The organism is Alloalcanivorax marinus (assembly GCF_016906305.1).
GTDB classification, from domain to species: Bacteria; Pseudomonadota; Gammaproteobacteria; order Pseudomonadales; family Alcanivoracaceae; genus Alloalcanivorax; species Alloalcanivorax marinus.
Genome location: NZ_JADDOL010000002.1, coordinates 112234 through 227576, shown reverse-complemented (window position 1 = coordinate 227576; position 115343 = coordinate 112234). Strand labels below are relative to the sequence as shown.

General features: G+C 66.5%; 93 protein-coding genes, 1 tRNA gene and 2 CRISPR repeat arrays (1 of these 96 running past the window's edge). Of the genes, 62 read left to right on the top strand and 32 right to left on the bottom strand.

The window, feature by feature from the left end; genetic code table 11:
- The 12 genes in view from IM760_RS02590 to IM760_RS02535 are tightly spaced (at most 45 nt apart) and all read left to right on the top strand, a layout consistent with a single transcriptional unit that may run on beyond the window.
- Positions 1 to 811, top strand: the 3' portion of a protein-coding gene (locus IM760_RS02590) for a hydroxymethylglutaryl-CoA lyase (RefSeq protein WP_204427000.1). The gene continues 113 nt to the left of window position 1, outside the view; the window shows 811 of its 924 coding nt (coding positions 114–924); its start codon lies off the left edge, out of view; its stop codon occupies positions 809 to 811.
- Positions 801 to 1772 (top strand): WD40/YVTN/BNR-like repeat-containing protein, encoded by a 972-nt coding sequence (locus IM760_RS02585; RefSeq protein ID WP_204426999.1) that lies wholly within the window; start codon positions 801 to 803, stop codon positions 1770 to 1772. The genes IM760_RS02590 and IM760_RS02585 overlap by 11 nt, the downstream gene beginning before the upstream one ends.
- Complete coding sequence (locus IM760_RS02580) at positions 1772 to 4165, top strand: efflux RND transporter permease subunit (RefSeq protein ID WP_204426998.1); 2394 nt, start codon at positions 1772 to 1774, stop codon at positions 4163 to 4165. Before IM760_RS02585 ends, IM760_RS02580 begins: the two co-directional genes overlap by 1 nt.
- A gap of 33 nt (positions 4166 to 4198) precedes the next feature.
- A complete protein-coding gene (locus IM760_RS02575; protein WP_204426997.1) occupies positions 4199 to 5863 on the top strand; it encodes a DUF1302 family protein in 1665 nt (554 codons plus the stop codon).
- A 10-nt stretch (positions 5864 to 5873) separates the two neighbouring features.
- Positions 5874 to 7136 (top strand): DUF1329 domain-containing protein, encoded by a 1263-nt coding sequence (locus tag IM760_RS02570; protein ID WP_204426996.1) that lies wholly within the window; start codon positions 5874 to 5876, stop codon positions 7134 to 7136.
- A gap of 45 nt (positions 7137 to 7181) precedes the next feature.
- Positions 7182 to 9254 carry a hydantoinase/oxoprolinase family protein gene (locus IM760_RS02565; protein ID WP_204426995.1) on the top strand — a complete coding sequence of 691 codons (2073 nt, stop codon included), beginning with the start codon at positions 7182 to 7184 and terminating at the stop codon, positions 9252 to 9254.
- 3 nt (positions 9255 to 9257) lie between these two features.
- Positions 9258 to 11120 (top strand): hydantoinase B/oxoprolinase family protein, encoded by a 1863-nt coding sequence (locus IM760_RS02560; RefSeq protein ID WP_204426994.1) that lies wholly within the window; start codon positions 9258 to 9260, stop codon positions 11118 to 11120.
- A gap of 9 nt (positions 11121 to 11129) precedes the next feature.
- Positions 11130 to 11720, top strand: a complete 591-nt coding sequence (locus tag IM760_RS02555; RefSeq protein ID WP_204426993.1) for an isochorismatase family protein — start codon at positions 11130 to 11132, stop codon at positions 11718 to 11720.
- Positions 11674 to 12126, top strand: a complete 453-nt coding sequence (locus IM760_RS02550) for a hypothetical protein (RefSeq protein WP_204426992.1) — start codon at positions 11674 to 11676, stop codon at positions 12124 to 12126. Before IM760_RS02555 ends, IM760_RS02550 begins: the two co-directional genes overlap by 47 nt.
- The gene (leuC, locus tag IM760_RS02545) at positions 12123 to 13532 is read left to right on the top strand and encodes a 3-isopropylmalate dehydratase large subunit (protein WP_204426991.1); all 1410 of its coding nucleotides are present in this window, start codon (positions 12123 to 12125) and stop codon (positions 13530 to 13532) included. Before IM760_RS02550 ends, leuC begins: the two co-directional genes overlap by 4 nt.
- A gap of 1 nt (position 13533) precedes the next feature.
- Positions 13534 to 14166: a 3-isopropylmalate dehydratase small subunit gene (leuD, locus tag IM760_RS02540; RefSeq protein ID WP_204426990.1), complete on the top strand. Its 633-nt coding sequence runs from the start codon at positions 13534 to 13536 to the stop codon at positions 14164 to 14166.
- A 31-nt stretch (positions 14167 to 14197) separates the two neighbouring features.
- Positions 14198 to 16072, top strand: coding sequence for a sigma 54-interacting transcriptional regulator (locus tag IM760_RS02535; protein ID WP_204426989.1), 1875 nt, complete (start codon positions 14198 to 14200; stop codon positions 16070 to 16072).
- A gap of 82 nt (positions 16073 to 16154) precedes the next feature.
- Here the strand turns inward: IM760_RS02535 and IM760_RS02530 are convergent, their stop codons facing one another.
- The gene (locus tag IM760_RS02530) at positions 16155 to 16544 is read right to left on the bottom strand and encodes a nuclear transport factor 2 family protein (protein ID WP_204426988.1); all 390 of its coding nucleotides are present in this window, start codon (positions 16542 to 16544) and stop codon (positions 16155 to 16157) included.
- A gap of 36 nt (positions 16545 to 16580) precedes the next feature.
- Entirely contained in the window at positions 16581 to 17330 is a 750-nt protein-coding gene (locus IM760_RS02525) for an aspartate/glutamate racemase family protein (RefSeq protein ID WP_204426987.1), read from the bottom strand.
- A 166-nt stretch (positions 17331 to 17496) separates the two neighbouring features.
- Between IM760_RS02525 and IM760_RS02520 the strand changes: the two genes are divergently transcribed.
- Positions 17497 to 18207: an extensin-like domain-containing protein gene (locus tag IM760_RS02520; RefSeq protein ID WP_204426986.1), complete on the top strand. Its 711-nt coding sequence runs from the start codon at positions 17497 to 17499 to the stop codon at positions 18205 to 18207.
- Here the strand turns inward: IM760_RS02520 and IM760_RS02515 are convergent.
- On the bottom strand, positions 18204 to 19052 hold the full coding sequence (locus IM760_RS02515; RefSeq protein WP_204426985.1) for a DMT family transporter: 849 nt from the start codon (positions 19050 to 19052) through the stop codon (positions 18204 to 18206). The genes IM760_RS02520 and IM760_RS02515 overlap by 4 nt on opposite strands.
- Before the next feature lie 253 nt (positions 19053 to 19305).
- A complete protein-coding gene (ychF, locus tag IM760_RS02510; RefSeq protein ID WP_204426984.1) occupies positions 19306 to 20397 on the bottom strand; it encodes a redox-regulated ATPase YchF in 1092 nt (363 codons plus the stop codon).
- 155 nt (positions 20398 to 20552) lie between these two features.
- On the opposite strand from ychF, the gene IM760_RS02505 reads away from it, so the two are divergent.
- Entirely contained in the window at positions 20553 to 21293 is a 741-nt protein-coding gene (locus IM760_RS02505) for a glutathione S-transferase family protein (protein ID WP_204426983.1), read from the top strand.
- An 81-nt stretch (positions 21294 to 21374) separates the two neighbouring features.
- Here the strand turns inward: IM760_RS02505 and pth are convergent, their stop codons facing one another.
- From pth to IM760_RS02470, 7 genes are all read right to left on the bottom strand, one after another.
- Positions 21375 to 21962, bottom strand: a complete 588-nt coding sequence (gene pth, locus IM760_RS02500; protein ID WP_204426982.1) for an aminoacyl-tRNA hydrolase — start codon at positions 21960 to 21962, stop codon at positions 21375 to 21377.
- 8 nt (positions 21963 to 21970) lie between these two features.
- A complete protein-coding gene (locus tag IM760_RS02495) occupies positions 21971 to 22627 on the bottom strand; it encodes a 50S ribosomal protein L25/general stress protein Ctc (RefSeq protein ID WP_204426981.1) in 657 nt (218 codons plus the stop codon).
- A 175-nt stretch (positions 22628 to 22802) separates the two neighbouring features.
- Positions 22803 to 23762, bottom strand: coding sequence for a ribose-phosphate pyrophosphokinase (locus IM760_RS02490; protein WP_204426980.1), 960 nt, complete (start codon positions 23760 to 23762; stop codon positions 22803 to 22805).
- A gap of 75 nt (positions 23763 to 23837) precedes the next feature.
- Positions 23838 to 23913 (bottom strand) — tRNA-Gln (locus IM760_RS02485).
- An 11-nt stretch (positions 23914 to 23924) separates the two neighbouring features.
- Positions 23925 to 24866, bottom strand: a complete 942-nt coding sequence (gene ispE / locus IM760_RS02480; RefSeq protein ID WP_204426979.1) for a 4-(cytidine 5'-diphospho)-2-C-methyl-D-erythritol kinase — start codon at positions 24864 to 24866, stop codon at positions 23925 to 23927.
- Positions 24863 to 25429, bottom strand: a complete 567-nt coding sequence (gene lolB, locus IM760_RS02475) for a lipoprotein insertase outer membrane protein LolB (RefSeq protein ID WP_204426978.1) — start codon at positions 25427 to 25429, stop codon at positions 24863 to 24865. Before lolB ends, ispE begins: the two co-directional genes overlap by 4 nt.
- Entirely contained in the window at positions 25426 to 27126 is a 1701-nt protein-coding gene (locus tag IM760_RS02470) for a tetratricopeptide repeat protein (protein ID WP_204426977.1), read from the bottom strand. Before IM760_RS02470 ends, lolB begins: the two co-directional genes overlap by 4 nt.
- Before the next feature lie 183 nt (positions 27127 to 27309).
- Here IM760_RS02470 and hemA point away from each other — a divergent pair, with 183 nt between their 5' ends.
- The 7 genes from hemA (at position 27310) to IM760_RS02435 (ending at position 35757) form a co-directional block, all read left to right on the top strand.
- Positions 27310 to 28587 (top strand): glutamyl-tRNA reductase, encoded by a 1278-nt coding sequence (hemA, locus tag IM760_RS02465; protein ID WP_204426976.1) that lies wholly within the window; start codon positions 27310 to 27312, stop codon positions 28585 to 28587.
- Positions 28584 to 29675: a peptide chain release factor 1 gene (gene prfA / locus IM760_RS02460; RefSeq protein WP_204426975.1), complete on the top strand. Its 1092-nt coding sequence runs from the start codon at positions 28584 to 28586 to the stop codon at positions 29673 to 29675. The genes hemA and prfA overlap by 4 nt, the downstream gene beginning before the upstream one ends.
- 5 nt (positions 29676 to 29680) lie before the next feature.
- Positions 29681 to 30502 carry a peptide chain release factor N(5)-glutamine methyltransferase gene (prmC, locus tag IM760_RS02455; protein ID WP_204426974.1) on the top strand — a complete coding sequence of 274 codons (822 nt, stop codon included), beginning with the start codon at positions 29681 to 29683 and terminating at the stop codon, positions 30500 to 30502.
- On the top strand, positions 30495 to 31268 hold the full coding sequence (locus IM760_RS02450) for a HesA/MoeB/ThiF family protein (RefSeq protein WP_204426973.1): 774 nt from the start codon (positions 30495 to 30497) through the stop codon (positions 31266 to 31268). Before prmC ends, IM760_RS02450 begins: the two co-directional genes overlap by 8 nt.
- Before the next feature lie 141 nt (positions 31269 to 31409).
- Complete coding sequence (locus IM760_RS02445; protein WP_204426972.1) at positions 31410 to 31904, top strand: sigma-70 family RNA polymerase sigma factor; 495 nt, start codon at positions 31410 to 31412, stop codon at positions 31902 to 31904.
- A gap of 51 nt (positions 31905 to 31955) precedes the next feature.
- A complete protein-coding gene (locus IM760_RS02440; RefSeq protein ID WP_204426971.1) occupies positions 31956 to 32900 on the top strand; it encodes a FecR family protein in 945 nt (314 codons plus the stop codon).
- A 103-nt stretch (positions 32901 to 33003) separates the two neighbouring features.
- A complete protein-coding gene (locus tag IM760_RS02435) occupies positions 33004 to 35757 on the top strand; it encodes a TonB-dependent receptor (RefSeq protein ID WP_204426970.1) in 2754 nt (917 codons plus the stop codon).
- Here the strand turns inward: IM760_RS02435 and IM760_RS02430 are convergent.
- The 3 genes from IM760_RS02430 to exbB are packed head-to-tail and all read right to left on the bottom strand — an operon-like array spanning position 35741 to position 37913.
- A complete protein-coding gene (locus tag IM760_RS02430; RefSeq protein WP_204426969.1) occupies positions 35741 to 36721 on the bottom strand; it encodes an energy transducer TonB family protein in 981 nt (326 codons plus the stop codon). The genes IM760_RS02435 and IM760_RS02430 overlap by 17 nt on opposite strands.
- Complete coding sequence (exbD, locus tag IM760_RS02425) at positions 36714 to 37148, bottom strand: TonB system transport protein ExbD (protein WP_204426968.1); 435 nt, start codon at positions 37146 to 37148, stop codon at positions 36714 to 36716. The genes IM760_RS02430 and exbD overlap by 8 nt, the downstream gene beginning before the upstream one ends.
- A 3-nt stretch (positions 37149 to 37151) precedes the next feature.
- Positions 37152 to 37913 carry a tonB-system energizer ExbB gene (exbB, locus tag IM760_RS02420; protein ID WP_204426967.1) on the bottom strand — a complete coding sequence of 254 codons (762 nt, stop codon included), beginning with the start codon at positions 37911 to 37913 and terminating at the stop codon, positions 37152 to 37154.
- Between the two features lie 163 nt (positions 37914 to 38076).
- Between exbB and IM760_RS02415 the strand changes: the two genes are divergently transcribed.
- The 3 genes from IM760_RS02415 (at position 38077) to IM760_RS02405 (ending at position 43175) form a co-directional block, all read left to right on the top strand.
- Positions 38077 to 40659: a PKD domain-containing protein gene (locus IM760_RS02415; protein ID WP_204426966.1), complete on the top strand. Its 2583-nt coding sequence runs from the start codon at positions 38077 to 38079 to the stop codon at positions 40657 to 40659.
- A 179-nt stretch (positions 40660 to 40838) separates the two neighbouring features.
- Positions 40839 to 41591, top strand: coding sequence for a Slam-dependent surface lipoprotein (locus IM760_RS02410; RefSeq protein WP_204426965.1), 753 nt, complete (start codon positions 40839 to 40841; stop codon positions 41589 to 41591).
- Between the two features lie 198 nt (positions 41592 to 41789).
- On the top strand, positions 41790 to 43175 hold the full coding sequence (locus IM760_RS02405) for a porin family protein (protein WP_204426964.1): 1386 nt from the start codon (positions 41790 to 41792) through the stop codon (positions 43173 to 43175).
- 236 nt (positions 43176 to 43411) lie between these two features.
- Here the strand turns inward: IM760_RS02405 and IM760_RS02400 are convergent, their stop codons facing one another.
- The 4 genes from IM760_RS02400 to gatC are packed head-to-tail and all read right to left on the bottom strand — an operon-like array spanning position 43412 to position 47419.
- Positions 43412 to 44218: a crotonase/enoyl-CoA hydratase family protein gene (locus IM760_RS02400; protein ID WP_204426963.1), complete on the bottom strand. Its 807-nt coding sequence runs from the start codon at positions 44216 to 44218 to the stop codon at positions 43412 to 43414.
- Positions 44215 to 45675 (bottom strand): Asp-tRNA(Asn)/Glu-tRNA(Gln) amidotransferase subunit GatB, encoded by a 1461-nt coding sequence (gene gatB / locus IM760_RS02395; RefSeq protein ID WP_204426962.1) that lies wholly within the window; start codon positions 45673 to 45675, stop codon positions 44215 to 44217. The genes IM760_RS02400 and gatB overlap by 4 nt, the downstream gene beginning before the upstream one ends.
- A complete protein-coding gene (gene gatA / locus IM760_RS02390; protein WP_204427042.1) occupies positions 45672 to 47126 on the bottom strand; it encodes an Asp-tRNA(Asn)/Glu-tRNA(Gln) amidotransferase subunit GatA in 1455 nt (484 codons plus the stop codon). The genes gatB and gatA overlap by 4 nt, the downstream gene beginning before the upstream one ends.
- Before the next feature lie 5 nt (positions 47127 to 47131).
- Positions 47132 to 47419: an Asp-tRNA(Asn)/Glu-tRNA(Gln) amidotransferase subunit GatC gene (gene gatC / locus IM760_RS02385; RefSeq protein WP_204426961.1), complete on the bottom strand. Its 288-nt coding sequence runs from the start codon at positions 47417 to 47419 to the stop codon at positions 47132 to 47134.
- 221 nt (positions 47420 to 47640) lie between these two features.
- Between gatC and IM760_RS02380 the strand changes: the two genes are divergently transcribed.
- The 14 genes from IM760_RS02380 (at position 47641) to IM760_RS02315 (ending at position 69315) form a co-directional block, all read left to right on the top strand.
- Entirely contained in the window at positions 47641 to 48678 is a 1038-nt protein-coding gene (locus tag IM760_RS02380) for a rod shape-determining protein (protein WP_138774288.1), read from the top strand.
- Positions 48679 to 48696: 18 nt separating this feature from the next.
- Positions 48697 to 49596 carry a rod shape-determining protein MreC gene (gene mreC, locus IM760_RS02375; protein WP_204426960.1) on the top strand — a complete coding sequence of 300 codons (900 nt, stop codon included), beginning with the start codon at positions 48697 to 48699 and terminating at the stop codon, positions 49594 to 49596.
- Positions 49583 to 50080 (top strand): rod shape-determining protein MreD, encoded by a 498-nt coding sequence (gene mreD, locus IM760_RS02370; protein ID WP_228233492.1) that lies wholly within the window; start codon positions 49583 to 49585, stop codon positions 50078 to 50080. Before mreC ends, mreD begins: the two co-directional genes overlap by 14 nt.
- Positions 50080 to 50676 (top strand): Maf family protein, encoded by a 597-nt coding sequence (locus tag IM760_RS02365; RefSeq protein WP_204426959.1) that lies wholly within the window; start codon positions 50080 to 50082, stop codon positions 50674 to 50676. Before mreD ends, IM760_RS02365 begins: the two co-directional genes overlap by 1 nt.
- Positions 50673 to 54524, top strand: coding sequence for a YhdP family protein (locus tag IM760_RS02360; protein WP_338021359.1), 3852 nt, complete (start codon positions 50673 to 50675; stop codon positions 54522 to 54524). Before IM760_RS02365 ends, IM760_RS02360 begins: the two co-directional genes overlap by 4 nt.
- Positions 54517 to 55377: a carbon-nitrogen hydrolase family protein gene (locus tag IM760_RS02355; RefSeq protein WP_239549558.1), complete on the top strand. Its 861-nt coding sequence runs from the start codon at positions 54517 to 54519 to the stop codon at positions 55375 to 55377. Before IM760_RS02360 ends, IM760_RS02355 begins: the two co-directional genes overlap by 8 nt.
- A complete protein-coding gene (tldD, locus tag IM760_RS02350) occupies positions 55367 to 56851 on the top strand; it encodes a metalloprotease TldD (protein WP_204426957.1) in 1485 nt (494 codons plus the stop codon). Before IM760_RS02355 ends, tldD begins: the two co-directional genes overlap by 11 nt.
- On the top strand, positions 56851 to 57330 hold the full coding sequence (locus tag IM760_RS02345; protein WP_204426956.1) for a cyclic nucleotide-binding domain-containing protein: 480 nt from the start codon (positions 56851 to 56853) through the stop codon (positions 57328 to 57330). The genes tldD and IM760_RS02345 overlap by 1 nt, the downstream gene beginning before the upstream one ends.
- Before the next feature lie 31 nt (positions 57331 to 57361).
- Positions 57362 to 58855, top strand: coding sequence for a C13 family peptidase (locus tag IM760_RS02340; RefSeq protein WP_204426955.1), 1494 nt, complete (start codon positions 57362 to 57364; stop codon positions 58853 to 58855).
- Positions 58856 to 59034: 179 nt separating this feature from the next.
- The gene (locus tag IM760_RS02335; protein WP_204426954.1) at positions 59035 to 60261 is read left to right on the top strand and encodes an MFS transporter; all 1227 of its coding nucleotides are present in this window, start codon (positions 59035 to 59037) and stop codon (positions 60259 to 60261) included.
- A gap of 241 nt (positions 60262 to 60502) precedes the next feature.
- Positions 60503 to 61624, top strand: a complete 1122-nt coding sequence (locus tag IM760_RS02330; protein WP_338021358.1) for an efflux RND transporter periplasmic adaptor subunit — start codon at positions 60503 to 60505, stop codon at positions 61622 to 61624.
- A gap of 58 nt (positions 61625 to 61682) precedes the next feature.
- On the top strand, positions 61683 to 64745 hold the full coding sequence (locus tag IM760_RS02325; RefSeq protein ID WP_204426952.1) for a multidrug efflux RND transporter permease subunit: 3063 nt from the start codon (positions 61683 to 61685) through the stop codon (positions 64743 to 64745).
- Positions 64742 to 67834: an efflux RND transporter permease subunit gene (locus IM760_RS02320; RefSeq protein ID WP_204426951.1), complete on the top strand. Its 3093-nt coding sequence runs from the start codon at positions 64742 to 64744 to the stop codon at positions 67832 to 67834. The genes IM760_RS02325 and IM760_RS02320 overlap by 4 nt, the downstream gene beginning before the upstream one ends.
- Positions 67831 to 69315, top strand: coding sequence for an efflux transporter outer membrane subunit (locus tag IM760_RS02315; RefSeq protein ID WP_204426950.1), 1485 nt, complete (start codon positions 67831 to 67833; stop codon positions 69313 to 69315). The genes IM760_RS02320 and IM760_RS02315 overlap by 4 nt, the downstream gene beginning before the upstream one ends.
- On the opposite strand, the gene yjgA is transcribed toward IM760_RS02315, so the two are convergent.
- Entirely contained in the window at positions 69309 to 69848 is a 540-nt protein-coding gene (gene yjgA, locus IM760_RS02310; protein ID WP_204426949.1) for a ribosome biogenesis factor YjgA, read from the bottom strand. The two genes, IM760_RS02315 and yjgA, sit on opposite strands and share 7 nt — an antisense overlap.
- Before the next feature lie 31 nt (positions 69849 to 69879).
- Here yjgA and pmbA point away from each other — a divergent pair, with 31 nt between their 5' ends.
- The 3 genes from pmbA (at position 69880) to IM760_RS02295 (ending at position 73003) form a co-directional block, all read left to right on the top strand.
- On the top strand, positions 69880 to 71235 hold the full coding sequence (gene pmbA, locus IM760_RS02305; protein ID WP_204426948.1) for a metalloprotease PmbA: 1356 nt from the start codon (positions 69880 to 69882) through the stop codon (positions 71233 to 71235).
- A 110-nt stretch (positions 71236 to 71345) separates the two neighbouring features.
- Positions 71346 to 72065: a BPSS1780 family membrane protein gene (locus IM760_RS02300; RefSeq protein ID WP_239549557.1), complete on the top strand. Its 720-nt coding sequence runs from the start codon at positions 71346 to 71348 to the stop codon at positions 72063 to 72065.
- Entirely contained in the window at positions 72062 to 73003 is a 942-nt protein-coding gene (locus IM760_RS02295; protein ID WP_204426946.1) for a BPSS1780 family membrane protein, read from the top strand. The genes IM760_RS02300 and IM760_RS02295 overlap by 4 nt, the downstream gene beginning before the upstream one ends.
- 18 nt (positions 73004 to 73021) lie before the next feature.
- Here the strand turns inward: IM760_RS02295 and mgtE are convergent, their stop codons facing one another.
- The 11 genes from mgtE to IM760_RS02240 all read right to left on the bottom strand — a co-directional run bounded on the left by mgtE (position 73022) and on the right by IM760_RS02240 (position 81313).
- Complete coding sequence (mgtE, locus tag IM760_RS02290) at positions 73022 to 74380, bottom strand: magnesium transporter (RefSeq protein WP_204426945.1); 1359 nt, start codon at positions 74378 to 74380, stop codon at positions 73022 to 73024.
- Between the two features lie 72 nt (positions 74381 to 74452).
- Complete coding sequence (locus IM760_RS02285) at positions 74453 to 74722, bottom strand: HPr family phosphocarrier protein (RefSeq protein ID WP_204426944.1); 270 nt, start codon at positions 74720 to 74722, stop codon at positions 74453 to 74455.
- Complete coding sequence (gene rapZ / locus IM760_RS02280; RefSeq protein ID WP_204426943.1) at positions 74719 to 75573, bottom strand: RNase adapter RapZ; 855 nt, start codon at positions 75571 to 75573, stop codon at positions 74719 to 74721. Before rapZ ends, IM760_RS02285 begins: the two co-directional genes overlap by 4 nt.
- Positions 75574 to 75595: 22 nt before the next feature.
- The gene (gene ptsN / locus IM760_RS02275; protein ID WP_204426942.1) at positions 75596 to 76069 is read right to left on the bottom strand and encodes a PTS IIA-like nitrogen regulatory protein PtsN; all 474 of its coding nucleotides are present in this window, start codon (positions 76067 to 76069) and stop codon (positions 75596 to 75598) included.
- Between the two features lie 18 nt (positions 76070 to 76087).
- Positions 76088 to 76387, bottom strand: coding sequence for a ribosome hibernation-promoting factor, HPF/YfiA family (gene hpf / locus IM760_RS02270; protein ID WP_138774174.1), 300 nt, complete (start codon positions 76385 to 76387; stop codon positions 76088 to 76090).
- A 47-nt stretch (positions 76388 to 76434) separates the two neighbouring features.
- A complete protein-coding gene (locus IM760_RS02265) occupies positions 76435 to 77886 on the bottom strand; it encodes an RNA polymerase factor sigma-54 (protein ID WP_204426941.1) in 1452 nt (483 codons plus the stop codon).
- A 131-nt stretch (positions 77887 to 78017) separates the two neighbouring features.
- Positions 78018 to 78743, bottom strand: coding sequence for an LPS export ABC transporter ATP-binding protein (gene lptB, locus IM760_RS02260; protein WP_204426940.1), 726 nt, complete (start codon positions 78741 to 78743; stop codon positions 78018 to 78020).
- A complete protein-coding gene (lptA, locus tag IM760_RS02255; protein ID WP_204426939.1) occupies positions 78744 to 79313 on the bottom strand; it encodes a lipopolysaccharide transport periplasmic protein LptA in 570 nt (189 codons plus the stop codon).
- Positions 79291 to 79845: an LPS export ABC transporter periplasmic protein LptC gene (lptC, locus tag IM760_RS02250; protein WP_204426938.1), complete on the bottom strand. Its 555-nt coding sequence runs from the start codon at positions 79843 to 79845 to the stop codon at positions 79291 to 79293. The genes lptA and lptC overlap by 23 nt, the downstream gene beginning before the upstream one ends.
- Positions 79842 to 80345, bottom strand: coding sequence for a KdsC family phosphatase (locus IM760_RS02245; protein ID WP_204426937.1), 504 nt, complete (start codon positions 80343 to 80345; stop codon positions 79842 to 79844). Before IM760_RS02245 ends, lptC begins: the two co-directional genes overlap by 4 nt.
- On the bottom strand, positions 80345 to 81313 hold the full coding sequence (locus IM760_RS02240; RefSeq protein ID WP_204426936.1) for a KpsF/GutQ family sugar-phosphate isomerase: 969 nt from the start codon (positions 81311 to 81313) through the stop codon (positions 80345 to 80347). Before IM760_RS02240 ends, IM760_RS02245 begins: the two co-directional genes overlap by 1 nt.
- 195 nt (positions 81314 to 81508) lie before the next feature.
- On the opposite strand from IM760_RS02240, the gene IM760_RS02235 reads away from it, so the two are divergent.
- The 7 genes from IM760_RS02235 to IM760_RS02205 all read left to right on the top strand — a co-directional run bounded on the left by IM760_RS02235 (position 81509) and on the right by IM760_RS02205 (position 91813).
- On the top strand, positions 81509 to 82165 hold the full coding sequence (locus IM760_RS02235) for an MlaC/ttg2D family ABC transporter substrate-binding protein (RefSeq protein WP_204426935.1): 657 nt from the start codon (positions 81509 to 81511) through the stop codon (positions 82163 to 82165).
- 92 nt (positions 82166 to 82257) lie between these two features.
- Positions 82258 to 82512 (top strand): BolA family protein, encoded by a 255-nt coding sequence (locus IM760_RS02230; RefSeq protein WP_204426934.1) that lies wholly within the window; start codon positions 82258 to 82260, stop codon positions 82510 to 82512.
- A gap of 24 nt (positions 82513 to 82536) precedes the next feature.
- Positions 82537 to 83799 (top strand): UDP-N-acetylglucosamine 1-carboxyvinyltransferase, encoded by a 1263-nt coding sequence (gene murA, locus IM760_RS02225; RefSeq protein WP_204426933.1) that lies wholly within the window; start codon positions 82537 to 82539, stop codon positions 83797 to 83799.
- A gap of 17 nt (positions 83800 to 83816) precedes the next feature.
- Positions 83817 to 84470, top strand: a complete 654-nt coding sequence (gene hisG, locus IM760_RS02220) for an ATP phosphoribosyltransferase (RefSeq protein WP_204426932.1) — start codon at positions 83817 to 83819, stop codon at positions 84468 to 84470.
- The gene (hisD, locus tag IM760_RS02215) at positions 84467 to 85768 is read left to right on the top strand and encodes a histidinol dehydrogenase (RefSeq protein WP_204426931.1); all 1302 of its coding nucleotides are present in this window, start codon (positions 84467 to 84469) and stop codon (positions 85766 to 85768) included. Before hisG ends, hisD begins: the two co-directional genes overlap by 4 nt.
- Positions 85769 to 85774: 6 nt before the next feature.
- Positions 85775 to 86836, top strand: a complete 1062-nt coding sequence (gene hisC / locus IM760_RS02210; RefSeq protein WP_204426930.1) for a histidinol-phosphate transaminase — start codon at positions 85775 to 85777, stop codon at positions 86834 to 86836.
- Positions 86837 to 86992: 156 nt separating this feature from the next.
- Positions 86993 to 91813 (top strand): InlB B-repeat-containing protein, encoded by a 4821-nt coding sequence (locus tag IM760_RS02205; protein WP_204426929.1) that lies wholly within the window; start codon positions 86993 to 86995, stop codon positions 91811 to 91813.
- 83 nt (positions 91814 to 91896) lie between these two features.
- On the opposite strand, the gene IM760_RS02200 is transcribed toward IM760_RS02205, so the two are convergent.
- Positions 91897 to 93003: a trypsin-like peptidase domain-containing protein gene (locus IM760_RS02200; protein WP_204427039.1), complete on the bottom strand. Its 1107-nt coding sequence runs from the start codon at positions 93001 to 93003 to the stop codon at positions 91897 to 91899.
- 63 nt (positions 93004 to 93066) lie between these two features.
- On the opposite strand from IM760_RS02200, the gene IM760_RS02195 reads away from it, so the two are divergent.
- The 3 genes from IM760_RS02195 to sat all read left to right on the top strand — a co-directional run bounded on the left by IM760_RS02195 (position 93067) and on the right by sat (position 96085).
- Complete coding sequence (locus IM760_RS02195) at positions 93067 to 93825, top strand: Nif3-like dinuclear metal center hexameric protein (protein WP_204426928.1); 759 nt, start codon at positions 93067 to 93069, stop codon at positions 93823 to 93825.
- Between the two features lie 67 nt (positions 93826 to 93892).
- Entirely contained in the window at positions 93893 to 94756 is an 864-nt protein-coding gene (locus IM760_RS02190; protein ID WP_204426927.1) for a diacylglycerol/lipid kinase family protein, read from the top strand.
- Positions 94757 to 94870: 114 nt separating this feature from the next.
- Positions 94871 to 96085, top strand: a complete 1215-nt coding sequence (sat, locus tag IM760_RS02185) for a sulfate adenylyltransferase (RefSeq protein ID WP_204426926.1) — start codon at positions 94871 to 94873, stop codon at positions 96083 to 96085.
- 66 nt (positions 96086 to 96151) lie between these two features.
- On the opposite strand, the gene IM760_RS02180 is transcribed toward sat, so the two are convergent.
- Positions 96152 to 96673 carry a Z-ring associated ZapG family protein gene (locus tag IM760_RS02180; RefSeq protein WP_204426925.1) on the bottom strand — a complete coding sequence of 174 codons (522 nt, stop codon included), beginning with the start codon at positions 96671 to 96673 and terminating at the stop codon, positions 96152 to 96154.
- Positions 96674 to 96760: 87 nt separating this feature from the next.
- Here IM760_RS02180 and IM760_RS02175 point away from each other — a divergent pair, with 87 nt between their 5' ends.
- The 11 genes from IM760_RS02175 (at position 96761) to cas6f (ending at position 113547) form a co-directional block, all read left to right on the top strand.
- On the top strand, positions 96761 to 97390 hold the full coding sequence (locus tag IM760_RS02175; RefSeq protein ID WP_204426924.1) for an alpha/beta hydrolase: 630 nt from the start codon (positions 96761 to 96763) through the stop codon (positions 97388 to 97390).
- Positions 97391 to 97525: 135 nt separating this feature from the next.
- Positions 97526 to 98614 carry a cell division protein ZapE gene (zapE, locus tag IM760_RS02170; protein WP_204426923.1) on the top strand — a complete coding sequence of 363 codons (1089 nt, stop codon included), beginning with the start codon at positions 97526 to 97528 and terminating at the stop codon, positions 98612 to 98614.
- 75 nt (positions 98615 to 98689) lie between these two features.
- Positions 98690 to 99835, top strand: coding sequence for an acyl-CoA dehydrogenase family protein (locus IM760_RS02165; RefSeq protein ID WP_204426922.1), 1146 nt, complete (start codon positions 98690 to 98692; stop codon positions 99833 to 99835).
- A gap of 203 nt (positions 99836 to 100038) precedes the next feature.
- Positions 100039 to 101280: an OmpP1/FadL family transporter gene (locus IM760_RS02160; protein WP_239549556.1), complete on the top strand. Its 1242-nt coding sequence runs from the start codon at positions 100039 to 100041 to the stop codon at positions 101278 to 101280.
- A 293-nt stretch (positions 101281 to 101573) separates the two neighbouring features.
- Positions 101574 to 103823: a CRISPR direct-repeat array (repeat unit 28 nt; unit sequence GTTTGCTGCCGCATAGGCAGCTAAGAAA).
- Between the two features lie 330 nt (positions 103824 to 104153).
- Entirely contained in the window at positions 104154 to 105116 is a 963-nt protein-coding gene (locus IM760_RS02155; protein WP_204426921.1) for a WYL domain-containing protein, read from the top strand.
- A 135-nt stretch (positions 105117 to 105251) separates the two neighbouring features.
- On the top strand, positions 105252 to 106229 hold the full coding sequence (gene cas1f, locus IM760_RS02150) for a type I-F CRISPR-associated endonuclease Cas1f (protein ID WP_204426920.1): 978 nt from the start codon (positions 105252 to 105254) through the stop codon (positions 106227 to 106229).
- On the top strand, positions 106226 to 109600 hold the full coding sequence (cas3f, locus tag IM760_RS02145) for a type I-F CRISPR-associated helicase Cas3f (RefSeq protein ID WP_204426919.1): 3375 nt from the start codon (positions 106226 to 106228) through the stop codon (positions 109598 to 109600). The genes cas1f and cas3f overlap by 4 nt, the downstream gene beginning before the upstream one ends.
- Before the next feature lie 28 nt (positions 109601 to 109628).
- Complete coding sequence (gene csy1 / locus IM760_RS02140) at positions 109629 to 110930, top strand: type I-F CRISPR-associated protein Csy1 (RefSeq protein ID WP_204426918.1); 1302 nt, start codon at positions 109629 to 109631, stop codon at positions 110928 to 110930.
- Positions 110923 to 111918, top strand: coding sequence for a type I-F CRISPR-associated protein Csy2 (gene csy2, locus IM760_RS02135; RefSeq protein ID WP_204426917.1), 996 nt, complete (start codon positions 110923 to 110925; stop codon positions 111916 to 111918). Before csy1 ends, csy2 begins: the two co-directional genes overlap by 8 nt.
- A 30-nt stretch (positions 111919 to 111948) precedes the next feature.
- The gene (gene csy3 / locus IM760_RS02130) at positions 111949 to 112980 is read left to right on the top strand and encodes a type I-F CRISPR-associated protein Csy3 (RefSeq protein ID WP_204426916.1); all 1032 of its coding nucleotides are present in this window, start codon (positions 111949 to 111951) and stop codon (positions 112978 to 112980) included.
- A 3-nt stretch (positions 112981 to 112983) separates the two neighbouring features.
- On the top strand, positions 112984 to 113547 hold the full coding sequence (cas6f, locus tag IM760_RS02125) for a type I-F CRISPR-associated endoribonuclease Cas6/Csy4 (RefSeq protein ID WP_204426915.1): 564 nt from the start codon (positions 112984 to 112986) through the stop codon (positions 113545 to 113547).
- A 130-nt stretch (positions 113548 to 113677) separates the two neighbouring features.
- A CRISPR array of direct repeats spans positions 113678 to 115205; the repeat unit is 28 nt; unit sequence GTTCGCTGCCGCGTAGGCAGCTAAGAAA.
- Positions 115206 to 115343 lie beyond the last annotated feature (138 nt).

The following is a 115343-nucleotide window of genomic DNA, read 5'->3' as shown; positions in this document are numbered from 1 at the left end:
GCGCTATATGGAAGCCGGCAGTTTCGTGTCGCCCAAGGCGGTGCCGCAGATGGCCGGCACCGAGGACCTGTTCCCGCGACTGCCGTCGCCGGAGCGCATCCAATACGCCGCCCTGGTGCCCAATATGAAGGGCTACGAGCGGGCGGTGGCGGCCGGCGCGCGCACCGTCAACGTGGTGCTCTCGGTCACCGAGACCATGAATCAGAAGAACATCAACATGTCGCTGGCGCGTACCGCCGAAGTCTGCGAGCAGATCGTGGCCCGCGCCGCCGGCGAGGGCGTCAACGCCCAGGCCTATCTGGCGGTGGCCTTCGAGTGCCCCTTCGAGGGTCCGGTGGCGCCGGAGGTGGTGGCCCGCTACGGGGCGCTCATGCGTGACGCCGGCGCCGGCAAGGTGATCGTCGCCGACACCATCGGCGCCGCTGACCCGGCCAAGGTGGACGCGGTGCTGGAGCGCTTGCTCGAGCACGTGGACGTGGCGCGGGTGTCCTGCCACTTCCACGACACCCGGGGCATGGCCCTGGCCAATATCCACGCCGCGGTACTGGCCGGCGTGCGCGAATTCGACGCGTCCATCGGCGGCCTGGGCGGCTGTCCGTTTTCCCCTGGCGCCAGTGGCAACGTGGCCACCGAGGACGTGGCGCTGATGTTGCAAAGCATGGGCCTGGACACCGGCATCGATCCGCTCGGTCTGGTGCCGGTGGTCCGCGAGGCGGAGCGCCTCACCGGCACCGCCCTGGGCGGCAAGTCGTTCCGCTGGTTGAGCCGGCAGTACGGCAAGACCCGGGGAGGGCAGGGCGATGATCAGTAAGCTGCTGGGCTGGGTGGCGCGCATCGCGCCCTGGGCCATCGTCGCCGGCCTGGGTTACGCGGCGGCGTTCGTTCAGCCCACCGTGGAGCCGCTGCCGTTGCCGCAGCCCCTGGTGGAACCCCGCGATCATTTCCTGGACGTGGCCGGCGACGGGCACGGCGCCCTCTGGTTCGCCGGTAACGCCGGCACCGTGCTGCACCGGGACGCCGGCGGCCACTGGGCGCGACGGGCGTTCGAGCAACCGGTCAATCTGCAAGGCATCGCCGAGGGCGACGGCCGGGTGGTGGCGGTGGGCAACCAGGGCTGGGTGTTCACCGACGCCGGTCAGGGCTGGTCCGCCCTGCAACTGCCGGTCTCCGACTACGCCGGCAAGCTGATCGCGGTCGGTTATCTCAACGGTGCCTTCTGGATCACCGGTGAAATGGGCGCCATCTTCCGCGGCGACGGTGCCGGTGACTGGCAGGCGCTGAGCCTGGACACCGATGTGGCGCTCAACGACATCACCCGGGCCGACGACGGCGGCCTCTGGATCGCCGCCGAGTTCGGCAATCTGTTCCATTCCTCCGATCAGGGCCGCACCTGGCAACGCCAGGAACTGCAGGGCGAGAGCCTGCAGGCCATCGCCTTCCATGGCCCCACCGGCGTGGCGGTGGGCAACCAGGGCCGCGTGTATCTCAGCGACGACACCGGCGTGTCCTGGCGGGCCGTGGACAGTGGCACCCACGAGCACCTGTACGACGTGGTCCATGACGGCCATCGCTGGCTGGCGGTGGGCGCCGGCGGCGTGCTGCTGACGTCCGCGCGGGGCCATCACTGGTCGCCGCTGGCGGCGCGTGGCTTCAGTAACGGCTACCACACGCGGGCGCTGCCCACCGCCGAGGGGCTGGTGGTGACCGGCGAGGATCTGGGTCGCGTGCATCAAAGGCAATGGACCGCCTGGCCGGCAGAGGAGAAAGAATAATGTCAATGAGCCGTTTCGCCATCGGCCTGTCCGAGCTGTGCATCCGGCATCGCCGCCTGGTGGTGGCGTTGATTCTGGGGATCACCGTCTTGATGTCGCTGGTGCTGCTGCGTATCGACGTGCGCACCGTGTTCAGTGACATGGTGCCCAAGGGCCACCCCTACGTGGAGGTCCATGAGCAATACAAGGAAACCTTCGGTGGCAGCAACAAGGTCACCATCGTGGTGAAAGCGGAGCAGGGCGAGATTTTCACGCCGCCGGTGCTCGCCGAGATCCAGCGCGTCACCCGGGAGCTGGCCAAGGTCAGCGGCGTCAATCCGTTCCAGATCGTGTCGCTGGCCTCGCGCAAACTCAAATCCGTGAACGCCTCCTCCATGGGCATCGAAAGCGTGCCCCTGATGTGGCCGGACGTGCCGGCGGACGCCGCCGGCATCCGCACCCTGCGCGAGGCGGTGATCAACAATCCACTGGTGTACGGCATCTACGTGGATCGCGACCTGCAATCGGCGCTGATCCAGGTGGATTTCTACGATCAGAAGGTGGACTACGGAAAGATCTTTCCGCAGATCAACGCCATCTTCGATGCCTCGCCGATTCCGGATCAGGTGTCCTACCACCTGGTGGGCGAGCCGATTCTGTACGGCTGGGTGGACCATTACCTGGACGAGACCGTGGTGATCGCGCTGCTGTCCCTGGGCGCCATGTTGCTGGCCCTGTTCCTGCTCAACCGCACCTGGCGGGGCGCGCTGCTGCCGCTGGTCAGCGGCACGGTGTCGGCGATCTGGGCGCTGGCCATCGGCGTGATGCTGGGCTTTAACTTCGATCCGCTGGTGATCGTGGTGGCCTTCATCATCACCGCCCGCTGCTTCAGTCACTCGGTGCAGTTGATCACCCGTTTCGACGATCTTTGCGACGGCGACGGTCTGCAGCCGCGGGCGGCGGCGGAAGCCACCATGAAGGAGCTGTTCCGGCCCGGCCTGCTGGGGCTGATTTCCGACGCCGGCGCCATTCTCTGCGTGCTGCTCACGCCGATTCCGCTGCTGCAGAAGGTCTCCATCATCGGTGCGCTCTGGGTGATGACCATCATGTTCTCGGCGGTGGTGCTGACCCCGGTGCTGCTCAGCTGGGTGAAGGCGCCGCTGCGCTATGCCCACCCGCTGAACCTGCGTTTCCTGCTCGACGCGGTGCTGACCGTGGCCTATCGGCTGGCGGCCGGGCGCGGTGCCTATCTGGTGCTGCCGGTGACCCTGGTGCTGGTGGGGCTGCTGATGGCCAAGGCCACCGATCTGACCATCGGCGATGCCGCCCCCGGCTCGCCGATCCTGTGGCCGGAAGCGAGCTTCAATCAGGACAGCGCCCTGATCAACCAGCGCTATCCGGGCACCGAGCAGATGTTCGTGGTACTGGAAGGCGACCGCACCGACGCGCTCAAGCGCGTGGAGGCGCTGGACTGGATGCAGCGTTTCCAGCGCCGCATGGAACGGCTGCCCCAGGTAGGCGGCAGTGTGTCCCTGGCGGACATCGTGGTGGACGTGCGCCGCAACCTTTACGAAGGCAATCCGCGCTACCGGGAACTGGGCGCCTCGCAGATCGAGAACGGCGAGCTGATCAGCTTCTACATGCAGGGCGCGGCGCCGGACGATCTGGCCCAGTTCGCCGACCCCCTGTTCCAGAACGGTTCGGTACTGCTGATGCTGCGTGACCGGCGCGGCGACACCCTGCGCCAGGCGATCTTCCAGATCCAGCGGTTTATCGACGAGAACCCGCTGGACGGCTTCCGGATTCGCATGGCCGGTGGCTCCATGGGCATCACCGCGGCCATCAACGAAGTGCTGCTCTCCGACCAGATCGAGGCCATCGCCCTGGCGCTGCTGGTGGTGATCGTGTCCTGCCTGCTGGTCTATCGCTCGTCCGCCAGTGGCGTGTTCTTCATCGTGCCGGTGCTGATTTCCAACGTGGTCACTTTCGCCTTCATGGCCTGGCAGGGCATCGGCATGAGCATCAGCACCCTGCCGGTGGTGGCGCTGGGCATCGGGCTGGGCGTGGACTACGCCTTCTATATCGTCGATTCGATCAAGGAATACCTGGAGAAGTATCCCGATGGCGACCCCCGCGACGCCATCCGCCAGGCGCTGTTTTCCGCCGGCCGGGGGGTGCTGCTGACGTCGGTGACGCTGGCCGCCGGGGTATTGCTGTGGGCCGCCTCGTCGCTGCGCTTCCAGGCGGAGATGGGAATGCTGATCGGTCTGTGGTTGCTGGTGTCGGCCTTCACCTCGCTGCTGGTGATGCCGTCGCTGGTGCGCATTCTCAAGCCCGCTTTCATTTTCGACCCGCCGAAAGACCGGGCCGCCGCCACGCGGCCCTCGGAACCGGCGGCGCTTTCCACCGAGTAAAACGCCAACGACTCACCAAACGGGGTAATTGCCATGATTGGATTAAACAATAAGAAAGTCACCAAACCGGACCGGCGCCTGCCCGGCCGCGTGGCCCTGGCGGTCACGCTGGCGGCCACCTCCGCCGCTCAGGCCGACGACCAGAACTGGCTCACCAAGGATTGGGAAATCAGCGGCTACGCCCGCCAGTATCTGTCCTGGAACCTGGAAAACCCGACCCTGATCGGCCCCGGCCCCAACGGCCTGGATGGCGTTCAGGAAGGTGACTACCGGGGGGATCTGTCCATGGTGCGCACCGTGGGCAAACTCAATATCTTCCGCGACTTCGGCGCGGTGCGTTTCAAGACCACCGGCCGGGTGTCCCGGGAAGCGTCCACCAGTTATCTGGATGACGTGCAGGACGTGGCCGACGCCTGGGCCCGCACCGGCGGCGCGCCGGAATCCTCCGTGGACCTGATCGACGACAGCTATAACGACGAGGAGCTGCGCGAGTTCTGGCTGCAGGGCGACCTCACCGACAGCCTCAACCTGAAGATCGGCCGCCAGCAGGTGGTTTGGGGCGAGACCGACTTCTTCCAGCTGATGGACGTGATCCACGGCTACGATTTCCGCTGGCGCTCGTTCCTGGAGCCGGAGAACGAGGAGCTGCGCAAGCCGCTCAACATGGTCAACCTGACCCAGCGCTTCGACGACGCCGGTGGCAGCCTGCAGCTGATCTATATTCCCGGCCGCCTCAACGATGAGGAAGACCGGGGCAACAGCTACGACGTGGAAGGCGGGCGCTGGGCCAACCAGCCCAACCGGGGCGTGCCGTTCGCCACCGCGCCGTTCGGCGCCAACGTGCGCTACAACTACCACCACCCGGACGCGGACATGGACGACGATTCCTACGGTCTGCGCTGGAACGGCCTGGCCGGTGACTGGGGCTACTCCCTGGCCTGGTTCCACGGTCCCAATCCGAATCCGGTGGCCAACCCCAACCCGGCCACCAACAACACCGCGCCGGAGCTGTTCGTGGGCGCCTACGAAGGCACCTATGAGGGCGGCCCCGCCGAGGCCGGTGAGTTCATCTATCCGTACATCGACGTATTCGGAGTCTCCGCCAACAATTACTTCCCGTCCCTGGACGTGGTATTCAGCACCGAGCTCGCCTACATCCCCGAGGCGCCCTACAACGCCGGCATCCAGAGCAACAGCCAGGGTCGCGGTTGCGGCTTCTTCCCGGGCTTCTGCGGCATCGAGGAGAAGAACCTGTTCCGATCCATGTTCCGTATCGACAAGCAGGTGGATCTGACCGGTGTGCTGGGCACCAGCCGGCCGTCCTTCCTGTCGGTGCAGGTGTTCAATAACTGGATCGCCGATTTCGACAAGAGCGAACAGCTGGTCAACACCGCCGGCTTCAGCGGTGACACCAAGGAATTCAGCAGCATCGTCACCGCCATCCTCGCCGCCAACTACGCCAACGACCAGATCAACCCGAGCCTGGCGGTGGGCAGCGACCTGACCTACGGCGGCGGTTTCGTGATTCCGTCCGTGGAGTTCGTCTATGGCGACCACATCCGGGTTCGTCTGGAGGCCGACATCTTCTTCGACCGTGAAGAACAGGACCGGCCCCTGCAGGACTTCAACGACACCAACCTGTTCGGCTATTTCGCTGGCAACGACCAGTTCGTGGCCCGGCTCACCTATCAGTTCTGAGGAGATCATCATGACAATAACCAAGTATCTTTCCGCCGCACTGCTGTCGGTGTCCGCGCTCGCCGCGGCGCCGGCCGGGGCTGCCGAGCTGTCCGCCGGTGACCGGCTCGACGCCGGCAATCTGGACGGACGTCTGCAGGACACCTTCGAGGGGCACAGCATCGACAGCCTGCTCACCGACGTGCAAAAGCGCCTGATCCGCGAGCAGGGTCTGGTCATCACCCTCAAGAACTCCGAGCCGGTGAAGCTGGGCAAGGACTATCTGGCCGCCACCGAGAAGTATTCCGGCGGCGTCTCCTATGACCCGGACACCCGGCTGATGAAAGGCTGGAAGGCGGGCATGCCGTTCCCCGAGGTCACCGAGGACACGCCCCATGCCGCCGAGAAGCTGGTGTGGAACCACCACGTGGCCCAGCCCACCAAGAACTTCCAGGATTACCCCCAGTTCGCCTACCTGTTCGTGGACGACAAGCGCGGCCTGGAGCGGCGCCAGGAGTGGGTGTTCAAACGCTTCTACACCAAGGGGCGTCTGGGCGAGGACAGCACCGAGATCGGTGACGGCGACACCCTGTTCAAGCAGCTTCTGTACGCCACCTACCCGAACGACATCCGCGGTCTCGGTCTGTTCACCGTGCGTTACGACGGTCCGCAGCTGGACGACAGCTGGGCCTATCTGAAGTCCGTGCGTCGCACCCGGCGTCTGTCCGGCGGGACCTGGATGGATCCCATCGGCGGTACCGACCAGCTCAACGACGACATCGAGATCTTCAACGCCCACCCCACCTGGTACCCGGAATACAAGCTGCTCGGCAAGCGCACCGTGCTGGCGGTGGCGCACAGTTCCGTGAAGGCCTGGGACCAGGGCGCCAAGGGCAACGCCGAGTTTCCGGTGGTGGATCTGGACCAGCCGCCGTACTGGAATCCGCTCGACAAGTGGGAACCCCGTGAGGTATGGGTAATCGAGGCCATCGCGCCGCCGGAACATCCTTACAGCAAAAAAATCATGTACATGGACACCCGGTTCCCGCGCTTCTACATGGCCGACGTCTACGACAAGAAGGGGGAGTTCTGGAAGTGGTTCAACTACCACCTCAAGACCATCCAGACCGAGGACGGTGACACCGGCATCGTGTCCTCCGCCGGCTTCACCATCGACTACCAGCGCCGTCACGCCACCATTTTCATCCTCAGTCCCGATGCACGGCTGAACACCCCGCGGGTTGATCCCGGCGACATCAGCCTGCGCGAACTGGAACAGGCGGCGGTGCGCTGAGGCCCGGTGCCGCAGCCTCGTAAGAATAAGTAACGGAGACGAAGAATGAGTTATCGATTGGGTGTTGATGTGGGTGGCACCTTCACGGACTTGCTGCTGATCAACGACGACACCGGGGCCACCTATACCGCCAAGGTACCGTCCACGCCGAGCGATTCGTCGATCGGCGTGCTCAACGGCATCGACAAGATCTGCCGTACCTCCGGCGTCGACCCGCGCCAGATCGACAAGGTGATGCACGGTACCACCGTGGCCACCAACGCGATCCTGACCCGGCGCGGGGCCCGTGTCGGCCTGGTCACGACCCGCGGCTACCGGCAGGTGCTGCACATCGCCCGGTCCTATGTGCCGGGCGGTATCGGCGGCTGGGTGATCTTCAACAAGCAGCCGGTGCTGGCGGCCCTGGAGGACACCATCGAGGCCGACGAGCGCATCGGCGCCGACGGCGCCGTGGTCACGCCTCTGGACGAGGCGCGCCTGCGCGAGGATCTGAAGGCGCTCAAGGACGACGGCATCGAGGCGCTCACCGTGTGCTTGATCAATGCCTACGCCAACGGCGAGCACGAGGAGCGCATCGCCGCCATCGCCCGGGAGATGATGCCGGAGATTCCGGTGTCGATTTCCTCCCGGGTGGTGCCGGAGATGCAGGAGTACGAGCGCACCGAAACCACGGTGGTGAACAGCTACGTGCGGCCGGAGGTGTCCCGCTACCTGGACAACCTGGCGCGGGAGCTGGAGAACCGGCTGGCCGACGACGTGTCGCTGTCCATCCTGCGTTCCGACGGCGGCCTGTCCGCCTGCGACCTGGCCGGCGATACCCCGGTGAACCTGCTGCTGTCCGGCCCCGCCGGTGGCGTGGCCGGGGCCATCTGGTTCTGCTCCCGGGGCGGCTACGACAAGGTGCTGACGTTCGATGTGGGCGGCACCTCCACGGACGTAGCGCTGATCGAGAACAACAGCGCCCGGCTGCGCCGCGAAACCCGGGTCGGTGACGTGGCGGTGCGCGCGCCCTCGGTGGACGTGCGCACGGTGGGCGCCGGCGGCGGCTCCATCGCCTTCGTGCCGGAGCTCACCAAGGCCCTGCGCGTGGGGCCGGACAGCGCCGGTGCCGACCCCGGCCCGGCGGCCTACAACAAGGGCGGCGAGCTGCCCACGGTGACCGACGCCAACGTGGTGCTGGGCTACCTGCCCGCCGACCAGAAACTGGGCGGCGACATGGTGATCCGGCGGGACCTGGCGGAGAAGGCCATGGCGCGCATCGCCGAGCCCATGGGACTGTCCCTCAAGGAAGCCGCCGAGGGCGTGGTGCGCATCGCCAACGAACACATGTTCGGGGCGCTGCGGCTGATCTCCGTGGAGCAGGGCTACGACCCCCGTGACTTCGCCCTGTGCGGGTTCGGCGGCGCCGGCCCGCTGCACGCCAACGCCCTGGGCATGCTGATGAACGCCTGGCCGGTGATCGTGCCGCCGTCGCCAGGGGTGCTTTGCGCCTATGGTGACGCCACCACCCGGGTCAAGGACGAGGCGTCCCGGTCCCTGGTGAAGGGGTTCTCGCAACTCTCCACCGAGGAGGTCACGCGCATCCTCGAACAGCTCACCGAGCAGGTCACCGCCTCCCTGTCCCACCAGGGCATCGCCGGCGACGACCAGACCATCACCTGGCAAGCGGACGTGCGCTACCAGGGTCAGGCCCTGCTGCTGACCCAGGACCTGGACCGCGATGCGCTGGCGGAACGGGGCCTGGCGCTGATCGGCGACACCTTCGACGGCGAGCACGAGCAGCTGTTCAACTTTGCGCTGGACGAGGAGCACGAACTGGTGAACCTGCGCGCCATCGCCCGGGCGCCGCGCCCGAATATCGCCGAGCGGGACTACGGCGGCGACGCGGTGGCGCTGGAGGACGCGGTGGTCGGCGAAAGCCAGATCTATTTCCAGGGCGCCGATCATGACGCGGTGCTCTACGACCGGGCGCGGCTGTGGCCCGGCCATAGCCTGGCGGGCCCCGCCATCGTCATGGAGATGGATTCCACCACCGTGATCTTCCCCGGCTACGGCGCGCGCGTGGACGGTGTCGGCAACCTGCTGATCGAACCGGTCGATAACAACGAGAAGGAGTGAACCATGGCTGCCACCCTGATACAGCCCAACAATGAACCGTTCCGCGCCGTCGATGTGGACACGGTGACCCTGGACATCATCGAAAACGCCATGGCCAACGCCCGCAACGAAATGGACGCGGTGCTGTTCCGCACCGCCATGTCGCCGGGCATCCGCGAACAGGGCGACGCCTTCCCGATGATCGCCAACCAGGACGGCAAGATGGTGGTGGGCCAGTTCGGCTCCTTCATCTACGGCTTCATGCAGTCCTACCAGGGCACCGTGGAGGAGGGCGACGTGTTCCTCACCAACGACCCCTACATGTGCGACGGCGCCGTCAGCCACCTGCCGGACTGGCTGGTGATGGTGCCGATCTTCAAGGACGGCCGCCTGATCAACTGGGCCGCCATGTTCGGGCACATGTCCGACGTGGGCGGCAAGGTGCCCGGCAGCCTGCCCACGGACGCGCGCAGCATCTACGAGGAAGGCATCCGTATTCCGCCGCTGAAGATCTACCGCAACGGTGAACTGAACAGCGACGTGCTGGACCTGATCCTGCACAACGTGCGCATGCCGCGCTGGAACCGCTCCGATTTCAACGCCATCGTCGCCGCCTGCCGCACCGCCGGCCGCCGCTGTCTGGACCTGGCCGAGCGCTTCGGCGACGACCTCTATGTCAGTGCCCTGCAGATGATGCTGGACCGCAACCACGCCGCCATGCGCGAAATCATCCGCAAGGTGGTGCCGGAGACCCGCCAGTCCTTCGAGGATTACATCTGCGACGACGGCGCCGGCATCGGCCCGTACACCATCCGCTGCACCCTGTGGCGGGAGGGCGACAAGGCGATCTTCGACTTCGAGGGCACCGACCCCCAGGCACCGTCCTCGGTGAACTTCTACCTCAACGAGGAGATGTTTAAAATGTTCTTCGGCGCCTACACCATCAACCTGTTCGACCCGTCCATTCTGTTCAACGACGGTTTCTACGATCTGGTGGAGGTGCGCATTCCCCAGGGCTCGATCCTCAAGCCCGACTTCCCGGCGGCGCTGTCCTGTCGCACCCACTTGCTGGGCCGCATCTTCGACGTCATGGGCGGGCTGCTCGGCCAGGGCACGCCGGAAGCGATGAGCGGCGCCGGTTTCTCCGATTCGCCGCACTTCATGTACTCCGGCTACGACGAAAAAGGCGAGTGGTTCCAACTGTTCCAGATCGGGTTCGGCGGCATCCCCGGCCGGCCCCTGGGCGACGGACCGGACGGCCACAGCCTGTGGCCGGGCTTCACCAACGTGCCCAACGAGTTCGTGGAAGCCTACTTCCCGCTGCGCATCGAGACCTACGAATCCATCGCCGACTCCGGCGGCGCCGGCCAGCATCGCGGTGGCAACGGCATCCGCGTGGGCTACCGGCTGCTGGCGGACGGCGAGGTGTCGATCCACGACGACCGCTGGCTCACCTATCCCTGGGGCGTCAACGGTGGCCTGCCCGGTCAGCGCAGCCGCAAGGAACTGGTGCGCGCCAACGGCGAGCGCCAGGTGCTGCCCTCCAAGTGCGACAACATCAAGGTGGCCAAGGGCGACCTGGTGATCTTCGATACCTGGGGCGGCGGCGGTTGGGGCGATCCGCTGGAGCGGGACCCGGCGGCGGTGGGCACCGATGTGCTGAAGGGCCTGGTGACCCAGGGCGGGGCGCGCCGTTACGGCGTGGTCTGCGACGCCAGGGGGCGGGTCGATCAGGCCGCCACCGAGGCCCTGCGCAAGGAGATGGCGGCGCAGCGCGGCCCCATCGGCGAAGTGTTCAACCGCGGCGGCACCCTGGAGGAGATCAAGGCCCGCTGCCTGGAAGAAACCGGCCTGCCGGCGCCGCGTACACCGGTGTGGGAAAGCTGAGGGGGCGCCATGAGTCTGCAATCACGACGCCTGGCCGCCGCCCGCCGCTACGCCCTGGTGCTGGTGGATCTGAGCCTGGGGTTCACCGACCCCGGGCTCAGCCCCCTGGCCAGCGAAGCGGGGTCGGTGCTGGACGCCAACGCCCGGCTGCTGGCGGCGTTCCGGGAACGGTCGCTGCCGGTGTTCTTCACCACCGTGGCCTATGAACGGGACGATCAGGCGCGGGTGTTCCGCGAGAAGCTGCCCGCCCTGGAGGTACTCCAGGTCGGCTCGGGGTTGGAACGCATCGACCCGCGCGTGGCGCCCCGGGACGACGAGCCGGTGCTGGTCAAGCAATGGGCCAGCGGTTTCTTTGGCACCGACCTGGCGGCGCGGCTGCGCGCCGCCGGCGCCGACGGCGTGGTGGTCACCGGCCTGACCACCAGCGGCTGCGTACGCGCCACCGCGCTGGACGCCCTGCAGCATGACCTGCGCACGGTGGTGCCCCGGGAAGCGGTGGGGGACCGGGACCCGGACGCCCACCAGGCCAACCTGAAGGACTTGGGGATCAAGTATGCGGACGTGCTTTCCGTGGACGAGACCCTGGCGCTGCTGGACTAGTCTGCTGGGCCTGCTGCTGGCCGGGTGTCAGTCCGCGCCCCCCGCCGGCGGCGCGCTGCCGGCGGAACTGGCGGCGCGTCTGGCCGCTGAACCGGCCGCCTGCGCCGCCTACCGGGACGACTACGTGCGCGCCTTTCACCGTCATGTGGCGGCCCTGAGCCGCCACGACGACGCCGCCCGCGAGCGGGCCAGCGAGGCCCTGCACCGGTTGCGCCGCGATCTGGCGGCACGGGGGCTGGACGCGGATGCCTGCAGCCGGCCGCGCTGCATTATCGAGCCGCTTCAGGGCGGCAAGCTGGATAGCTGGTGCGGGTTCCGCCTGGCGGACCGGGACGGCCCCCATCTTTATCGCTGGGTGGCTTGGCCGCCGCCGCGCGGAACGGCCCGCGCCGAGGAATCGCCATGACGCAACACACCCTCTACGACAAGCTCTGGGATCGCCATCTGGTGGACACCCTGCCCGGCGGCGAGTCGTTGCTGTACATCGACCGGCACCTGATCCACGAAGTGTCCTCGCCCCAGGCGTTCGCCGCCCTGCGCGAGAAACGGCGCCCGGTGTGGCGCGCGGACGCCAACCTGGCGGTGCCGGACCACGCCGTGCCCACCCGCAACCGGGACCTGGGCGTGGCGGGCATTCGCGACGGTCTGGCGCGCCAGCAGGTACGCCGGCTGCAGGATAACTGTCGGGAAACGCGCATCCCGCTGATCGACCTCACCGATCAGCGCCAGGGCATCGTCCATGTGATCGGCCCGGAGCAGGGGCTGACCCTGCCGGGCATGACCCTGGTGTGCGGCGACTCGCACACCTCCACCCATGGCGCCCTGGCGACCCTGTCCATGGGCATCGGCACCAGCGAGGTGGAACACGTGCTAGCCACCCAGACGTTGCGGGCGCGCAAGCTGAAAACCCTGCGCGTGCGTTTCCACGGGGAGCTGGACGAGGGCGTCACCGCCAAGGACATGGTACTGGCCATGATTGGCCGGCTCGGCACCGCCGGCGCCACCGGCTTCGCCATCGAATACGCCGGCCCCACCGTGGCCGGCCTGTCCGTGGAAGCGCGCATGACCCTGTGCAACATGAGCATCGAGGCCGGCGCCCGGGCCGGGCTGGTCGGCTACGACGGGGTCACCGAGGACTATGTGCGAGGCCGCCCCGGCGCCCCCGACGGCGCCGACTGGGAAGCGGCGGTGACGCACTGGCGTGGCCTGGTCAGCGACCCGGACGCCCGTTTCGACCGGGACGAGGTGTTCGACGCCGGGGCGCTGGCGCCCCAGGTGACCTGGGGCACCTCGCCGGAAATGGTGGCGCCGGTCACCGGCCAGGTGCCGGTGCCGGACGAAGCACCGCCGGGCCAGCGGGACGACCTGCGGCGGGCCCTGGCCTATATGGGATTGACGGCGGGGCAGGCCCTGGAAGGGTTGCCCATCGACCGGGTCTTTATCGGCTCCTGCACCAACGCCCGCATCGAGGATCTGCGGCAGGTGGCCAGCCTGGTGCGCGGCCACCGGCTGTCACCGCGCATCCGACAGGCGATCATCGTGCCCGGTTCCGGGCTGGTGCGTCTGCAGGCGGAGCGGGAAGGGCTGGCGGACATCTTCGAGTGCGCCGGCTTCGAATGGCGCGCCGCCGGCTGCTCCATGTGCCTGGGCATGAACGACGACCGGTTGGCCCCCGGCGAACGCTGCGCCTCCACCTCCAACCGCAATTTCGAGGGTCGCCAGGGCAAGGGCGGGCGCACCCATTTGATGAGTCCGGTGATGGCGGCCGCGGCCGCCCTGACCGGTGTGATCACCGACGTGCGGGGGCTCTGAGATGCAGGCTTTCACGCAGCACAGCGGCATCGTCATTCCACTGGACCGGCGCAACGTGGACACCGACGCGATTCTGCCCAAGCAGTATCTGAAGAAGATCGACAAGGAAGGGTTCGGCGCCCATCTGTTCGACGACGAACGCTATCTGGACGCCGGCGACGTGGACACGCCGCCGGCCGAGCGCCGGCCGAACCCGGCGTTCGTGCTGAACCAGACCCCCTACGACCGGGGCACCGTATTGCTGGCGCAGGCCAATTTCGGCTGCGGCTCCAGCCGTGAGCACGCGGTCTGGGCGCTCCAGGATTTCGGCATCCGGGCGGTGATCGCGCCGTCCTTTGGTGAGATCTTTCAGGGAAATTGCTTTAATAACGGTGTACTGCCGGTCATTCTCAGCCAGCGGGACGTGGACGAATTGTTCCGGTTGTGCCGACAGGCGCCGGAGCAGCCGCTCACCGTTGACCTGGCCGGGGAGCGGCTGCGATGGGGCGACCGTGAATGGCCGCTGAGTGTAGACTCCGCGCGTCGGGATGCCCTGCTGGCGGGGCTGGACGACATCGGCATCACCCTCGAGAGAGCGGAAAAAATACAACAATACGAAGTCCGACGGCGCCGCGAGGAACCCTGGTTGTTCTAAATGGCGGGACGTTTGGAGGCTGGAGGAGACTATGGAGTTCGAGAACGCCGAACTGTCGCGGGCCCGCATCTGCCTGATTGGCAACTCCAAACTCAGCAAGATGGTGCATTCGCTGATCCCGGAGTTTCAGGCGGCGGCGGACATTTCCATTATCGACAATATCTTCAGCGACGCCCTGTTGTCCGCCCGCCACCTGGTGGAGCAGGGCAACGTGGACATTTTCGTTAGCGCCGGCGCCAACGCCTATTACCTGAAGAACACCCTGCCGGTGCCGGTGGTGGCCCTGAAGATCCGGCAGAGCGATCTGATCAGCGCGGTGCTCAAGGCCCGCGCCATTTCCCACAAGATTCTGATTTTGCTGCACGAGGACCAGGCGGTGGAGTGGGAACTGTTGTCCCATCTGCCCGGCGTGGAGATCGTGCAGAAGAGCTACGTCACCGCCGACGACGCCAATAACATCTTCCACAGCCTGCGCCAGCAGGGCTTCGGCGCGGTGGTGGGTTCCAGCTACATCTGCGACCTGGCGGAACAGGCCGGCATTCCCTATGTGATGATCTATTCGCGGGCCTCCTGCCGCCTGTTGCTGCGCCGCGCCATCAACCTGGCCGGCGAGTACAAACGGGAACGTCAGCAGCAGGCGTTCGCCGATTTCCTGCTGGCCAACACCGGCACCGCCACCCTGGTGACCAACCGGGAGGAGCGGGTGATCGCGTTCAACGACCAGGCCCGGGAGCTGCTCGCCAACCTGTATCGCGGCCGTCGCATCGACAAGTTGCTGGACAAGCGGTTTCTGGATACCGACGACACCGTGGCCGAGGGCATCCTGCTCAACGACCGCCTGTGCCGGGTCAGCAAGCGCGCCTTCGACGTGGGCGAGGAGCGGGTCGGCCACGTCTATTCCATCAAAGCGGCCCCGGTGTCCCGGGTGGAGGAGGGGCGGGACCCGGTGGAGCTGGTGTTCCGCTCGCGGCGCATGCACGAGGCCACCCGGCTGCTGAGCGTGTACGGCGCCACGCCCGGTTCCGTCCTGCTGCGTGGCGAAACCGGCAGCGGCAAGGAGCTGGCCGCCCGCGAGGTGCACCGCGCCAGCGTCAACCGGGACGGGCCCTTCGTGGCCATCAACTGCGCCGCGATTCCCAGCGAGCTGTTTGAGGCGGAACTGTTCGGCTACGCCGACGGCGCCTTTACCCACGCCCGCAGCGGCGGCAAGTCCGGGCTGCTGGAAGCGGCCAACAACGGCACCTTTTTCATGGACGAAATCAACTCCCTGCCCATGCCCCAGCAGGCCAAGCTGCTGCGGGTGCTGCAGGACCGGGAAGTGCGCCCGGTGGGCTCGCGTAAATCGGTGGCGCTCAACGTGAAGTTCGTGGCCGCCTGCAACCACGATCTGATGGAGGAGGTCCGCGCCGGCCGCTTCCGGGAAGACCTTTACTACCGGCTCAATGTGTTCACCGTGCAGCTGCCGTCGCTGCGGGAAAGGCCGGAAGACATCGAGCCGCTGACGCGCTACTTCATTCGCCGCCTGTCCGCGCGCTACCAGATGGACATCGAGGAAGACGCCCTGTGCGAGGCGCTGCTGCCGGTGTTTCTGCACTACGGCTGGCCGGGCAACGTGCGCCAGCTGGAGAACCTGCTGGAACGTCTGATGGTGTCGTCGTCCATGTACGACAACCTGACCGAGTTCGCCGCCGCCATTCGTCATCTGGCTCCGGAGCTGTTCGACGGCGGCCCGGGGGGCGCCACCGACCAGGGGCACCTGCGGCAGAAGGAGCAGGAGGAGATCCTGCGCGTGCTAGAGCAGTTCAACGGCAACCGCAGTCAGGCGGCGGAGTATCTGGGCATCAGCCAGACCACCCTGTGGCGGCGGCTCAAGGAGTTGGAGAAACGAAAGCAGCAAGGCGGATAAGCGTCGTCGCCAAAAAAAAGCGGCGCCGGGGAGGCGCCGTGATGGAAAGACATCTAAGTGGAGTTGCCTGACTGAGCAGCGCCTAGCGGAGCACGTTGTCGCCGCTCATGAACACGAACACGCGGGAGAACTTGCCGTCTTCCACGTACCAGAAATTGCAATTGGACAGGCGCACCTCGGTGCCGTCGGCGGTTTTCAGATAAACGTTGAAGCGCGCGGACACACTCTGGTTTTCCTCGTCCGCGGTGCATTCGAAATCGCCGTGCCACACCTCCTCGAAGCCGCTGAAGAGATTTTCAAACATGGCGCGGATGCCGGCCTTGCCCTCATGCACGATGGGATCGGTGGGAATGGTGAACACCGCATCGTCGTGGAAGTTGGCGAGCACGGCGTCCATGTCCTTCTTGTCCACGTTGGCGAAGTAGCTCTGCGTGGCCATATCAATCAGTTGTTGTCGGTTGAGTTTTTTCATTATCGACTCCTTTGGTCGGTGGCATGATCGGCGGACTCAGCGGCCCACCAGGGCATGGAACAGCTCGTAGCGCGGGACTTCCGGCGCCGGGTAGGCCTTCTTGCTGTGCGAGAGGCCCAGCTCCAGCAGCATCTGGCAGGTCTTGAAGCTCACCTGGCCGGGATTCAGCACCGGCACCGACAGCCGCTCCGCCAGGAAACCGTGGGACTGATGCATGGTGGTGGAGCCGAGAATGATGACGTCGGCGCCGTCCTCCCGGATCAGCGCTTCGGCGGCGTCCAGCAGCTTGCCGAACACCACTTCCTCCTTGCCGGCGAGCAGTTCTTCCAGGTCCGGGCGCGTTTTGATGGAGCGCATGCCGGCCAGTCTGTCCCAAAGGTGGTAGTCGGTCAGGGTCTTCTCGTAAAGGGGGAACCATTCGTCCCACATGGTGACGATGCCGAAGCGCTTGCCCAGGTTGCAGGCCAGGTAGAAGCTGGAGGCCCCGGGCGCGATCACCGGGATGGTCAGGCAGGAACGCAGCGCGTTGAGCGCCGAATCGCTGACCGTGTCGATGCAGATGGCGTCGAAGCCCTCCTCTTCGGCGCGCAGGCCGGCCTCGGTAACGCTGACGTCCATCAGCAGGGTGTCGTGGTAGCTGTCGCCCAGGGCGGCGCCGGCTTTCACCGATTCAAACACCACCTGGTAATCCGCCGGCAGAAAGCCCGGGGTCAGTTGGGCGGCGCGGGCGTCGATGCCGGCCTGGTCCATGGGAATCGGGATGATGACTTTGATTCTTTTACTCATAGGTCCTCCGTCGTCATTGGTACCTATGAAGGCAAGATGCGGGCCAACGGCAGGAATAAATTTTTTCTTTTCGAATCAGTGGCTTGGGTGATGCCTTGCCGGTGCGGGCGGGGTGCAGATTGAAACCGGGCATTCATTCTGAAAAGGCACCGGGTACACTGCCGCCATGGGACGTTTTTTCGCAGTCATTCTGATTCTGGCGCTGGCCGCCGGCCTGTTCGTGGCCGGTCTCAAACAACAGTGGTGGCCGGTGCCGCGCCACTGGAACCCGTTTCTGCCGTTGCACCTGGAGGACCCGGTGACGCCGGTGACGCGCTGGAAGCTGCGGCGCCTGGGCGATGAACCGGAGGCCTGCCTGGCGGCCCTGCGCACCGCGCCGGAAGGGTCACTGGATTATCTGCCGCTGGAGGATTACACGCCGGTGGAAAGCTGCCCGCTGACCAATGTGGTGCGGGTGCGCTCCAGTCAGGTGGGTTTCAACAACAGCTTCGTGGCCCGCTGCCCGCTGGTGGCGGCCTGGTCCCTGTACGAGCGCACTCACCTGCAGCCGCTGGCGCGGGCCCGGTTCGGCCAGCCGGTGGCGGAGGTCTGGCATTACGGCACCTTCGCCTGCCGCAACATCTATCACCGCCAGGACGACCGCCGCAGCGACCACGCCACCGCCTCGGCCCTGGACGTGGCGGCCCTGTCACTGCGCGACGGCACGCGCATTTCGGTGCGGCGCCACTGGGACGACGAGGGGGACAAGGGCGCTTTCCTGCACGAGGCCTTCGACGGCGCCTGCCAGTTCTTCGGCACCGTCCTGGGGCCGGACTATAACGCCGCCCACGCCGACCACTTCCACTTCGGCCTGCGTGGCTTCGGCATCTGCCGCTAGGGCGTTTCGGCAGCCCGCGGCAGGGTCAGGTACACCCCCAGCAGCACCAGCGGCGCGCTCAGCAGGTGCTGTACGCCTAGGGCGCTGCCCAGCACCAGCAGCGCGAACAGGGCGGTGAAGAACGGCGTGCTCAGGCGCACCACGGTGGCGGAGGTGGCGCTGATGTGCTGGCAGGCCAGCGGATAGAGGTAACCCGGCGCCAGGGTGGAAAAGGCGGCCAGCCCCAGGAACAGCAGCCACTGGCGGCCGTCCGGCACCGCCGCCACCGGGTCCGCGAACGGCACGCTGACCAGCAAACCCAGGGCGCAGGCGATCCACACCACGTTCCAGCCCTGGCCGCGCAGCCGGTCGCCGGCGCGGGAATAGAGCGCCATCACCAGGGCCGCGCCCAGGCCGCACAGATCGCCGATCCGGTTGCCCGCCTGGTCGCCGCCGTCACCCAGCAGCACCACCACCGTCACGCCGGCGAACGCCAGCAGACCACCCAGCACCTCGCGGCCCCGCAGACCTTCCCGGCGCAGCACCCGCAGCAGCATCACGAAGAACGGCGAGGTGGCCACCAGCAGCGACACCGTGACCACATCGCTCAGGTAAAAGGCCACGGTGGCCAGCACGTAATAGGCGGCCAGCAGCACGCCGCCCTCCAGCGCCGAGCGGGTGGGGCGCCGGAACCCCCGGGCCAGGGCCAATAAGGCGGTGAGCAGCAGGGTGGCGGTGAGAAACCGGAACACCAGAGTGGTGCCGGTGGGCAGGTCCCGCAGCAGCGCCACCCAAACGCCGGTGGCGCCCCACTGGGCGCTGGCGAGCAGGGCCAGGGCGGTGCCTTTGCGGGTGTCGCGTTTCATCACGAAGAAGCCTGGCTGGTCAGTGAGGGCAGGGACGGTGTCAACATACTGAGTGGCCAGTGGTGATATCGGCTGATCGTAAATATCCTTCCGTCCAATTGAAAGGTTCTAGTCGGCCATTTGAAAGCGGAATGGCGTCTGTTTGAAAAATTCGCAAGGAGGGGAGCGGGTCGCGGGGAGACCGACGGGCTTACAAAGAAAAGGCCGCTTCCCGAAAGGAAGCGGCCCCGTTTTGCGGCGGCTTTGGCCGCGCTCAGACGTTAAACAGGAAGTTCAGCACGTCGCCGTCGTGGACCACGTAGTCCTTGCCCTCGGCGCGCATCTTGCCGGCTTCCTTGGCGCCCTGTTCGCCGTTGCCCGCGACGAAGTCGTCGAAAGCGATGGTCTGGGCGCGAATAAAGCCCTTCTCGAAGTCGGTGTGGATGACCCCGGCGGCCTGGGGGGCGGTGGCGCCGACCTTGATGGTCCAGGCGCGCACTTCCTTCTTGCCGGCGGTGAAGTAGGTCTGCAGGCCGAGCAGTTCGTAGCCGGCGCGGATCACCCGGTTGAGGCCCGGTTCCTCCATGCCCAGGTCGGCCAGGAAGTCCGCCTTCTCTTCGTCGTCCAGCTCGGCGATCTCGGATTCGATCTTGGCGCAGATCGGCACCACCGAGGCGTTTTCCTTCTCGGCCTGCTGGCGAACCGTGTCCAGCAGCGGGTTGTTCTCGAAACCGTCCTCTTCCACGTTGGCGATGTACATGGTCGGCTTGAGGGTGAGCAGGTTGAGGCTGCGGATGGCCTTGCGCTCGTCGGCGCTCAGGTCCGCGGCGCGGGCCGGCTCGCCTTCGCTGAGCAGCGGCAGCAGCTTTTCCAGCACCGGGATCATCGCCTGGGCGTCCTTGTTCTGGCCCTTGGCGGCCTTCTGGGCGCGCTGCAGGGCGCGTTCCACGGAGTCCAGGTCGGCCAGCGCCAGCTCGGTGTTGATGACCGCGATGTCGTCCAGGGGCGACACCTTGCCGGCCACGTGGATCACGTTCTCATCGTCGAAGCAGCGCACCACATGGGCGATGGCGTCGGTGTCGCGGATGTTGGCCAGGAACTGGTTGCCCAGCCCTTCGCCCTTGGAGGCGCCCGCCACCAGGCCGGCGATGTCCACGAACTCCATGGTCGCCGGGATCACCTTTTCCGGCTTGGCGATGGCGGCCAGCTGGTCGAGCCGCGGGTCCGGCACCGGCACCACGCCGGTGTTGGGCTCGATGGTGCAGAACGGGAAGTTCTCGGCGTCGATGCCGGCCTTGGTCAAGGCGTTGAAAAGGGTGGATTTGCCCACGTTGGGCAGGCCCACGATACCGCACTGAATACCCATAACTGCACCTCCGATTTCGAGGGCGCAATGCTACTCAAGCTACGCGCAAAATGCGACCGGGGGTTGCTCAAGCGCCGCCCCGGCGGGGCGCTCGTGCCCTGAACCGGGTTGGTCGTAACCTCTAGACTGGCTGGTCACAAGGGGGTGCTTTTGCAATGACCGTCCGAATCCTTTACCAGTTTCCGATTTCCCACTACTGCGAAAAGAGCCGCTGGCAGCTCGACCACAAGGGCCTCGACTACCGGGTGCGCAACCTGCTGCCCGGGCCGCACCGGCTGCGCAGCCACTGGCTGGCGCGCATCAGCACCCTGCCGATCCTGCGCGACGACAAACGCACGGTGGGGGATTCCACCAAGATCGCCTATTACCTGGAAAAGTACTACCCGGAGCGGCCGCTGGTGCCGGAGGACGCCGATCAGCGGGCGCGCATGATCGAACTGGAGCAGCAGTTCGACCGCGTCGGCGTGCACGTGCGCCGCTGGCTCTACGGCCAGGTGCTGAACCGCCCGGAGATCATGGACGCCATGCTCGACCCCTACCATCTGCCCGGTCCGGTCAAGCGCGCCCTGGTGCCGCTCACCCGCGAGGGCGTGCGGCGGCTGTACGCCATCAAGCCCAAGGCGGTGGTGTATTCGGAGCAGCGCGTGGAGGAGGGCCTGGCACTGGTGGAGGAGGCCCTGGCCCAGGGCGGCGGCGACTATCTGGTGGCGGACCGGCTGACCCTGGCGGACATCACCGCCGCCAGCCTGCTGGCGCCGTTGGTCACCCCACCGGGCACCCCCTGGGATGTGTTCGACGAAAGCACCCTGTCGCCGGCGCTGCAAAAGAAGCTCAACGACATGCGCGAACGGCCGGCGGGACAATGGGTTCTGGCGCGTTATCGCAGCGATCGCTGACGCGTTCGGGCCTGCGGGGAGGGGGCGTTCCGGGAGGGGGCGTTATAGGCGCGGCTTCAGCCGCGATCCCGACGTTGGAATCTAGGCGCGGAAGCCGTTCAGCCCGTTCATGGCGATATTCAGGTCGCCACGCAGCATATCCGGGGTAAAACGCACCGCCTCGTCGATGGCCCGCTCGATCAGGTCGCGGTCCTGGGCGGAGGGTTTGCTCAGCACATGGGGAGTGACGCGGTCGGCGCTGCCGGGGTGGCCGATGCCGATGCGCAGGCGGTGAAAATCCCGGCTGTTACCGTGCCGGGCAATGATGTCGCGCAGTCCGTTGTGGCCGCCGTGGCCGCCGCCCTGTTTGAAGCGGGCCACGCCCGGGGGCAGGTCCAGCTCGTCGTGGGCCACCAGCATCTGCGTGACGGGAATCTTGAAGAAGTTCGCCAGCGCCGAGGTGGCCTGGCCGCTGCGGTTCATATAGGTGGAGGGCACCAGCAGGCGGATGGTCTCGCCTTCAAACTGGAAGGTGCCGGTGAGACCGAAGTATTTCTTTTCCTCGGAAAGGAAAATGCCCTGGGCACGGGCCAGGGCATCGATGTACCAGACACCGGCGTTGTGACGGGTGGCGTCGTATTCGGGGCCCGGGTTGCCCAGGCCCACGATCAGTCGTACCGGATCCGCCACGGCGAGGATTATTCCTCGTCGGCCTTGTCTTCACCGGCGGCTTCTTCACCGCCTTCCTCGCCTTCGTCTTCCTCGGCGCGGACCTTCGGCTTGTGCACGGCCACCACCGGCTGGTCATGGTCTTCGCCATGGGTCAGCTCGACGATTTCCACGCCGCCCGGCAGCTTGATCTCGGAGAGGTGGATCACCTGATCCAGCTCCACGGCGATCATGTCCACTTCCAGGTATTCCGGCAGGTCCTTGGGCAGACAGCTCACTTCCACCTCGGAGATGTTGCGGTGGATCTCGCCGCCCTGCTTCTTGACGCCGATGCAGGCTTCTTCATTGGTGAAGTGCAGCGGAACGATCATGGTGATCTTGTGGCTGGCGTCCACGCGCATGAAGTCGGCGTGGATCGGGAAACCGCGGGCCGGATCGCGCTGCAGATCACGCAGTACCGCCTGCTGGTTCTTGCCGTCCAGCTTGAGGGTCAGGATGTGGCTGTAGAAGGCCTCGGTTTCCAGGGCTTTCTTCAGCTCGCGGGCTTCCAGGGAAATCATCTGCGGTTCGGCGGTGCCGCCGTAGATGATGCCCGGAACCCGACCCTGCAGACGACGCAGGCGGCGGCTCGCACCTTTCCCCGCGTCGCTGCGGCTTTCCGCGGTCAGTTCGAATTCGTTGGACATGGTGATGTCTCCGTAAAGCTCCCCGCCGCCCCGCGACCAGGTGCGATGGGAAGGGTTGATAAAGGGGGCCGGATTATGCCCGAAAAGAAGGCCTGATGCCAGACGCCTGACGCGAGACGCCTAAAAGCAAAAAAGCCCGCCAAAGCGGGCTTTGAAAAGCGTCGAGCGTCCGGTGTTACACCAGCTCCAGCCGGTCGAACATGGCGGACAGGGATTCTTCGTTGTTCACCCGGCGCACGGTCTCGGCCAGCATCGGCGCCAGGCGCAGCACGCGGATCTTGTCGCACTGGCGGCCCTGTTCGGACAGCGGGATGGTGTCGGTGACCACCAGCTGGTCCATGGCGCTGTTGCTGATGTTGTCGATGGCCGGGCCGGACAGCACCGCGTGGGTGCAGTAGGCGTAGACCTTGGCGGCGCCGTGGTCCTTGAGCGCCTGGGCCGCCTTGCACAGGGTGCCGGCGGTGTCGACGATGTCGTCCACCAGCACGCAGGTGCGGCCTTCCACTTCACCGATGATGTGCATCACCTGGGATTCGTTGGCTTTCGGGCGGCGCTTGTCGATGATCGCCAGGTCGGCGTCGTTGAGCTGCTTGGCCAGGGCGCGGGCGCGGACCACGCCGCCCACGTCCGGGCTCACCACCATCAGGTCGTCGTGCTTCTGGCGCTCGATGTCGGCCACGAACAGCGGTGTGCCGTAAACGTTGTCCACCGGAATGTCGAAGAAGCCCTGGATCTGATCGGCGTGCAGGTCCACGGTCACCACCCGGTCGATGCCCACGGCGGTGATCATGTCGGCCACCACCTTGGCGGTGATCGGCACCCGCGCGGAACGCACCCGGCGGTCCTGACGGGCATAGCCGAAGTAGGGCATCACCGCGGTGATGCGGCCGGCGGAGGAGCGGCGCAGGGCGTCCGCCATGACCAGCAGTTCCATCAGGTGATCGTTGGTGGGGTTGCAGGTGGACTGGACGATGAACACGTCCTTGCCGCGCACGTTTTCCTGGATGTCCACGGACACTTCGCCGTCGCTGAACACGCCGACATCGGCATCGCCAAGGGGAATGTTGAGCTGCTTGACCATGGCCTCGGCCAGCTCGGGATTGGCGCTACCGGAAAAAACCACGAGTTTGGACACTGGCGTCCCCTGACTATCAGGTAGTGGATTTCAGGAACTGACGTTCCTTTTATATAGAAGAACGTATAAAGAAGATGGCTGGGGTACCAGGACTCGAACCTGGGAATGACGGGATCAAAACCCGCTGCCTTACCAACTTGGCTATACCCCAACACTAACCGGTCAGGTGGCGTCGTCGTCGGACGCCGGACCTGGATGTTCTTTGGCTCGAAGCGTCGCCAGTGCCTCGTGGAGAGGTGAGAGTTCAGTGCTTCGGGCCACAAAAGCCGTCCAGTTTTCTGGCAAGCGCCGCTGCAGGTCGCGGGCCGCTTGCGCCCCGGCAAGGCGTGCGAAACAGCAGGCGCCGGTGCCGGTCATGCGGGCGTTGCCCGCTTCGCGTTGGAGCCACTCAAGCGCTTGATCCACGGGGGGAAAAAGGCGCCGGGCCACGGCTTCACAGTCGTTATGACCCTGGTTGAGAAGGGCCTCGAAAGTGGCCGCCCCAAGCGAGGCCGGTAATGTAATGGCGGGGGTGTGCCTTGTCAATTCCCCGTCGCTGAAAATTCGAGCGGTTGAAACGGCCACCCCGGGATTCACCACCAGAAACCATTGTGGCGGCAGATCAACGGCTTGCAAGCGCTCGCCCACACCCTCCGCCCAGGCGTTGCGGCCGTGCACGAACACCGGCACGTCGGCGCCCAATTGCAGGCCCAGCGCGGCCAGCCGGTCCAGCGACAAATCCAGCCCCCACAGATGATTGAGGCCGAGCAGGGCGGTGGCCGCGTCGGAGGAGCCGCCCCCCACGCCGCCGCCGGCGGGCAGACGCTTCTCCAGATGCAGCGCGGCCCCCTGGCGGCAGCCGGTGGCCTGTTGCAGCAGGCGGGCGGCGCGCAGCACCAGATTGTGCTCGTCCACCGGCGGGTCGGGCCGGTCGCAGGTCAGGGTCAGGGCGTCGTGGGGCCGGAAGTGCAGGGTGTCGCCATGGTCGAGCAGCACGAACAGGGTCTGCAGATCGTGGTAGCCGTCGGCGCGGCGACCGGTGATGTGCAACAGCAGATTGAGCTTGGCCGGTGCCGGCAGGACGAACCCGGTGGCCGGCACCTTGGCGGGGGAAGCAGGGGTCATGGCAACGGGCGCCACTCCCGGATCAGCAGGGTGAAATGGTTGGCGTCCTGGTGGGCCTTGATGCGATGGGGCAGGGCCACCTGGCCCACCGGTTCATAGCGGTCGAACTCCAGGTTCCAGCCCAGCTGGCGCAGGCGCACCAGCTGACCGGCCTCGTTTTCCTCCGCCTCGGCCGGGGCACCCGGCCAGACCAGGCCGCGGCTCCAGTATTCCAGGGCCGACACCGGCAGCCAGAAGCCGGTCAGGTGCCAGGCCAGTTCGCCCGGGGAGCGCGCCCGCCATTCGCCCTTGCCGGTTTCCAGGCGCGCGCGGCCGGGCCGCCAGGTGAGTTCGGCGCTGCCGAAGCCCAGCGGGCCGGAAAAGTGAATGGCGCCGTGGCGCGGGGACTGTTGCCAATCAAAGGTGGCGGAGCCGCCGTCCTCCGGGGTGCGGTAGCCCAGCTTGCCGTTCATCTCCCAGCGCTGGATCTGATCCGCGCGGGTGAAGTCGGTGGTCGGGAGCGGGCGGGTCTGACAGGCGCTCAACACCAGGGCCAGCAGGGGCAGCCACCACAGTCGGGTCATGGGGTGACCTCCAGCCGTTGCAGGGTGTCCAGCAGCAGGGGCGATTGCGGCTCCTTGGCCAGAGCGGCGCGCCACACGCGCAGGGCGGCGTCGCGCTCGTTCAGGGCCCAGAGCACTTCGCCCAAGTGAGCGCTGACTTCGGCGTCGGGCTGCTGCTGATAGGCGCGGCGCAGGTAGGGCAGGGCCTCCTCGGGGCGGCCCAGCCGGTACAGCACCCAGCCCATGGAGTCGAGAATCGCCGGGTCATCCGGCTCCGCCGCCAGGGCCCGGGCGATCATGTCGTGGGCCTGCTCCAGGTGGGCGCCGCGGTCCGCCCAGGTGTAGCCCAGGGCGTTGAGCGCGGCGGTGTCGTCCGGGTCCAGGGCCAGCACCCGCTGCAGATCCGCTTCCATCTGTTCGGTGCGGCCCAACTGGCCGGCGGTCATGGCGCGGGCATAGAGCAGGTCCGGGTTGTCCGGGTCCGCCTCCAGGGCATGATCGAGCAGCGCCAGGGCGCCCTGGGCGTCGCCGGTGGAGGCGCGCATCTCCGCTTCGCTGACCCACAGCAGGTCGGCCCGGTCCGGGAACTGGCGGGTCAGGCTGGTGATCAGCGCATGGCCCCGGTCACCCCGACCGCTGGTGTAGAGCAGGCGCGCCGCCTGTACCTGGGCCTGCAGGGCGTCGCTGCCCTTGACCTTCAGGTACTCATCGATGGCCTCGTCCACGGCGCCGCGGGCTTCCGCCGCCTGGCCCAGGTGCAGGCGCATCTGATTGGGCCGGTAACCCTGGCGCAGCAACTGATGCAGGATCTCCTCGGCGGATTCCACGGCACCGGCGTCCAGGGCCAGCAGGGCCAGGGAGTACTGCAGGTCCAGATCCTGGGGATTGCGCTCCGCCAGAATCTGCAGTTGTTCGCGGGCCTCGTCGTACTGTCGGGCGGCCAGCAGCAGGCGCACATAGGCGACCCGGGCGCGGCGGCTGTCCGGGTGGGCCTCCACCCGTTCCGCCACCCGCTTCAGCGCTTTTTTCGGCTGACCGGCCTCGAACAGCAACTGGGCCTGCAGCAGGGCGGCTTCCAGATGCTCCGGGTCTTCCTTCAAGGCCCGCCGGGTGGCGTCCAGGGCGCCGGACAGGTCGCTGCGCTGGCGCCGGTCCAGGGCCCGGGCGTACCACAGCGGCGCCTGGTGGGGGTAGCGGTCGGCCAGCTGCGAGAGGGCTTCCAGCAGCTCCTGATTGTCCGCGTCGTCCATGTTGCTGGCCTCGGCCACCAGCGGCAGCAGGGCGTCGCTGCCGTGGGCGGCCAGCAGCCGGTCGATGAGGGCGGCGGCGCCGTCGCTGTCGCCCTGACGGATACGGGCCAGGGCGGCCAGCCGCAGGGCGTCGGCATTGTCCGGCTGCCGGTCCAGCCACAGATCGGCCAACTCCCGGGCCTGATCGGTGCGCTCCAGAAAGGTGGCCAGTTTGGTGGCCTGGGCGATCACTTCCGGGTCCCCGGTGGTGCGCGCGGCGCGGGCGTAGTACTCCAGCGTCACCGCCAGGCTCTGCCGCTGGGCGGCGGTTTCCGCCACCAGCAGATCGCCGAGGGTTTCGCCGTCGTATTCAATCGGGGGCAGATCACGGGGCGGCGGTGTGGGCGCGGCGGGCGGCGCCGGCGGGGTCTGGGCGCAGCCCGCCAGGGCCAGGAGGGCGGCAACAACAAGCGATGGGCGTGCATTCATCGGCGATACGGTCCTCGTTTCGAGCCGCTATCATTGCACACCCGCCGGCCGCACCCAAGGATCGGCGAGGCGTTCACGGCCGGGCACGAAAGGGCGACTACATTGTTTTAAAGGGCCATTTCGCGCAAAATGCCACACCCTTGCGCGTGTCTGGGCATCCCATCGGGTCGTCGTCGTTTCCCTATGAATCTCATCGCAGTCGGCGTTAATCACACCACCGCGGACGTGGAGTTACGCGAGCAACTGGCGTTCTCCGCCGAGCAGGCGGACCGGGCGCTGGCGCGGCTGCGCGACGATCTGCCCGGGGTCCGCGAAGCGGCCCTGCTGTCGACCTGCAACCGCACCGAACTGTACTGCCTGGTGGAAGGCGAGGTGCCGGACTTCGGCGACTGGCTGGCGGCGGAGCGGCGCATGCCGGTGGACACCCTGCGCCCGGCGCTCTACCGGCACCAGGGCGACCTGGCCCTGGAACATATGATGCGCGTGGCCGGCGGCCTGGATTCCCTGGTGCTGGGCGAGCCGCAGATTCTCGGCCAGATGCGCGAGGCCTATGCCCGCGCCCACGAGGCGGGGCTGGTCAACGGCGAACTGGGCCGGGTGTTCCAGGACGTGTTCTCGGTGGCCAAGCGCATCCGCACGGAGACCGGCATCGGCGCCAACCCGGTGTCGGTGGCCTACGCGGCGGTGTCGTTCGCGCGGCACATTTTCGCCGACCTGAAGAAAAGCCGGGCGCTGCTGATCGGCGCCGGTGAGATGATCGAGCTGGTGGCCCGCCACCTGGAAGAACAGCAGGTGCGCGAAATCGTCATCGCCAACCGCACCGCCGCCCGGGCCCAGGCCCTGGCCGAGCAGGTCGGCGGCCGGGGCATCGCCCTGGAAGAGCTGCCGGTGGCCCTGGAGCACGCCGACATCCTGATCGCCTGCACCGCCGCGCCCATCCCCATTCTCGGCAAGGGCACCGTGGAGCGGGCGCTCAAGCGCCGCCGCCACAAGCCCATGTTCATGGTGGACATCGCCGTGCCCCGGGACATCGAGCCGGAAGTGGGCGAGATGGACGACGTCTACCTTTATACCGTCGATCATCTGCAGGAGGCGATCCAGGAAAATGTCCGCGCTCGCGAACAGGCCGCCCGGGAAGCCGCCGGACTGATCGCCGAGGCGGTCACCCAGCATCACCGCTCACGGCGGGAAAAGCGGGCGGTGGGGGTGCTGCGCGATTACCGCCGTCAGCGCACCGAACTGGCCGACCAGGAGCTGGAGCGGGCGCTGGCCCAGCTGCAGCAGGGCAGCGACCCGGAAGAGGTGCTGCGCCGCTTCAAGCACAACCTGGTGAACAAATGGCTGCACCGGCCCAGCGTCACCCTGCGGCGGCTGGCCGCCGAGGATCGCGCCGAGGCGCTGTTGATGGCCCGGGAAATTCTGCTTGATCAGGACGGCGAGGCGTCCAGCGAGGAATCATGAAGGCGTCGTTAGAGGGCAAGCTCAACCGATTGATGGAGCGCTTCGAGGAGATCAGCGGGCTGCTGGCGGACCCGGAGGTGATCGGGGACCAGAAGCGCTTCCGGGGGCTCTCCAAGGAATACGCGGAACTGGAAGACGTGGTGCGCGCCTATCGCGATTACCGCGCCACCCTGGACAACCTGGACACCGCCCGGGCCCTGCTCGACGACGGCGACCCGGACATGCGCGAGATGGGCGCCGAGGAAGTCCGCGAAGGCGAGCAGCGTGCCGCCGACCTGGAAGAAGAACTGCAACGCCTGATGCTGCCCCGGGATCCCCGGGACGGCGCCAGTGTGTACCTGGAAATCCGCGCCGGCACCGGCGGCGACGAAGCCGCCCTGTTCGCCGGCGACCTGTTCCGCATGTACTCCCGCTACGCCGACCAGCGCGGCTGGAAGGTGGAAGTCGTGAGCGCCAGCGAGGGCGAGCACGGCGGCTATAAGGAAGTGATCGCGCGCATCGCCGGCGACGGCGTCTACTCCCGGCTCAAGTTCGAATCCGGCGCCCACCGGGTGCAGCGGGTGCCGGCCACCGAGTCCCAGGGCCGCATCCACACCTCCGCCTGCACCGTGGCGATCCTGGCCGAGGCCGAGGACGCCGGTGACATCGAGATCCGCAACGAGGATCTGCGCATCGACACCTACCGCTCCTCCGGCGCCGGCGGCCAGCACGTCAACACCACCGACTCGGCGGTGCGCATCACCCACCTGCCCACCGGCGTGGTGGTGGAATGCCAGGACGAACGCAGCCAGCACAAGAACAAGGCCAAGGCCATGTCGCTGCTCAAGGCTCGGCTGCTGGACGCCCGTGAAAGCGCCGCCCACGCCGAGCAGGCGGCGGAACGCAAATCCCTGGTCGGCTCCGGGGACCGCTCCGAGCGCATCCGCACCTACAATTTCCCCCAGGGCCGGCTCACCGATCACCGTATCAATCTGACCCTGTACCGGCTCAACGAAATCGTCGCCGGCGACCTGGACGAGGTGGTGGGCGCGCTGCTCGCCGAGCATCAGGCGGAACAACTGGCGGCCCTGGCCGAGGGCCAGGGCTGAGCGCCGTGCGCATCGACGAGGCCCTGCGCGGTGCCCGCGACACCCTGGCGGCATCGCCCAGCGCGCGGCTGGACGCGGAGCTGCTGCTCACCCGGGTGCTGGGCCAGGACCGCCGCTACTTCTATACCTGGCCGGAAAAGACCCTGACCGCGGACCAGCAGCGTCTGTTCGATCTGCTGGTGACGCGCCGGGCCGCCGGTGAGCCGGTGGCCCATCTGACCGGTGAGCGGGAATTCTACGGCCGCCGCTTTGTGGTCACCCCCGCCACGTTGATTCCCCGTCCGGACACGGAAACCCTGGTGGAGGCGGCGCTGGAGGCGGTGCCGGACACGCCCCGGCGGGTGGTGGACCTGGGCACCGGCACCGGCGCGGTGGGTGTCACGCTGGCGCTGGAACGGCCGGCCTGGCGGGTCATCCTTACCGACGCCAGCGCCGCCGCCCTGGCGGTGGCCCGGGACAATGCCGAGGCGCTGGGCGCCGCCGTCAGCCTGGTGCGCGGCGACTGGCTGGGCGCCCTGACCGGCCCCTTCGATCTGATCGTCAGCAATCCGCCCTATGTGGACCCGGACGATCACCACCTGGAACAAGGCGATGTGCGGTTCGAGCCCCGTTCGGCCCTGGCCGCCCACGACCGGGGCCTGGCGGACCTGCGGGTGATCGCCGCCCAGGCCCGGGAACGGCTCGCCGCCGGCGGCTGGCTGATGCTCGAGCACGGCCACGATCAGGGCGGCGCCGTGCGCCGGCTGCTGGCCGGCCACGGTTTCCACGACGTCACCACCCGCCAGGACCTGGGCGGCAACGACAGGGTAACCTTGGGGCATGTTTAGCGACGACGAGCTGCAACGCTACAGCCGGCAACTGCTGGTGGCGGACTTCGATCTGGACGGCCAGGAGGCCATCGCCGGCGCCACCGTGCTGCTGGTGGGCTGTGGCGGCCTGGCCAATCCGGCCGCCCTGTACCTGGCCGGCGCCGGCGTCGGACGATTGATTCTGGTGGACGACGACACCGTGGACACCAGCAACCTGCACCGCCAGATCGCCTTCCGTGGCGACCAGGTGGGGCAGGGCAAGGCCGCCGCCCTGGCCGCCCAGCTCAACGCCCTGAACCCGGACGTGACGGTGGAGCCCCACGCCGCCATGGCCGGTGACGACTGGCTGGACCGCCATCTTCCCGACGTGGATCTGGTGCTGGACTGCTGCGACAACTTCGCCACCCGCCAGGCCATCAATGCCGCCTGCGTGCGCCACCGCAAACCGCTGGTCAGCGGCGCCGCCATCCGCCTGGACGGTCAGCTCGCCGCCTTCGACTTGCGCGACCCGGACAGCGCCTGCTACGCCTGCGTGTACGGCGACGGCACCGACGGCGACCTGGCCTGCAGCGAGGCCGGCATCCTCGGCCCGGTGGTGGGCACCATCGGCACCCTTCAGGCGCTGCTGGCGCTGCACCTGCTCACCGGTAAACCGGTGGCGCCACGCCTGCGGCTGTTCGACGGTCGCACCCTGTCCTGGCGGGAAGTGGCGTTCCGCAAGGATCCCGCCTGCCCGGTGTGCGGCGCGCCCCGGGCGCCCCATCCACGCGGCGCCACCGCCTGACCCTCCGGCGCGATGCGCCCTCTCCCGATCCGCGTGCGGCGTTGACGCCGTTGTAATGAGAATCATTTTTGTTTAGATTCGTTCTCCTCGGGCGGCAATCCGGGTTCGGCAGGGGGCCCTTACCAAGCGGATGGGAGACGGGTGAAATACACCGACAGCAATCTCAAGGCGTATCTGGACCATCGGGCCGCGCTGGTGGACTACGTCACCTCCATCGTCGGTTGCCGGGCCCGTGCCGAGGACCTGGTTCAGGACGCCTTTCTGCGTTTCGTGCCCGACGGTCGGCGACCGACCGGTTCCGGCGTGGCCTACCTGTACCGCATCGTGCGCAACCTGGCGATTGATTTCACCCGCCGCTCGGCCATGGAGAGCCGCCACCAGAACGAAGAGACGGTGGAGTGGCTCAAGCCACGGGAAGAAAGCAGCCCCGAGCAAACCGCCCTGCAGCACGACCGTCTGGATCGCCTGGCCGGCGTGCTGGACGGCCTGCCCCGGCGCCAGCGTCTGGCCATCGAAATGCACCGGGTCGGTGGCTATACTCTGGCGGAAATCGCCGAGCGGCTGGAGGTGTCCACGGCCACCGCCCACCGCCTGGTTCGCGACGCCATGGCGCATCTCGCCGCCGCCCTGGATTAGGGCAGGCCCTAAGCCCGGTTTCGCGCCACGAAGCCCAGCCCCGGATCGAACATGGAACATTCCGATAAGCCCGCCGACGACGCGCTGTTGCGTGAGGCCAGTGACTGGAAGCTGCGGCTGGACGAAGCGCCGCGGGACCCGGCCCTGCGACGCGCCTGCGCCGACTGGCGGGCCCGGGATGAGCGCCACGAGAACGCCTGGCGGCGGGTCAGCGAGGCCTGGGCGCTGATCGGCGACCTGCCGGTGCAGCGGCGGCAATGGCCGGGCCACGACGAGGCGCCGGCCGACCGCCGGCGCTGGCCGCGGCGGACCGCCCTGGCGTTGGCGGCCTGTTTGCTGCTGGCCCTGATGCCCGCCGCCTGGCGTTACTGGCAGGCGGATTATCGCACCGGAGTGGGTCAGACCCTGGCCGTGACGCTGGCCGACGGCAGTGCCGTGGTGCTCGGCGCCGACAGTGCCCTGGCCGAGGCATTCAGCGACGGCGAACGCCGCGTGCGGTTGCTGCGCGGCGAAGCCTTCTTCGACGTGGCCGCCGACCCGCGCCCCTTCCTGGTGGTGGCCGGCGAGGTGCGTGCCCGCGACATCGGCACCGCCTTCAGCGTCCGCGAGGACGACGGGAGCTACGGCGTCGGCGTCAGCCACGGCGAAGTGGCGGTCAGTTACCGGGGCGGGCGCGCCCGCCATTTGATGCCCGGCGACCAGTGGGCCCTGGACCGCGCCAGCGGCACCGCCCGCGTGCAACGGTCGGCGCCGGACCGGGTGGCGGTCTGGCGGCAGGGCCGGCTGTTCGTGCAGGACCGCACCCTGGCGGATCTGGCGGACACCCTGGAGCGCCACGCCCACGGTTACATCCTGATCGCCGATGACGCCCTGGCCGCGCGCCGGGTCACCGGCAGCTACGACCTCTCCGACGTGGACGCCGCCCTGGCGGCCATGGTCCAGCCCCACGGTGGCCGCGTGCTGCGGATCACGCCGCTTCTGCGCATCGTGCTTTGATTTGACCGCTCCCTGAAAAAACGCCCCGCCTCGTTCGTTGTTCCCCCGTGATCGCATTGAAATGCGTCGTATTCACATTCGCATTCCGGGGAGACAAGGAAGCATGACACTGAATCACCGACCGGGCCGTCGGCGGCCGTCGCCGGCGTTCTGGCCGCTGGCGTTTTGCGTGCTGGCGTTGATGGCGTCGTGGCCGGCCGGCGGCGCGCTGGCCGACGACGGCACGGAGTTCGATATTCCCGCCCAGTCGCTGCCCGGCGCTCTGGACCGTTTTGCGCAGCAGTCCGGCTACCAGGTCACCGCCGACGCCGATGAGCTGGGCGAGCGTCGCTCCCGGCCGGTGAGCGGCCGGCTTCCGGTGCCGGTCGCGCTGGACCGTCTGCTCGATGGCACCGGCCTGAGCTGGTATTTCGGCGCGGGCAAAACCGTGGTGGTGCGTGCCCTGAGCGGGCTGGGCGACGCGCAGATGCTGCCGGCGGTGAAGGTGCAGGGCGACGGCCCCCGCCAGTCCGCCGCCGCCGACCGGCCCTACGCCACCGCCGGGTCCTCCGCCTATATCGGCCAGCAGGACATCGAACGGTTCCGGGGCCTGTCCGTGGGCGACATGTTCAAGGGCACCACCGGCGTGCTGGTGGCGGAGAACCGCAACAGTGGCGGGCTCAATATCAACATCCGCGGCATGCAGGGCCAGGGCCGGGTGCCGGTGCTGGTGGACGGCGCCCGCCAGGAGACCACGGTCTACCGGGGCTATGCCGGGGTCACCAGTCGCAGCTACATCGACCCGGATCTGATCGGCGGCGTGGAAATCGACAAGGGCCCCACCATGGGCGCCAGTGGCACCGGCGCCATCGGCGGGCTGGTGAGCATGCGCACCCTGAACGCCGACGACATCGCCAGACCCGGCAACGACTGGGGGCTGCGTTTGCGCGGCAGCCTGGTGGGCAACAACAGCGGCTCGCCGGCGCCGATCGGCACCCAGGCCGGTTACAACGTGGGAGGCCTGGGCACGCCGTCCCATTACCGCACCGACTGCCTGCCGGGCAGCTCCCTGTGCGAAGGCATCTATGATCTCGCCAACGCCTATCCGCCGGACGGCTCCATGGACCGGCCCGGTCTGCTGGACTTCGACGGCCACGCCGGCAGTCTGGCGGCGACCCGGCGTCTGGCCGGCGCCGATCTGGTCGCCGCTTACGCGCAACGTCGCCAGGGCAACTACTTCGCCGGCGAGCACGGCCCCACGCCCAGCCTGGATCTGTCGGAGCGCTATGACCGGGGCTTTTACACCGAAGTCCGCCCGGACGTGGACGGCGCTTCGCGCATCCGTGGCGGCGAGGAAGTGGTCAACACCCACTTCGAAAGCGAATCCCTGCTGCTCAAAACCCGCCTCTATCCCAACGACGAGCACACCCTGGACCTCAGCTACCTGCGCTACGACAGCGAGTACGGGGAACTGATGCCCTCGGAGCTGCTGTGGCTGGGCCGCATCAAGCAGACCCGTCCTTCCGAGGTGGTCGCCAACACTTACACCGCCCGTTATCAGTGGCAGCCGCTGGGCAATGACTGGCTGGATATCGACAGCCATGTCTGGCACACCGACACGGAAAGCCGCAACAACAGTTACTCCGACGAGATGCTGGAGCTGCTGAACGCGCGCCCCGGCACCGAGATCTATCAGCGCTGGGGCGGTGATCTGAGCAACACCACCTCCGTGCCACGCTTTGGCGATCTGCAGTTTCGTTACGGCCTGGCCTGGCAGCGGGAAGAGGTGGAGCCGAAACGGTACCAGGACGGTGACGACTTTGGTTTGCGCGATGGCGAGCGCGAGGAAACCAGCGGCTTCCTGGCGGTGAAATGGACCTTCGTGCCGACCCTGACGCTGGACGCGGGCATCCGCTACACCCGGTACCAGTCCTCCGACCGCCGCCCCACCGAGGTCAACGACCCGAACAGCGATTTCTGCGTGGACGGCGATGGTAACGGCGCCTGCGATCCGCTCTACAACGACTTCAGCGATTCCGGTTCGGCGCCGATGGCGAGCCTGCTGTGGGAGCCGCTGCGCGGCCTGCAGTTTTTCGCCAAGTACTCCGAGGCCCTGCGCATGCCCAGCCTGTTCGAGACCACCACCGGCTTTTCGGTGGCGGCGGTGCCCGGTCAACGCATCAAGCCGGAGCGCGCCGAGAACAAGGAGGTGGGCATGAACATCCTCAAGGACGACCTGTTCGCCGGCGGCGACGCGCTGCGGTTCAAGCTGGCCTATTTCCAGAATCGCACCGAGGACTACCTGACCCGCACCATCCCCAACACCTGGGACAACACCAGCATCGGCCAGAACGCGGCGCTGTTCCGCATCCAGAACCTGGAGAGCGTGGCCTTCCACGGCCTGGAACTGTCCCTGGAATACGATCTGGGCTGGGTCTACACGGAACTGGGCGGCACCCGCTACAACAACATCGAGCTGTGCCACGAGGGCAGCTACCGGCGCCAGCGCTGCACCGATTACGGCGTGGCCAGCAGCTACATCAACAATATGATTCCGCCCAACTGGCAGGCCAACGCCACCCTCGGTTTCCGACTGTTCGACCGGCGCCTGGAAGTGGGCGCGCGCAATACCTGGATGGGCGCCCGCAACCGGGTGCCGGAGTACAACGATCAGACCGCCGGCCGTTTCGCGCGACCGATCCCCTGGCACAAGTATTCGATTCTCGATGCGTTCGTGACCTGGACGCCCAACGACACCCTGTCGGTGGACTTCAACGTGGACAACGTCACCGACCAGTATTACCTGGACGCCCTGAGCCTGGGCATGGTGCCGGCGCCGGGCCGCACCGCCCGGCTCGGCGTTACCGTCCAGTACTGAGAAAGAACTCCACCGGCACCACGAACTCCAGCCGTTGCCCGGCCAGTTCCTTGGGCGGGCGCGGCAGCGGGGCGGCGCGACGCAGCAGGGCCAGGGTTTCTTCATCCAGCAACGGATACCCGGAGCTGCGGGCGATGCCACTGGCCAGCACCCGGCCTTCCATGTCCATCTCGAAGCGCAGATAGCCCACGCCTTCCTGGCGCAGCCGTCGGGCCCGGGACGGGTAGCGCTTGGCCTCGTTGAGCCGGCGCAGCAAGGTGTCGCGCCAGCTCGGCACCTGGTTGAGATCGGCCCTGGGGCGCTGCACGCCCTGGCGGGGCGCCGCCGCCCGTTCCGATTGCCGGGCGGCGTCCGGCGGGGCGCTGGCGGTGGAGGCCGCGGCGTTCCGGGAGGCTTTTTCCGGGGAGGGGGATTCCGCCGCTTGTTCGGTCGGTGGCGGCTCGGGCGTCGGATCCGGTTGGGGCGCCTGTTGCTCGGGCTGAGGCTCTTTCGGCTCGGGCTGAAGCTCTTTTTGTCTGCGCTGAGGCTCTTTTTGCTCGGGCTGAAGCTCCGCTTCCGGCAGCGTCACTTCCGGCTCGGCGGGGGCGGGAGGCGGGGCCGGTTCGGGCTTTGGTTCAGGTTGGGTTTCAGGCCGGCGTTCCGGGGGCGCCGCCCGGGCCGCCTGGCTGGCCTGGCTTTCCGGGCCCGGCGGCAGTTCCGTGGGGGTGGCCGGGGAGGTGGCCAGCGGCGCCAGTTCCACCACCATGGCCGCCGCCGGGGCACTGTCCAGGGCCGGTGGCGGCGCCCGCCACAGCCACCAGCCCAGTGGCGCCGCGTACACCAGGGTCACCAATAAAGTGGAACTCAGCCAGCGCCGGGTGTCCTCGCTCAGCCGTGGCCCGGCGGCGGCCCCCGGCAGGTCGGGCGGCGGCGCCACCGGCGCCAGCGGTGCCTGGGACGGCCCCGGCCGGCTCAGGTCATTCATCGCCGGCGCTCCCGCCGGCGCCGTCCCGGGCCACCAGCGCCACCTTCAGGTAGCCGGCCTCGCGCAGGCGGTCCAGGGTGGCCATCAGGGTGCCGTAATCCACCCGGCTGTCCGCGCGCAGGAAGATGCGCGGATCCGCGCGGCCGTCGCTGGCGCTGGCCAGCGCCGCCGCCAGGCCGCCGTCGGCCACCGGAGTCTCGCCCAGGGTCAGGGAATGGTCCTCGGCCAGGGTCAGCCAGAGCGGGTCGTCCGGACGGTCCTCCGGGGTGGCGCTGGCCGCCGGCAGGTCCACCTTGATGTCCACGGTGGCCAGCGGCGCCGCCACCATGAAGATGATCAGCAGCACCAGCATCACATCGATGAACGGAGTGACATTGATCTCGTGGTGTTCCGCCAGTTCGTCGTCGTGGTCGATGCGCGCGCCCACGGCTCAGCCCCCGGCCGGCGCCGCGGCGCGGCGGCTGAGGTCCCGCGACACCAGCCGCAGCACCGCCGCGCTGGTGTCGCCCACCAGCGCCCGGTAGGTTTGCAGGCGCCGGGCGAAATGGTTGTAGATCACCACCGCCGGAATCGCCGCCACCAGCCCCAGGGCGGTGGCCAGCAGGGCCTCGGCGATGCCCGGCGCCACCACCGCCAGGTTGGTGGTGTTGGCCTGGGAGATGCGGATAAAGCTGTTCATGATCCCCCAGACGGTGCCGAACAGGCCCACGAACGGCGCCGTGGCGCCGATGGTGGCCAGCACCCCGGTGCCGCGCCCGGCGCGCCGGCCACTGGCCGCTTCCAGCCGTTGCAGGCTGGCGGCCATCCGCTCCTTGAGTCCTTCCCGGTCGTCCAGCACGGCGCTGGAGAGCCGCCATTCCTGCCGGGCGGTGGCCAGGAAGAGGTCCGCTTCGTGGTCCTCGTCCTCCGCTTGCTCCAGGCTGGCCGCCCGTGTCAGCGCGGCCAGAGCGCGCCGCTGGCGGCGCATCAGGACCGCCAGTTCCCGGCTCTTGGCCAGCAGCACGATCCAGGTGATCGACGACGCCGCCAGAAGGCCGAGCATCACCGCCTTCACCACCCAGTCCGCCTGCCGGAACATGCCCAGCGGCGTCAGATCATGGGGCAGGGTATCGGCGCCGGCCGGGGCCGCGATCGCTAACAGCGAAAAGACAAGCAGCGCGACAGCGGGCCGCGCCAGACGTGGTGGCAACATGCGTTTTTCCCAAGGTGATGCATCCACCCTAATAACGAAGCCCGGCCAGGGATTTTTCAGGGTTTCCCGTTGGGGTGAAAAATCCCGGCGTCTGACTCGTTATAGGGCTGTAAATGAGAATCACCCTCAAAGGGTGCGACGCTTTCCTTGGGAGATACCCCTTATGGCCGTGCTGATCAGATCCATGTCCCTGTTTTGTTTGTTGCTGGCGCTTGCCGCCTGCGGCGGTGGTGGTGGCGGAGGGGGCGGCGACGCCGTGGACCGCCCCCAGGCCCGCGCCAGCGCCGACACCCTGGAAGTGAACGCCGGCGAAGGCACCGTGCAACTGGATGGCGGCGCCAGCACTTCGCCCAACGGCGACATCATCACCTGGGAGTGGCGCTTCCTGAGTCGCCCGGAGGGCAGCGAAGCCACCCTGGACGGTGCCGACACCGACCGGGCCAGTTTCACCCCGGACCTGCCGGGCACCTACGTGATTCGCCTGGTGGTCAACGATGGCACCGCCGGCAGCGGTGACACCAGTGCCAGCCGGGTGACCATCACCGCCCTCAATCCCAACCCGCTGGCGGTGGTGCCCGACGAGATCAATTGGATTCTCGGTACCGTGCAGCTGGACGGCTCACGCAGCTTGCCGCCGGACGGGGGTGATGCCAGCCAACTGGTCTATGACTGGACGCTGACGCGAAAGCCCGAGGGAAGCGCGGCGGAGCTGGACGATGGCAGCCAGATTTATCCGCGTTTCACCGCCGATGAAGTCGGGCTCTACCAGGCCCGGCTGGTGGTGCGCTATGGCGACAAGGTGAGCCAGCCGGACACCGTGGACATCAATATCGTCGAGGCCAACGCCATTCCCGTGGCGCGTATTCAGGCCCCCACTGACGTGACCCGTGGCGACACCGTGGAACTGGACGGCAGCGGCAGCGAGGACGCGGACGGTGACAGCCTGCAATACCGGTGGCGCTTCATTCAGAGTCTGCCGCGCGGTTCCAACGCTCAACTGAGCAGCACCACCAGCGCCCAGACCCGCTTCGTGGCCGACTCCGCCTACGGCACCGGCCGCTATAACGTGGAGCTGTGCGTGTTCGACGGCGTTTCCCGGAACTGCACCAGCTCGCGCATCGAGGCTGCCCCCGCGGACGGGCAGGCCAACACCGCGCCGGTGGCGGTGATCAACCCGGGCAACGGCGCTACGTTCGAAGCGGAACGCGGCGCGGAGATCACCGTCAGCAGCGGTGCCTACGACGTGGACGGCGACGCTCTGACCCATACCTGGGAGATGGTCGCCCACCCGAGCGGCTACGATCCGGATGGCGCCAACGGCCTGGAGCCGGGCAGCTACTGTTCCGCCACCTACTGCCCGGCCACCTTCACCCCCACCGTGGACGGCAACTACCGGGTGCGGCTGACGGTGTCCGACGGTGAAGCCGACGCCTCCACCGAGGCGACCTTCACCGCGCGCCTGGGCGCCAACCGGGCGCCGTCCGCCCGGGCGGCCATCGCCGGCGGCACGCCCACCACCCTGGTGGGCAACCCGATTACCCTGGACGGTGAGGGCAGCTCCGATCCGGACGATAACCGTCTGAGCTATCAGTGGACGCTGGTCCAGCGGCCGGATAACAGCCAGGCGCAATTGCAACGGGCCAATACGGCGTTTCCCGCGCTGACCCCGGATCGGGCCGGCGCCTATGTGGTGGCCCTGATGGTCACCGATGAACATGGGGCCACCAGCAACTATGTACCGGGTAACAGCCTGTACGAAGTCACGGTGCTTGCCAAAACCGAAAACAACGCGCCCATCACCCGGATATACAAAGCCACCGCGGGCATTGCCGACTATGAGAATCACGCCAATCCGGGGCCGCAACATCCGCACTACGATGCGGCGCAACCCTTCGTCATCACGAACCAGTGGCTTGAGGGTGACCGAAACGAGTTCCGGGCCGACCAATTCAAACTGGAAGCGGACAGCACCGATCCGGACGGCGATACGCTCAGTCACCTCTGGACCCTGGTCAGCGCGCCAGCGGGCAATCGGATGCAGGTAAACGGGTCCTCCGGCATGGACGGCGTCTTTGGCGATAATACCTGTGTGGAAGCCTGGACGCCGGTGAGCGAGGAGACCTGGCAGGCCTTCAGGGAACGTATTGAGGCGTACACGGAATGGCCCTGTTCAAAGCCCGCGTTGTCGCCGACCGAGCCGGGCGTCTATGTCTTCGAGTATCAGGTCTACGACGGCAGTGAGTTCGCCGGACCGTTCACGGCCACGGTACATGCCGTGGAGCGGGCGAATTACCCGACGTTGCTGATGGAAGTCCCTTCAAAAAATCTAGCGGCGGAGCCGTCCAGTGTTGATGTGCAGACTTTTTTTCCGCTTACCATAGGCAATGCGTTTGGTGCCTCGCACGTCTTCCCCTGGAAAGGTCCGGAAATTGAAGTGCAACGTTTCCGGTTCACCGCCTTCGGCGGTGACTACACGCTGATGAACGTGGAAACCGGGTCCGAGAACATGAATTACAGTTCCTTGTTCCTGGATACGGCCACCGGTGAAACCGTGGGTAATGGCTATCTCATTGCCGAGGGGGAAACCGTGGAGCTTGTCTATAAAGTGGAGATCACGGGGGAGACACCACCTTCCAGCTTTGGTGAAGCCTTTCAGATTCTGCAACGTTTGCGGTCTGCCAATATCCGGGGCAGCTTCAGTGTGCAGGAGAGGCCGGGCTGGACGGTAACAATCGAAGGTTATTAATCCCTTACTTTTTTCGGTGTATGACAAACCGGGCCTTCGGGCCCGGTTTTTTTGCGATGGACCACTAAAATTTTCGGCCGGCAATGAAAAAGCGCGTCTCCGCTCTCGTTATCCATATGAGAATGCGAATTCTTCGCATCTCTTTGGGATTTATCAATAACGGATCAAGGAGTCGAGCAATGAAAGAGATGACCTTCAAAGCGGCGCTGGCCGTGGCGGCGCTGTCCGCCGCTTCACTGACCCAGGCGGCCGTGGTCGGCGGCGAGAGCGACAACACCTATGTCGAGGCCGGCACCTCCACGGTGGACGCCGGGCCGCACACATCCGGCCTGGCCGGCATTGGCGTGGAAACCAACTCCATGAACATCGATGACAAGGTGGACTTCCAGTTCCTGTCCGTCTTTTCCCCCTCTGATATCGACGGAGTGCATACCCTGAGCTCGCCGATTGACGTGGACGATCCCGATCACAGCGGCATGGGCGTGTTCAGCTTCGCCCAGGCCGGCAGCGAGGACGTCTGGTTCGGCGAATGGTCCGAAGCCGGCGGTCCGAACTTCGAGCACCGGGCCGTGTACTACGTGGGTGAGAAGGGCAATGTGGATGCCACCATGCCGACTACCGGCCAGGTGGATTACACCGTGACCGGGATTAACCAACATACCGCCGGTGGCGCGCTCAGCGGGACTCTGACCGCGGACTTCAGCGGCAACACCGTAACCGGTAGTTTTAGCAGCAGCGCGCTTTCCATCGGCGTTGACGCCACTATTAGTGGCTCCTCGTTCTCTGGGGACGCTATCGCCATTGGTGGCGCGGGTACCGAGACCGGCGTCAGCGTGGGCGAGTTCTACGGCAGCAACGCCGCCGCCCTGGCCGGCATGGCCACCTTCAGCGGCAACAGCGACTACGACACCGCCTTTGGTGGTGCACGTTAAGTTCTCGTTTGTTCGCTGGGCCGGTTTCGGAAAGGACACCGACCGGCCTTCCCGCCGCAAGGATTCCGCTGCCCCATGGCTTTTCTTTTCCGCTCCTCGTTGGGCTACAAAGTGCGTGGCGTTTACGGCCTCGTTTTTTTGCTTTTTATCCTTCCTGTTCCGGCTGTCCATGGCGCGGACCAGGACACCGAGCTTCGCTTGAACCAGGGCCTGGAACGTTCCGCCCGGGAACGGGAACAGGACCTGCTGGAGGAGGAGCGCGCCAAGGACCGGCCACTGCCCGATTTGATCATTAACGGTCGGACCTACCCGGTGCAAAACAACCGCGACGATCTGGGGCGGGCGCTGTACGTGGCGTTACGCAATCGCAACTGGTCGGCGGCGGCCCGTTTCCTGGAGGTCTACCGGGCGCTGGAAAATCCGGATCCACTGCTGCTGCATTACGCCCGGGGCAAACTGGCGCGCCTGCGCGGCGAGTTGGACACCGCGGAGGCGGAGTTCCGTACCTTGCTGGCTCTGAAACCGGACTTTCTGCCGGGCCGGCTGGAACTGGCCCGGGTGCTGTTCGAGAACCATGAGACCTGGGAGGCGCGCCGCCGATTCCGAGCGATACGGGAGCAACTGCCCGACGGCGATCCTCGGGTGGAGGGCGTGCGTGCTACGGTCACCGCGTTTCTGCAAGCCATCGCCGAGCGGGGCAGCTGGCAGGGCAGGCTGGCGGCGGGCCCGGGCTACAGTGACAACGTGAACCTGAGTTCCGAAAGCGAGACCTGTCTGCTGATGTTCAGCAACGGCGCCTGCTTCATCCGCCGGTCGGCGCCGGAAGCCATCGAAACCGAAAGTCTGGGCTTCGAGGCGGCGGTGGAAAAAACGCTCTTTCTGCCGGGCCACCACGGCCTGTTCCTGCGCGGGCTGGCCTACGGCGACCGCTATCGGGATCACAGCATCTACAATCAGAGCACCTACAGTCTGGCCGCCGGTTATCAGTATCGGAACGCGCGCAACCGCTACGCGCTGTCGCCGCTGTTCGAATACACCGATTACGGCAACGATGCGCTCTACCAGGCCTGGGGCGGGCGCGCGGAATGGATGCATTACCGCTCGCCACGCACCGCCTTCAAGCTGGAAGCCGAGCACAAGCATCTGCGCTATGACCAGGACGCCCATGCCCGTTTCGATGGGGCTTCACGGGCGTTGTACGCCACGCTTTGGCATCGCCTGGGAACGGACTGGACCCTGTTCGGCGGGCTCGACGGCCTGGATCGTGACACCCGCGAGGCCATCAGTTCCTACCGGCAGTACGGCGTGCGCCTGGGCGTGGCGAAGCCGCTGCTGCCGGGCATGGATCTGACCGTGTTCGCATCGCTTCGCGAGAAGCGCTACGACGCCTACAGCGCTCTGCTGGACGCGCGCCGCGAGGATCGGGAGCAGCGTTACATGGCGGTACTCAGTGCGCCGCGCTGGTCCCTGGCCGGCCTGGTGCCCAGCCTTAATCTGGAGCACACCCGGGTACGCAGCAATGTGGACTGGCTCTACAGCTATGAGGAAAACACCGCCAGTCTGAAGTTCGAGTGGCGCTTTTAGACGTCGGACCGCGACCCCCGGCCGGTGCCCACGATTTGCACGTCGTGTTCGGTGTGATCCGGCGGAGGCGGCTCAGGACCCGGGCGGCCAGGCGTTCAAGAATGTCCTGCTGGCTGGCGGGGCCACGGCTCCCGGAGGGCGCTCAGAATGTGTTCCTCGTTATCGCCCCTGGACATGGTGATTGGCCGTATATTGGCCGTATTTGGAAAATACGGCCACGGAAGGGGAACTTGGGCTCAGTAATCCCGCTGCCGGTTGCGGAAGTCGGGCGCCCGTTTCTTGAAGTTGGCGGCCATGGCTTCGCCCTGGTTCTTGCCGCGCAGCAGCTTGAACTGCAGCCGCGATTCCTCGTGGAAGGCCTGGTCCTCGGACTGGTTCCAGGTGCGCTGGAACAGGGCCTTGGTGGCGCTGATGGCGTCCGGGGAGCGTTCCAGCAGGGCGTGGGCCAGGGCCTGGCTTTCGGCGCGCGGCTCGTCGGCGACCCGGGTCACCAGGTTGAGTTGTTTGGCTTCGCGGGCGTCGAAGCGGCGGCCGGTCATGGCCAGTTCCTTGGCCACGTCCAGGGGCACCAGTTCACGGAGCGTGACGGTGCCGGTCATGTCCGGGATCAGGCCCCATTTGATTTCCATCACCGACAGTTCGCAGTCCGGCGCGGCGACGCGGAAGTCCGCCGCCAGCGCCAGTTGCAGGCCACCGCCATAACAATAGCCGTGCAGCTCGGCGATCACCGGCACCGGCAGTTGCCGCCAGGCCCAGCAGGCTTTCTGGAACAGGTTGGTTTTGCGCACCCCGAATTTGGTGAACGCCAGCAGCATTTTCATCGGCGTTTTGGTGACGGTGCCGAAGTCCAGGCCGGCGCAGAACGCCTTGCCCGCGCCGCGCAGAATCACCACCCGCACGTCCCGGTTCTTCTTCAGAGCACGGGCGGTTTTCACCAGCGCCGTCAGCGTTTCCAGGTCCAGCCCGTTGTACTTGTCCGGCCGGTTCAGGGTGACGGTGGCGATGTGGTTTTCGATGGACAGCGTGACGCGGGATTCGCTCATGGGGTCAGCTTCTCCTGCAGCAGCTGATTCACCTGCTGCGGGTTGGCCTTGCCCTGGGTGGCTTTCATCACCTGGCCGACGAAGAAGCCGATCTTCTTCTTGCGCTTGGCCTCGTCGGCGCCGCGGTAGTCCTCCACCTGGGCGGGGCTGTCGGCGATGATCTGGTCGATGATTTTTTCCAACTCGCCGCTGTCGCTCATCTGCTTGAGGCCCCGGGATTCGATGATCTGATCCGGGCTGCCGTCGCCGGCCCAGCAGGCCTCGAACACCTGCTTGGCGATTTTCGAGCTGATGGTGCCGTCCTTGATGCGCTGGATCAGTTGCCCCAGGTGCTCGGCGGGTACCGGGCAGTGGGCGATGTCCAGGTCCTCGGCGTTGAGCTTGGCGGCCAGGTCGCCCATCACCCAGTTGGCGGCCAGCTTGGCGTCGCCGCCGTGGTCGGCGGCGGTTTCGAAATAGCGTGCCGTGGCGATGGAGGCGGCCAGCAGGTCGGCGTCGTAATCGGACAGCTGGTAGGCGTCCATGAAGCGCGCCTTGCGGGCGTCCGGCAGCTCCGGCATCTCCGCGCGCAGGGCCTCGATGTCCTCTTCGCTGACCAGCACCGGCAGCAGGTCCGGGCAGGGGAAATAGCGGTAGTCGTTGGCGTCTTCCTTGGTGCGCATGGAGCGCGCCGTATTGGTGTCGCCGTTGTAGAGCCGGGTTTCCTGAACGATCTTGCCGCCGTCCTCGAGCACATCGATCTGACGCTCCACTTCCAGCTTGATGGCTTTTTCCATGAAGCGGAAGGAGTTCAGGTTCTTGGTCTCGGTGCGGGTGCCCAGGGGCTCGCCGGGGCGGCGCACGGAAATGTTCACATCGAAGCGCATGTTGCCCTGGGACATGTCGCCGTCGCAGATGCCCAGGGAGGTGACGATGGCGTGCAGCTGGCGGGCAAAGGCCACTGCTTCCTCGGCGTTGCCCATGTCCGGCTCGGAGACGATCTCGATCAGCGGCGTGCCGGCCCGGTTCAGGTCGATGCCGGTCTGGCCATGAAAGTCTTCATGGAGGGATTTGCCGGCGTCTTCCTCCAGATGCGCATGGTGAATGCGCACGGTTTTTTCGGTGCCGTCCTCCAGGCGGATCACCACCTCGCCGGCGCCGACGATGGGCTCCGCCAGCTGGGTGGTCTGGTAGCCCTTGGGCAGGTCAGGATAAAAATAATTTTTCCGTTCGAACACGGAGCGGCGGCCGATCTCCGCGTTGATCGCCAGACCGAAGCGCACCGCGTTGCGGATCGCTTCCTTGTTGACCACCGGCAGGGTGCCGGGCATGCCCAGGTCGATCAGGCTGGCGTGGCGGTTGGGCTCGTCGCCGGTGGCGGTGCTGGCGCCGGAGAAGATCTTGGAGCGGGTGGCCAGCTGCACGTGCACTTCCAGCCCGATCACCACTTCCCAGCCGTTAAAGAGAGAGGAACTCATTGAAACGCTCCCGGAATCCGAAGGTGCCAGTCGGTGGCCAGTTGGTAGCGGTGCGCCACATTGAGGACGCGGCCTTCCTGGAAGTAGTTGCCGATCACCTGGGTGCCGGCGGGCAGGCCGTCGATAAAGCCGCTGGGCATGGACAGTGCCGGCAGGCCGGCCAGGTTCACGGCGATGGTGAACACGTCCGCCATGTACATGTTGACCGGGTCGTCGGCCTTGGCACCCAGTTTGAAGGCGGTCTCCGGGCTGGTGGGGCCCATCAGCACGTCCACTTCCTTGAAGGCGCGGGCGAAGTCGTCGCGGATCAGCCGGCGGACTTTCTGGGCGCGCTTGTAGTAGGCGTCGTAGTAGCCGGCGGACAGGGCGTAGGTGCCGACCAGAATGCGGCGTTTCACTTCCGCGCCGAAACCCTCGGAACGGGAGCGCTTGTACAGGTCTTCCAGATCCTTGGGGGCCTCACAGCGGTAACCGAAGCGCACGCCGTCGAAACGCGAAAGGTTGGAGCTGGCCTCCGCCGGGGCGATCACGTAGTAGGCGGGCACCGACAGCTTGATGCTGGGCAGCGACACCTTGACCAGTTTGGCGCCCTGTTTTTCCAGCTCGCGCAGGGCCTCGCGGGCGTTGTCGGCGATGGCGCCGTCCAGGTTGTCCGGGAAGAATTCCTCGGGCACGCCGATGCGCAGGCCGTCCAGGCCCTGATCCAGGCCGCCCAGGTAATCGTCCACCGGTTCGTTGAGGCAGGTGGAGTCCTTGGCGTCGTGGCCGGCCATGGCCTGCAGCATCAGCGCGCAATCGGCGGCGCTCAGGCCCAGCGGGCCGGCCTGATCCAGGCTGGAGGCGAAGGCGATCATGCCCCAGCGGGACACCCGGCCGTAGGTGGGCTTGAGGCCGGTGACGCCGTTCAGGGCCGCCGGCTGGCGGATCGAGCCGCCGGTGTCGGTGCCGGTGGCGGCGGGGGCCAGCCGCGCCGCCAGGCAGGCGGCGGCGCCGCCGGAGGAGCCGCCGGGCACCCGCTCGGTGTCCCAGGGGTTGCGCACCGGGCCGTAGAAACTGGTTTCGTTGGAGGAGCCCATGGCGAACTCGTCCATATTGGTCTTGCCCAGCATGATGGCGCCTTCGCGGGCCATGTTTTCCACCACCGTGGCGGTGTAGGGGGCCACGAAGTTGTCCAGCATCCGCGAGCCGCAGCTGGTGCGCACGCCCTCGGTGCAAAAGATGTCCTTGTGGGCGATGGGCAGGCCGGTGAGCAGGCGGTGATCGCCGGCGGCGATGGCCTGGTCGGCGGCGTCCGCCTGCCGCAGGGCCTGCTCGCGGGTCACGGTGATAAAGCTGTTCAGCTCACCGTCCCGGGCCTCGATGCGGTCCAGAAAGTGCTCGGTCAGCTCGCGGGCGGAAAAGTCCTTCGCCTGCAGGCCGGCTTTCAGTTCGGTCAGGGTCTTGTCATGCATGGCGGTCACTCAATCACCCGGGGTACCAGGAAACAGCCGTCCTCGCTGGCCGGCGCCAGGGGCAGCACCTTGTCGCGCACGTCCGGCTCGTCGACCTGGTCGTCGCGCAGGGGCTGGCTCACTTCCAGGGGGTGGGCCAGGGGTTCCACCTCGCCCACATCCGCCTGCTGCAGCTGATCGACCATGCCGAGGATGTCGTTGAGCCGCTCGGAGAGCGCCTCGCTCTCGCCGTCGTCCACCTGCAAACGGGCCAGGTGGGCCACGCGCGCCACCACCCGGGAATCAATGGCCATGGGGGTTCTCCGCAAATCTGGGGGAAAGGCGGGAAAATACCACATCCGGGGGTGCCTTGTGGATACGAAGTGGCGACGCGGCCCGCGGAGACGGGCGGCTCTCCTTGCCGATTCCCCCCGCCGTTGCTAGAGTTGCGCCATCTTGTTGCTGGCGCGTGACGATCCCCGCCGGCGGCCCCGCTTCTTCTTTTCGAACTCTCAGGAAACAGGCCAGGATGTCCGTGATCAAGCGCATTCGGGGGATGTTCTCCACCGACCTTTCCATCGACCTTGGCACCGCCAACACCCTTATTTACGTGCGCGGCCGCGGTATCGTCCTCGACGAACCCTCGGTGGTGGCCATTCGCCACCACGGCGCGCAGAAGAGCGTCGCGGCGGTGGGCGCCGACGCCAAGCGGATGCTGGGCCGCACGCCGGGCAACATCACCGCCATCCGGCCCATGAAGGACGGCGTGATCGCCGACTTCGACGTCACCGAGAAGATGCTGCAGTACTTCATCAAAAAAGTGCATGACACCGGCTTCTTCCCGCCCGCGCCCCGGGTACTGGTGTGTGTGCCGTGCAAGTCCACCCAGGTGGAACGCCGCGCCATCCAGGACTCCGCCTTCGGCGCCGGCGCCCGTGACGTGTACCTGATCGAGGAGCCGGTGGCGGCCGCCATCGGCGCCGGGCTGCCGGTGGAAGAGGCGCGTGGCTCCATGGTGGTGGACATCGGCGGCGGCACCACCGAGATCGCCCTGATCTCCCTGAACGGCGTGGTCTACTCCGAATCCGTGCGCACCGGCGGCGACCGCTTCGACGAGGCCATCGTGGCCTTCGTGCGCAAGGAATACGGCTCCCTGATCGGCGAATCCACCGCCGAGCGCATCAAGCACGAAATCGGCACCGCCTACCCGGGCGGCGAGATCCTGGAGATCGACGTGCGCGGCCGTAATCTGGCCGAGGGCGTGCCGCGCCAGTTCACCCTCAATTCCGAGGAAATCCTGGAAGCGCTCAAGGATCCCCTGTCGGTGATCGTCAACGCGGTCAAGAACGCCCTGGAAGCCTCGCCGCCGGAACTGGCCAGCGACATCGCCGAACGCGGCCTGGTGCTCACCGGCGGCGGCGCGCTGCTGCGCGACATCGACCGGCTGCTTTCCGAGGAAACCGGTCTGCCGGTGATCATCGCCGACGACCCGCTCACCTGCGTGGCCCGTGGCGGTGGCAAGGCCCTCGAATTGATGGATACGCAGGGCCTGGACATGTTGGCCATGGGGTAGGGTTGTAGCCCTGACGCCATGTCCTCCGCCAACCCCACCTACCGCCTGCTGATCGCTCTGGTCCTGGCGGTTGTGCTGATCGCCCTTGATCAGCGCAGCCGCTGGGTGGACCCGCTGCGTTACGTCCTCGGCTACCTGACCGCGCCGGTGCAATATCTGGCGCACCTGCCCGTGGACGCCGCCAATGGTGTCATGCGCCTCACTGAAACCCGCACCCGGCTGATGGAATCCCGGGAACGGCTGGAACGGCAGGTGCTGATCCTGGAGCAGAAGGTGCAGCGCCTGGCGGTGCTGCAGGCGGAGAACACCCGCCTGCGCGAGCTGCTCAATTCCTCCGCCAATCTGGATGCCTCGGTGCTGGTGGCCGAGATCATCGGCGTGGACCCGGACCCCAACCGCCAGGAGCTGGTGATCAACAAGGGCCTCCGAGACGAGGTGTCCCAGGGCCAGGCGGTGCTGGATTCCGAAGGGCTGATCGGGCAGGTGGTGGAGACCGGGCCGCTGTCCGCCCGGGTGCTGCTGATCACCGACGCCAGCCACGCCATGAGCGTGCAGGTGAACCGCAACGGGGTGCGCGCCATCCTGGCGGGCACCGGGCAGGGCAGCCGGCTGCGGCTGCTGTACGTGCCCGATACCGCCGACATCCGTGAAGGGGACCTGCTGGTGAGCACCGGCCTGGGCAAACTGTATCCGCGCGGCTATCCGGTGGCCCGGGTGGTCAGCGTGAACCATCAGTCCGGCGCCTCGTTCTCGGACATCGAGGCACGGCCCACCGCCCATCTGGACCGGGTCAGCCATGTGCTGCTGGTGCAGTCCATGGAGCCGGTGAGCGCCCCGGACATGGAAACCGACGGCGGCGACGCCGGTGCCGGGCCCGCCGATGAAGCGGACACGGAGGACGCCGATGCGACTGAATAGCGAGCGGCCCGCCGGCACCGGCGTGATCCTGGTGACCCTGGTGGTGGCGGCGCTGCTGGAAGTGGTGCCGCTCAGCGACACGTTCAATTGGGTGCGCCCGGAATGGATGCTGCTGGTGCTGCTGTACTGGGTGCTGTCCCTGCCGCACCGCATCGGCGTGCTGTGGGGCTTCATGGTGGGCCTTTACCAGGACGTGCTGGTGGGCACCACGCTCGGCCAGTGGGCTCTGGCCTATGCCCTGGGCGCCTATTTCATGCAGGCCGCCTACAAGCGCATGCGGGTGTTTCCGCTGCTGCAGCAGAGTGCCGTGGTGTTCCTACTGGTGGGGTCCGCCCAGTTGCTCGCCTTCCTGATCCAGGAATCCGTGGGCCGCACCTTCTATCCCCCTTACACCATTCTCTATTCCACCGCCGCCAGCGCGGTGATCTGGCGCCCCCTGTGCGGCGTGCTGCGCTGGGTGCAGCTGCGCTTCCTGGTGCGCTGATGGCGGACGCCCGCGCCCCTTCCCGGCTTTACCTGGCGTCCGGCTCGCCGCGCCGGGCGGAACTGCTGGCGCAGATCGGCGTGCCGTTCGAGGTGTTGCGCGCCCCCGACATCGACGAGACCCCGGCGCCCGGCGAGGCGCCCCGGGCCTATGTGGAACGCATGGCCCGGGAGAAAGCCGCCGCCGGCCGCGCCCGGGCGCCGGCCGGCGCGCCGGTGCTCGGCGCCGACACCGCCGTGGTGCTGGGCGAGCGGATTCTCGGCAAGCCCGACGACGCGGACGACGCCCTGACCACCCTGACCCTTCTCAACGGCCGGGAACACCGGGTGATTTCGGCGGTCTGCCTGATGCGCGGTGACGTCTGGCGATTGAACGTTTCGGAAACCCGCGTACGGCTGCGCGATCTGGACCCCGCCACCCTGGCCGCCTACGCCGCCACCGGCGAGGGCCTGGACAAGGCCGGCGCCTACGGCATCCAGGGCCGCGGGGCGGCACTGGTGGCCACCATAACGGGCAGTTACAGTGGAGTGGTCGGTCTGCCCCTGGCGGAGACCGTGGCGCTTCTCGAATGGGCCGGAGTTCCCTATTGGCAGTGACGAACCGCAGCGCGCGCTGGCGTAACACCCTGCGCCGCCAGCTCTGGTGGCTGGTGGCGGTGCCGGTATTGCTGCTCGCCGCCTACGTGGTGGTGGCCCGGCAGCTGATGCTGCTGGTGCCGGACTACCGCCAGGACCTGGAAGCGCTGCTGGAACAGCGCCTGGGTTTTCCCATCGAGATCGAGGACCTGCGCGGCGAGATGGACGGCCTGTCGCCCCGGTTCCAGCTGCGCGGGCTGACGCTGCCGGACGCCGACGGCGAGCCCTCCCTGCGTCTGGACCAGGTGGCGGTGAGCGTCAAGGTGCTGCCTACCCTGTGGCACCGCCAACCCTATCTGCGCGAGCTGAGCGTGCGCGGCGTGGACCTGCATCTGGTGCGCGACCCGGACGGCGGCATCCATTTGCGCGGCCTGGAGGCCCTGCGCCGTGACGGCGGCGATCCCCGCGACACGCTGAGGACCCTGTACCGCCAGGACCGCATCCTGATCGAGGACGCGCGCTTTTCCCTGGACTGGCCCGGCCTGCCGCCCCTGGCGGCCTCGTCGCTGACCCTGGCGATGGTCAACGACGGCGACCAGCACGATCTGTCGGTGCGCGTGGAAGCCCGGGACCGGCCGTTCTCGGTGGACGCCCGGCTGAGCGTGGAAGGCGAGCCGCTGGCCCTGAAGCAGCTCGACGCCCGTGGCTACCTGGACGTGCAGGGCGAGCGGCTCCAGGAATGGCTGCCGGAAGGCCGGGACTGGCCCCTGGACCTGGCCACCCTGGACGGCCGGGTGCGCGCCTGGGGCCGGGTCCGTGGCGGCGAACTGAGCGACGGCCAGGTGCGCCTGACCGCGCCGGACGCCACCCTCACCGACGGCACCCATCAATGGCCGCTCAGCGACCTGAATCTGGACGCCCTGTGGCGCCACGGCAGCGACGGGGAAAGCCAGCTGTCGGTAACGTCCCTCACCGGTGAAACCCCGGCCGGGGCGGTGGCGCCGGGGCCGGTGGCGCTGCGCTGGCGCAGCGAGGGCGAGCACCGACGCTGGCGGTTCGAGGGCCGCGACCTGGCCATCCACGCGCTCACCCGGCAACTGGCCCAGTGGCCGTTCGCGCTCCCCGAGGGGCTGGACACGGTGCGCGACCGGCTGCGCGAGCATGAGCCCCGTGGCGTGCTGGAGGCGGTCTATCTGCAGGGCGAGGAACAGCGGGTGGAGACCCTGCAGGCGCGCTTCGCCGGCCTGGCCAGCGACGCCCTGGACCGGGTGCCCGGAGTCGCCGGGCTGAGCGGCTGGCTGGCCGGCACACCCACCGAAGGGGTGGCGCGGATCAACGGCGAGCCGCTTGAACTGACCGTGCCCCGCCTCTACGACCATCCGCTCAGCGCCGCCTTCAACGGGCCGTTGCGCTGGCACACCGACGACCAACGCTGGTGGGTGGAAACCGGCGTGCTGCGCGCCGCCAACGCCGACGCCCGGGGCGTGGCCATGCTGCGCGTGGACGGCGGCGAGCAGCGGCCGGTGCCGGAACTGCGCCTGCTCGCCGACGTGGCCGACGGTAATGGCGCCCGGGCGGCGCACTATATTCCCCTGGAAAAGCTCAAGGACCCGCTGGGCGACTGGCTGGGCCAGGCGTTCCAGGGCGGCCACCTGGATCGCGGGCGCTTTCTGTACCAGGGCCCGGTGAAGATCGAGCCGGACCGGCAGCAGGACCGCACCTTCCAGATGCTGTTCCAGGCCCGCGACCTGACCCTGTCGTTCCTGCCCGACTGGCCGGCGGCCACCGATGTGGACGCCCGGGTGCTGATCGACGGTCGCCGGGTCACCGGCCAGGCCCGTCGCGGCCGCCTGTTCAATACCGAGGTGACCGACGTGAGCGTGGACCTGCCGGAGGTGTCGGCGGCCAACGAGCGCCACATCGTGATCCAGGGGCGCGCCGACGGCCCCGCCGCCGACCTGGATCGGCTGTTCCACGACACCCCGCTGAGCAAGCAACTGCCCGAGGGCCTGTTGGACTGGCGTTTCCGCGACGGCCGGGTCAACGGCCATCTGCTGCTGGACCTGCCGCTGGCGCGGCCGGGGCCGGCCCCCATGGTGATCGTGGACGGCCGGGGCGAAGGGCTGACCCTGCGCAGCGATCCCCTGAACCTGACGCTCACCGAGGTGACGGCGCCGGTGTATTTCCACCTCAAGCGCGGCATCACCCTGCGCAGTCTGGAAGGCCGGGCTCTGGGCGCTCGCTTTCAGGGCAGCTGGCTGACCCGGGGGCCGGACAGCCAGATGCAATTGACCGGCAAGGTGGACGTGAAGCGCCTGCGCGACTGGCTGGACGCGGACTGGCTGGCGCCGGCCTCCGGGACCCTGCCTCTGGAGCTGGATCTGGCCATGCCCTGGCAGGGGCGTCCGTTCCGCCTGGAGGCCCGCTCCACCCTGCAGGGTGTCAAGGTGGACGCGCCGGCGCCCCTGGGCAAGCCGGCGGACGAGGCCCGCGGCAGCCGCCTGGTGTGGCGCCAGCAGGGCCAGCGCAAGGACGTATCGGTGTTTTATGGCCAGGTGGGCGAGGGGCGTTTCCGGCTCGGCGATCCGCTGGCCGGGGCGCTGCGCTTCGGCGCCGGCGAACTGCCGCCGCTGCCCGCCCGCGGGTTGACCATCGAGGGCCGGGTGGCGCGGGCCTCGGCGGCGGACTGGCTGGACTTCATCGGCAACCTGACGCCGGTGGACGATCCGGGTAAGCCCCGCAGCAAAGCGGGGGCCGCCGGCACCCGCGACCTGATCAATCGGGTGTCCCTCTCCATCGACCGGTTGGATTTGTTCGGCAGCGAACTGGCTTCCACCCGATTCAGCGCCGCGCCGCGCGGGCGGGACTGGGAGCTGGGTCTGGCCAGCCCGGCGGTGGCCGGCACCGTGCGCCTGCCCGAGGGCTACCGGCCCCGGGGCGACAAACCGCTGACGCTGACGGTGAACCGGCTGCGGCTGCCGGCGAATCCGCTTGGCGGCGGCGACGCCGATGACGCCGGCGCGGAGACCAAGAGCGCGCCGCCCATCGCCCCCACCCGGGTACCGATCATGGACGTGGATCTCCATGACCTGCGCCTGGGCGGCCAGGCCCTGGGTGCCTGGTCCGGCCGCCTGCGGCCGGTGGAACAGGGCGTGCGCGTGGACGACCTGCGTGGCCAGTGGAATCACCTTAACCTGGCCGGCCAGCTGACCTGGACGGAAACCGCCCGGGGCCAGCGCAGCCGCTACCAGGGCAGCATCGCCTCCGACGACCTCAAGGCCGCCCTGACGGCGCTGGACATGCCCGCCCTGGTAGTCACCGACGACGCCCGCGCCACCGTGGACCTGGCCTGGAACGACTGGCCGCTGCGCCCGGATTATCTGGATCTGAACGGTACCGCCACCCTCGACATCGGCGAATGTCAGCTGCCGGACCCGGAGGGGCGCACCTCGGTGCTGAAGGTGCTGGGCATCGTCAACCTGGCCAACCTGCAGCGCCGGCTGCGGCTGGACTTTTCCGACCTGTACCGCGAGGGGCTGTCCTGTGACGGCATCGACGGGGACTTTCAATTCAAGGGGCCGCTGCTGACCACCCGCAAGCTGGCCATCGCGTCGCCGTCGGCGGCCTTCGAGGTGACCGGGCAGGCGCAGCTCGCCGAGCGCACCCTGGATATGGAGGTGGCCATGACCCTGCCACTGTCCAGCAATCTTTACGCCGGCTGCCTGGCCGGCCCGGCGGTGTGCGCCGGCATCTTTGTGGTGGAGCGGCTTTGGGGTGATAAGCTGGACAAGACCACCACCATGAAGTACCAGGTCTCCGGCCCGTGGCGCGAGCCCTCGGTGAAGGAGACGGAGGGGTTTCTTGAGTAACGACGTGCTGAACAAAGCGATCCAGGTGGCCGCCGTGCAGATGACCAGCGGCACCGACACGGACGCCAACCTGGCCGCCGCCGGCGACGCCCTGGCACGGGCCGCCGAAGGCGGCGCCGAGCTGGCGGTGCTGCCGGAAAACTTCGCCGGTTACGGCGTCGATTACCGGGCCCTGGGCGAGCGCCACGAGGCGCTGTGCCAATGGCTGGGCGAGCGCGCCCGCGCCCTGGGCCTGTGGGTGCTGGGTGGCAGCCTGCCGGCGCTGACCCGGCCGGACGGCAGCCCGGTGCCGGCGCCCCGGGTGCGCCCCCGGGCGGTGCTGGCGGCGCCGGATGGCACCGTCGCCGCCCGCTACGACAAGCTGCACCTGTTCGACGCCGACGTGGCCGATGCCCAGGGCCGGTACCGGGAATCCGACGTGTTCGAGGGCGGAGACCAGGTGGTGGTGGCGGACGTGGCCGGCCTGCGGGTGGGCCTGGCGATCTGCTACGACCTGCGCTTTCCGCTGCTGACCCGGGCCCTGGCCGACGCCGGCGCCGACCTGATCGTCTACCCCAGCGCCTTCACCGCCACCACCGGCGCCGCCCACTGGACGGTGCTGCTGCGCGCCGCCGCCATCCAGAGCGGCTGCTACGTGCTGGGTGCCAACCAGTGCGGGCGGCACAGTGACAAACGCGCCAGCTACGGACATTCCCAGTTGATCGACCCCTGGGGCCGGGTGGTGGCCGAGGGCGGCGACGCGCCCGGCGTGGTGCTGGGTCCGGTGGACCCGGCGGTACTGCAAAACGTACGCGCCGGCCTGCCGGTGCATACCCATCAACGATTTCAAGTGAGCGGTCCCTATGATCTTTGACAAAGAACGGATCTCTGACCAAGAACGGATCTCTGACAAAGAACGCCTTTCCCTGGCCTCCGACATCCTGCTGGCGCCCGCCGATCTGGGCACCGACCAGTTGCAGACGCTGCTGGGCGGCAAGCTGGCGGGCAGCGCCGACTACGCCGACATCTACTTCCAGCACAGCCGCCATGAGGCCTGGGTGCTGGAAGACGGGCTGGTGCGCGATGCCAGCTTCAACCTGGAGCGCGGCGCCGGGGTGCGCATCGTCAGCGGCGACAAGACCGGGTTCGCCTACAGCGACGACATTTCCCTGGACACCCTGAAGCAGGCCGGCGGCGCCGCCGCCGCCATCGGCCGCGCCGGTGGCGACAAGGCGGTGCGCATCGGCGCCGCCCGCCCGGTGCCGGCCCGCTACCAGGCGCTGGACCCGCTGCCCGGCTGGAGCAGCGAGATGAAGGTGGCGCTGCTGCGCGAGATGGACCGCCTGGCCCGCTCCCTGGACCCGGCGGTGAAGGAAGTGACGGTGAGCCTCAGCGGCGAGCAGGACGTGGTGCTGGTGGCCGCCACCGACGGCACCCTGGCCGCCGACGTGCGACCGCTGATCCGCTTCAATATTTCCGTGATCGCCGAACGGGACGGCCGCCGCGAACGGGGCAGTGCCGGCGGCGGCGGCCGGGTGGCCTACGACTGGCTGCGCGAGGACGGCAAACTGGAAGCCTGGACCCGGGACGCGGTGCGCCAGGCGCTGCTCAACCTGGACGCGGAACCGGCGCCGGCGGGCACCATGCCGGTGGTGCTCGGCCCCGGCTGGCCCGGCGTGCTGCTCCACGAGGCGGTGGGCCACGGCCTGGAAGGCGACTTCAACCGCAAGGGCACCTCCATGTTCAGCAAGAAGATGGGCGAGCCGGTGGCCTCCAGCCTGTGCACCGTGGTCGACGACGGCACCCTGCCGGACCGGCGCGGTTCCCTGAACGTGGATGACGAAGGCACCCCCAGCGGCTACAACGTGCTGATCGAAAAAGGTCGCCTGGTCGGCCATATGCAGGACAAGACCAACGCCCGCCTGATGGGCGTGGCGCCCACCGGCAACGGCCGCCGCGAGTCCTACGCGCACCTGCCGATGCCGCGCATGACCAACACCTACATGCTGCCCGGCGACTCCGAGCCCGAGGAGATTCTGGCCAGCCTGGACCGGGGCCTCTACGCGGTGAACTTCGGCGGTGGCCAGGTGGACATCACCTCCGGGCGCTTCGTGTTTTCCACCAGCGAGGCCTATCTGGTGGAGAAAGGCAAAATCGTCTGCCCGGTGAAGGGCGCCACCCTGATCGGCAGCGGCGTGGAAGTCATGAACAAGATCTCCATGGTCGGCAACGACCTGGCCCTGGACACCGGCATCGGTGTGTGCGGCAAGGACGGCCAGTCGGTGCCGGTGGGCGTTGGCCAGCCGACCCTGCGCGTGGACGCCCTGACGGTGGGTGGCACCGCCTGATGAGCGTATCGGTGGTCGAGGTGCTGGCGCGCATGCGTCTGTTCCAGGGGCTCGACGCCGAGCAACTGGCCGCCGCCGAGAAACTGGTGTTCGTTAATCGGGTGGCCGCCGGCGACACCGTGTGCCGGGAAGGGGACCGCAGCGACTTCATGTGTTTCGTGGTGCGCGGGCGTCTGGATATTCTGAAAGCCCAGGGCGCCGGTGGCGCCGACCCGGACACCGCGGCGGTGATCGCCCATCTGTCCCCCGGCGATTCCCTGGGCGAAATGGCGCTGGTCGACCACCAGCCCCGCTCGGCCACGGTGCGTGCCGCCGAGGACGCCACCCTGGTGGTGCTCACCCGCAAGGGCTTTGAACAACTGCGCCGGCGGCAACCCCACGCCGCCGCGCTGATGATGGAAAACATCGCGCGCCTGCTGTGCGAAAACCTGCGTCAGACCTCCGCGCGACTGGCCAGCGTTCTGTTGCCGCTGGGCTGACCGACCCGAACGAGAATAAACAGGGGGCACCATGAACCGCCGTTTTATTGTCGCCATGTTGGGTATCGGCGTGGCGCTGCTGGCCGCCTGCGGGCCCGAGCAGCTGCCCGGCGACTACCGCCTGCCCGATGGCGCCGTCTACCAGGGGGAACTCCGCGACGACCTTTTCCACGGCCAGGGCACGCTCACCTGGCCCGACGGACGCCGTTACGAGGGCGGCTTCGTGGGCGGGGTGATGCAGGGGCAGGGGCGCCGCCAGGACGCGGACGGCTGTGTGTACGAAGGCGCCTTCGTCAACGGCCAGCCCGAGGGCGAAGGCCGCTATCAATGCCAGGACACCGTCTATGAAGGCACCTTCGCCGGCGGGCAGCCGGTGCGCGCCCGGGTGACCTATGCGGAAAGCGGCGTCTATGAAGGCGAACTGCGTGACTGGCAGCCGCAAGGCGAGGGCACCTGGACCGCGCCGGACGGCGGCGTCTACCGCGGCACCTTCGCCGACGGGGAGATCGTTCAGGGGGAATACCGCCTGAACGATCAGCGGGTGTACCAGGGTGAATTCCAGGACGGACTGTTTCACGGCGACGGCGAACTGTTCCTGGCCGACGGCGAACGGCGGCGCGGCCCCTTCCGCCACGGCACCCTCGACGGGCCCGGGCGCCTGATCACGGTGAACGACGACGGCGAGGAGAACAGCCGGCAGGGGTTCTTCGTCAACGGCGACTTCTTTACCGCGCCGGATGGCGACCAGCAACGTCGCCGGCAGCGCGCCGAGCGTGTGGAGCAGCGTCTGTACTCCGAGGAACGGCGTCTGCAGCGGGCGCTCACCGCGCTGGTGCCGCAAAAGCCGGGGCAGCGCGATATCTATGTGCTGCTGGTGGGCGGTGACGGCCGCCAGACCGTTTTTCAGAAAGAAGTGGAGTGGGTGGCCGAACGGCTGGGCGCGCGCTGGCAGCCCCAGGGCCATGTGCTGACCCTGGCCAACGGTGATCATGGCGGCTTCCCGCTCGCCACCCGCACCAGCCTGCGGGAGGCGCTGGCCGCCCTGGACGCCATCGCCGACCCGGACGAGGATCTGGTGTTCGTGCATCTGGTCAGCCACGGTGGCCGGGACGGCGCCCTGGTGCTGAACCAGCCCGGGCTGCGTCTCAACGACATCGGCCCGGCGGACCTGGCGCAATGGCTGGACGACCTGCGGCCGCGCTGGCTGTGGCTGGTGGTGTCGGCTTGCTATTCCGGCCAGTGGATCGAGCCGTTGGCGGACCGGCGCCGGTTGATCTTCACCGCGGCGGCGGCGGACCGCACCTCGTTCGGTTGTGGCGACCACTCCGACCGCACCTGGTTCAGTGAGGCGCTCTACGGCGAGGCCCTGGAGCAGCGCGGGCCGGACGACCCGGAGGCCCTGTTTCAGGCGGCCAGCGACCAGGTGGCCGCCCTGGAGGCCGAGCAGGGCATCGAAGAGGATCAACGGTCCCGGCCCGACGTGTACCTGGGCAAGGCGTTCCTGGACTGGTGGCGCCGGCCCTGATCCGGTCGCCCGGCGCGGCGCCGCCCCCTACCCGCACACCAATATCCAGTACCGCGCGCAGCCGCTGAACGGGACGGATCGCCAGAAAAACCGCAATCGGGAGGCAAGCGTCAACCGTTTTGCGTTATCCTTGCGCCTCGCACTTTTAAGTATTTACTACATCCCGTTCGAGGCCTTGCATGTCGCCTTCCTCCCGGGCCCCCGGCGCCCTGCGCCGCAGCGGGCCCTTGCTGGGTTTTCTCGCCGCCCTGATGCTGCTGGCGGCCAATATGCGCACCGGCATCGTGGTGCTGGGGCCGCTGGCCGATGGCATCGGCCAGGATCTGAACCTGGACGCCGCCGCCCTCGGGCTGCTGACCACCCTGCCGCTGCTGTGCTTCGCGGTGCTGTCGCTGTTCGCGCCGCGCCTGGGCGACCGGCTGGGTCTGGAGCGGGCGCTGCTGATGGTGTTGTGGCTGCTGCTGGCGGGTCTGATCGCCCGGGCCTTCGGTTTCTACTGGCTGATGGTGGCGGGCACCCTGGTGATGGGCGCCGCCATCGCGGTGATGAACGTGCTCACCCCGGGGCTGGTGCGGCAGCGTTTCCCCCATCGGGTGGCGGCGGTTACCGCGCTCTATTCGGTGACCATGTCCTGCGGCGCCTCCGCGGCGGCGGCGCTGGCGGTGCCGGTGCGCGACCTGTTCCAGGGCGACTGGCGCTGGCCCCTGGCGGCCAGCGGCGTGGTGGCCCTGGTCGGCGCCCTGGCCTGGTTGCCGATGCTGCGTTTCAAACCGTCACGGGCCACCGTGGCGCTGCCCCGTCCCTCTCTGTGGCGGCAGCGGGACGCCTGGATTTTGAGCCTGTTCTTCGGCTCCCAGAGCCTGCTGTTCTATACGCTCACCGCCTGGCTGGCCAAATTCTATGTGGACACCGGCGTCAGCGAAGCCGAAGCCGGCCGCCTGCTGACCCTGTTCACCATCACCGGCATGCCGGCCAACTTTCTGGCGCCGCTGCTGTTCGCGCTGCTGCGCCGGCGCCGCCGGCTGGCGGTGGGGCTGCTGCAGCTGCCACCGCTGATCGGCATGGTGGGGCTGCTGGCGGCGCCGCTCACCGCGCCGGTGCTGTGGGTGGTGCTGCTGGGCTTCGGGCAGGGCTGCATGATCGCCCTGGGCCTGACCCTGATGGGCGTGCGCGGCGCCGACGCCCGGGTCTCCGCCGGGCTGTCCGGCATGTGCCAGTCGCTGGGCTATCTGCTGGCGGCCACCGGCCCGGTGACCCTGGGCGCGCTCTATGACCTGTCCGGCGACTGGCTGCTGCCCATGTGGCTGCTGATGGGGGTCACCGTGACCCAGGCGGTGGCGGGCGTCCGCGTGGCCGAGGGGCCGCCGATCCAGGCCGATGGCGCCACCGCTTCGGCGGAGCGCTGAACCGGACGGCGTTTTCGTGATCGTATAAGGTGATTGTACAGGTTGTCAGGACGCGGTTGCCGTGGGCGGCGGGCGTTCCTAAAATGCAACTCATTATCATTTTTGCGGGGGCGCCGGGGTCCGTGCGTCGCTAAAACGTTGAAGGGTGGGCCGGCCGCTGGGCCGACCGCTCCCGAGCTGGTCCGATTTCATGTCTGAATCCTCTCGTCCTTCCCGGCCGGGCGTCCCCCGGCGTCGCTGGGTGCTCGCGCTCGTTTTTCTGCTGGTGGTGCTCGGCCTGTGGTGGCTGTTGGGCCGCTCTCCCGGCAGTGGCGTGCCGGGCGGCCATCGGGGTGCCGCCTGGGACGGTCCGGTGGCGGTCAGCACGGTGCGCGCCGAAACCGGCCGGCTCACCGTGGAGGTGCTCGCCATCGGCACGGTGACCTCGCTGAATACGGCGGTGGTGCGCAGTCGGGTGGACGGCCTGCTGCTGGAGGCGGACTTCGAGGAAGGGGCCCGGGTGGAGAAAGGCGACCTGCTGGCGCGCATCGACCCGCGCCCCTATCAGGTGGCGCTGGACCAGGCCCGCGGCCAGTACCAGCGGGACCTGGCGGAACTGAAGGGCGCCCGGGAAGACCTGGAGCTGTACCAATTGCTGGACCGCCAGGATTCCATCGCCGGCCAGCAGCTCAACCAGCAGAAGGCCCTGGTGGAGCAATTGGAAGGCACCGTGGCCACCGACCGGGCGGCGGTGGCCGACGCGGAGCTGCAGCTGTCCTGGACGCGCATCGAGGCGCCGATTTCCGGACGCCTGGGGCTGCGCGCGGTGGACCCCGGCAACCTGGTGAGCAGCGCCGACACCGAGGGCCTGGTCACGATCACCCAGATGGCGCCCATCGCGGTGGAATTCACCATTCCGGAAACCCGCCTGCAGGAACTGCTGGAGGCCCGGGGCGACGACCGCCCGCTCACCGTGGAAGCGCTGGACCGGGACGAAAGCCGGGTGCTGGCCACCGGCGAACTGACCACCGTGGACAACCGCATCGACACCGCCACCGGCACCCTGCGCCTCAAGGCCCGTTTCGAGAACGCCGACGGCGTGCTGTTCCCCAACCAGTTCGTCAATGTGCGCCTGAAACTGCGCGCCCTGGACGAGGCGGTGGTGATTCCCACCGACGCGGTGCAGTACGGCTCCCAGGGCACCTACGTGTATCTGGTGGAGGACGGCAAGGCGACCCTGCGCACCCTGACCCTGGGGCCCACGGAGGGCGAGCGGGTGGCGGTGGAGTCCGGGCTCGAGGGCGGCGAACAGGTGGTGCTGGAAGGGCTGGACCGGCTGCGCGAAGGCCGTGAGGTGGTGACGGAAGCGGACGCGCAACCGTGAGCGCACGGCGCCCGGAGAACCGGCGGCGGCGCGGCGCGCGGTGGGCGGAGACGCGCCCATGAGTCTGTCGCGCCCGTTCATCCTGCGTCCGGTGGCCACCTCGCTGCTGATGGCGGCCTTGCTGATGGCCGGCCTGCTGGCCTGGCGGCTGCTGCCGGTGGCGGCGCTGCCGCAGGTGGACTACCCGGTGATCCAGGTCTTTACCTTCCAGCCCGGCGCCGGGCCGGAGGTCACCGCGCGCACCATCACCGCGCCCCTGGAGCGCCAGCTCGGGCGCATCCCCGGCCTCAAACAGATGTCCTCCACCAGCGCCGCCGGCGCCTCGGTGATCACGCTGCAGTTCGATCTGGCCATGGACCTGGGGGTGGCCGAGCAGGAGGTGCAGGCGGCCATGAACACCGCCAGCAACCTGCTGCCCACGGACCTGCCCACGCCACCCATCTATCGCAAGGTGAACCCGGCGGACGCGCCCATTCTGACCCTGGCGATCAGCTCCGCCACCCTGCCGTTGCCCGAGGTCCATGACCTGGTGGACACGCGCATCGCCCAGAAGCTGGCACAGCTGTCCGGGGTCGGCCTGGTGAGTCTGGCCGGCGGCCAGCGGCCGGCCCTGCGGGTGCAGACCAACCCCATGGCGCTGGCGGCCTACGGCGTCAGCCTGGAGGAGGTGCGCGCCGCCATCGCCGCCACCAACGTGAACCAGCCCAAGGGCAGCTTCGACGGACCGTTCCGCAGCACCATGCTGGAAGCCAACGACCAGATCCGCTCGGTGGCGGAATACCGCGATCTGATCGTCGCCTGGCGGGACGGCGTGCCGCTGCGTCTCGGTGACGTGGCGACCATCGTGGACGGCGCCGAGAATCGCTTTCTGGCCGCCTGGGCCGGCGCGCAACCGGCGGTGCTGGTGAACATCCAGCGCCAGCCCGGCGCCAATGTGATCGAGGTGGCGGACAGCGTGCGGGACTTGCTGCCGCAGCTTACCGCCACCTTGCCGGCGGCGGTGGACGTGGCGGTGCTCACCGACCGCACCGAAAGCATTCGCGCCTCGGTGCGCGCCACCCAGACCGAGCTGCTGTTCGCCATCGGCCTGGTGGTGCTGGTCACCTTCGCGTTTCTGCGCAGCGTGCCGGCCACCATCATTCCCAGCGTGGCGGTGCCGCTGTCGCTGGTGGGCACCTTCGTGTTCATGTACCTGGCCGGTTACTCGATCAACAACCTGACGTTGATGGCGCTGACCATCGCCACCGGCTTCGTGATCGACGACGCCATCGTCATGCTGGAGAACATCGCCCGCCACCGGGAGCGTGGCGCGTCGCCGTTGGAGGCGGCCCTGCGCGGCGCCTCGGAAATCGGCTTCACGCTGGTGTCGCTGACCCTGTCACTGATCGCGGTGCTGATTCCGCTGCTGTTCATGGGCGACGTGGTGGGGCGCCTGTTCCATGAATTCGCGGTGACCCTGGCGGTGGCCATCGGCCTGTCGCTGCTGATCTCGCTGACGCTGACGCCGATGATGAGCGCGCGCATGCTGCGCCGGCCGCCGGGGCACGACCCGGACGCGCCGTCGCTGATGAACCGGGTGCTGGACCGCTACGACCGGGCGCTGACCTGGGTGCTGGCGCGGCAGACCGCCGCCCTGATGGTGATGCTGGCGACCATCGCGCTCACCGGCTTGCTGTACCTGGCGGTGAAGAAGGATTTCTTCCCGGTGCAGGACAGTGGCGTGATCCAGGTGATCACCGAGGCGCCGCAAAGCGTGTCGTTCCAGGCCATGGGCGAGCGCCAGCAGCGGCTGGCCTCGGCGCTGCTGGCGGACCCGGGCGTGGCCAGCCTGTCGTCCTTTATCGGCGTGGACGGCACCAACACGGCGCTCAACAGCGGCCGCATGCTGATCAATCTGCCCGCCCACGGCGACCGGGACGAATCGGTGCAAACGGTGATGGCGCGTCTGGCCGAACGGGCCGCCGGGGTGGAGGGCATCCGCGCCTGGTTCCAGCCGGTCCAGGAGCTCAGCATCGAGGACCGGGTCAGCCGCACCCAGTATCAGTTTTCCGTGACCACGCCGGACAGCGACCTGCTGGAGGAATGGGTGCCGCTGCTGGTGGCGGCGCTGGCCGAACGACCGGAACTGCGCGACGTGGCCAGCGATCTGCAGCAGCGCGCCGCCCAGGCCTACATCGACATCGACCGGGACCGGGCCGCCCGGCTCGGCATCCGCGTGGCGGACATCGCCGACGCCCTGCAGAACGCCTACGGCCAGCGTCAGGTGGCGACCCTGTTCACCCAGTCCAACCAGTACCGGGTGATCCTGGAAGCGGATCCCCGTTTCGCCCAAGGGCTGCCGGCGCTGGAGCGCACCTATGTGAGCAACGCCGACGGCGAGCCGGTGCCGCTGGCCACCCTGGCGCGGGTCACCCAGCGCCACGGCGCCCTGCAGATCAACCACCAGGGTCAGTTTCCGTCCGCCACCCTGTCGTTCAATCTGGCGCCCGGCGCGTCCCTGGGCGAGGCGGTGGACGCGATTCAGGAGGTGCAGCGCGACATCGGGCTGCCCGCCCAGGTGGACAGCCGCTTCCAGGGCGCCGCCGAGGCGTTCCGCGCCTCCCTGGCCAATACCCTGTGGCTGATCCTGGCGGCGGTGGTGGTGATGTACATCGTGCTGGGGGTGCTTTATGAGAGCTTTATTCATCCCATCACCATCCTGTCCACGCTGCCGTCGGCGGCGGTGGGCGCGCTGCTGGCGCTGCTGCTTACCGGCCGGCCCCTGGACCTGATCGCGGTGGTCGGGGTGGTGCTGCTGATCGGGCTGGTCAAGAAGAACGGCATCATGATGGTGGATTTCGCCCTGGACGCGCAGCGTCACGAAGGGCTGGCGCCCCGGGAGGCGATCCACCGGGCCGCGCTGCTGCGTTTCCGGCCGATCCTGATGACCACCCTGGCGGCGCTGTTCGGCGCCATCCCGCTGATGCTGGCCGGCGGCTCCGGCGCCGAGCTGCGCCAGCCGCTGGGGCTGGTGATGGTGGGCGGCCTGCTGGTGAGCCAGGTGCTGACCCTGTTCACCACGCCGGTGGTGTATCTGTTCTTTGACCGGCTGTCGCGGCGCCGGGCGGAGCCGGCGCGGTGAACCCGGCGGCGCTGTTCATTGCCCGGCCCATCGCCAGCGTGCTGATCGCGCTGGCGGTGGTGCTGGGCGGCTTGCTGGCCTGGCGGATGCTGCCGGTGGCGCCGTTGCCGCAGGTGGACCTGCCGGTGATCACGGTGAGCGCCAATCTGCCCGGCGCCAGCCCGGAGAACATGGCCGCCAGCGTGGCCACGCCCCTGGAGCGTTCCCTGGGCAGCATCTCCGGGGTCACCTCGATTTCCTCGCGCAGCGGCCAGGGCTCCACCGAGATCGCCCTGATCTTCGAGCTGGACCGGGACCTGAACGAGGCGGCCCGCGATGTGCAGGCGGCCATCAACGCGGTGCGCGGCCAGCTGCCCGCCGGCATGCCCGGCAACCCCCAGTACCGCAAGATCAATCCGTCCCAGGCGCCGATCATGGGGCTGGCGCTGAGTTCGCCGAATCTGTCCCCGGCGCAACTCTACGACGCCGCCTCCACGGTGCTGGCACAGAAGATCGCGCAGATCCGCGGCGTCGGCGAGGTACGGGTGGACGGCGCCTCGCTGCCGGCGGTGCGGGTGCAGCTCAATCCCGGCGCGCTGGTGTCCCGGGGCATCGCCCTGGATCAGGTCAGCGACGCCATCGGCGCCGCCAACGCCCTGCAGCCCCTGGGCGCGGTGGAGCAGGGCGAGCGCCACTGGGACCTGACCCTGAGCCGGGCCCTGGACCGGGCGGATGAGTACCGGCCCCTGGTGCTGCGCGCCGACGGCGGCGCCATCACCCGGCTGGACGACGTGGCCACCGTCACCGACTCGGTGGAGAACCGCTACACCAGCGGCTTCCACAATCAGCGCCCGGCGGTGATCGTGGAAATCAGCCGCCAGCCCGGCGCCAACATCGTCAGTACCATCGACGCCATTCGCCAGGAGCTGCCGGCGCTGCGCGCGCTGATGCCGGCGGACAGTCAGCTCACCGTGGTGATGGACCGCTCGCCGGGCATCCGCGCCTCGTTGAGCGAGGCGCAGACCACCCTGCTGATCGCGGTGCTGCTGGTGGTGCTGGTGGTGTGGCTGTTCCTGGGCAGCGTGCGCACCGCGCTGATTCCGTCGGTGGCGATTCCGGTGTCGCTGATCGGCACCTTCGCGGTGATGTACTTCTACGGCTTCTCCCTGAACAACCTGTCGCTGATGGCGCTGATCGTCGCCGCCGGTCTGGTGGTGGACGACGCCATCGTGGTGTTGGAGAACGTGCAGCGCCATCGCGAGGCGGGCCTGCCGCCGATGCAGGCGGCGATCACCGGCGCCCGCGAGGTGGGTTTCACGCTGCTGGCCATGAATCTGGCGCTGGTGGTGGTGTTCGTCTCCATCCTGTTCATGGGCGGGGTGGTGGAAAAACTGTTCCGGGAATTTTCCCTGACCCTGGCGGCGGCCATGCTGATTTCCCTGGCCCTGTCGCTGACCCTGACGCCCAGCCTGTGCGCGCGCTGGCTCACCGATCAAAGCCGCCGGGCGCCGGGACGGCTGGCGCGGCGCAGCGCCGCCCTGTTCGACGATCTGCGCGACGCCTACGCCACCAGCCTGGACTGGGCGTTGCGCCATGGCGTGCTGACGATGCTGGTGCTGGCGGCGGTGATCGGCGGCAACCTGTATTTGTACGTGGCGATTCCCAAGACCACCTTGCCGCAGCAGGACACCGGGCAGATCCGCGGCTTCGTGCGCGGCGACGACGGCTTCTCGTTCCAGGTGATGCAGCCCAAGATCGAGGCGTTCCGGCAACAGATCCTGGACGATCCGGCGGTGGCGGACGTCACCGGCACCTCCGGCGGCGACCGGGGCCTGACCAACGCCCAGCTCACCATCCGCCTCAAGCCACGGGCGGAACGGGGCGTGTCCGCGCAGCAGGTGGTGGACCGGCTGCGCGCCACGGCGCCGCCGGTGCCCGGCGGTTTCCTGTTCCTGATGGTGGACCAGGACATCATGCTGTCCAGCCCGTTCAGCCGCAGCGAGCACGAACTGATCCTGCGTTCCGATTCCCTGGAAGCCCTGGACACCTGGGGCCGCAAGGTGGCCACCGCCATGCAGCAACTGCCGGAGCTCACCGACGTGGACGACGCCGGCAACGAGGAAACCCGGCAGATCACCCTGGACATCGACCGGGAGGTGGCGCGCCGCTACGGCGTGGACATGCAAACGGTGGCCTCGGTGCTCAACAATTCGTTTTCCCAGCGCCAGGTGGCCACCCTCTACGACGAGCTGAACCAGTACCGGGTGGTGATGGAGCTGGACCCGCGCTACACCGCCGACCCCTCGGTGCTGGCCCAGCTGCAGGTGCTCACCGACGACGGCCAGCGGGTGCCGCTGTCCACCTTCGCCACCTGGCGGTACGGCATGGCGCCGGACCGCATCCGCCACGAGGGCCAGTTCGCCTCCCAGGGCATCGGCTACGCGCTGGCGCCGGGGGTGGTGCTGTCCGAGGCCCAGGCCGCCATCGACGCCATGCTCAACCGGGTGATGCTGCCCACCGAGGTGCACGTGGCCCCGGAGGACAGCGGGCCCAAGCTGACCGGCGAACTGAGCCAGCCGATGCTGATTCTGGCGGTGCTGGTGGCGGTCTATCTGGTGCTCGGCGTGCTGTATGAAAGCACCCTGCATCCGCTGACCATTCTGTCCACGCTGCCCTCGGCGGGGGTCGGCGCGCTGCTGGCGTTGCGCTTCAGCGGCACGCCATTCAGCCTGATCGCGCTGCTCGGTCTGTTCCTGCTGATCGGTATCGTGATGAAGAACGCCATTCTGATGATCGACTTCGCCCTGGCCGCCCAGCGCCGCCAGGGGCTGGCGCCGCCGGCGGCGATCCGCCAGGCGGCGCTGCTGCGCCTGCGCCCGATCCTGATGACCAACCTGGCCGGCCTGCTCGGCGCCGTGCCGCTGGTGCTGGGGCTGGCGGAAGGCTCGGAGTTGCGTCGCCCGCTGGGCATCACCATCATCGGCGGACTGGCCTTCAGCCAGTTGTTGACGCTGTACACCACGCCGGTGGTCTACCTGTATCTGGAACGGCTGCGGCAGTGGTCCCTGCGCCGCGCCGGTTCCTCCGACACCGTGAATGCCGCCCCATGAGTCTTTGCCGATCCCTGCCCACCGTTTCGCTTCTCGCCGCCGGCCTGCTGCTGGCCGCCTGCACCGTGGGGCCCGACTATCAACGTCCGGCGGCGCCGCTGCCGGCGGACTTCAAACACGAGCAGGGCTGGCGCACGGTGCCGCCACAAAGCTGGGCCGCCAGTGGCGAGTGGTGGCGGGCGTTCGACGACCCGGTGCTCACCGGGCTGCTGGATCAGGCCGCCGCCGCCAACCAGACCCTGGCCCAGGCTCAGGCCCGTTTCCGCGCCGCCGAGGCGCGCTGGGCCGATGCCCGCAGCGGTTACAGCCCGGTGCTGAGTGCCTCGGTGGAGGGGCAGCGGCGCGGCAGCGATGAGTCGCGCAGCGTGGTCACCGGCAGCACCGTGCGTAGCGGTCGCATCACCGAGTCCTACAGCGCCGGGTTCAATCTCAACTGGGTGCCGGATCTGTGGGGCCGGGTGCGGCGCCAGGTGGAAGCGGACCGGGCCGGTCTGCAGGCCAGCGCCGCCGACCTGGCGGCGGTGCGGCTGAGCATGCGTGTCTCGCTGGCGCAGAGCTATGTGCGCTTGCGTGCCCTGGACCGGCAAATGGCGCTGTTGCGGCAGACCATGGAGGCCTACGACCGCTCGCTGGAACTGACCCGTAATCAATACAACGCCGGCATCGTGGCGCGCTCGGATGTGATCCAGGCCCAGACCCAGAGCCAGTCCCTGCGCACCGAACTGTCCGACCTGCGCAATCAGCGCGCCGCCGAGGAGAACGCCATCGCCGTGCTGATTGGCCGGGCGCCCTCGGAGTTCGCCCTGGCACCGGCGGACCGGCTGCCCACGGTGCCGGCCCTGCCGGCGACCCTGCCCGGGGTACTGATCAGCCGCCGCCCGGATGTGGTGGTGGCGGAACGGCAGGTGGCCGCCGCCAACGCCCGCATCGGCGTGGCGCGGGCCGCCTGGCTGCCGGAGCTGACGCTGTCCGCGTCCTATGGCGTGGAGGCGGACCGCTTCGGCGATTTGCTCGACGCGCCGGTGCGGGTCTGGTCGGTGGGACCGTCCCTGGCCCAGACCCTGTTCGACGGCGGCGCCCGCCGGGCCGCCAACGACCTGGCCCTGGCCGAGTACGACGAGCAGGTGGCGCTGTACCGGCAAACGGTGCTGGAAAGTCTGCAGGAAGTGGAGGACGCCCTGGCGGCGCTGCGCTTTCTGACCCGGCAAAGCGAGCAGCAGGACGCGCTGCTGGCCCTGGCCCGGGACAATCTGCGGGTGGTCACCAACCGCTACCGGGCCGGCATGGTCACCTTTCTGGAGGTGGCCAGCGCCCAGGATCTGGCGCTGGAGGCCCAGCGCGCCCAACTGCGGATTCTGGCCGACCGGCTGAACGCCTCGATCCGCCTGGCCGCCGCCATCGGCGGCGGCTGGGATCTGGACGACCCGGTGGTGCAAACGGTGGTGGAACCGCCGCGCCCCTGGGAAGACCAGGCTCAGTAAAGCGGACTGTTCTTGTCCAGCTCGTTGAGCAGGCCCACGAAGCGCTTGCGCTCGCGCTTCAGGCGGGCGCGTTGTTCCGCGTCCGCTTCGTGCAGTTCGCCGGCCGGGCGCGCCTTGATCAGATTGCGCACCTGATTGCGCAGCGCCTGGCGGTCGCCCTCCGGATAGTACTGAAGAATCTGCTGCACGATGGGCTCGGCGTCGCGGGGGCCCTCGCAGGCCAGTACCTGCTCGGTCCATTGCTGCAGCCGTTGCTGGCGCACCGGGTCGGTGAGCGCGGCCAGGGCGGCCAGCAGCGTGTCCGGGTCGGAATCGCTGATCAGCCGGCCCACGTACAGCGCGTGGCGGCGGCGCGCGTCCGGATGCTGGATGCGGCGCGCTTCCTCCAGGGCCGCGCGCAGCGGGTCATTGAGGGGCAGACGCGCCTGCTGGCCGGCCTTGAGCGCCATCAGCTCCAGGCCCACCTCCTGCAGTTCCTGCATTTCCAGTTTGCGGCGTGTCTTGCTCGGCAGGGGATCGTTATACTCGGTCATATCGTCAACGCGGAAGAGAAAGCCTTAGTTTATGTCCGAAAACGCCAGCGCGACAGTTGATCTCGGTCCTCATTCCCTCGCCGCCGCCCGCGACGTCGTCGCCCGCGTGCTCGAGGAAGCCAAACGGCAGGGCGCCAGCGCCGCCGAAGCGCGCCTGAATCTGGCCCAGGGCCTGTCCGTGGACGTGCGCCTGGGCGAGGTGGAGACGGTGGAGTTCCACCGCGACCGCGGCCTGGGCGTGACCGTGTTCTTCGGCCAGCGCAAGGGCCACGCCAGCACCTCCGACGACAGCCCGGAAAGCCTGCGCGACGCGGTGGCCGCCGCCTGCGCCATCGCCCGCCACACCGAGGAGGACCCCTTCGCCGGGCTCGCCGAACCGGATCAGCTGGCCGGCCCGGAGCCGGAGTTGGGGCTGTACCATCCCTGGGCGCTGACCACCGAACAGGCCATCGAGGAAGCACTGCGCTGTGAAAACGTGGCCCGGGACGATGCCCGCATCGTCAATTCTGAAGGGGCGTCGGTGAGCACCGGCGTCAGCGTGCAGGTGCTGGGCACCAGCGCCGGCTTTTTGCAGGGCCACGCCGGCACCTTCCATTCGCGCAGCTGCGCGGTGGTGGCGGAGGACGCCAACGGCATGCAGCGCAACTACTGGTACGACGGCAACCGCCAGGCCGACCGCATGGCCGGGCCGGAGCAGGTGGGCGAGGAAGCGCGCCGCCGCACCCTGGCGCGGCTGGGCGCCGAGGTGCCGGCCACCGGCCAGTGGCCGGTGCTGCTGTCGCCGGAAATCGCCGCCACTCTGCTGGCGCATTTCGTGTCGGCGATCAGCGGCGGCACCCTGTACCGGCGCGCTTCCTTCCTGCGCGACCGGCTCGGCGAGCGTCTCTTTCCCGCCGGCATCGACATTCGTGAGGACCCGCTGCAGGTGGGCGGCAACGGCTCCGCCGGGTTCGACGCGGACGGCCTGCCCACCCGCGCCCAGGCGTTCGTGGAGGACGGCGTGCTCAAGCGTTACGCGCTGGGCCTGTACGCGGCCCGGCGTCTGGAGATGGCGCCCACCGGCAACGGCGGCGGCGTGCGTAATCTGTCCATCACCGACACCGGCGAGGACGAGGCGGCGCTGATCCGGCGCCTGGGCACCGGCGTGCTGGTCACCGAGGTGATGGGGCAGGGCGTCAATCTGGTGACCGGGGATTATTCGCGGGGCGCCGCCGGTTTCTGGATTGAGAACGGTGTCATACAGAAGCCGCTTCAAGAGTTTACCATTGCCGGAAATCTGGGGGACATGTTTGCCGGCATTCAGGGGAGCGGGACCAATGTGGACCGTCGCGGCAACATTGCCTCCGGCTCCCTTTTGCTGGCCCCGATGAAAGTGGCCGGCGTTTGAGTCGTTATTTTTTTATTTGCTGAAAGCAAGGGAAGCTACCCATGAGTGATGTTAATCCGTATCAACAACCGGAAGCTGATGTCGTTGGCCGCGCGACGGCCCCGGGGGACATGCAACTGAGCGAGCCCCGCAAGGTGACCGTGGGCGAAGCGCTGGCCTGGATCGGTGACGGCATGAAGCTGCTGTCCGGCCACTGGGGCGTGGTGATCGGGGCCCTGGTGTTGATCTTCTTGATCACCACCGTGTTGCAGTTCATTCCGTTGATCGGCCCGCTGGCGCAGCCGTTTCTGATGACGCTGCTGTACGGCGGCCTGGTGAAGATGTTTCATCGCATCGACACCACCGGCCAGTCCGATTTCACCGATCTGTTCGCCGGCTTTTCCCAGCGCACCGGTCCGCTGCTGCTGTTGTCACTGGCCCAGCTGGGCGTGTTCCTGGCCATCGGTTTGCTGGTCGGTGGCCTGATGGTCATGACGCTGGGCGCCGGCGCGCTGTCGGGTATGGATCCGGGAGCAACCGGTGGCAGCCTGAGTGGCGGGCTGTTCCTGGTGTTGATGTTGGTGGCGGTGGTCGTGGTCACCTTGGTGGCGTTTCTGTTCTACTTCACCGTGCCGCTGGTGATGCTCACCGACACCGGCCCGGGCCGGGCCCTGAAACTCAGTTTCCAGGCCTGCCTCAAGAACCTGATCCCGATGGTCGTCTACGGTCTGGTGGCCACCGTGATCGTGGCGCTGGCGGCGCTACCGGCGCTGCTGGGCTGGCTGTTCGTGATGCCGATCCTGGCGGGTGCCTTCTATCTGTCCTTTAAACAGGTTCTGACCGAGTCATGATCAATCCCTACCAGGGGCCGGAAGCGGACCTGGGCGGTCCCGTCGGTCCCGGCCCCGAGCGGGTCGGCGCCGCCCGGCGCCGGCCGATCGGCCATGGCTGGCTGTGGTGGCGGCGGGCGTGGGCGCTCACCGCCGCCAACCGGGTGCTCTGGTGCCTGGCCCTGCTGGTGTTCATGGCGGTGATCATGGGCATCAGTCTGCTTGGTCTGTTCGTGCCGGTGCTTGGCAACTTCGCGCCGACGCTGATCGGGCCGGTGCTGGTGGCCGGGCTGCATCAGCTGGCCTGGCGGCGCTGGCACGATGAAGAGTTCGATTTCGGTCAGCTGTTCGTCGGTTTTTCCCAGCGCACCGGGCCCCTGTTTCTGACCGGTCTGACCCAGGTGGGGCTGCAGGTTCTGTTCACGCTGCTGATGGTGGTGGCGGTATTGCTGCTGTTCGGGCCGGAAATCGCCGCCCTGTTCACCGCCGGCTTCCAGGGCGAACCCCTGGACCCGACCTCCGCCGCGGCGTTCGGGCAGATGGGCATGATCAAGGTGGCGCTGCTCACGCTGATCATGGTGGCGATATCGATCCCCTACATGGCGATGATCTGGTTCCAGGTACCGCTGGTGTTCTTTGGCGACCGCCGGCCCTTGGCGGCACTCGGCGAAAGTCTGACGGCGGTGCTGCGCAACTGGCTGCCGATGCTCTGGTACGGCCTGGTGCCGATGCTGTTCCTGCTGCTGCTGGCGGCGTTGCTCGGTGTGCTGCTGGCAGGGGCGAACATGCTGTTCGGCGCGGACAGCCTGGCCATGCTGCTGGTGGGCCTGTTCAGCGGTTTCCTGTCCCTGGTGTTCGCATTGTTCTTGCTGGCCCTGACCACGGTGTCCGTCTACGCCTCGTTCCGGGATATCTTCGGCGTCGGCGACGACGAACCGGACGCCACGCCGGATCTGTGAGGAGGCGGCCGAAGGCCGCTAGAGCAGGCTCGCGTAGAGAATCGTCGCCAGCCCCAGAAACGCGAAGAACCCGACCACATCCGTAATCGTGGTGAGCACCACCGACCCGGCCAGCGCCGGGTCGATGCCCATGCGTTTCATGGCGATGGGGATCAGGGCCCCGGCCCCGGCGGCCACCACCAGATTGAGCACCATGGCCGAGGCGATGATCATGCCCAGGCTGGTGTCGTCGAACCAGAGCGCGGCGGTGGCGCCGATCACCAGCGCCCAGAGCAGGCCGTTGAGCGCGCCCACCGCCAGTTCCTTGGTGAACAGATAACGGGTGTTGCCTTCCTGCACCTGGCCCAGCGCCATGGCGCGGATCACCAGGGTCAGGGTCTGGCTGCCGGCGATGCCGCCCATGCTGGCCACGATCGGCATCAGCACCGCCAGGGCCACCACTTTTTCCAGGGTGTTCTCGAACAGGCTGATCACCGCCGAGGCGGCCAGGGCGGTAAGCAGGTTGATGCCCAGCCACAGGGAACGGCGCCGCACCGTGTGCCACACCGAGCCGAAAGTGTCCTCGTCCTCATCCAGACCGGCCATGCCCATCAGGGAGTGATCCGCTTCCTCGCGGATCACGTCCACCACGTCATCAATGGTGATCCGGCCCACCAGCACGCCGTTCTCGTCCACCACCGCGGCGGTCACCAGGTCGAGCCGCTCGAACAGTTTGGCCACATCGTGGGCGGGGCGGTCGGCGGGAATCGCTTCCACGTCGGTGCGCATGGCTTCGCGCACCGTGGTGCCGGGGTCGGAGATCAGCACCCGGGTCAGCGGCAGTACGCCGATAAACTGGTTTCTGCGATTGACCACCAGCAGGTTGTCGGTGGTCTCGGGGATTTCGCCGCGACGGCGCAGGTAGCGTTGCACCACGCCGAAGGTGATCTCCGGGCGCACCGTGATCACGTCGGTGTTCATCAGGCCGCCGGCGGTGTCCTCCGGGTAGCTCATCACCTGTTCCAGGCGCTCCCGGTTCTGCGCGTCCAGGGCGGCCAGTACCTGGCTGGTGACCTGTTCGGGCAATTCCTGCAGCAGGTCGGCCAGGTCGTCGGTGTCCAGATCCTCGATCAGCGGTACCAGTTCTTCCGGCGGCAGGTCGCGCAGCAGTTCCACGCGCACTTCCTCGCCCAGGTACTGCAGCACCTCGGTTTCCTGCTCCTGGCTGAGCAAACGCCAGAGGATTTCCCGTTCCCGGGGCGGCGAGGATTCCAGCAGGTGGGCGGTCTCGGCGCCGGGCAGACTGTTGAGCAACTGGCGCACCTGGGAAAAGGTGCCCCCGGCCAGGGCCCGGTTGACGGCGTTGAGATTGCGCTTGTGCTGACTTTGTTCGGACATGACCCCTCCTCGCTGTGCGCCAGTTTAACCCAGTACCGGCCAGGGAAGGGTCAAAGGGTGAAAAAGCGGTGGCTATTCGCCTTCGTCGAACTTGCGCTCGAACAGGTCGGCCAGCTCATCCATGGCGGGCACTTCGTCCTCGCCGTCCACGCGCACGGTCAGGGTGGTGCCCTTGGCGGCGCCGAGCATCAGCAGGCCCATGATGCTCTTGGCATCAATGGCTCGCTCGCCCTGCAGCACCTGGATGGTGCAGCTGTAGCGGCAGGAGACACTGACCACCTTGGCGGCGGCGCGGGCGTGCAGACCGAGCTTGTTGGTGACCGTCAGATTCCGTTCAATCATCCGTCCAGCTCCCGGTGGCGCACGTGCAGGGGCACGCCCTTCTCGCGCAGCCGGTGGGCCAGCTGTTCGGTGATGTAGACGGAGCGGTGGCGGCCGCCGGTGCAGCCCACCGCCACGGTCACGTAGCTGCGATCGTTGGCGCCGTAGGCGGGCAGCCAGCGGTCCAGGAAGTGGAAAATGTCGTCGAGCATGGTGCCGCTTTCCGGGTGGCCGCGCAGAAACTCGGCCACCTTTTCGTCACGGCCAGTGAGCGGGCGCAGATCGCCCTGCCAGTGCGGGTTGGGCAGGGCGCGCACGTCGAACACCAGGTCGGCGTCGTGGGGCAGGCCGTTCTTGTAGCCGAACGACTGGATCAGCAGGGACAGCCGCACGTCCCGGCGCGCCACCCGCTGGCGGATCATATTGCGCAGGGTGTGCACGTCCAGGTTGCTGGTGTCGATCACCAGGTCGGCGAGCTGGCGGATATCGGCCAGCAGTTTGGCTTCCAGCTCGATGGCGTCGGCCAGGGTGCGTTCGTCGCCGCTCAGGGGGTGGCGGCGGCGGGTGGCGCTGAACCGCTTCAGCAGCGTGGCCGGTTCCGCCTCCAGAAAGATGATCTCGGTGTCCAGGGGTTGCTGGCGCAGTTCCTCGATGATGCGATTGAAGGCCAGCAACTGACGGGGCAGGTTGCGGGCGTCCACGCCCACCGCCACGCGCTGCGGGGCGTGGTCCTCGTTCTGTAATTGCGCGGCCAGGGTGGGCAGCAGGCCCAGGGGAAGATTGTCCACGCAATAATAGCCGTGGTCTTCCAGGGCCTGGAGGGCGGTGGTCTTGCCCGAGCCCGATCGTCCGCTGAGGATGGTCAGTTTCATAGCGATGGTCCGGCCGACCGGCTCAGGATGCCAGGCGAATTTCGGCCTCCGATTCCACCGCGGTCTGATACAAACGCTGGTTGCCGTGGGCGTGGCGCAGGTCGCTGCGGTAGTCGTCGTCGTTGAACAGATTGGCCAGGTGGCTGAGGGTCTTGAGATGCTGTTCCGGGTTCTGTTCCGGTACCAGCAGCACGAACACCAGGTCCACCGGACGACCGTCCACCGCGTCGAAGTCCACCGGTTCGGACAGCTTCAGCAGCAGGCCGATGGCGGCGTCGCAGTGCCCGAGCCGGCAATGGGGGATGGCGATGCCCTCGCCAATGCCGGTGGAGCCCAGTTTTTCCCGGGCCACCAGGGCGTCGAAGACTTCCTGCTCGTTGAGACCGCCACAGCTGGCCGCGGCCAGCTGGGCGATTTGGTCGAGCAACCGTTTCTTACTGGTGACCGCCACGTCGTCGTAGGTGCGGTCTTCGGTGAGCAGTTCGCGTACTCGCATAATCGGGTTCTGGGTGACCTAGTGGCCGTGCTTGCGGCCCACGGTCTTTTCCTTGTGTTTGAGAATTTGCCGGTCCAGCTTGCTGGTCAGCGCATCAATGGCCGCGTACATGTCGTCCGCCTGGGCGGTGGCGAACAGGTCCGCTCCGGATATATGAATGGTGGATTCCGCCTTGTGGCTCTTGGGCTCCGGGGAAAGGATCACCTGAACGCTGGTGATCTGGTCGGAGTGGCGCTCCAGTTTGGCGAATTTTTCGTCCACGTAGTCACGCAGGGCGTCGGTGATGTCCAGATGGTGGCCACTGAGGTTGATCTGCATAGCTGGCTCCTTCTCTCTCGTCGAGGAGATATCCGTTCCGGTCCGGCCTAGACCAGCCGCTTGCGCGCGCTGGAGGACGGGATTCGCATCGCCTCGCGGTACTTGGCGACGGTGCGGCGCGCCACCTTGATGCCCTGGTCGTTGAGCAGGCTTGCCAGCTTGTTGTCGCTGAGCGGCTTGCGAGGGTTCTCGGCGGCGACCAGCTTCTTAATGATGGCACGAATGGCGGTGGAGGAACACTCACCGCCACCGTCCGTGTCCACGTGGCTGGAGAAGAAGTATTTGAGCTCGAACACGCCCCGGGGCGTGAGCATGAATTTCTGGTTGGTGACCCGGCTGATGGTGGACTCGTGCATCTCCACCGCCTCGGCGATATCGGCCAGCACCAGCGGCTTCATTGCTTCCTCGCCGTAATTGAAGAAGTCCTGCTGCACCTCGACGATGCGGCTGGCCACCTTGAGCAGCGTGTCGTTGCGGCTCTGCAGGCTTTTCAGGAACCACTTGGCCTCCTGCATGCAGTTGCGCAGGTACTGGCCGTCGTCGCCGCCCACCTGGCGCGCCATCTGCGCGTACTGGGCCTGCAGATTGACCTTGGGCAGCACTTCCTCGTTCAGCTCCACCCGCCAGCCGCCCCGGTGGGCGCGGACCACCACGTCGGGCACCGCGTAGTCGGCGGTCTCGCCGCCGATCTGCTGGCCCGGCGCCGGGTCCAGGGTGCGCAGCAGCCCCAGTGCCGCCACCAGGTCCGCCTCGCTCACCGACAGGGCGCGGCGCAGGCCGGCGTAGTCGTGTTTTTCCAGCAGGTCCTGGTGGGCCAGCAGGGCGCGGGCGGTGCCCAGATGGGGCGTGTCGGCGGCCAACTGCGCGAGCTGCACGCCCAGGCATTCGGCCAGATCGCGGCTGGCCACGCCCACCGGGTCGAACTGCTGCAGGCGGTGCAGCACCGCCACCACTTCGTCGTCTTCCAGCGGGTCGTCCGGGTCGGCGATCTGGGCTTCGGCGGTGCTGACCAGCTGCTCCAGGGGAACGGTCACGTAGCCGCGCTCGTCCAAGGCTTCCAGGATGATCTGGGCAATCACCCGGTCGCGGTCGCTCATGGGGGTCAGATTGAGCTGCCACTCCAGGTGGTCGAGCAGGGTGTCCGGGTTGGCGTGGCGCTGTTGCCAGGCGTCCGCATCGTCACCTTCACCGGCGCCGGCGCTGCTCTGGCCCACGTAGAGGTCGTCCCACTCGCTGTCGGTTTCCACGGTGCCTTCGACCAGGTCGTCCAGGGCGTCGTCGCGCTCCAGCTCCATGTCGCCGTCGGCGTCGCCGTCCAGGTCGTCCGCGGAGAAATCCTCGGCGCCGTCTTCCAGCTCCAGCAGCGGGTTGTTTTCCACCGCCTGCTGGATCTCCATGCGCAGGTCCAGCGTCGACAGTTGCAGCAGGCGGATTGCCTGTTGCAACTGGGGCGTCATGGTCAGCTGCTGGCCGATTTGCAGTTGTAGAGTGGGTTTCATGCTACTGGGGTCGCTGGTTCCCGAAGTGGGGCAGCATAGCAGCATTAATTTGAATTAAGCAATAATCATGCCAAGTATTGCTTTTCCCTGGGCGAGGGTGTAGGGCCGGCCGGTGAGCGGGCCGGTTCCGGTTACAGCCGGAAGTCCGCCCCCAGGTAGACGTCGCGCACCTGCTGGTTGCCGAGAATGGTGTTGGCGTCGCCTTCGGCGATGATGTGGCCGGTACTGACAATATAGGCCGTGTCGCAGATGTCCAGGGTTTCGCGCACATTGTGGTCGGTGATCAGCACGCCGATGCCCCGTTCCTTCAGGTGGCGGATGATGCCCTTGATGTCGTTCACCGAGATCGGGTCCACGCCGGCGAAGGGCTCATCCAGGAGGATGAAGTCCGGGTTGGTGGCCAGCCCGCGGGCGATTTCCGCCCGCCGGCGTTCGCCGCCGGACAGGCTCATGCCCATGGAGTCGCGGATGTGGTCGATGTGGAACTCGTTGAGCAGGCTTTCCAGTTGTTCCTCGCGCTGGGCCTTGGTCATTTCCTTGCGCGTTTCCAGGATCGCCATGATGTTCTGCTCCACGGTGAGCCGGCGGAAAATGCTGGCTTCCTGGGGCAGATAGCCGATGCCCCGGCGGGCGCGGCCGTGCATGGGCAGGTGGGTGATGTCGTCGCCGTTGATCTCGATGCGGCCGGCGTCGGCGGCCACCAGGCCCACGATCATATAGAAGCAGGTGGTCTTGCCGGCGCCGTTGGGGCCCAGCAGGCCGACGATCTGGCCGGCCTCCACTTCCAGGGACACGTCCTCGATGACGCGGGTGCTTTTGTAGCTCTTGGCCAGGTTATGGGCGCTCAGATGTGCCATTCAGGGGGTCTCCGCCTTGCCGCCGTCGGCGCCGCCATTGCCGGTGTCGCTGGTGTCGTCGTTGCCGCCGGCGCCGCTTTCGCCGGACGGGTCGGTGTTTTTGGCCGGGATCACCAGCCGCACGCGCTTGTCGCCTTCACCGCTGGCGTCCACCCGCCGTGAATCCAGGTTGTACTGCACCCGGGCGCCCTCGAAGGTGTTGCCCTGGTGGTCCACATGGGCGTCGCCGGTGAGCACCAGCCGCCGGGCCCGCAGGTCGTACACCAGGTTTTTGGCCCGCGCCTGCAGGTCATCGCCCTCGCGCATGCGCACCGGATTGCCGGTGGCCTCCACGCGCACCAGTTGGTTGTTCTCGGTGAACAGCCGGATCACGTCGGCGTTCAGGCGCCGGTTGCCCTGGATCAGCTCCGCGTCGCCCCGGTACACCCCGGTGCCGGCGCTTTGCTCGAAGGTGGCGCTGTTGGCGCTCACCTCCACGGGCTGGCCGCCGGGGGGCTGGGCGGCGCCGGCCAGGCCGGCGAACAGCAGCCCGAGCAGGCCGAGCCCTTTAATTGCTGCCCGTGAATTCACTTACCACTCCTTGTCCAAGGGTCATTTCGCCGCTGTTCAGGTCCGACTGCATGCTGCCGGCGCGGGTATTGCCGTCGCGGTGCTCCAGGGTCAGCGCGCCCGGCGAGCGGACCTGGCCGGCGTCGTTCAGGTACTCCAGTTGGTCGGTGCTGAGCGTGACCCCGTTGGTCTCGCTGCGTGCCTTGACCTCATCCATGAACACGATCAGGTCGCCGTTGTCGCGCACTTCACCACGGCGGGAACGGATGGTCCAGACGCCGTTGTCGTTTTCCATGCGCAGGTCCGGCTCGGTGAGCGTGGTCAGGGCCTCGCGCTGAAACTGCTCCAGATGGTCGGCCTTGAGCTCGTAGCTGACCTTGCCGGTTTCCCGGTCGTAGGCCTTGGCGGTGATGGTGTCGGCGATGATCAGCGGCGCGCTGAGAAAGGCCTCCCGGTCGTCCTCCAGAGGATTGTCCCACTCGTGCAGGGTCATCAGCACGATCAGACCGAGCAGGAGGATGCCGGAGGCGCTGAGCAGACCCTGGCGTCTCACGGCGCCTCCCGCAACGCCAGCAGGGCGTCGCAGATCTCACGGACCGCGCCTTCGCCGCCGCGGGCCCGGGTGACGTGATCGGCGGCCTGCCGGGCGCAGGCGTGGGCGTTGGCCGGGGCGAACGCGATCTGGGCCCACTGCAGAGCCCCCACATCCGGTTCGTCGTCGCCGGCATAGCCGGTTTCACGGGCGCCGACGCCCAGGCGCCCGGCCAGGTCGGCGAGCGCCACGGCCTTGTCCTCGCGCCCCTGAATGACGTGCTCGATGCCCAGTTCCCGGGCACGGCGCGCCACCATCGGGGTGTCGCGGCCGGTGATGATGGCCAGGGTCACGCCGCTGGCGGCCAGCTTCTTGAGGCCGTGGCCGTCGTGTACGTGGAACACCTTGAGGGTTTCGCCGTCCGGTCCGTAATGCAGGCGGCCGTCGGTCATCACGCCGTCCACGTCGAACGCCATCAGGCGCAGGGCGCGGGCGTCGGCGGTGGAAATGGAAAAGGCCATCACATCACTCCGGCGCGCAGCAGGTCCTGGGTGTTGAGGGCGCCGATCGGGCGGCGCTGATCGTCACAGACGATCAGCCCGTTGATCTTGCGCGTTTCCATGATCTGCAGCGCCTCGGCGGCGAGCAGGCCCGGCGCCATGGTCACCGGGTGGCTGGACATTACCTCGGCGATGCCGGCCTGGCGGATATCCAGGCCCTTCTCCAGGGTGCGGCGCAGGTCGCCGTCGGTGAACAGCCCGATCAGGCGGCCGTCCTCGTCCACCACCGTGGTCATGCCCAGGCCCTTGCGGGTCATTTCCAGCAAGGCGTCGGACAGACTGGCGTCGCGGGGCACCTTGGGCAGGCGCTCCTCGGTGTGCATGATGTCATCCACCTTCAACAGCAGGCGCCGGCCCAGGCTGCCGCCCGGGTGGCTGAGGGCGAAATCCTCGGCGGTGAAGCCGCGCGCTTCCAGCAGGGCGATGGCCAGGGCGTCGCCCATCGCCAGGGTGGCGGTGGTGGAGGAGGTGGGCGCCAGATTGTGCGGGCAGGCCTCTTCCTTCACGGCCACGTCCAGATGCACGTCGGACAGCCGCGCCAGGGACGACTCCGGGCGGCCGGTCATGCTGATCAGGCCGGCGCCCTTGCGCTTGATCACCGGCAGGATGGTGAGGATCTCGCCGGTCTCGCCGGAGTTGGACAGCGCCAGCACCACGTCGGCGCCGGTGATCATGCCCAGGTCGCCGTGGGAGGCCTCGCCCGGATGCACGAAAAAGGAAGGGGTGCCGGTGCTGGCCAGGGTGGCGGCCACCTTGCTGCCGATATGGCCACTTTTGCCCATGCCGGTGACGATCACGCGGCCGGGACATTCGAGAATGCGCTCGCAGGCGCGCACGAAATCGTCGCTGACACGCTGGCTCAGCGCGGCCACGGCGCGCGCTTCTTCATCGAGAACGCGGCGGGCGGTGGCGATGTGGTGATTGCTCATGGTCTCTCGTGTCTCCTCGCTGGCGGCGATTATACACTGGCGCGCCCGCCCTGAGACCCCGCGGTGGCCGTCGGCGTTCCCGGCGCCGGCGCTTCACGGAACCCCGCCGGCGCCCCGTGTTCCAATAACAAACGCCTGGACACCCCGTAGGGAAAGCCGTACAACCGGGCATCAAGCAATGACAGGGAGTGATCTATGACCTTTAAACAACCTTTCGCGGCGGTAATGGCGCTGATCCTGGTGGCCATGGCCGGCCTCGCCCAGGCGGCCCAGGACCCGCGCCAGCTGGTGCAGGATACGCTGGACCGCATGACCTCGCTGATCGACCAGAACCGGGACCAGCTCAACAAGGACCCGGAGTACGCCCGCCAGCTGGTCCGTGAGGAACTGGTGCCTCTGGTGGACTTCAAGCGCATCACCCGCATGGTGATGGGCGATTACTTCGACGACGCCAGCCGCGACCAGAAGTACCGCTTCCTGGATGTGTTCAAGAACAGCCTGATCAACACCTATGCCTCCGGCGTGACCCTCTACCAGGGTCAGAAGATCGAGGTGCTGCCGATGCGCGAGGAAGACCGCAAGGGCAACTACGCCCGGGTGCGCGTGCAGGGCACCACCGACGACGGCAAGGTGATTCCGGTGTACTTCACCCTGTTCCAGGACGGCGACCAGTGGAAGGTGGTGAACGTGTTCGTCAACGGCCTGGACCTGCGCGCCGTCTACCAGGCTCAGTTCGCCCAGTCCATGCAGCAGTACGGGGACCTGGACCAGGCCATCGACAACTGGTCCGCCCAGAACGCCGACGTGGAAGAAAAGGTGGACATCGAGAGCGCCCCGCAAAGCCCTCAATGATCCCGCCCTCCGGGGCCGGCGCCCGCCGGTCCCGGCATGACAACCCCGGTGGCCCTCGCGTATCATTCGCCCCTCAGCAATAAGGAGCGACCATGAATCCCGATGACGTGAAGGCACTGGTGGAAGCCGGTTTCGACGGCGCCGATGTGGCGGTGGAAGGCGAAGGTGACCGCTTCCTGATCCGCGTGGTGTCCGATGCCTTCGAAGGGCTGATGCCGGTAAAACGCCAGCAGCTGATCTACGCCTGCATCAACGATCGCATCAAGGACAACAGCATCCACGCCGTGTCCCTCAAAACCTTCACCCGCGCCGAGTGGGACAAAGCCCAGAAGATGGGCATCGCCTGAAGACCGGGTTCTAAGAGACTTTCCATGGACAAATTGATCATCACCGGCGGCAAGCGCCTTGACGGCGAGATTCGTATTTCCGGTTCCAAGAACTCGTCGCTGCCGATTCTGGCCGCCACGCTGCTGGCCGGCGAGCCGGTGACGGTGGGCAACCTGCCGCATCTGCAGGACGTGACCACCCTGATCGAACTGCTCGGCCGCATGGGCGTGCAGGTGGTGATCGACGACCGCCTCAACGTGGAAGTGGACCCGTCCCGCATCGAGGACTTCGTGGCACCCTACGAGCTGGTGAAAACCATGCGCGCCTCGATCCTGGTGCTGGGCCCGCTGCTGGCCCACTTCGGCCGCGCCTCGGTGTCGCTGCCCGGCGGTTGCGCCATCGGCTCCCGGCCGGTGGACATTCACCTGCGCGGCCTGGAGGCCATGGGCGCCGACATCGAGGTGACCAACGGCTATGTGCACGCCAGCGTGGACGGCCGCCTGAAGGGCGCGCGCATCGTCATGGACACGGTCACCGTGACCGGCACCGAGAACCTGATGATGGCGGCGGCCCTGGCCGACGGTACCACCATTCTGGAAAACGCCGCCCGGGAACCGGAAGTGGTGGACCTGGCCAACTTCATCAACGCCATGGGCGGCAAGGTGCGTGACGCCGGCAAGGACACCATCGTGATCGAGGGCGTCGCCAAACTGGGCGGCTGCCACCACGATGTGATTTCCGACCGCATCGAGACCGGCACCTACCTGATCGCCGCCGCCATCACCGGCGGGCGCATCAAGTGCAAGGACACCGACCCGACCCTGTTGGACGCGGTGCTGCAGAAGTTGGAAGAGGCCGGCGCCCGCATCGAGACCGGCGACGACTGGATCAGCCTGGACATGGAGGGCCGCCGGCCCAAGGCGGTCAGCCTGCGCACCGCGCCGTACCCGGCCATGCCCACCGACATGCAGGCCCAGTTCATGGCGCTGAACATCATCGCCGAGGGCACCGGCACCATCGTCGAGACGGTGTTCGAGAACCGCTTCATGCACGTGCAGGAAATGAACCGCATGGGCGCCGACATCGAGGTGCAGGGCAACACCGCCATCTGCCGTGGCGTGGAAAGCCTCACCGGGGCGCCGGTGATGGCCACCGACCTGCGCGCCTCGGCCTCCCTGGTGATCGCCGGCCTGGCCGCCGAGGGCGACACCACCGTGGACCGCATCTACCACATCGACCGTGGCTACGAGTGCATCGAGGAAAAATTGCAATCCCTGGGCGCGATCATCCGTCGCGTGCCGGGCTGAGTGGGACCGCGCCTGACATGACCGAGACACCGCTGACCATCGCCCTGTCCAAGGGCCGTATCCTCCAGGAGACGCTGCCGCTGCTCAAGGAAGCCGGCATCGAGCTGCTGGAGGATCCGTCCGCGTCGCGCAAGCTGATTTTCGACACCACCCGGGCGGACGTGCGCATCATCGTGATCCGCGCCACCGACGTGCCGCCCTACGTGCAGCACGGCGGCGCCGATCTGGGCGTGGCCGGCAAGGACGTGCTCATGGAGCACGGCGCCGAGGGACTGTTCGAACCCCTGGATCTGGAAATCGCCCGCTGCAAGTTGATGGTGGCCGCGCTCAAGGACGCGCCGCCGGTGAGCGGCCGGGTGCGGGTGGCCACCAAATTCGTCAACGTGGCGCGGGCTTATTTCGCCCGCCAGGGCAAGCAGGCCGAGATCATCAAGCTCTACGGCGCCATGGAACTGGCGCCGCTGGTGGGGCTGGCGGACCGCATCGTCGACATCGTCGACACCGGCAACACCCTGCGCGCCAACGGCCTGGAGCCCACCGAGATCATCGCCGACGACATTTCCTCCCGGGTGGTGGTCAATCGGGCCAGCATGAAGACCCGTCACGCCGACATTCAGGGTATTCTGGATAAACTGGAACAAGCGGTAGCAAAACGACGGACCCCGGCATGAAAACCACCCGCCTCGACACCCGTGACAGCGATTTCACCGAACGCCTGAACGCCCTGACCGCCTGGAGCGAGGAGCGTGACGAGGAGGTCGGCGAGCGGGTGCGCGCCATTCTTCGCGACGTGGCTAAGCGCGGCGACGCGGCGGTGGTGGAATACACCAACCGCTTCGACCGCCGCGACGCCGCCACCCTGGCGGATCTCACCGTGGAACGGCCGGAGCTGGAAGCGGCCCTGGCGCGGCTGTCCGACGAGCAGCGCCAGGCCCTGGAAGCCGCCGCCGCCCGGGTGCGCGACTACCACGAGCGTCAGAAGCAGGATTCCTGGAGCTATCGGGACGCGGACGGCACCCTGCTGGGCCAGCAGGTCACCGCCCTGGACCGGGCCGGCATCTATGTACCCGGCGGCAAGGCCGCCTACCCCAGCTCGGTGCTGATGAACGCGCTGCCCGCCCATGTGGCCGGGGTCGGCGAGATCGTCATGGTCAGCCCGGCGCCGGACGGGGAACTGGACGACATGGTGCTGGCCGCCGCGGCGGTGGCCGGGGTGGAGCGCTTCTTCACCGTGGGCGGCGCCCAGGCGGTGGCGGCGCTGGCGTTCGGCACCGAGTCGATCCCGGCGGTGGACAAGATCGTCGGCCCCGGCAACATCTACGTGGCCGAGGCCAAGCGCCAGGTGTTCGGCAAGGTGGGCATCGACATGATCGCCGGCCCTTCGGAAATCCTGGTGGTCTGCGACGGTCACACCGACCCGGAATGGATCGCCATGGACCTGTTCTCCCAGGCGGAGCACGACGAGGAGGCCCAGGCGATTCTGGTCAGTCCGGATGCGGCCTTCCTGGACACGGTACTGGAGACCATGGAGCGGCTGGCGCCGACCCTGGAACGGGAAGCCATTATTCGCACCTCCATGGCCAACCGGGGGGCGCTGATCCTGGCCCGGGATCTGGATGACGCCTTCGAGGTGGTCAACCGGATCAGCCCGGAGCACCTGGAGCTGTCCATGGACGACGCCGGCCGCTGGGCGAAAAAAGTGCGCCACGCCGGCGCCATCTTCCTGGGCCGGCACACGCCGGAGGCCCTGGGTGATTACTGCGCCGGCCCCAATCACGTGCTGCCCACCAGCGCCACGGCGCGCTTCTCCTCGCCGCTGGGCGTCTATGATTTTCAGAAGCGCAGCTCGCTGATCGGCTGCTCCCCGGAAGGCGCCAGCGCCCTGGGGCGGGTGGCCTCGGTGCTGGCCCGGGGCGAGCGACTTACCGCCCACGCCCGCAGCGCGGAGCTGAGAATCAAGAAAGACTGAGGCCTTATGAGCAAATTCTGGAGCCCGTTCGTCCGCGACCTGGAACCCTACGTGCCCGGCGAACAGCCGAAAATGGCCCGGCTGGTCAAGCTCAACACCAACGAACACCCGCTGGGCCCCTCGGCGAAGGTGATCGAGGCGATCCACGCCGCCGCCGACGAGCGGCTGCGCCTCTACCCGGACCCGGACGCTCTCGAGCTGAAGGACGCCATCGCCACCTATTACCGGGTGAAGACCGACCAGGTGTTCGTCGGCAACGGCTCCGACGAAGTGCTGGCGCACATTTTCTTCGGCCTGTTCAAACAGGACCGGCCGCTGCTGTTCCCGGACATCACCTACAGCTTCTACAAGGTCTATTGCGGGCTCTACGACATCGACTACCGGCCGGTGCCCCTGGATGACGACCTGGCCATCGACCCGGCGGACTATTCAGCCCCCAACGGTGGCATCATCTTCCCCAACCCGAACGCGCCCACCGGCCGCCTGCTGCCGCTGGACGCCATCGAGACCGTTCTCGCCGCCAACCCGGATTCGGTGGTGGTGGTGGACGAGGCCTACGTGGACTTCGGCGGCGACACCGCCATCGCCCTGGTGGACCGTTACCCCAATCTGCTGGTCACCCAGACCCTGTCCAAATCCCGCGCCCTGGCCGGCGTGCGGATCGGCTTCGCGGTGGGCGACGCGGCGCTGATCGAGGGCCTGGAACGGATCAAGAACAGCTTCAATTCCTACCCCCTGGACCGTCTGGCCATCGCCGCCGGCAAGGCCGCCTTCGAGGACGACGACTGGTTCCAGCGTGGCCGCGAACTGGTCATCGAAGAGCGCGAAACCCTGCGCCACGCTCTGGAAGGGCTGGGCTTCCAGGTGTTGCCCTCGGCGGCCAACTTCCTGTTCTGCCGCCACCCGGATCGCGCCGGCGCCGACCTGGCGGCGGCCCTGCGCGAGCAGGGCATCATCGTGCGCCACTTCGGCAAACCGGAGCGCATCCGCGACCACCTGCGCATCACCGTGGGGCGCCCGGACCAGAACCGGAGTCTGGTTGATGCACTTTGTTGCATTTGCAAATAGAACAAAACAAAACATTTCTTTGCGCTTTTTCACAATTGTGGTATCTACCCCGGTAAGAATAATGCCGCTCTGATATCGGCGCCGGCAACGCGGCGCCGGGCGGCTTAGAGCGACGGTGCACCGCCGTCGGTGAAGGGATCTCTCGGGGGAAATTTCATGATGTTCGATCACGCGGGTTTGACCGGCGCGGCTGTCCGTGCCCGTCCGTGGCGCTGGCTGGTGGGCGCTATTCTGGCACTGGTGCTGGCCGGCTGTGGGGGCGGCGAGGTGCCGGTGCCGGGGGGCGAGGGGACCCGCGTGGAAGGCCGGGTGGTGGCGCAGAACGACGCGGTCGGCTTCAGCACGGCCTCCGCTGCCTCCACCGCCTATCAGCTGACCGCCTATGACCGGCGCGGCAATCGTCTGGATCGCTGGTCCACGACGGCGGACGGCAGCTACCGGCGCACCCTGCAGGGCCAGGCCCCGTTTCGCATCGAGGCGGCCTCCGAGGCCAACGACGTACCGCTGGTGGCGGTGTGCGACGGCCGCGGCACCGTGCATTGTGACATCACCCCCTGGACATCGCTGATCGCCCGCGCCGCCGAGGACAGCGGCGACAGCCCGGCGGGCATCGCCGCCCGGCTGTACGCTTCGCCGGCCTTCGATCTGGAAGAGGGCCAGGATCCGTTCCTGCTGTACCGTGACGGCGAGCTTGAGCCGGGCCGCTTCGATGTGGACGCGGTGCTGACGCTGATGGCCACGCCGGATGGCCTGGACCAATGGCTGACCGCCATGAGCCAGTGGCTGGCGGCCCCGGACCCGGCCGCCTCGCCGGTGGGGGTGCCTCGCATCACCCTCACGCCCCAGGTCAGCGCCGGGGGCAGTCTGGATCCGGCCACCCGGGCGGTGGCGCGTGGCGATGTGGCTACCTTCCAGGTGCAGCCCGCGGAGGGCTACCATCTGCTGACGATCAGCGGCTGTGACGGTGAATACGACGCCGACGCCGGAACCTTCACCACCGGTATGATCACCGGCGCCTGCGCGGTCAGCGCCGACTTCGAAATCAACCGCTACGACCTGACCTATGGCGCCGGCGCCAACGGTTCCCTATCCGGTTCCGCCACGCAGCGCGTGGATCATGGCGCCGACGGCACGCCGGTCACGGCGGTGGCGGCCAGCGGCTACCATTTCGTGCAGTGGAGCGACGGCGCCACCAACAATCCCCGCCAGGATCTGGCCCTGACCGGTGATCTGACCGTCACCGCCAGCTTCGCCATCAACCGGTACGATCTCAGCTACGGCGCCGGCGCCAACGGCAGCCTGTCCGGTCCGACCAGCCAGCAGCTTGATCACGGCCAGACCGGCGGCGCGGTACTGGCGATTCCCGACACCGGTTACCACTTCGTGCGCTGGTCCGACAACCGTGTCGAGAACCCGCGCACCGACGGCCCGGTAACCGGCGATATCACCGTCACCGCGCAGTTCGCCATCAATGAATATCAAGCGACCTACAGCGCCGGCTCCGGCGGCACGGTGAGCGGCACCATCACGCAAACCGTGGCCCATGGCGGTAATACGTCGGCGGTCACGGCGGTGCCCGATGAAGGCTACCGGTTCGTGGACTGGAGTGACGGCCGCACTGACAACCCGCGCACCGATAGCGGCGTCACCCAGGCCTTCCAGCTGCAAGCCCGTTTCGAGCTCAAGCAATACAGCCTGAGCTACAGCAGCCAGGGCAACGGCACTTTGCAGGGACAGACCAGCCAGACCGTCTCCCATGGCAGCGACGGGAGCGCCGTTACCGCGCAACCGGACACCGGCTATGAGTTCGTGGAGTGGAGCGACGGCGGCACCGCCAACCCCCGCACCGATACCGGCGTCACCGCCGATCTGACGGTCAGCGCTCGATTCACGATTCTGCAGTACGCGCTGAGCTACAGCGCTGGCAACGGCGGCAGCCTCACCGGAAACCCGGCGCAGACCGTGGACCACGGTGCCGACGGCAGCGCGGTCACCGCCACCGCGGACACCGGCTACCACTTCGTGCAATGGAGTGACGGCGTGACCACCGCCACGCGCCAGGACAGCGGCGTTACCGGTCCGCTCACGGTCACCGCCACCTTCGCCATCAATCAGTACTCGATGTCCTATACCGCCAGCGCGGGCGGGACCATCGACGGTGAGGCGACCCAGACCGTGGATCATGGCGGGGACGCCAGCACGGTGACGGCGGTGCCCGACACCGGTTATCGGTTCCTCTACTGGAGCGACGGTTACAGCCTGGCGACGCGGACCGACACCGGCATCACCGCCGCGCGTACCCTGCACGCCACCTTCGGCCTCAAGGAATACAGCCTCACCTACGGCAGCCAGGGCCACGGGTCCGTCCAGGGGCAAACGGAGCAGACCGTGTCCCATGGTGGCGACGGCAGCGCGGTGACGGCGCTTCCGGAGACCGGCTACGAATTTGCGCAGTGGAGTGATGGCGTCACCGCCAACCCCCGTACCGACACCAATGTGGTCGCCGACCTGACCGTCAGCGCGCAATTCTCCCTTCGCCAGTACGCCTTGACCTACGGTGCCGGCACCGGAGGCAACCTGAGCGGGGACGCCGCCCAGACCGTGGACCACGGTGGCGCCGGCAGCGCGGTACAGGCGGTCCCGGATACCGGCTACCAGTTCGTCAAGTGGAGCGATGGCGTCACCGCCAATCCGCGTACCGACAGCAATGTCAGCGCGGACCTGAATGTGCTGGCGGAGTTCGAGCGGCTCGAATTCACCCTCACCTACAGCGCCGCCACCGGCGGCGCGCTGAACGGCACCGCCGTTCAGACGGTGGCTTACGGAGACGACGGCACGGCGGTGGAAGCGGTCCCGGATACCGGCTACGCCTTCAGCGGCTGGAGCGACGGTGGCAGCGCCAACCCGCGTACCGACGGCAATGTCACCGCCAACCTGACGGTGCAGGCGCAATTCACGGTGCTGCAGTACGCGTTGAGCTACAGCGCCGGCACCGGTGGCAGCCTCAGCGGCAGCGCCAGCCAGACCGTGGACCACGGTAGCGACGGCAGCGCGGTGCTGGCGGTGGCCGACACTGGTTACCACTTTGTGCAGTGGAGCGACGGCGGCACCGCCAACCCGCGCACCGACGCCGACGTCGGCGCGGATCTGACGGTGCAGGCGCAGTTCGCGATCAACCAGTACACCCTGACCTATGCGGCGTCCACCGGCGGCACGGTAAGCGGGGTGTCCCCGCAGACCGTGACCCACGGCGAGGACGGCAGTGAAGTCACCGCGGTGGCGGACACCGGCTATCACTTCGAGCAGTGGAGCGACGGCGTCACCGAGAATCCGCGCACCGATACCGGCGTCACCGCCAGTCTCAGCGTCACCGCGCAGTTCGCTCGCGAGGGTCTGGAACTGGCGGTCGATGAAAAATACTTCGCGGCGCTCGCCACCGGTGAACAGAGGATTCTGAACAGCGGCACCGAAGCGGCGGAGTATCTGCTGATGCCCATGAACCTGACTCGCAGCGATCAGGCACTGCCGATCAGCGTGAGCCTCACCGATGGCGAAACGGCACCGGGCGTCACGTCGCTGAGCGATGCCACCCTGAATGGTGCCATCAACGAGCGGGCGGCGCAGAAAGCCGACGCCCTGGCCCGCCTGGGCACCGTCGGCGCCGGCACGCCGTTGCCCGGCGGCGCCGGTATCCCCGCCGGCGTACCGCAGGTGGGTGACATCTGGCAGATGAACGTGAATCTTACCGACACCTGCGACGCCGCCGTTGTGCGCAACGCCGAGGTGAAGGTGGTGAGCACCCATGCGGTGATTCTGGCGGACGTGGACAACCCCGCCGGTGGTTTCCCCGTGGACAACGGTCAGAACAACTACGATTACACCGAAATTGCTTCCATCTTCGATGCCACCGTGTACCCGGCGGTGACCGACTTGCTTGGCGACACGCCGGACCGGGACGGCAACGGGCGGGTGGTATTGTTCTACACCCGCGCCATCAACGAACTGGACCCGCCGGCCTCGTCCATAAGCAGCTTGGGCCGCTACCTGGTACGCGACCGGCTGTCGCCGACGGAATGTCCGACCAGTAACGACGGCGAAGTGCTCTATATGCAGGTGCCGGACCCCACCGGCGCGGTGAACAGCAATGTGCGCACCGTCAGCTCCGTCATGGGCGGTACCAGCCGACAGGCGGGCATGGAGATGGCGTTGATGATCGCCGACGACCGTCAGCTCCAGGCCGGCTCACTGCTGCCGGAAGGGTGGCTGGACAACGGGCTGGCGACGCTGGCCAGCGGCAGCCTGTTCTATCAGACGTCCTATGGCCTGGCGCCACTATACCGTATCGGTCTGAGCGACCTGACCACCGGCACTAACGCGTCCCGGCGGGTGGCGGCGTTCAACACCTACCAGAATCTGATGTTCGGTGAGTGGCGAGGCTGGTTGCAGAACCCCTGGCGTACCGGCCTGATCAGCACCTCGGAGCGGGATACCCGGTCGCGCGGTCTGGCCTGGGCGTTCCTGCGCTACGTCTCCGACCGTCAGGCGGTGGCCAGCAACGATCCTCCGCTGGTCTCGGCGGCGGACGCGGTGGCCTATCAACTGGCCGGCAGCGGCCAGGACGGTTGGGACACCCTGGACGGTATCACCAGCGGTGCCACTGGCGATTGGCTGCGAGACTTTCTCCTGGCGGTGTATCTGGATGGCCTGGCCGGCTCGCCCGTCGCCGGCTATTCGGCGAGCCGCCCCTACCGCATGGAGAGCTGGAACTTCAGCTCGGTCTACGGCGGCCTTGGCGGTCTGCCACTCACTGTTCAGCCGCTCACCGTCGGCTCTGGCAGAAGCCTGAACCTGGCGGGGGCCGGTGGAGCCTTGTACCTGCGCTTCTCGGTGGCGGCGGGCGGCAGCGTGATGCTGGAATTCAACACCAACCCGGTGGGTGGCGAGGACGCTCGCTACGCGCTGGTGCGGCTGAAATAAATCAGGGCCCTCGCGGCTGAAGCCGCTCCTACATCGTCATCCGATTGTAGGAGCGGCTTTAGCCGCGATCGGCTACGTTTGATCTATTGCCGGGCCGGCGGGCGGGTGCCGATGGTCACTTCCAGATTCAGGCGCTGGCCGTTGCGCAGCACGTTGAGAGTGAGCTTGGTGCCGGGTTGGGTGCCGGCGATGCGGTTCATGGCTTCGTAGCCGTCGCTCATGGTCTCGCCGTTGATGCCCACCAGCACGTCCTCGGCCTGCAGGCCGGCCTGCTGGGCGGGGCTGCCGGACACCACCTCGGTGACCACGCCGCCACGCACCTCCTCCATGCCGAAGGTTTCCGCCAGGGTCGGGTTGATGTCCTGGACGCTGACGCCCAGGTAGCCGCGGATCACGCGACCGTGTTCGATCAGGTCGCTCATCACCTCGCGGGCGATGGAGGCCGGCGTGGCGAAGCCGATGCCCTGCCAGTTGCCGTCCTGGGAGAGGATGGCGGTGTTGATGCCGATCAGGTGACCGCGGGTGTCCACCAGGGCGCCGCCGGAGTTGCCCCGGTTGATGGCCGCGTCGGTCTGAATGAAATTCTCGAAGGTGGCGATGCCCAGGTGGGTGCGGCCGGTGGCGCTGACAATGCCCATGGAGACGGTCTGGCCCACGCCCAGGGGGTTGCCGATGGCCAGTACCACGTCGCCCACGTTAACCGGCTGGGGGCCGTTCAGGTCGATCACCGGCAGATTCTCCAGGGCGATCTGCAGCAGCGCCAGGTCGGTTTCCGGGTCGGTGCCCACCACCCGCGCCGGCGCGTCGCGGCCGTCGCGCAGGGCCACCAGAATTTCGTCGGCGTCGCGGATCACGTGGTAGCTGGTCATTACGTAGCCGTCCGGCGAGACGATCACGCCGGAGCCCAGGCTGGCCAGGGCCCGTTCCCGGCGGGGGCGCTCCATGAAGCGGTCGAACAGGGGATTGTCGCTGACACTGTCGCCGCGGGTGACGATCTGGGTGGTGTAGACGTTGACCACCGCCGGCGCCGCCCGGGTCACCGCGCTGGCGTAGCTTTCCACCGCCGGCGCCGCGCCGCCGGCATTCTGGCGTTGCGCGCCGGGGCCCTGCTGGTACCACCACAGCACGCCCAGGCCCACGGCCAGGCCGGCCAGCACCGGCGGCGCCAGAAAGCGAAGCAGCTTCTTCAGCACTGAGTTTGCCCCCACGAATCATGTAAACTGCGCGCAATGTTAGCACAGGGGAGAACGCCGATGCTGAAGCGCGACCACTTGCTGCGGGTGCTCGACGAGGCGCTGCAAACCCATCGTTTCCAGGACTATTGTCCCAATGGATTACAGGTGGAGGGCCGCGAACAGGTGCGCCGTCTGGTCACCGGGGTGACCGCCTGTCAGGCACTGATCGACGCCGCCATCGTCGAGGAAGCGGACGCCATCCTGGTGCACCACGGCTATTTCTGGAAAAACGAGGATCAGCGGGTGCGCGGCATGAAGAAGCAGCGGCTGCAGAGCCTGCTGCGTCACGACATCAGTCTGTTCGCCTACCACCTGCCGCTGGATGCGCATCCGCAGATGGGCAACAATGCCCAGCTGGCGCGGCGCCTGGGGCTGCATGTGGAAGGTGGCCTTGAGCCGGACAACTCGCTGTCCATCGGCAACGTGGGGCGCCTGGACGAACCGATGAGCGCCGAGGACTTCGCCGCCCACGTGGAGGCGGTGCTGGGCCGCCAGGCGTTGCACATCGGCGACAGCCAGGACGAGATCGAGACCCTGGCCTGGTGCACCGGCGCCGCCCAGGGCTTTATCGAGCGGGCCCAGGCCCTGGGGGTGGACGCCTACCTGAGCGGCGAGATTTCCGAGCCGACCACCCATTTCGCCCGCGAAACCGGCATCCACTACTTCGCCTGCGGGCATCACGCCACCGAGCGCTACGGCGTGCAGGCGGTGGGCGAGTGGCTGGCCAACGAGTACGGGGTGGAGCACGTCTTCATCGACATCGACAACCCGGTGTAACCCGCCGTTCGGAGCAGTATCGCGCCGCCGGGGCCGGAGCCCCGGGCGGCGCGACTTCAGGAATTCCATGAACATCACGGTGATATTCAACCCCACCGCCGGCGGCGGCAGGGCCCGGCGGCTGCGCCATTTCGTGCGCGCGCTGGAACAGGGCGGCGCCCGCGTGCGGCTGTACCACACCCGCGCCCCGGGCGACGCCACCCGCTATCTGAATGCTCTGGCACACCAGGGCGAGTGCGTGGTGGCCGCCGGCGGCGACGGCACCACCAACGACGTGATCAACGGGCTCAAGCCCGGGGTGGCGCTGGCGCTGTTCCCGATCGGCACCGCCAATGTGCTGGCCCGCGAGCTGAATCTGCCGCGCAAGCCGGAGGAGGCCGCCCGGGTGGTGCTGGAAGGGCGCACCCTGAACATCACGCCGGCGCTGCTCAATGGCCGCCGCTTTCTGGTGATGGCCGGGGTCGGCTACGACGCCTGGGTGGTCGATCAGGTGGACCTGATCGCCAAACGTCGCATCGGCAAGCTGGCCTATGCCGTCAGCATGCTGCGCCAGGTATTCCGCTACGGCGAGGTGCGCTACCGGGTCACCGTGGACGGCCGGCCGCTGGACTGTTTCTCGGCGGTGATCAGCAATGGCCGCTATTACGGCGGCAGCTTTATTCTCAGCCGCCAGGCCAACCTGAGCCGGCGCAGTGTCCAGGTGCTGCTGTTTCAGCGGCCCGGCCGGTTGTTTCTGCTGCGCTGTCTGGCGGCGCTGCTGCTTGGCCGCATGGAGCGCGTGGACGGCGTCGCCTCCTTGAGTGCCGAACGGGTCACGGTGACCGCGCCGGGCCTGGAGCCGGTGCAGACCGACGGCGACCCGGCCGGTTTTCTGCCCGCCGAGATCGAGCTGGAGGCGGAGCCCGTGGCGGTGCGGGTGCCCTGGGCCTGAGCAGGGATCGGGCATAAGCCCCAAACGGATTGTTCTTAGCAGCGCTGGAGACGGCCACGCCGGCGCCGGTATAATCCGCCGCCAACCCCAACGACCACCTTCTAGGGAGTGAACATGTCGCAACTGGTGAAACCCCATGGCAGCGAGACGCTGAAAACGCTGCTGCTGGACGGCGCCGAACGGGAACAGGCTCTGGCCGCCGCCAGGGACCTGCCGCAAATCCGCCTCAGCTCCCGGGAGCGGGGCGATCTGATCATGCTCGGCATCGGCGGCTTCACCCCCCTGGACGGCTTCATGGGCAAGGCCGACTGGCAGGGCGTGTGCGACAACATGGCGCTCACCGACGGCGTGTTCTGGCCGATCCCGATCACCCTGTCCACCGACGCCGCCACCGCCGACGGCCTGGCCGAGGGCGCCGAAGTGGCCCTGGTGGACGCCGAGGGCGAGATCATGGGCTCCATGGTGGTCAACGAGAAGTACACCATCGACAAGGCCCATGAATGCCAGCAGGTGTTCAAGACCACCGACGAAGAGCACCCGGGCGTGAAAATGGTGATGGCCCAGGGCGACGTGAACCTGGCCGGGCCGGTGAAGGTGTTCAGCCAGGGCGAGTTTCCGGAGAAATACGCCGGCATCTATCTGACCCCGGCGGAAACCCGCGCCATGTTCGAGGAACGCGGCTGGAAAACCGTGGCGGCGTTCCAGACCCGCAACCCCATGCACCGCTCCCACGAGCACCTGGCCAAGATCGCCATCGAAATCTGCGACGGCGTGCTGGTGCATTCCCTGCTCGGCAATCTCAAGCCAGGCGATATTCCCGCCGAGGTGCGCCAGAAAGCCATCAAGACCCTGATCGACAACTACTTCGTGGACAACACCGTGGTTCAGTCCGGCTACCCGCTGGACATGCGCTACGCCGGCCCCCGCGAGGCGCTGCTGCATGCCCTGTTCCGCCAGAACTACGGCTGCTCCCACCTGATCGTGGGCCGCGACCACGCCGGCGTGGGCGACTACTATGGTCCGTTCGACGCCCATCACATCTTCGATGAGATCGCCGACGACGCCCTGATCACCCAGCCGCTGAAGATCGACTGGACGTTCTGGTGCGACAAGTGCGGCACCATGGCCAGCATGCGCACCTGCCCGCACACCGCCGACGACCGCGTGCTGGTCAGCGGCACCAAACTGCGCAAGCTGCTCAGCGAAGGCGGCGACGTGCCGGACAACTTCAGCCGCCCGGAAGTGCTGGCGGTGCTGCGCGAGTACTACGAAGGCCTGCAGGACCACGAGAAAGTGAAAGTGGAACTCAAGGGCCACTCGGCGCGCTGATCCGCGCCAGCGCACATAAAAAACCCGGGCCTGGCCCGGGTTTTTTTATGCGTGGATTCGCCGGTCTCAGCGCGGGCGGTCGCTCTCGTCGTCGTCGTCGTCGCGCACGTCGGCGTAGTCGCGGGGCGGCTCCATCACCGTGGAGGGGCTGTTGTCCTCGTCCACGTTCACCGGGCTGAAGGGACCGTCCGCCTTCTTCTGCAGACCGAAATCCTCGGACAGGGTGCCCTGGGCCTTGGGCGCGTAGTCCAGCGGCTGGGACAGCGGCGCTTCCGGCTCGTAGGTGGCGTCCAGACTTTTCGCGGCGGCTTTCTTGCGGCCGGTTTCACTGCACAGATCGTGGGCGCCCCGGGACAGATGCTGATGCACGGTCCGGTAGGAGTGGGTCAGCTCGTTGATCAGATCGGCGGTTTCGAGAAAATGGCGGTCCACCTGGTCGCGATAATGGTTGAGGGCGTTGCGTGCGTCGTCGCGCTCGCGAATCACCTGGCTGGCCTGACGGCGCGCCGGCATCAGCCAGTACAGCAAGCCGGCGCCCGCGATCAGGCCGGCCAGAAAAGTGAGCAGGTGGGTTGTCAGCGTATCCATGTCATACTCCCTCAAGGAATCACATTGCAGCACAGACCCCGTGGCCACGCCAAGCGAACCCGGGGCGAAATTGTATCGGGAGGAAACATGAGCCGTGATCGTCTGGCCCTGGAGGGCCCGGAAGGGACCCTGGAAGCGGCGCTGGAAGGCGATACCGACAATCCGGCGATGATCGCCATCGTCTGCCACCCGCATCCGCTGTTCGGCGGCACCATGGACAACAAGGTGGTCACCACCCTGGCGCGGGCCGCCCGGGACGCCGGCGCCGCCGTGCTGCGCTTCAATTTCCGGGGTGTCGGCAACAGCCAGGGTGCCTTCAGTGACGGCATCGGCGAAACCGAGGACCTGATCGCCGTGCACCGCTGGCTGACCCGCGAATTTCCGGACCGGCCGCTGTGGCTGGCGGGCTTCTCCTTCGGCAGCTTCGTGGCCGCCCGCGGCGCAGAGGTGCTGGCCGCCAATGGCCAGGCCCCCAAGGCGCTGATGCTGGTGGCGCCGCCGGTGCACCATTTCGATTTTGAAGGCATCGAGACCGCCGGTTGCCCGGTAACCGTGGTGCAGGGCGAGGACGACGAGGTGGTGCCCGCCGAGCAGGTGTTCCGCTGGGCCGGCCAGACACCGCTGACGCCGGACCTGATCCGCTTCCCGGACAGCGGTCATTTTTTCCACGGCAAACTGGTGGACCTCAAGGAGGTGGCGGCGTCGCGTCTGCCCTGACTCGCGACCCCCGCCCCCCACACTACCGTAGGAGCGGCTTCAGCCGCGATCCCCACTGATCGCTCGGCCCGCGCGTTGTTGTCAGCCCGCTTACGGAACGCTACATTGACTCGCCGTTCACCACCACCGGACACCATGACGCCCCTCGAGAAATATCAGGCCGATCTGGCCCGCCCCGAGTTCGTGCACGATGCCGCCCAGGAAGAGGCGGTACGCGCCCTCGATCATCTCCATCACCGTTTGTGCGAGGCGCGCCCGCCCGCCGGCCTGTTGGCCCGGCTGCGCAAATCGAAGCGACGTCCGGAAAAGGGCCTCTATATGTGGGGCGGCGTGGGGCGCGGCAAGACCTACCTGATGGACGTGTTCTTCCAGTGCCTGCCGTTCGAGGAAAAGCGGCGCATGCACTTTCACCGCTTCATGCAGAAAGTGCACCGCCAGATGCGCGAGCGGCAGGGCGAGAAGAACCCGCTGACCAGCATCGCCCGGGAATTCGCCCAGCGCTACCGGGTGCTGTGTTTCGACGAGTTCTTCGTCACCGACATCACCGACGCCATGATTCTGGCCACCCTGATGCAGACCTTGTTCGACGAGGGCGTGACCCTGGTGGCCACCTCCAACATCGAGCCGGACGGTCTCTACAAGGACGGCCTGCAGCGCGCCCGTTTTCTGCCCGCCATCGAACTGCTCAAGCAGCACACCCGGGTGATGAACGTGGACGGCGGCCACGATTACCGGCTGCGGGTGCTGGAGCAGGCGGAACTGTTCCATTGCCCGTTGGGCGCCGAGGCGGACCGGTTCATGGAAGAGCGCTTCGCCGCCCTGGCCTCGGAGCACGGCCGCCACCGGGCCAACGGCAATATCCTGGTGGAAGGGCGCAAGATCGCCACGGTGAAATCCACCGACGATGTGGTCTGGTTTGATTTCACCGCGCTCTGTGACGGCCCGCGCAGCCAGAACGACTACATCGAGATCGCCCGGGAGTTCCACACCGTGCTGGTCTCCGATGTGCAGCGCATGGGCGCCGGCAGCGACGACCGCGCCCGCCGCTTCATCAACCTGGTGGACGAGTTCTACGACCGGGGCGTGAAGCTGGTGATCACCGCGGAAACCCCCATCGAGGACCTCTACGCCGGCGACCGCCTGGGTTTCGAGTTCGAGCGCACCCGCTCCCGGCTGCTGGAAATGCAGTCCCAGGAGTATCTGGCCCGCGAACACCTGGCCTGAGCGTTTTGGTCATTGTTCCCCGGGTGGGGGTAACGGGACACTCTGTTTCCCGTTCTACACAACCCGGAGACAGCCATGATCCCCCGTACCCTGTTCAGTTCCGACCACGAAGCGCTCCGCGACACCGTTCGCCGTTTCCTGGAAAACGAGGCCGTACCCCACCACGAGCAGTGGGAGCAGGATGGCCAGGTGCCCAAGGCGCTGTGGCGCAAGGCCGGCGAACAGGGCTTTCTGTGCCCCATGGTCAGTGAGGAATACGGCGGCCTGGGCACCGACTTCCTGTACAGCGTGGTGATCAGCGAGGAGATCTCCCGGGCCGGCCTCACCGGCATCGGCTGGGGCCTGCACACCGAAATCGTGGCGCCCTACATCGAGCATTACGGTTCCGAGGCCCTGAAACAGAAGTACCTGCCGAAAATGGTCAGCGGCGAGATGATCGGCGCCATCGCCATGAGCGAGCCCGGCGCCGGCTCCGACCTGCAGGGCGTCAAGACCACCGCGGTCAAGGACGGTGACCACTACATTCTGAACGGCTCCAAGACCTTCATCACCAACGGCCAGAACGCCGATATCGTGATCGTGGTGGCCAAGACCGACCCGTCCAAGGGCGCCAAGGGCACCAGCCTGATCATCGTCGAAGAGGGCATGAAAGGCTTCGAGAAAGGCAAGAACCTGAAGAAGGTGGGCATGAAGGCCCAGGACACCTCCGAGCTGTTCTTCCAGGACGTGAAAGTGCCCGCCGAAAACCTGATCGGCCAGGAGGGCATGGGCTTCGTCTACCTGATGCAGGAACTGCCCCAGGAGCGCCTGGGCATCGCCATCAACGGCCTGGCCATGGCCGAGAGCGCCTTCCGGCACACCGTTGACTACGTCAAGGAACGCAAGGCCTTCGGCCAGCCCGTGGCCGGCTTCCAGAACACCCAGTTCAAGCTCGCCGAGATGCGCACCAAGCTGGATGTGGCCCGCGCCTACGTGGACCGCTGCCTGGAACTGCACCTCAAGAAGGAACTGGACATCCCCACCGCCGCCGGCGCCAAGTACTGGGTCACCGACCTCCAGTGCGAGATCATCGACGAATGCGTGCAATTGCATGGCGGCTACGGCTACATGTGGGAATACCCCATCGCCCGCATGTTCGCGGACGCCCGGGTGCAGCGCATTTACGGCGGCACCAACGAGATCATGAAAACCATCGTGGCCCGGGCGGTGCTGGCGGACTGACGTGAACGCGGGACGCGGCGGAAGGCGACCGACCGGTCGCCTTTTTTTGCCGAAAAAACGCCCGGTTTTACATTCGCCGGCTTCTCCGTCCCGTCTTGCAAGTTTATTCTTACTCCGTCGGTGTATACCGACTTTTACCGGGTGCCCGGGTCTGTGTGGATGAAGCGACCCGGCGCCTTCGGCTCGATACGATGGAGAACAATATGATGAAAAGAAGAGGCGCGTTGCTCGCGGGTTCCGTGCTGTCGCTGGCTTCCGGCACGGCCCTCGCTTCCGGTTTTGGCGTTTCCTACCAGTCCGTGTCCGCCATGGGCACCGCCTACGCCGGCTCCGGTGTGCTCAGCGAGGACGCCACCAACCAATGGTACAACCCCGCCACCCTGGCCGGTCTTTCATCCGCCCAGTTTTCCGTGGCCACCCATCAGGTCTGGATCGACACCACGTTCAAAGCGGACGGTGCCTCCGGCCCCGGCCCCGGCGACTTCGAGGACGTGGAGCCCTTCGTGGGCAGCGTGTTCCTGGCGGTGCCGTTCAACGACCGGGTCACCTTCGGCCTGGGCATCAACGCACCCTTCGGCACCAAGATCGAGTACGAGGATGGCTGGGGCAACGCGGTCGCCCCGGGCGTGACCTCCGGCGACTTCTACGCCCAGGAATCCGACGTTAAGACCCTGAACGTAAACCCGGCGGTGGGCATCCAGGTTACCGATAACCTGCGCCTTGGCGCTGGTGTCAGCTATCAGAAGATTGATGCGGACATCGAGAACGCCGCCACTCGCCTTGAGGGTGACGACGACGCCTTCGGTTGGAACCTGGGCCTGACCTACAGCCCCAACGAAAACAACCACTTCGGCGTGGCCTATCGCTCCGAGATCAGCTACGACATCGACGGCGATATCACCTTCAAGCCGGCGGCTACCGGTTTGCCGGTCGCCCTGGAGTTCGCGGGCAAAACCAGTCTGGACCTGCCGGCGACCCTGCAGCTGTCCTACGCGGGTGACTTGAACGACCGCACCCAACTGCTGTTGGGCGTGGAGCGCATGTATTGGCACAGCCTGGACCGATTGGTGATCGACCATGCCGGTCCGGCACCGTTGCCGAACCCGGCGGTGGAGAACTTCAACTGGGACGACACCACCCGTTATTCCATCGGCCTGCGCCACACCCTGCCCAGCGATACCGTGCTGCGTCTGGGGCTGGCCAAGGAAGAGTCCACCCAGGACAGCGACAACCGCTCCGCCATCTCTCCCGACTCTGATCGGGTCTGGGCCACCATCGGTGCCGGCTTCCAGCCCACCGACAACCTCAGCATCGACGTGGCCTACGCCCATATCTGGGTGGATGACGCGGATATCCGCCGTCAGGACGGCACCAAGCCGCCGCTGGCCGGCACCTACGAACTGGACGCCAACGTCATCGGCGCGCAGCTGAACTACCAGTTCTGAACGCCGTTCGCCAAGGCGAAATAAAAGAAGCGGGCCCTCGGGCCCGCTTTTTTCGTCCCCGGCCAAGCGCTTCTTGCTGAAGTGACGCCTAACTCCAGGGGTGCTGTGTCGCGATTCGCCGTGTTATGTGCGATTAGGCCGCTTCATCGATCTCTTCTTGGGAACCCTTTTTTATAAGACAAAAAGAAGTTATTTAATATCAATGAGTTAAAAGGCTGTCTCAACAAAGGGTGATTCGCTGTGATGGGCGACTTATGGAATATATTTCAAAGAGTTATGATCGGGGCGTTCTAGTTTGCTGCCGCATAGGCAGCTAAGAAAGCAAGGAAGAAGCCCGGGCCCAGGCCGAACGAGTTTGCTGCCGCATAGGCAGCTAAGAAATCCAGCGGCGGCGTCCACAAGAAGCTCCGCGCGTTTGCTGCCGCATAGGCAGCTAAGAAATCGTGGCGCGCGGAAAATCGGGTCTACTCCGAGTTTGCTGCCGCATAGGCAGCTAAGAAAACGAGGACTACGACGACATGGAAGCCCGTTTCGTTTGCTGCCGCATAGGCAGCTAAGAAAAGCTCAAAGTGCGGCAGGTCGTCAAAACCGTTGTTTGCTGCCGCATAGGCAGCTAAGAAAAGGCCCGAGTCGATCTCATTCCTGCGCCGCCAGTTTGCTGCCGCATAGGCAGCTAAGAAAGACTGGCCGGCGGAGACAGCAGAGGGCTACGACGTTTGCTGCCGCATAGGCAGCTAAGAAAGGTTTAATCGTACGGATGCGCGCCATCAGATTGTTTGCTGCCGCATAGGCAGCTAAGAAATGTCGGCCACTCCGTGAGGATTCAGTGAGTGTGTTTGCTGCCGCATAGGCAGCTAAGAAATCTGGCTGGATCAGTGCCGGATCGGCCCGGGCGTTTGCTGCCGCATAGGCAGCTAAGAAAATCGAGATACGGCACAGATAGCGCCAAGTCGCGTTTGCTGCCGCATAGGCAGCTAAGAAAAGCGGGAACTTGGCGGCCAGAGTGGCGGTTGTGTTTGCTGCCGCATAGGCAGCTAAGAAACAGCACTGGCAAAGGACCTGACGAATAACCCCGTTTGCTGCCGCATAGGCAGCTAAGAAATCCACGCGCTCGACCACGATGCACTGGTGGCGGTTTGCTGCCGCATAGGCAGCTAAGAAAATCATCCTTAGGAACGGGCGCGGAATCCTGCAGTTTGCTGCCGCATAGGCAGCTAAGAAAACCACATGCCCGACCTGGGCGCACTGGAAGATGTTTGCTGCCGCATAGGCAGCTAAGAAATACGCCGTCGTTCTCGCCGTGGTCGCCGCAATGTTTGCTGCCGCATAGGCAGCTAAGAAAGACGACGAGGGCGCCGAGCATACGGCGCTGAAGTTTGCTGCCGCATAGGCAGCTAAGAAAAGCCGATAGTGCAGCGGCGTCCAGTCATAGCCGTTTGCTGCCGCATAGGCAGCTAAGAAAAGCGTGGTCGAGCTGCGCAACGGCACCCGCACGTTTGCTGCCGCATAGGCAGCTAAGAAACCTTTGTTCGCGGGGTACGATAACACCACCATGTTTGCTGCCGCATAGGCAGCTAAGAAAAAGCGGAGCGCGGAGCCGGAGGCGGAGGTGCGGTTTGCTGCCGCATAGGCAGCTAAGAAAGTGGGCGCCGTGATCGTGCCGGACCCAGCCCAGTTTGCTGCCGCATAGGCAGCTAAGAAACACCGCCACGCCGGCGCCCGTGGTGGGGTCCACGTTTGCTGCCGCATAGGCAGCTAAGAAAAATCTCAGCCACCGCCGTCATGGTCTCCTGGAGTTTGCTGCCGCATAGGCAGCTAAGAAAGCCGACGCGCTCGGAATCCGTTACCAGTCCGTGTTTGCTGCCGCATAGGCAGCTAAGAAAGGGCACACTCACAATCAATGCCCATGAGCGCCGTTTGCTGCCGCATAGGCAGCTAAGAAAGGCATCGAAGAGTTCCTGTTCGAGGACCAGGAGTTTGCTGCCGCATAGGCAGCTAAGAAATGGGACGCCCGGGCTGCCATCCGCGTTGAGCGGTTTGCTGCCGCATAGGCAGCTAAGAAAAGCGGGCCCGGTAGGGATCCTGCGCGAGCAGCGTTTGCTGCCGCATAGGCAGCTAAGAAATCGCACTCCTCGTCGTCGTTGACCGGGACACCGTTTGCTGCCGCATAGGCAGCTAAGAAAGCTGGCGGTTAGCCCGCCTGGGGTTGGCTCTGGTTTGCTGCCGCATAGGCAGCTAAGAAAAATATGCAATAGCGTAACTGTTGAGGCCCCGGGTTTGCTGCCGCATAGGCAGCTAAGAAAGTTGTCGTAGCAGCGCAATTCGGTACCGTAGCGTTTGCTGCCGCATAGGCAGCTAAGAAAACCGGCCGCAGCCGGCGGCCTTCACCCCAGGGGTTTGCTGCCGCATAGGCAGCTAAGAAAGACAAGGGCCAGATCGAGGACCAGGAGGTGCTGTTTGCTGCCGCATAGGCAGCTAAGAAAATTTCGGAAACTTAGAAATCGACAAATCCGCTGTTTGCTGCCGCATAGGCAGCTAAGAAAGCCGGGGATCCGGAATGGAGCGGGAGCCAACGGATTGCTGCCATATAGGCAGCCGTCAAGCTAGGAGCGAAAGCATCATCAATTATGCTGCCAAAAGCTCAAAAGCGGAAAGGTGCCTATTTTAAGGGCTCTATCAGTGCAGGAATTGGCAGCGTCGGCCGGCGCGGAGGGAAGTAAATAAAACGTAGTATAGATAGGTCTCTCCCTATTCAGGCCATGATTGAAGGCAATATTGGCGCAGCCTCAGTGGGGGCGTTGTGAAAATGGAATTGTGATACTCGTCACAAAGATATAGTCTTCGGTGAATAATAAAACACCTAGGGATATGTCGTGACCCGCCTTGAGCGTTTTTATCGCATTCATGGTCTGTTGCGCCATGCTCGCTGCCCGGTACCGATGCGGCGCTTTACCGAAGAGCTGGGGGTAACACGGAATACGGTCACCCAGGATTTTCAGTATTTGCGTGACTTTTTCGGCGCGCCCATCGTCTACGACCGCGAGCGGAACGGCCATCATTATGACCCTGATGCCCCACAGTTTGAATTACCCGGCTTCTGGATGAACGCCAGTGAGTTATATGCTTTGCTGGCTTGTGAGCAACTTCTGGAAGCCGTCCACCCTGGTTTGATGAGCCATCGCCTTGCACCGATACGCCGGAGGATTCAGGGCTTGCTGGGTGACGCCGGAACTCAGGCGGCAAGTTTGAGTGATAAGGTCAGGTTGCAGTCAACGCAACAACGAAAGGTCCCCGACCACGTTTTTACTTGTGTTGCCGATGCCACTCTGGCGGGTCGGTGCCTGCGTATCCGCTATCAGCCACGCAGTCGCGACCATGGTGGCGAGCGGCTGGTGCATCCGCAGAGGCTTTTGCATTACCGCCATAATTGGTATCTGCTGGCCGATTGTGAAAAAGCGGGTGGTCTGCGGCTTTTTTCCCTGGATCGCATTATTGAACTTGAGCCGAAGCAGGGTGAGGCTCGGGCGATGCCTGCCGACCGTCTGGACCGTTTTATGGAGGGTAGTTTCGGCCTTTTTTCCGGCGCGCCGTCGGCCCAGGCTCATCTGCGCTTTTCCCCGTGGGCGGCACGGTGGGTGGCAGACGAACACTGGCACGCAAAGCAGCATGGAGAGTGGCGGGATGATGGGTACCACCTTTGGGTACCGTATTCAGACCCGACGGAACTGACCATGGAGGTATTGCGCCATGGCCCGGACGCGGAGGTGTTGGCGCCGGAGGCGCTTCGCCTGAGTGTTCGGAAGCGTCTGGCGGCTGCGCTGGCGGTTTACCGCTAGCCAACAGGGCACCGCTAAGCCGGTGGATAGGGAGCAAAATACTGATCGTAAGATCAGTGGTGGCATTCCCCGGGCAGCCCCCGTGTTACAACCGGGTGAGCATGACCAAGGGTGCCGCCTTTTGGAGGGGCGTTTATGGAAGACTTGTCGCCAGCGGATCTCAAGACGATTCTGCATTCCAAGCGAGCCAACGTGTATTACTTGCAGCACTGCCGGCTGTTGGTCAACGGTGGCCGCGTGGAGTATGTCACCGACCAGGGGCGGCAATCCCTTTACTGGAATATCCCTATCGCCAATACCACCACCGTGTTGCTTGGAACGGGGACCTCGGTAACGCAGGCCGCCATGCGGGAAATGGCGAAGGCGGGGGTGTTGGTGGGTTTTTGCGGGGGCGGAGGGACGCCTTTGTTCAGCGCCAATGAAGTGGATATAGAGGTGGCCTGGTTCAGCCCGCAAAGCGAATATCGACCCACTGAATACCTGCAGGCCTGGGTGCATTTCTGGTTTGATGACGTAAAGAGGCTGGCTGCCGCCAAGTATTTCCAGTATGCCAGGTTGGGGCGTATCCGTGAGCATTGGCTGGGCTCAAGATCATTGCATGAAGCCGGTTTCCAGGTGATCGAGGCCGCGCTGATATCGGCGCTCGAGCAGGGTGGCCAGGATATCGAGACCAGTACGACCACCATGGAATTGCTGACCGTGGAGGCACGTCTCACGAAACGTTTGTTCAAGCTGGCTTGTGATGCGGTTGATTACGGGTCTTTTCGGCGTGCAAAAAGAGGCACGGGGACGGATCCGGCCAATCGTTTTCTGGACCACGGTAATTATCTGGCCTATGGGTTGGCGGCCACCGCCACTTGGGTGCTGGGCCTGCCCCACGGCTTGGCCATATTACACGGCAAAACGCGCCGGGGAGGGCTGGTATTCGATGTCGCGGATTTGATTAAGGATGCGGTCATTCTGCCTCAGGCCTTCCTGAGTGCCATGCGGGGTGACGATGAACAGGCTTTTCGGCAAGCATGTATCGAGTCCTTGGCCCGTACGGAAGCACTGGATTTCATGATCGACACCGTCAAGAGTGTAGCCATGCGTCAGGCGAGCGATACGCCATGAACGTACTGCTGGTCTCACAGTGTGACAAGAGAGCATTAAAGGAAACCCGGCGCATTCTCGACCAATTTGCTGAGCGCAGGGGCGAGCGTACCTGGCAGACGCCAATCACCAAGCAGGGTCTGGATACATTGCGTCGCCTGTTACGCAAGACTGCCCGAAAGAATACCGCTGTGTCTTGTCATTGGATTCGCGGTCGGGATCATAGCGAGTTGCTGTGGATTGTAGGTGACGCCAGCAGGTTCAACGCTCAGGGCGCGGTGCCCACCAACACCACCCGTCGAGACATTTTGCGGCGGGGCGATGAGAATGACTGGCACACCGGTGAGTACATCACCCTGCTAGCCGCGCTGGCGGCGCTCATGCACGACCTTGGCAAAGCCTGTGCCAGTTTCCAGCGTAAACTTAAACCCGGTGCGAAACCGGAGCGTAATCTTTATCGGCACGAATGGGTCTCCCTGCGCTTGTTCGAGGCTTTTGTCGGGGAGGATGAGGACGCCACCTGGCTGGCCCGTCTTGAAAACCCGGCCGCGGCTGACGACGCGGCGTGGCTGAACCGTCTCAACAAGGACGGCCTTGATGCCCGTGACTCCACGCCGTTCGCTCATCTGCCACCGCTGGCCGCGGCCGTTGGCTGGCTGATCGTTACCCACCACCGTCTGCCGGTAATGCCGGGGGATCGGTCTGTAGGGGGAGGTGCTCCCCGGCTGGGCGCGAGGGTGTCTGGTTTTCAGGCGCGCCAGTTATCAGGCTTACCAGGCATCATTACCGCCGCCTGGAACGAAGTCTGCGACAGTCAGGACGCGGTGCAGATCCGGCCCTATTGGCAGTTCCCGCACGGCTTGCCCGTGACTACGGAGCTATGGCGGTCGCGGGCCGCCGGCTTGGCAAAGCAACTGCGGCAGTGCTGCGACATGACGGCTCCGTTGGATAATCCCTACGTCATGCACCTTGCTCGTTTGGTGCTGATGACCTCGGATCATTATTACTCCAGTCTCAGTGAACCCGCCCATCGTGTCCGTGGCCAAGCGGGCTACCCGTTATTGGCCAACACTCTGCGTGAGACCGGTGAGCCGAATCAGCCTCTGGACGAGCACCTGCTTGGGGTGGAGAAGCATTCCCGGGCGGTGAGCCGGGCGTTACCCAATATGGAGCGGCATTTGCCGCGTCTTGCCCGCCACCAAGCGTTCCGAAGGCGCAGCGCCGACCCCCGTTTCCGTTGGCAAGACCGCGCCTATGATCTGGCGGAGGGGCTGCGTGAACGGGCCCGTCGGCACGGCTTTTTTGGAATCAACATGGCGTCTACTGGTTGCGGAAAAACATTGGCCAATGCGCGCATTCTTTACGCCCTGGCGGACCCGGAGGCCGGCGCTCGCTTTTCCATTGCTCTTGGATTGCGCACGCTCACCTTGCAAACCGGCAAGGCCTACCGGGAAACGCTGGGTCTGAGTGAGGACGACCTGGCCGTTCGAGTGGGGGGTAGCGCCAGCCGGACCTTGTTTGAATATCACCAGGAGCTGGCAGAGCGCAGTGGTTCTGCTTCCGTGCAAAGCCTGTTGCCCGAGGACAGCTATGTCCGCTTTGACGGAAATCTGGATAACCATCCCCTGCTTGGCCGGGTGGCCCATGACCCCATGGTAAAAGCGCTGCTCGCCGCGCCGATACTGGTCTGCACCGTTGACCATCTGACACCGGCGACGGAGAGCCAGCGCGGCGGCCGCCAGATCGCCCCCATGCTGCGCTTGATGAGTGGTGACCTTGTCCTTGATGAACCGGACGACTTCGATCTGGACGACCTGCCCGCGCTGACTCGCCTGGTGCACTGGGCGGGTCTGCTCGGCTCGCGCGTGCTTTTGTCGTCCGCTACCTTGCCGCCGTCCTTGGTTCAGGGGCTGTACGAGGCTTATCGGGACGGCCGATCCCATTACCAGCGTAATCGGGGAGAACCCGGTGCGGCGCTTGATATCTGCTGCGCCTGGTTCGATGAGCACGGTCAGGCGCATCAGGATTGTCCGGATAGGGAGCTGTTCGTTTCGTCCCACCAGGAGTTCGCTGAACGGCGCGCGGCGAGGCTTGGCAAGGCGCCGGTTCGGCGCCGGGCACGCTTGGCGCCTCTTGCGGTGTCCGGCAGCCGTCGCGAGGAGGTAGTTGAGACGTTCGCTAACCGTATTCTGGTCCATGCCAAAGAGCTGCACGCCAACCACCATACTCTGGACCCGACGAGTGCAAAGCGAGTGAGCTTCGGTTTGGTCCGCATGGCTAATATCGAACCATTGGTGGAGGTGGCGCTAGCGCTCTACCGGCAGGGAGCGGAGCAGGGGCAGTGCATCCATCTTTGCGTTTATCACTCGCAATACCCCCTGTTGATCCGGTCCGCCATCGAAGCGCGGTTGGACCAGGCCCTGAACCGCAGGGATCCATTGGCGGTGTTTCAGCTGCCCGACATCCGTAAACTTTTGGATGCGCACCCGGAGCAGAACCAGATATTCCTGGTTTTGGGCTCGCCGGTCACCGAGGTTGGGCGAGACCACGATTACGACTGGGCTATAGTGGAACCTTCCTCCATGCGGTCCATGATTCAACTGGCGGGCCGCGTGCGTCGTCACCGCGAGGGCGGCTGTAGCGCAACCAATCTGGTGTTACTGGACACCAATATCCGTCACCTGACGAGCCCGGGGGACCCCGCCTTTTGCCGGCCGGGCTTCGAAGGGCCCGGAGACTGGTTACTGAGTAATCACCGTCTTGAGCAATTGTTGCGTGCTGAAGAGCGTGAGGTGATCGACGCCCGACCCCGCATCCTCGTCCGGCGCAGCCTCCGCCCCCGTGAGAACCTGGTGGACCTGGAGCACGCGCGCCTGAAGGAATGCATGGTGGCGCCGTTGTCGGCGCCCGAGGAAGAAGCGGATGTCGGCAACCTTAGCCGCCGTGAGCGAATCCGGCGCCAGTCCGCCTCGGCGCCTCGTCTTGGTGCTTATACCTGGCACGAGCTGCCTCGTGCTTCGCTGACCGCGGTCCTGCCGCAGCAACAGCCTTTCAGAAACGACAATACCAAGCGCGTTGACCTGGTGCTGATGCCGGACGAGGGCGGCGAACAATACGGGCTTCAGCAGATTCGTAAAGAACCGGGGCGACGCCTGCCCCTTTATGTGGATGTGGACACCAGCTTGCACCACCGCATTCCGGATGAGGCGGTCGCTTCGCCGCGCATCCGCCCCTGGGGCGATACCGACTATCTCGAAGCTCTGGCGGCGTTAGCCGACGATCTGGGGCAGGAGCTGGAGAGCTGTGCCCGACGTTTTGGGACTGTCACTCTGCCGGACAGTGAGCACGGGTGGCGTTTTCATCCCGCCCTGGGGTTTGTAAGACAGCGATGAAAAATATAAATAGAAGGAGACCAATAATATGGAAATCCTGAATGACCCGTCAGTACGCGGCTTGCGTGCGGCTATGGAGCAGTTTCTGAGCGAGCGCCTGCAGGGCAAGCTCGAAAAACTCGCCGACGACGACCCCAAGCGGGAAGCGCTGCGTGCTCAGTTTCAGTTTGAGCACTGGGTTGAAAGCGCCGCCTCCCGTGCCAGCCAGATCCAGCTTGTTACCCATTCACTGAAACCGATCCACCCGGACGCCAAGGGTTCAAACCTCTATGTGGAGCCCGGGGATTTGGTGCATCCGGGGTTGGTAAGCAGTGGAGTAATGGGCTCTGATTTTCAGGCGGATGTGGTTGGCAATGCCGCCGCTCTGGATGTCTATAAGTTCCTTAAGGTAGAACATGAGGGCCGGTCGGTTCTGGAGCGGGTGCTTGAGGATGACGCTGAGTTGCGGCAGGCGCTGAGCGACGACGCGGACCAGGCTCGGGCATGGGTGGAGGCTTTTGCCGGCCTGGTGGCCGAGCGTACCGGTGCCGCGAGCCATACCAAGGCCAAGCAAGTGTATTGGCTTGTGGGCGAAGACCCGACCCGTGATGACCACTTCCATCTGCTCGCGCCGTTGTACGCCACCTCCCTGGCACACCGGGTGTTTCTGGCCATCAATGAGGATCGCTTTGGTGAAGCCGCCAAGGAAGCGCGCAAAGCACGGCGCGAGAGCAAGCCTTGTGATTGGGGGTACCGGGATTACCCGAACCTGGCGGTGCAAAAGCTGGGCGGCACCAAACCTCAGAACATCTCTCAGCTCAACAGCGAACGCGCAGGCAACAACTATTTGCTCGCTTCCTTGCCGCCGATATGGGAAAGCCCTGAGGTCCCGGCGCCATTGCGCACTGATTCCGTGTTCCCTCGCTTTGGGCGCCGCCGGGAGGTGCGATGGTTGATATCCCAACTGGCCCGGTTCCTTGAGCAGGGGCCGGACCCGGTCGTGGCGACACGCAAACGGCGGGATGGATACGTGGATGCCCTTATTGATGAGCTGGTGCTGTTTGCCGGCGAGCTGAGTGTGCTCGAGCCTGGTTGGAGCGCCGATTCCCAATGCCGCTTGAACGAAGCCGAGACGCTTTGGCTGGACCCGCACCGGGCTGATTACGATGCCGTTTTCCAGGCAAAGCGCGAAAGCGAAGACTGGCCAGATCAAGTTCGTCACCGCTTTGCCAATTGGTTAAACCGGGAGCTAAGCCGGCGGCTACCGATGGGTGACCCGGAACACGCGCAATGGACAGGCGCACTCAAGGCTAAGCTGGATGCCCTGCAGGAGGTGTTGCCCCATGTCTGAGCCAAAAGCTTTGTTGGTGCTGCCGCACCTGCGTATTCAGAATGCCAATGCCATTTCCAGCCAGATGACCTGGGGCTTTCCCGCCATGAGCGCCTTCGTGGGGGCCATGCAGGCTTTGGAGCGCAAGCTGCCGACCGCCGGTCTCGACCTGATTTTCACTGGGGTCGGCGTGATTTGCCACGGTTTCGATGCTCAGGTTAATCAGACGGGCTTTACCCGGCGTTTCCTGCTCACTCGCAATCCGGTGGGTAAGGATGGCTCCACGGCCGCCATTGTGGAGGAAGGTCGGGTGCATTTGGACGTCACTTTGGTACTGGGCGCCGAGGGCGCGCTCTGCTCGGCCGACCCTGGACGCCGCGAGGAAGTCGCGGCGGAGCTGGCCCGCATAGTGTCCGGTATGCGCCTGGCAGGAGGGAGTGTGATGCCGGCGCTTCCGGGCCAGCGCAAGTCCTGGCAGCGGCCGCAACTGGTGGTTCTGGATGAGGACCCCGGGGAGCGGCATAAGCAGTTCCTGAATTTGCGTCGAGGATGGTTGCCCGGCTTTGTGCTGGTGGGCCGTGACGATCTGCTTGCTCAGAGCCTTGCCGAACTGCGAAAGGAAGACCCGGCCGCTACGGAGCTGGACGCCTGGCTGGATTGTTCTCGGCTTACCCTGCACTACGCTCCGGAAGCCAGTGATAGGAAGAAAGCTGGCGCCGACAGTAATGAACAGGACCGACCGAGCTTCAGCTGGCAGGTCCGAAAGTCACCGGGCTGGGTGGTGCCGATTCCCGTGGGCTACGGGGCGCTTTCGCCGTGTTATGAGGCGGGCAGTGTCGCTAATGCCCGCGATGCGGTCACGCCCTTCCGCTTTGTGGAAGGCCTGTACTCTGTGGGGCAATGGATCAGTCCTCATCGCCTCAACCGTGCCCAAGACATGCTCTGGTATGCCCACAGCGACACGGATGCCGGACTATATCGTCTTCGCAATGACTACCAACCCTCTTAACGGATAAAACAAAACAGAAGGAGTTTCGCCATGGCTACCGCCCTTAAAACCGCCTCCGTGCTCGCCTTCGAGCGCAAGCTGGACCCATCCGATGCGCTGTTCTTTGCCGGACAGTGGGGGCATCGTGACGATTTCGAGAGCTGGCCCGCCGTTGAAGTGCGCGAGAAATCGGTGCGCGGCACCATTTCCAATCGCCTTAAGACCAAGGATCAAGACCCTGCCAAGCTCGACGCGCAGATTGAAAACCCCAACCTCCAAACCGTTGATGTGGCGGCATTACCCAGTACCTCGGACACCTTGATGGTTCGTTTTACCCTACGGGTATTGGGGGGAGCGGGGATGCCGTCCGCCTGCAACAATGCGGATTACCAGGATAAGTTGCTGACCACGGTCAAAGGCTATGTGGCCAATCAGGGGTTCGCCACGTTGGCGCAGCGCTACGCCTACAACCTGGCCAACGGTCGTTTTCTGTGGCGCAACCGCGTTGGAGCCGAGCAGGTGGAAGTCCGGGTACGTCGTATCCGCGAAGGCCAGGTCACCGATTCGTGGACCTTCGACGGACTGGCTCTTTCGCTGCGTGATTTCGAGCCCACCGATGCGTCACGCACCGGGCTTGAGGCACTTGCACAATGTATTGCCTCCGGCTTGGCCGGTGAACAACACACTTTGCTGGAGGTGATGGCTTTTGCCCGTGTCGGGGCAGGGCAGGAGGTTTTCCCCTCCCAAGAGCTGATCTTGGAGCGAGGCCGTGGTGACAAGAGCAAAACGCTCTATCAGATTGGCAACGTGGCCGGCATCCACTCACAAAAACTGGGTAATGCCCTGCGCACCATTGACACCTGGTACCCCTCGGAAGGTGGCCAGGATTTGGGGCCGATTGCCGTGGAGCCCTATGGCTCTGTCACCACTCAGGGCAAGGCGTACCGGCAACCGAAGCAAAAGGCGGATTTCTATTCACTACTGGATAACTGGATCCTCAAGGATAAGACCCCCAGCCAGACTGACCAGCATTTTGTGATGGCGACGCTGATTCGTGGTGGCGTATTCGGGGATGCGGGGTGAGGTATGGACGCGTATTTGGAGATGAGTGTGCGTCCAGATCCGGAGTTCAGCCGGCAGGTGCTGCTGGACGCCCTATACAGCAAGTTACACCGTGCGCTGGCTCGAGGCGGCGTGGAGGATGTCGGCGTGAGCTTTCCCGCCCACGGCCATAAGCCGCGCACATTGGGGGCCAGAATGCGCCTCCATGGCACCGAGGATCGTCTGGCGGAACTGATGGGTGGAACCTGGCTTGGTGGTATGACGGACCATCTGCACGTGGGCAGCATACAACCCGTGCCATACGACGCCCGGCACCGCGTGGTGCGTCGTGTACAGCCGAAAACCAATGTGGCGCGTCTGCGGCGACGTTATTGTCGGCGCCACAATGTTTCCGAGGAAGAGGCCCGGCGTCAGCTGCCCGACAGTATTGAAAAGGCGGTGTCCCTGCCGTTTGTCACCCTGCGAAGCGCGACTACCGAGCAGCGCTTTGCTTTATTCGTTGAACACGGCCCTCTGCGCGATGATGCTGTTCCTGGTCTTTTCAGCGCCTACGGACTGAGTCCGACAGCAACGGTCCCCTGGTTCTGACCCTTTCTGCTCGGGATTTATAGTAAACCTTGTTAATCAAACACTTATCTCCCACCCTGAAAAAAGGGTGGGAGTGGGTGTTATTCTGCTTTCTACTGAATAAACAATAGGTTACTGAGACTAACCTCTAGTTCGCTGCCGCGTAGGCAGCTAAGAAACTGATCGCGGCACCCCGGCCCTACTGGGTCAGGTTCGCTGCCGCGTAGGCAGCTAAGAAATACCTGATTATCGAAAAGCTCAAGGAGCGGAAGTTCGCTGCCGCGTAGGCAGCTAAGAAATTCGTCGTCCGCATAGTTCAGTAGTGCGGCGGGTTCGCTGCCGCGTAGGCAGCTAAGAAAAAGAGGCGAAACAGGAGATCGACGCCCGGGGCGTTCGCTGCCGCGTAGGCAGCTAAGAAAAGGAATCCGAGACCGAACAGGAAGCGGAGACCGTTCGCTGCCGCGTAGGCAGCTAAGAAATGCGTCTGCTCCAGCGACCAAACGAGATCGTTGTTCGCTGCCGCGTAGGCAGCTAAGAAAACCGACACAGCCCAGGCATGCCGCACCTATGAGTTCGCTGCCGCGTAGGCAGCTAAGAAAGTCACGAAAATGAGCCGGGCGGTGAAGGCGACGTTCGCTGCCGCGTAGGCAGCTAAGAAATGTTTGCCGGGTCAATGATGGCCGGCGGGCAAGTTCGCTGCCGCGTAGGCAGCTAAGAAATGCTCCAGCGCCTGCAGGATGGGGATCCCTGCGTTCGCTGCCGCGTAGGCAGCTAAGAAAGTGAAGGGAAGGGCGTCAGCGACCCGCAAGACGTTCGCTGCCGCGTAGGCAGCTAAGAAAGTTGGGCTCGCCGCCGCTGCGATTGGCACCGTGTTCGCTGCCGCGTAGGCAGCTAAGAAACTCGTGGCCCAAGGTGGTGCGCACCACCTCCTGTTCGCTGCCGCGTAGGCAGCTAAGAAAACTCGGTGCGCTCCTGGGTCTGGCCGGTCTGCGTTCGCTGCCGCGTAGGCAGCTAAGAAAAGCATGACCCATGTCAGGATCGTCATCATTCGGTTCGCTGCCGCGTAGGCAGCTAAGAAAACAAAGCGGGTCAGGTATCGCTCGCCCGGCTGGTTCGCTGCCGCGTAGGCAGCTAAGAAATGGAAATGGGCCTGGACACGCCCCTGCAATTCGTTCGCTGCCGCGTAGGCAGCTAAGAAAAGCAAAATCACGCCCAAGTCGGCGTTCTGTAGGTTCGCTGCCGCGTAGGCAGCTAAGAAACACGACGTGACCGTGGAGCCGACCGGTGGCCCGTTCGCTGCCGCGTAGGCAGCTAAGAAAAGTGCGCCCAGGTCGGGCAGTTCGTGGGCAAGGTTCGCTGCCGCGTAGGCAGCTAAGAAAGCGTACCGGGGCACCCATTCCGAGACGGCCGCGTTCGCTGCCGCGTAGGCAGCTAAGAAAATGCGGAGAGCCATCGAGGAAACCGACCTGGAGTTCGCTGCCGCGTAGGCAGCTAAGAAAACGTAGGCGCCCATGCCGCCGGCCAGTACCTCGTTCGCTGCCGCGTAGGCAGCTAAGAAAATCAAGGCGGCCGGCCCGAATGTACGGATCGGGTTCGCTGCCGCGTAGGCAGCTAAGAAAAACTCGAAACCGTGGGGCTGCGCGCCCCACACGTTCGCTGCCGCGTAGGCAGTTAAGAAAGATACTTCGCGTGACAGGCCGCTCGGATCCGAATTTTCGGTCGAACGGGTGGCTTAAAAAGCGCCATAGAACCTCGATGTTTCGGACCCTACGCCACACCGGTGGGGGACGATACGAACATCCACCGCAGCGACGCTG

Excerpts from the sequence above, each read along its gene's own strand:
- mreD (WP_228233492.1), top strand. The coding sequence starts at position 49,583 with ATGCGACTGAATAGCGAGCGGCCCGCCGGCACCGGCGTGATCCTGGTG.
- IM760_RS02195 (WP_204426928.1), top strand. The coding sequence starts at position 93,067 with ATGCTGAAGCGCGACCACTTGCTGCGGGTGCTCGACGAGGCGCTGCAA.
- IM760_RS02585 (WP_204426999.1), top strand. The coding sequence starts at position 801 with ATGATCAGTAAGCTGCTGGGCTGGGTGGCGCGCATCGCGCCCTGGGCC.
- yjgA (WP_204426949.1), bottom strand. The coding sequence starts at position 69,848 with ATGACCGAGTATAACGATCCCCTGCCGAGCAAGACACGCCGCAAACTG.
- IM760_RS02530 (WP_204426988.1), bottom strand. The coding sequence starts at position 16,544 with ATGAAAAAACTCAACCGACAACAACTGATTGATATGGCCACGCAGAGC.
- IM760_RS02440 (WP_204426971.1), top strand. The coding sequence starts at position 31,956 with ATGGAACATTCCGATAAGCCCGCCGACGACGCGCTGTTGCGTGAGGCC.
- IM760_RS02160 (WP_239549556.1), top strand. The coding sequence starts at position 100,039 with ATGATGAAAAGAAGAGGCGCGTTGCTCGCGGGTTCCGTGCTGTCGCTG.
- IM760_RS02245 (WP_204426937.1), bottom strand. The coding sequence starts at position 80,345 with ATGGCCTTTTCCATTTCCACCGCCGACGCCCGCGCCCTGCGCCTGATG.
- gatA (WP_204427042.1), bottom strand. The coding sequence starts at position 47,126 with ATGCATGACAAGACCCTGACCGAACTGAAAGCCGGCCTGCAGGCGAAG.
- ispE (WP_204426979.1), bottom strand. The coding sequence starts at position 24,866 with ATGACCCCTGCTTCCCCCGCCAAGGTGCCGGCCACCGGGTTCGTCCTG.
- ptsN (WP_204426942.1), bottom strand. The coding sequence starts at position 76,069 with ATGCGAGTACGCGAACTGCTCACCGAAGACCGCACCTACGACGACGTG.
- IM760_RS02525 (WP_204426987.1), bottom strand. The coding sequence starts at position 17,330 with ATGAGTAAAAGAATCAAAGTCATCATCCCGATTCCCATGGACCAGGCC.
- rapZ (WP_204426943.1), bottom strand. The coding sequence starts at position 75,573 with ATGAAACTGACCATCCTCAGCGGACGATCGGGCTCGGGCAAGACCACC.
- IM760_RS02565 (WP_204426995.1), top strand. The coding sequence starts at position 7,182 with ATGAGTTATCGATTGGGTGTTGATGTGGGTGGCACCTTCACGGACTTG.
- csy2 (WP_204426917.1), top strand. The coding sequence starts at position 110,923 with ATGTCTGAGCCAAAAGCTTTGTTGGTGCTGCCGCACCTGCGTATTCAG.
- IM760_RS02190 (WP_204426927.1), top strand. The coding sequence starts at position 93,893 with ATGAACATCACGGTGATATTCAACCCCACCGCCGGCGGCGGCAGGGCC.
- leuC (WP_204426991.1), top strand. The coding sequence starts at position 12,123 with ATGACGCAACACACCCTCTACGACAAGCTCTGGGATCGCCATCTGGTG.
- IM760_RS02550 (WP_204426992.1), top strand. The coding sequence starts at position 11,674 with ATGCGGACGTGCTTTCCGTGGACGAGACCCTGGCGCTGCTGGACTAGT.
- hpf (WP_138774174.1), bottom strand. The coding sequence starts at position 76,387 with ATGCAGATCAACCTCAGTGGCCACCATCTGGACATCACCGACGCCCTG.
- IM760_RS02495 (WP_204426981.1), bottom strand. The coding sequence starts at position 22,627 with ATGTCCAACGAATTCGAACTGACCGCGGAAAGCCGCAGCGACGCGGGG.
- IM760_RS02555 (WP_204426993.1), top strand. The coding sequence starts at position 11,130 with ATGAGTCTGCAATCACGACGCCTGGCCGCCGCCCGCCGCTACGCCCTG.
- IM760_RS02575 (WP_204426997.1), top strand. The coding sequence starts at position 4,199 with ATGATTGGATTAAACAATAAGAAAGTCACCAAACCGGACCGGCGCCTG.
- IM760_RS02435 (WP_204426970.1), top strand. The coding sequence starts at position 33,004 with ATGACACTGAATCACCGACCGGGCCGTCGGCGGCCGTCGCCGGCGTTC.
- IM760_RS02505 (WP_204426983.1), top strand. The coding sequence starts at position 20,553 with ATGACCGTCCGAATCCTTTACCAGTTTCCGATTTCCCACTACTGCGAA.
- IM760_RS02240 (WP_204426936.1), bottom strand. The coding sequence starts at position 81,313 with ATGAGCAATCACCACATCGCCACCGCCCGCCGCGTTCTCGATGAAGAA.
- lptB (WP_204426940.1), bottom strand. The coding sequence starts at position 78,743 with ATGGCACATCTGAGCGCCCATAACCTGGCCAAGAGCTACAAAAGCACC.
- IM760_RS02235 (WP_204426935.1), top strand. The coding sequence starts at position 81,509 with ATGACCTTTAAACAACCTTTCGCGGCGGTAATGGCGCTGATCCTGGTG.
- IM760_RS02450 (WP_204426973.1), top strand. The coding sequence starts at position 30,495 with ATGTTTAGCGACGACGAGCTGCAACGCTACAGCCGGCAACTGCTGGTG.
- IM760_RS02315 (WP_204426950.1), top strand. The coding sequence starts at position 67,831 with ATGAGTCTTTGCCGATCCCTGCCCACCGTTTCGCTTCTCGCCGCCGGC.
- mreC (WP_204426960.1), top strand. The coding sequence starts at position 48,697 with ATGTCCTCCGCCAACCCCACCTACCGCCTGCTGATCGCTCTGGTCCTG.
- IM760_RS02205 (WP_204426929.1), top strand. The coding sequence starts at position 86,993 with ATGATGTTCGATCACGCGGGTTTGACCGGCGCGGCTGTCCGTGCCCGT.
- IM760_RS02265 (WP_204426941.1), bottom strand. The coding sequence starts at position 77,886 with ATGAAACCCACTCTACAACTGCAAATCGGCCAGCAGCTGACCATGACG.
- IM760_RS02335 (WP_204426954.1), top strand. The coding sequence starts at position 59,035 with ATGTCGCCTTCCTCCCGGGCCCCCGGCGCCCTGCGCCGCAGCGGGCCC.
- csy3 (WP_204426916.1), top strand. The coding sequence starts at position 111,949 with ATGGCTACCGCCCTTAAAACCGCCTCCGTGCTCGCCTTCGAGCGCAAG.
- IM760_RS02520 (WP_204426986.1), top strand. The coding sequence starts at position 17,497 with ATGGGACGTTTTTTCGCAGTCATTCTGATTCTGGCGCTGGCCGCCGGC.
- IM760_RS02560 (WP_204426994.1), top strand. The coding sequence starts at position 9,258 with ATGGCTGCCACCCTGATACAGCCCAACAATGAACCGTTCCGCGCCGTC.
- IM760_RS02365 (WP_204426959.1), top strand. The coding sequence starts at position 50,080 with ATGGCGGACGCCCGCGCCCCTTCCCGGCTTTACCTGGCGTCCGGCTCG.
- IM760_RS02515 (WP_204426985.1), bottom strand. The coding sequence starts at position 19,052 with ATGAAACGCGACACCCGCAAAGGCACCGCCCTGGCCCTGCTCGCCAGC.
- IM760_RS02340 (WP_204426955.1), top strand. The coding sequence starts at position 57,362 with ATGAACCGCCGTTTTATTGTCGCCATGTTGGGTATCGGCGTGGCGCTG.
- IM760_RS02415 (WP_204426966.1), top strand. The coding sequence starts at position 38,077 with ATGGCCGTGCTGATCAGATCCATGTCCCTGTTTTGTTTGTTGCTGGCG.
- IM760_RS02285 (WP_204426944.1), bottom strand. The coding sequence starts at position 74,722 with ATGATTGAACGGAATCTGACGGTCACCAACAAGCTCGGTCTGCACGCC.
- IM760_RS02570 (WP_204426996.1), top strand. The coding sequence starts at position 5,874 with ATGACAATAACCAAGTATCTTTCCGCCGCACTGCTGTCGGTGTCCGCG.
- hemA (WP_204426976.1), top strand. The coding sequence starts at position 27,310 with ATGAATCTCATCGCAGTCGGCGTTAATCACACCACCGCGGACGTGGAG.
- cas3f (WP_204426919.1), top strand. The coding sequence starts at position 106,226 with ATGAACGTACTGCTGGTCTCACAGTGTGACAAGAGAGCATTAAAGGAA.
- csy1 (WP_204426918.1), top strand. The coding sequence starts at position 109,629 with ATGGAAATCCTGAATGACCCGTCAGTACGCGGCTTGCGTGCGGCTATG.
- mgtE (WP_204426945.1), bottom strand. The coding sequence starts at position 74,380 with ATGTCCGAACAAAGTCAGCACAAGCGCAATCTCAACGCCGTCAACCGG.
- IM760_RS02295 (WP_204426946.1), top strand. The coding sequence starts at position 72,062 with ATGATCAATCCCTACCAGGGGCCGGAAGCGGACCTGGGCGGTCCCGTC.
- IM760_RS02180 (WP_204426925.1), bottom strand. The coding sequence starts at position 96,673 with ATGGATACGCTGACAACCCACCTGCTCACTTTTCTGGCCGGCCTGATC.
- leuD (WP_204426990.1), top strand. The coding sequence starts at position 13,534 with ATGCAGGCTTTCACGCAGCACAGCGGCATCGTCATTCCACTGGACCGG.
- IM760_RS02400 (WP_204426963.1), bottom strand. The coding sequence starts at position 44,218 with ATGAGCGAATCCCGCGTCACGCTGTCCATCGAAAACCACATCGCCACC.
- hisG (WP_204426932.1), top strand. The coding sequence starts at position 83,817 with ATGACCGAGACACCGCTGACCATCGCCCTGTCCAAGGGCCGTATCCTC.
- IM760_RS02345 (WP_204426956.1), top strand. The coding sequence starts at position 56,851 with ATGAGCGTATCGGTGGTCGAGGTGCTGGCGCGCATGCGTCTGTTCCAG.
- IM760_RS02165 (WP_204426922.1), top strand. The coding sequence starts at position 98,690 with ATGATCCCCCGTACCCTGTTCAGTTCCGACCACGAAGCGCTCCGCGAC.
- ychF (WP_204426984.1), bottom strand. The coding sequence starts at position 20,397 with ATGGGTATTCAGTGCGGTATCGTGGGCCTGCCCAACGTGGGCAAATCC.
- lolB (WP_204426978.1), bottom strand. The coding sequence starts at position 25,429 with ATGACCCGACTGTGGTGGCTGCCCCTGCTGGCCCTGGTGTTGAGCGCC.
- hisC (WP_204426930.1), top strand. The coding sequence starts at position 85,775 with ATGAGCAAATTCTGGAGCCCGTTCGTCCGCGACCTGGAACCCTACGTG.
- IM760_RS02535 (WP_204426989.1), top strand. The coding sequence starts at position 14,198 with ATGGAGTTCGAGAACGCCGAACTGTCGCGGGCCCGCATCTGCCTGATT.
- IM760_RS02410 (WP_204426965.1), top strand. The coding sequence starts at position 40,839 with ATGAAAGAGATGACCTTCAAAGCGGCGCTGGCCGTGGCGGCGCTGTCC.
- IM760_RS02580 (WP_204426998.1), top strand. The coding sequence starts at position 1,772 with ATGTCAATGAGCCGTTTCGCCATCGGCCTGTCCGAGCTGTGCATCCGG.
- IM760_RS02325 (WP_204426952.1), top strand. The coding sequence starts at position 61,683 with ATGAGTCTGTCGCGCCCGTTCATCCTGCGTCCGGTGGCCACCTCGCTG.
- prfA (WP_204426975.1), top strand. The coding sequence starts at position 28,584 with ATGAAGGCGTCGTTAGAGGGCAAGCTCAACCGATTGATGGAGCGCTTC.
- hisD (WP_204426931.1), top strand. The coding sequence starts at position 84,467 with ATGAAAACCACCCGCCTCGACACCCGTGACAGCGATTTCACCGAACGC.
- IM760_RS02300 (WP_239549557.1), top strand. The coding sequence starts at position 71,346 with ATGCAACTGAGCGAGCCCCGCAAGGTGACCGTGGGCGAAGCGCTGGCC.
- cas6f (WP_204426915.1), top strand. The coding sequence starts at position 112,984 with ATGGACGCGTATTTGGAGATGAGTGTGCGTCCAGATCCGGAGTTCAGC.
- murA (WP_204426933.1), top strand. The coding sequence starts at position 82,537 with ATGGACAAATTGATCATCACCGGCGGCAAGCGCCTTGACGGCGAGATT.
- pmbA (WP_204426948.1), top strand. The coding sequence starts at position 69,880 with ATGTCCGAAAACGCCAGCGCGACAGTTGATCTCGGTCCTCATTCCCTC.
- IM760_RS02430 (WP_204426969.1), bottom strand. The coding sequence starts at position 36,721 with ATGAATGACCTGAGCCGGCCGGGGCCGTCCCAGGCACCGCTGGCGCCG.
- tldD (WP_204426957.1), top strand. The coding sequence starts at position 55,367 with ATGATCTTTGACAAAGAACGGATCTCTGACCAAGAACGGATCTCTGAC.
- gatC (WP_204426961.1), bottom strand. The coding sequence starts at position 47,419 with ATGGCCATTGATTCCCGGGTGGTGGCGCGCGTGGCCCACCTGGCCCGT.
- IM760_RS02470 (WP_204426977.1), bottom strand. The coding sequence starts at position 27,126 with ATGAATGCACGCCCATCGCTTGTTGTTGCCGCCCTCCTGGCCCTGGCG.
- gatB (WP_204426962.1), bottom strand. The coding sequence starts at position 45,675 with ATGAGTTCCTCTCTCTTTAACGGCTGGGAAGTGGTGATCGGGCTGGAA.
- exbB (WP_204426967.1), bottom strand. The coding sequence starts at position 37,913 with ATGTTGCCACCACGTCTGGCGCGGCCCGCTGTCGCGCTGCTTGTCTTT.
- IM760_RS02230 (WP_204426934.1), top strand. The coding sequence starts at position 82,258 with ATGAATCCCGATGACGTGAAGGCACTGGTGGAAGCCGGTTTCGACGGC.
- IM760_RS02175 (WP_204426924.1), top strand. The coding sequence starts at position 96,761 with ATGAGCCGTGATCGTCTGGCCCTGGAGGGCCCGGAAGGGACCCTGGAA.
- sat (WP_204426926.1), top strand. The coding sequence starts at position 94,871 with ATGTCGCAACTGGTGAAACCCCATGGCAGCGAGACGCTGAAAACGCTG.
- cas1f (WP_204426920.1), top strand. The coding sequence starts at position 105,252 with ATGGAAGACTTGTCGCCAGCGGATCTCAAGACGATTCTGCATTCCAAG.
- zapE (WP_204426923.1), top strand. The coding sequence starts at position 97,526 with ATGACGCCCCTCGAGAAATATCAGGCCGATCTGGCCCGCCCCGAGTTC.